The 111,533-nt window shown below is 70.7% G+C and carries 114 protein-coding genes, 2 tRNA genes, 1 other RNA gene and 1 pseudogene (2 of these 118 running past the window's edge); 61 read left to right on the top strand and 57 right to left on the bottom strand.

Annotated elements, in window-relative coordinates:
* Positions 1–236 carry the 3' portion of a mannosyltransferase family protein gene (locus DQ384_RS18250; RefSeq protein WP_245966575.1) on the top strand. 889 nt of this gene lie to the left of the window's left edge, so only the last 236 of its 1,125 coding nucleotides appear in the window; its start codon lies beyond the left edge, outside the window; it ends in the stop codon at positions 234–236.
* A gap of 66 nt (positions 237–302) precedes the next feature.
* Here the strand turns inward: DQ384_RS18250 and DQ384_RS18245 are convergent, their stop codons facing one another.
* Positions 303–1,058 carry a deoxyribonuclease IV gene (locus tag DQ384_RS18245; RefSeq protein WP_114030024.1) on the bottom strand — a complete coding sequence of 252 codons (756 nt, stop codon included), beginning with the start codon at positions 1,056–1,058 and terminating at the stop codon, positions 303–305.
* Between the two features lie 100 nt (positions 1,059–1,158).
* On the opposite strand from DQ384_RS18245, the gene DQ384_RS18240 reads away from it, so the two are divergent.
* Positions 1,159–1,344: a hypothetical protein gene (locus DQ384_RS18240; RefSeq protein WP_114030023.1), complete on the top strand. Its 186-nt coding sequence runs from the start codon at positions 1,159–1,161 to the stop codon at positions 1,342–1,344.
* A 77-nt stretch (positions 1,345–1,421) separates the two neighbouring features.
* Here the strand turns inward: DQ384_RS18240 and DQ384_RS18235 are convergent, their stop codons facing one another.
* Entirely contained in the window at positions 1,422–1,730 is a 309-nt protein-coding gene (locus tag DQ384_RS18235; protein WP_114030088.1) for a hypothetical protein, read from the bottom strand.
* A 230-nt stretch (positions 1,731–1,960) separates the two neighbouring features.
* Between DQ384_RS18235 and rpsF the strand changes: the two genes are divergently transcribed.
* The 7 genes from rpsF to DQ384_RS18200 all read left to right on the top strand — a co-directional run bounded on the left by rpsF (position 1,961) and on the right by DQ384_RS18200 (position 6,576).
* Positions 1,961–2,251, top strand: a complete 291-nt coding sequence (gene rpsF, locus DQ384_RS18230) for a 30S ribosomal protein S6 (RefSeq protein ID WP_114030022.1) — start codon at positions 1,961–1,963, stop codon at positions 2,249–2,251.
* A 98-nt stretch (positions 2,252–2,349) separates the two neighbouring features.
* On the top strand, positions 2,350–2,922 hold the full coding sequence (locus tag DQ384_RS18225) for a single-stranded DNA-binding protein (RefSeq protein ID WP_114030021.1): 573 nt from the start codon (positions 2,350–2,352) through the stop codon (positions 2,920–2,922).
* Between the two features lie 72 nt (positions 2,923–2,994).
* A complete protein-coding gene (gene rpsR, locus DQ384_RS18220; protein WP_061256131.1) occupies positions 2,995–3,231 on the top strand; it encodes a 30S ribosomal protein S18 in 237 nt (78 codons plus the stop codon).
* A 17-nt stretch (positions 3,232–3,248) separates the two neighbouring features.
* Positions 3,249–3,695, top strand: a complete 447-nt coding sequence (gene rplI, locus DQ384_RS18215; protein WP_114030020.1) for a 50S ribosomal protein L9 — start codon at positions 3,249–3,251, stop codon at positions 3,693–3,695.
* A 282-nt stretch (positions 3,696–3,977) separates the two neighbouring features.
* Positions 3,978–4,856 carry an ABC transporter substrate-binding protein gene (locus DQ384_RS18210; protein WP_114030019.1) on the top strand — a complete coding sequence of 293 codons (879 nt, stop codon included), beginning with the start codon at positions 3,978–3,980 and terminating at the stop codon, positions 4,854–4,856.
* Positions 4,853–5,806 carry an amino acid ABC transporter permease gene (locus DQ384_RS18205; protein ID WP_245966574.1) on the top strand — a complete coding sequence of 318 codons (954 nt, stop codon included), beginning with the start codon at positions 4,853–4,855 and terminating at the stop codon, positions 5,804–5,806. The genes DQ384_RS18210 and DQ384_RS18205 overlap by 4 nt, the downstream gene beginning before the upstream one ends.
* The gene (locus DQ384_RS18200) at positions 5,803–6,576 is read left to right on the top strand and encodes an amino acid ABC transporter ATP-binding protein (RefSeq protein ID WP_114030018.1); all 774 of its coding nucleotides are present in this window, start codon (positions 5,803–5,805) and stop codon (positions 6,574–6,576) included. The genes DQ384_RS18205 and DQ384_RS18200 overlap by 4 nt, the downstream gene beginning before the upstream one ends.
* 39 nt (positions 6,577–6,615) lie before the next feature.
* Here the strand turns inward: DQ384_RS18200 and DQ384_RS18195 are convergent, their stop codons facing one another.
* On the bottom strand, positions 6,616–7,926 hold the full coding sequence (locus tag DQ384_RS18195) for an MATE family efflux transporter (RefSeq protein ID WP_114030017.1): 1,311 nt from the start codon (positions 7,924–7,926) through the stop codon (positions 6,616–6,618).
* 314 nt (positions 7,927–8,240) lie between these two features.
* Between DQ384_RS18195 and dnaB the strand changes: the two genes are divergently transcribed.
* Positions 8,241–9,596: a replicative DNA helicase gene (dnaB, locus tag DQ384_RS18190; protein WP_114030016.1), complete on the top strand. Its 1,356-nt coding sequence runs from the start codon at positions 8,241–8,243 to the stop codon at positions 9,594–9,596.
* A 47-nt stretch (positions 9,597–9,643) separates the two neighbouring features.
* On the opposite strand, the gene DQ384_RS18185 is transcribed toward dnaB, so the two are convergent.
* On the bottom strand, positions 9,644–9,889 hold the full coding sequence (locus DQ384_RS18185) for a type B 50S ribosomal protein L31 (RefSeq protein ID WP_114030086.1): 246 nt from the start codon (positions 9,887–9,889) through the stop codon (positions 9,644–9,646).
* 101 nt (positions 9,890–9,990) lie between these two features.
* Positions 9,991–10,623: a TetR/AcrR family transcriptional regulator gene (locus DQ384_RS18180; protein WP_114030015.1), complete on the bottom strand. Its 633-nt coding sequence runs from the start codon at positions 10,621–10,623 to the stop codon at positions 9,991–9,993.
* A 57-nt stretch (positions 10,624–10,680) separates the two neighbouring features.
* Between DQ384_RS18180 and DQ384_RS18175 the strand changes: the two genes are divergently transcribed.
* Together DQ384_RS18175 and soxR are read left to right on the top strand one after the other, a co-directional pair.
* Complete coding sequence (locus DQ384_RS18175) at positions 10,681–11,517, top strand: class I SAM-dependent methyltransferase (protein WP_114030014.1); 837 nt, start codon at positions 10,681–10,683, stop codon at positions 11,515–11,517.
* An 86-nt stretch (positions 11,518–11,603) separates the two neighbouring features.
* Positions 11,604–12,050, top strand: a pseudogene (gene soxR, locus DQ384_RS18170) (redox-sensitive transcriptional activator SoxR); the annotation flags it as partial.
* A gap of 8 nt (positions 12,051–12,058) precedes the next feature.
* Here the strand turns inward: soxR and DQ384_RS18165 are convergent.
* The 4 genes from DQ384_RS18165 to DQ384_RS18150 form a co-directional block, all read right to left on the bottom strand.
* Positions 12,059–12,802, bottom strand: a complete 744-nt coding sequence (locus DQ384_RS18165; protein WP_114030013.1) for a phosphodiesterase — start codon at positions 12,800–12,802, stop codon at positions 12,059–12,061.
* Complete coding sequence (locus DQ384_RS18160; protein ID WP_114030012.1) at positions 12,799–13,647, bottom strand: helix-turn-helix domain-containing protein; 849 nt, start codon at positions 13,645–13,647, stop codon at positions 12,799–12,801. Before DQ384_RS18160 ends, DQ384_RS18165 begins: the two co-directional genes overlap by 4 nt.
* 123 nt (positions 13,648–13,770) lie before the next feature.
* Positions 13,771–14,565 (bottom strand): ABC transporter permease, encoded by a 795-nt coding sequence (locus tag DQ384_RS18155; RefSeq protein WP_114030011.1) that lies wholly within the window; start codon positions 14,563–14,565, stop codon positions 13,771–13,773.
* A gap of 11 nt (positions 14,566–14,576) precedes the next feature.
* Positions 14,577–15,488, bottom strand: a complete 912-nt coding sequence (locus tag DQ384_RS18150; RefSeq protein WP_114030010.1) for an ABC transporter ATP-binding protein — start codon at positions 15,486–15,488, stop codon at positions 14,577–14,579.
* 133 nt (positions 15,489–15,621) lie between these two features.
* Between DQ384_RS18150 and DQ384_RS18145 the strand changes: the two genes are divergently transcribed.
* The 3 genes from DQ384_RS18145 (at position 15,622) to dnaN (ending at position 18,933) form a co-directional block, all read left to right on the top strand.
* Positions 15,622–17,115 carry a sensor histidine kinase gene (locus tag DQ384_RS18145; RefSeq protein WP_114030009.1) on the top strand — a complete coding sequence of 498 codons (1,494 nt, stop codon included), beginning with the start codon at positions 15,622–15,624 and terminating at the stop codon, positions 17,113–17,115.
* A complete protein-coding gene (locus DQ384_RS18140) occupies positions 17,112–17,765 on the top strand; it encodes a LuxR C-terminal-related transcriptional regulator (RefSeq protein ID WP_114030008.1) in 654 nt (217 codons plus the stop codon). Before DQ384_RS18145 ends, DQ384_RS18140 begins: the two co-directional genes overlap by 4 nt.
* 73 nt (positions 17,766–17,838) lie before the next feature.
* On the top strand, positions 17,839–18,933 hold the full coding sequence (gene dnaN / locus DQ384_RS18135) for a DNA polymerase III subunit beta (RefSeq protein ID WP_114030007.1): 1,095 nt from the start codon (positions 17,839–17,841) through the stop codon (positions 18,931–18,933).
* 50 nt (positions 18,934–18,983) lie between these two features.
* Here the strand turns inward: dnaN and DQ384_RS18130 are convergent, their stop codons facing one another.
* From DQ384_RS18130 to upp, 6 genes are all read right to left on the bottom strand, one after another.
* Positions 18,984–19,673, bottom strand: a complete 690-nt coding sequence (locus DQ384_RS18130; RefSeq protein ID WP_114030006.1) for a FadR/GntR family transcriptional regulator — start codon at positions 19,671–19,673, stop codon at positions 18,984–18,986.
* 103 nt (positions 19,674–19,776) lie between these two features.
* A complete protein-coding gene (locus DQ384_RS18125) occupies positions 19,777–21,114 on the bottom strand; it encodes a helix-turn-helix domain-containing protein (RefSeq protein ID WP_114030005.1) in 1,338 nt (445 codons plus the stop codon).
* Positions 21,115–21,246: 132 nt separating this feature from the next.
* Positions 21,247–21,774 (bottom strand): PH domain-containing protein, encoded by a 528-nt coding sequence (locus tag DQ384_RS18120; RefSeq protein ID WP_114030004.1) that lies wholly within the window; start codon positions 21,772–21,774, stop codon positions 21,247–21,249.
* The gene (locus tag DQ384_RS41310) at positions 21,771–21,929 is read right to left on the bottom strand and encodes a hypothetical protein (RefSeq protein ID WP_181871275.1); all 159 of its coding nucleotides are present in this window, start codon (positions 21,927–21,929) and stop codon (positions 21,771–21,773) included. The genes DQ384_RS18120 and DQ384_RS41310 overlap by 4 nt, the downstream gene beginning before the upstream one ends.
* Positions 21,930–22,045: 116 nt before the next feature.
* Positions 22,046–22,264, bottom strand: coding sequence for a three-helix bundle dimerization domain-containing protein (locus tag DQ384_RS18115; protein WP_114030003.1), 219 nt, complete (start codon positions 22,262–22,264; stop codon positions 22,046–22,048).
* A gap of 185 nt (positions 22,265–22,449) precedes the next feature.
* The gene (gene upp / locus DQ384_RS18110) at positions 22,450–23,088 is read right to left on the bottom strand and encodes a uracil phosphoribosyltransferase (RefSeq protein ID WP_114030002.1); all 639 of its coding nucleotides are present in this window, start codon (positions 23,086–23,088) and stop codon (positions 22,450–22,452) included.
* 178 nt (positions 23,089–23,266) lie between these two features.
* Between upp and DQ384_RS18105 the strand changes: the two genes are divergently transcribed.
* The 5 genes from DQ384_RS18105 to DQ384_RS18085 all read left to right on the top strand — a co-directional run bounded on the left by DQ384_RS18105 (position 23,267) and on the right by DQ384_RS18085 (position 27,193).
* Complete coding sequence (locus DQ384_RS18105) at positions 23,267–23,755, top strand: tRNA adenosine deaminase-associated protein (protein ID WP_114030085.1); 489 nt, start codon at positions 23,267–23,269, stop codon at positions 23,753–23,755.
* A gap of 17 nt (positions 23,756–23,772) precedes the next feature.
* A complete protein-coding gene (locus DQ384_RS18100) occupies positions 23,773–24,264 on the top strand; it encodes a tRNA adenosine deaminase-associated protein (RefSeq protein WP_114030001.1) in 492 nt (163 codons plus the stop codon).
* A 222-nt stretch (positions 24,265–24,486) separates the two neighbouring features.
* On the top strand, positions 24,487–24,921 hold the full coding sequence (gene tadA, locus DQ384_RS18095; RefSeq protein WP_114030084.1) for a tRNA adenosine(34) deaminase TadA: 435 nt from the start codon (positions 24,487–24,489) through the stop codon (positions 24,919–24,921).
* 62 nt (positions 24,922–24,983) lie between these two features.
* Positions 24,984–25,073: transfer RNA gene (locus DQ384_RS18090), tRNA-Ser, on the top strand.
* A gap of 140 nt (positions 25,074–25,213) precedes the next feature.
* On the top strand, positions 25,214–27,193 hold the full coding sequence (locus DQ384_RS18085; protein ID WP_114030000.1) for a tyrosine-type recombinase/integrase: 1,980 nt from the start codon (positions 25,214–25,216) through the stop codon (positions 27,191–27,193).
* 557 nt (positions 27,194–27,750) lie between these two features.
* On the opposite strand, the gene DQ384_RS18080 is transcribed toward DQ384_RS18085, so the two are convergent.
* Complete coding sequence (locus DQ384_RS18080; RefSeq protein ID WP_425451463.1) at positions 27,751–28,107, bottom strand: winged helix-turn-helix transcriptional regulator; 357 nt, start codon at positions 28,105–28,107, stop codon at positions 27,751–27,753.
* Between the two features lie 43 nt (positions 28,108–28,150).
* Between DQ384_RS18080 and DQ384_RS18075 the strand changes: the two genes are divergently transcribed.
* The 3 genes from DQ384_RS18075 to DQ384_RS18060 all read left to right on the top strand — a co-directional run bounded on the left by DQ384_RS18075 (position 28,151) and on the right by DQ384_RS18060 (position 30,748).
* On the top strand, positions 28,151–29,038 hold the full coding sequence (locus DQ384_RS18075) for an NAD(P)-dependent oxidoreductase (protein WP_114029999.1): 888 nt from the start codon (positions 28,151–28,153) through the stop codon (positions 29,036–29,038).
* Between the two features lie 93 nt (positions 29,039–29,131).
* Positions 29,132–30,136 (top strand): transcriptional regulator, encoded by a 1,005-nt coding sequence (locus DQ384_RS18070; RefSeq protein ID WP_245966572.1) that lies wholly within the window; start codon positions 29,132–29,134, stop codon positions 30,134–30,136.
* 387 nt (positions 30,137–30,523) lie between these two features.
* Positions 30,524–30,748: a hypothetical protein gene (locus DQ384_RS18060; protein WP_114029996.1), complete on the top strand. Its 225-nt coding sequence runs from the start codon at positions 30,524–30,526 to the stop codon at positions 30,746–30,748.
* Positions 30,749–31,095: 347 nt separating this feature from the next.
* Here the strand turns inward: DQ384_RS18060 and DQ384_RS18055 are convergent, their stop codons facing one another.
* Both DQ384_RS18055 and DQ384_RS18050 read right to left on the bottom strand, forming a co-directional pair.
* Positions 31,096–31,368 carry a hypothetical protein gene (locus DQ384_RS18055; protein WP_114029995.1) on the bottom strand — a complete coding sequence of 91 codons (273 nt, stop codon included), beginning with the start codon at positions 31,366–31,368 and terminating at the stop codon, positions 31,096–31,098.
* Between the two features lie 638 nt (positions 31,369–32,006).
* Positions 32,007–32,528, bottom strand: coding sequence for a GNAT family N-acetyltransferase (locus tag DQ384_RS18050; RefSeq protein ID WP_114029994.1), 522 nt, complete (start codon positions 32,526–32,528; stop codon positions 32,007–32,009).
* A 263-nt stretch (positions 32,529–32,791) separates the two neighbouring features.
* Between DQ384_RS18050 and DQ384_RS18045 the strand changes: the two genes are divergently transcribed.
* The gene (locus DQ384_RS18045) at positions 32,792–33,085 is read left to right on the top strand and encodes a hypothetical protein (protein ID WP_114029993.1); all 294 of its coding nucleotides are present in this window, start codon (positions 32,792–32,794) and stop codon (positions 33,083–33,085) included.
* Between the two features lie 137 nt (positions 33,086–33,222).
* On the opposite strand, the gene DQ384_RS18040 is transcribed toward DQ384_RS18045, so the two are convergent.
* The 3 genes from DQ384_RS18040 to ypfJ form a co-directional block, all read right to left on the bottom strand.
* The gene (locus DQ384_RS18040; RefSeq protein ID WP_114029992.1) at positions 33,223–34,053 is read right to left on the bottom strand and encodes a hypothetical protein; all 831 of its coding nucleotides are present in this window, start codon (positions 34,051–34,053) and stop codon (positions 33,223–33,225) included.
* Positions 34,054–34,167: 114 nt separating this feature from the next.
* Positions 34,168–34,518, bottom strand: a complete 351-nt coding sequence (locus DQ384_RS18035; RefSeq protein ID WP_114029991.1) for a type II toxin-antitoxin system VapB family antitoxin — start codon at positions 34,516–34,518, stop codon at positions 34,168–34,170.
* Positions 34,519–34,587: 69 nt separating this feature from the next.
* Positions 34,588–35,469, bottom strand: a complete 882-nt coding sequence (gene ypfJ, locus DQ384_RS18030; RefSeq protein WP_114029990.1) for a KPN_02809 family neutral zinc metallopeptidase — start codon at positions 35,467–35,469, stop codon at positions 34,588–34,590.
* Between the two features lie 301 nt (positions 35,470–35,770).
* Between ypfJ and DQ384_RS18025 the strand changes: the two genes are divergently transcribed.
* The 4 genes from DQ384_RS18025 (at position 35,771) to DQ384_RS41305 (ending at position 38,705) form a co-directional block, all read left to right on the top strand.
* Positions 35,771–36,148, top strand: a complete 378-nt coding sequence (locus DQ384_RS18025; RefSeq protein WP_147268817.1) for a hypothetical protein — start codon at positions 35,771–35,773, stop codon at positions 36,146–36,148.
* 43 nt (positions 36,149–36,191) lie between these two features.
* Positions 36,192–37,232, top strand: coding sequence for a sigma-70 family RNA polymerase sigma factor (locus tag DQ384_RS18020; RefSeq protein ID WP_181871274.1), 1,041 nt, complete (start codon positions 36,192–36,194; stop codon positions 37,230–37,232).
* A 103-nt stretch (positions 37,233–37,335) separates the two neighbouring features.
* The gene (locus tag DQ384_RS18015) at positions 37,336–37,878 is read left to right on the top strand and encodes a dihydrofolate reductase family protein (RefSeq protein ID WP_114029988.1); all 543 of its coding nucleotides are present in this window, start codon (positions 37,336–37,338) and stop codon (positions 37,876–37,878) included.
* 167 nt (positions 37,879–38,045) lie between these two features.
* On the top strand, positions 38,046–38,705 hold the full coding sequence (locus DQ384_RS41305; protein ID WP_181871273.1) for a hypothetical protein: 660 nt from the start codon (positions 38,046–38,048) through the stop codon (positions 38,703–38,705).
* A gap of 137 nt (positions 38,706–38,842) precedes the next feature.
* On the opposite strand, the gene DQ384_RS18005 is transcribed toward DQ384_RS41305, so the two are convergent.
* Positions 38,843–38,928: transfer RNA gene (locus DQ384_RS18005), tRNA-Ser, on the bottom strand.
* Between the two features lie 229 nt (positions 38,929–39,157).
* Between DQ384_RS18005 and ffs the strand changes: the two genes are divergently transcribed.
* The 7 genes from ffs to DQ384_RS17970 all read left to right on the top strand — a co-directional run bounded on the left by ffs (position 39,158) and on the right by DQ384_RS17970 (position 46,204).
* An RNA gene (ffs, locus tag DQ384_RS18000) (signal recognition particle sRNA small type) lies at positions 39,158–39,253 on the top strand.
* A 102-nt stretch (positions 39,254–39,355) separates the two neighbouring features.
* On the top strand, positions 39,356–41,500 hold the full coding sequence (locus DQ384_RS17995) for a DNA polymerase III subunit gamma and tau (protein WP_114029987.1): 2,145 nt from the start codon (positions 39,356–39,358) through the stop codon (positions 41,498–41,500).
* A 701-nt stretch (positions 41,501–42,201) separates the two neighbouring features.
* Positions 42,202–42,549: a YbaB/EbfC family nucleoid-associated protein gene (locus tag DQ384_RS17990; protein WP_220182992.1), complete on the top strand. Its 348-nt coding sequence runs from the start codon at positions 42,202–42,204 to the stop codon at positions 42,547–42,549.
* Positions 42,550–42,554: 5 nt separating this feature from the next.
* Complete coding sequence (gene recR / locus DQ384_RS17985) at positions 42,555–43,154, top strand: recombination mediator RecR (RefSeq protein ID WP_114029986.1); 600 nt, start codon at positions 42,555–42,557, stop codon at positions 43,152–43,154.
* A complete protein-coding gene (locus tag DQ384_RS17980) occupies positions 43,147–43,677 on the top strand; it encodes a DUF5063 domain-containing protein (protein ID WP_114029985.1) in 531 nt (176 codons plus the stop codon). Before recR ends, DQ384_RS17980 begins: the two co-directional genes overlap by 8 nt.
* A gap of 143 nt (positions 43,678–43,820) precedes the next feature.
* Entirely contained in the window at positions 43,821–45,095 is a 1,275-nt protein-coding gene (locus tag DQ384_RS17975; RefSeq protein WP_114029984.1) for an aspartate kinase, read from the top strand.
* The gene (locus DQ384_RS17970) at positions 45,092–46,204 is read left to right on the top strand and encodes an aspartate-semialdehyde dehydrogenase (protein WP_181871272.1); all 1,113 of its coding nucleotides are present in this window, start codon (positions 45,092–45,094) and stop codon (positions 46,202–46,204) included. The genes DQ384_RS17975 and DQ384_RS17970 overlap by 4 nt, the downstream gene beginning before the upstream one ends.
* A gap of 135 nt (positions 46,205–46,339) precedes the next feature.
* Here DQ384_RS17970 and DQ384_RS17965 read toward each other — a convergent pair whose 3' ends face one another.
* On the bottom strand, positions 46,340–47,275 hold the full coding sequence (locus tag DQ384_RS17965) for a hypothetical protein (protein WP_147268816.1): 936 nt from the start codon (positions 47,273–47,275) through the stop codon (positions 46,340–46,342).
* 214 nt (positions 47,276–47,489) lie between these two features.
* Between DQ384_RS17965 and DQ384_RS17960 the strand changes: the two genes are divergently transcribed.
* The 3 genes from DQ384_RS17960 (at position 47,490) to DQ384_RS17950 (ending at position 49,801) form a co-directional block, all read left to right on the top strand.
* On the top strand, positions 47,490–48,164 hold the full coding sequence (locus DQ384_RS17960) for a TetR/AcrR family transcriptional regulator (RefSeq protein ID WP_114029982.1): 675 nt from the start codon (positions 47,490–47,492) through the stop codon (positions 48,162–48,164).
* 82 nt (positions 48,165–48,246) lie between these two features.
* Positions 48,247–49,206 carry an LLM class F420-dependent oxidoreductase gene (locus DQ384_RS17955; protein ID WP_114029981.1) on the top strand — a complete coding sequence of 320 codons (960 nt, stop codon included), beginning with the start codon at positions 48,247–48,249 and terminating at the stop codon, positions 49,204–49,206.
* A gap of 232 nt (positions 49,207–49,438) precedes the next feature.
* Positions 49,439–49,801, top strand: coding sequence for a YkvA family protein (locus tag DQ384_RS17950; RefSeq protein WP_245966571.1), 363 nt, complete (start codon positions 49,439–49,441; stop codon positions 49,799–49,801).
* A 75-nt stretch (positions 49,802–49,876) separates the two neighbouring features.
* On the opposite strand, the gene DQ384_RS17945 is transcribed toward DQ384_RS17950, so the two are convergent.
* The 3 genes from DQ384_RS17945 to DQ384_RS17935 all read right to left on the bottom strand — a co-directional run bounded on the left by DQ384_RS17945 (position 49,877) and on the right by DQ384_RS17935 (position 52,649).
* Positions 49,877–51,073 (bottom strand): amidohydrolase family protein, encoded by a 1,197-nt coding sequence (locus DQ384_RS17945; RefSeq protein WP_114030079.1) that lies wholly within the window; start codon positions 51,071–51,073, stop codon positions 49,877–49,879.
* A gap of 135 nt (positions 51,074–51,208) precedes the next feature.
* On the bottom strand, positions 51,209–51,787 hold the full coding sequence (locus DQ384_RS17940) for a putative glycolipid-binding domain-containing protein (RefSeq protein WP_114029979.1): 579 nt from the start codon (positions 51,785–51,787) through the stop codon (positions 51,209–51,211).
* 64 nt (positions 51,788–51,851) lie between these two features.
* Complete coding sequence (locus DQ384_RS17935) at positions 51,852–52,649, bottom strand: SURF1 family cytochrome oxidase biogenesis protein (RefSeq protein ID WP_114029978.1); 798 nt, start codon at positions 52,647–52,649, stop codon at positions 51,852–51,854.
* Between the two features lie 304 nt (positions 52,650–52,953).
* Between DQ384_RS17935 and DQ384_RS17930 the strand changes: the two genes are divergently transcribed.
* From DQ384_RS17930 to DQ384_RS17915, 4 genes are all read left to right on the top strand, one after another.
* Positions 52,954–53,601, top strand: a complete 648-nt coding sequence (locus tag DQ384_RS17930) for a VC0807 family protein (RefSeq protein ID WP_114030078.1) — start codon at positions 52,954–52,956, stop codon at positions 53,599–53,601.
* Between the two features lie 248 nt (positions 53,602–53,849).
* Complete coding sequence (locus tag DQ384_RS17925) at positions 53,850–54,440, top strand: TetR/AcrR family transcriptional regulator (RefSeq protein ID WP_114029977.1); 591 nt, start codon at positions 53,850–53,852, stop codon at positions 54,438–54,440.
* A gap of 381 nt (positions 54,441–54,821) precedes the next feature.
* The gene (locus DQ384_RS43955; RefSeq protein WP_114029976.1) at positions 54,822–56,246 is read left to right on the top strand and encodes a cellulase family glycosylhydrolase; all 1,425 of its coding nucleotides are present in this window, start codon (positions 54,822–54,824) and stop codon (positions 56,244–56,246) included.
* Positions 56,247–56,384: 138 nt separating this feature from the next.
* The gene (locus tag DQ384_RS17915) at positions 56,385–56,933 is read left to right on the top strand and encodes a dihydrofolate reductase family protein (RefSeq protein WP_181871271.1); all 549 of its coding nucleotides are present in this window, start codon (positions 56,385–56,387) and stop codon (positions 56,931–56,933) included.
* Between the two features lie 3 nt (positions 56,934–56,936).
* On the opposite strand, the gene DQ384_RS17910 is transcribed toward DQ384_RS17915, so the two are convergent.
* Positions 56,937–57,239 carry a hypothetical protein gene (locus DQ384_RS17910; RefSeq protein WP_114029974.1) on the bottom strand — a complete coding sequence of 101 codons (303 nt, stop codon included), beginning with the start codon at positions 57,237–57,239 and terminating at the stop codon, positions 56,937–56,939.
* Positions 57,240–57,788: 549 nt separating this feature from the next.
* Positions 57,789–60,767 (bottom strand): AfsR/SARP family transcriptional regulator, encoded by a 2,979-nt coding sequence (locus tag DQ384_RS17905; protein ID WP_245966570.1) that lies wholly within the window; start codon positions 60,765–60,767, stop codon positions 57,789–57,791.
* A gap of 541 nt (positions 60,768–61,308) precedes the next feature.
* On the opposite strand from DQ384_RS17905, the gene DQ384_RS17900 reads away from it, so the two are divergent.
* Positions 61,309–61,791 (top strand): hypothetical protein, encoded by a 483-nt coding sequence (locus tag DQ384_RS17900; RefSeq protein ID WP_114029972.1) that lies wholly within the window; start codon positions 61,309–61,311, stop codon positions 61,789–61,791.
* A gap of 122 nt (positions 61,792–61,913) precedes the next feature.
* Here the strand turns inward: DQ384_RS17900 and DQ384_RS17895 are convergent, their stop codons facing one another.
* Positions 61,914–62,558, bottom strand: coding sequence for a GNAT family N-acetyltransferase (locus DQ384_RS17895; RefSeq protein ID WP_114030077.1), 645 nt, complete (start codon positions 62,556–62,558; stop codon positions 61,914–61,916).
* Between the two features lie 163 nt (positions 62,559–62,721).
* Positions 62,722–63,996 (bottom strand): pyridoxal phosphate-dependent aminotransferase, encoded by a 1,275-nt coding sequence (locus DQ384_RS17890; RefSeq protein ID WP_114029971.1) that lies wholly within the window; start codon positions 63,994–63,996, stop codon positions 62,722–62,724.
* A 96-nt stretch (positions 63,997–64,092) separates the two neighbouring features.
* Between DQ384_RS17890 and DQ384_RS17885 the strand changes: the two genes are divergently transcribed.
* Complete coding sequence (locus tag DQ384_RS17885) at positions 64,093–65,037, top strand: LysR family transcriptional regulator (protein WP_114029970.1); 945 nt, start codon at positions 64,093–64,095, stop codon at positions 65,035–65,037.
* Positions 65,038–65,168: 131 nt separating this feature from the next.
* On the opposite strand, the gene DQ384_RS17880 is transcribed toward DQ384_RS17885, so the two are convergent.
* Both DQ384_RS17880 and DQ384_RS17875 read right to left on the bottom strand, forming a co-directional pair.
* A complete protein-coding gene (locus DQ384_RS17880) occupies positions 65,169–65,555 on the bottom strand; it encodes an SCO5389 family protein (protein WP_114029969.1) in 387 nt (128 codons plus the stop codon).
* A 114-nt stretch (positions 65,556–65,669) separates the two neighbouring features.
* A complete protein-coding gene (locus DQ384_RS17875; protein ID WP_114029968.1) occupies positions 65,670–66,635 on the bottom strand; it encodes an ATP-binding protein in 966 nt (321 codons plus the stop codon).
* 604 nt (positions 66,636–67,239) lie between these two features.
* Here DQ384_RS17875 and DQ384_RS17870 point away from each other — a divergent pair.
* The 6 genes from DQ384_RS17870 to DQ384_RS17845 all read left to right on the top strand — a co-directional run bounded on the left by DQ384_RS17870 (position 67,240) and on the right by DQ384_RS17845 (position 75,165).
* Positions 67,240–69,174 carry an amino acid transporter gene (locus DQ384_RS17870; protein ID WP_114029967.1) on the top strand — a complete coding sequence of 645 codons (1,935 nt, stop codon included), beginning with the start codon at positions 67,240–67,242 and terminating at the stop codon, positions 69,172–69,174.
* A gap of 298 nt (positions 69,175–69,472) precedes the next feature.
* Positions 69,473–69,580 (top strand): DUF2637 domain-containing protein, encoded by a 108-nt coding sequence (locus DQ384_RS44180; RefSeq protein ID WP_114030076.1) that lies wholly within the window; start codon positions 69,473–69,475, stop codon positions 69,578–69,580.
* 179 nt (positions 69,581–69,759) lie between these two features.
* The gene (locus DQ384_RS17860) at positions 69,760–70,269 is read left to right on the top strand and encodes a DUF4365 domain-containing protein (protein ID WP_114029966.1); all 510 of its coding nucleotides are present in this window, start codon (positions 69,760–69,762) and stop codon (positions 70,267–70,269) included.
* On the top strand, positions 70,266–71,366 hold the full coding sequence (locus DQ384_RS17855; protein WP_245966569.1) for a hypothetical protein: 1,101 nt from the start codon (positions 70,266–70,268) through the stop codon (positions 71,364–71,366). Before DQ384_RS17860 ends, DQ384_RS17855 begins: the two co-directional genes overlap by 4 nt.
* Before the next feature lie 2 nt (positions 71,367–71,368).
* Positions 71,369–72,010, top strand: a complete 642-nt coding sequence (locus tag DQ384_RS17850) for a hypothetical protein (protein WP_114029965.1) — start codon at positions 71,369–71,371, stop codon at positions 72,008–72,010.
* Positions 72,007–75,165 (top strand): helicase HerA domain-containing protein, encoded by a 3,159-nt coding sequence (locus tag DQ384_RS17845; RefSeq protein WP_114029964.1) that lies wholly within the window; start codon positions 72,007–72,009, stop codon positions 75,163–75,165. Before DQ384_RS17850 ends, DQ384_RS17845 begins: the two co-directional genes overlap by 4 nt.
* Before the next feature lie 295 nt (positions 75,166–75,460).
* On the opposite strand, the gene DQ384_RS43645 is transcribed toward DQ384_RS17845, so the two are convergent.
* The 3 genes from DQ384_RS43645 to DQ384_RS17835 form a co-directional block, all read right to left on the bottom strand.
* Positions 75,461–75,592, bottom strand: coding sequence for a hypothetical protein (locus DQ384_RS43645; RefSeq protein WP_281274076.1), 132 nt, complete (start codon positions 75,590–75,592; stop codon positions 75,461–75,463).
* Between the two features lie 130 nt (positions 75,593–75,722).
* Positions 75,723–76,034, bottom strand: coding sequence for a 4a-hydroxytetrahydrobiopterin dehydratase (locus tag DQ384_RS17840; RefSeq protein WP_114029963.1), 312 nt, complete (start codon positions 76,032–76,034; stop codon positions 75,723–75,725).
* Between the two features lie 3 nt (positions 76,035–76,037).
* Entirely contained in the window at positions 76,038–77,195 is a 1,158-nt protein-coding gene (locus tag DQ384_RS17835) for a helix-turn-helix domain-containing protein (protein ID WP_114029962.1), read from the bottom strand.
* Between the two features lie 192 nt (positions 77,196–77,387).
* On the opposite strand from DQ384_RS17835, the gene DQ384_RS41300 reads away from it, so the two are divergent.
* From DQ384_RS41300 to DQ384_RS17815, 4 genes are read left to right on the top strand one after another with little or no spacing between them, the layout of a single operon-like run.
* Positions 77,388–77,804 carry a hypothetical protein gene (locus DQ384_RS41300; RefSeq protein WP_181871270.1) on the top strand — a complete coding sequence of 139 codons (417 nt, stop codon included), beginning with the start codon at positions 77,388–77,390 and terminating at the stop codon, positions 77,802–77,804.
* Positions 77,801–78,106: a hypothetical protein gene (locus DQ384_RS17825; RefSeq protein WP_114029961.1), complete on the top strand. Its 306-nt coding sequence runs from the start codon at positions 77,801–77,803 to the stop codon at positions 78,104–78,106. The genes DQ384_RS41300 and DQ384_RS17825 overlap by 4 nt, the downstream gene beginning before the upstream one ends.
* On the top strand, positions 78,103–78,504 hold the full coding sequence (locus DQ384_RS17820) for a hypothetical protein (protein WP_114029960.1): 402 nt from the start codon (positions 78,103–78,105) through the stop codon (positions 78,502–78,504). The genes DQ384_RS17825 and DQ384_RS17820 overlap by 4 nt, the downstream gene beginning before the upstream one ends.
* Positions 78,501–78,791, top strand: coding sequence for a hypothetical protein (locus DQ384_RS17815; RefSeq protein ID WP_114029959.1), 291 nt, complete (start codon positions 78,501–78,503; stop codon positions 78,789–78,791). The genes DQ384_RS17820 and DQ384_RS17815 overlap by 4 nt, the downstream gene beginning before the upstream one ends.
* 182 nt (positions 78,792–78,973) lie before the next feature.
* Here the strand turns inward: DQ384_RS17815 and DQ384_RS17810 are convergent, their stop codons facing one another.
* The 14 genes from DQ384_RS17810 to DQ384_RS17740 form a co-directional block, all read right to left on the bottom strand.
* Positions 78,974–79,330 (bottom strand): recombinase family protein, encoded by a 357-nt coding sequence (locus tag DQ384_RS17810; protein WP_484378256.1) that lies wholly within the window; start codon positions 79,328–79,330, stop codon positions 78,974–78,976.
* 297 nt (positions 79,331–79,627) lie between these two features.
* Complete coding sequence (locus DQ384_RS17800; RefSeq protein WP_114029956.1) at positions 79,628–81,124, bottom strand: serine/threonine-protein kinase; 1,497 nt, start codon at positions 81,122–81,124, stop codon at positions 79,628–79,630.
* A 98-nt stretch (positions 81,125–81,222) separates the two neighbouring features.
* Complete coding sequence (locus DQ384_RS17795) at positions 81,223–81,618, bottom strand: RrF2 family transcriptional regulator (RefSeq protein ID WP_114029955.1); 396 nt, start codon at positions 81,616–81,618, stop codon at positions 81,223–81,225.
* Positions 81,618–82,478 carry an ABC transporter permease gene (locus tag DQ384_RS17790; protein ID WP_114029954.1) on the bottom strand — a complete coding sequence of 287 codons (861 nt, stop codon included), beginning with the start codon at positions 82,476–82,478 and terminating at the stop codon, positions 81,618–81,620. Before DQ384_RS17790 ends, DQ384_RS17795 begins: the two co-directional genes overlap by 1 nt.
* 2 nt (positions 82,479–82,480) lie before the next feature.
* The gene (locus DQ384_RS17785) at positions 82,481–83,317 is read right to left on the bottom strand and encodes an ABC transporter ATP-binding protein (protein ID WP_114029953.1); all 837 of its coding nucleotides are present in this window, start codon (positions 83,315–83,317) and stop codon (positions 82,481–82,483) included.
* Between the two features lie 97 nt (positions 83,318–83,414).
* On the bottom strand, positions 83,415–84,491 hold the full coding sequence (locus DQ384_RS17780) for an ABC transporter substrate-binding protein (RefSeq protein ID WP_114029952.1): 1,077 nt from the start codon (positions 84,489–84,491) through the stop codon (positions 83,415–83,417).
* A 276-nt stretch (positions 84,492–84,767) separates the two neighbouring features.
* Positions 84,768–85,943, bottom strand: coding sequence for a cytochrome P450 (locus tag DQ384_RS17775; protein WP_245966568.1), 1,176 nt, complete (start codon positions 85,941–85,943; stop codon positions 84,768–84,770).
* Positions 85,944–86,158: 215 nt separating this feature from the next.
* A complete protein-coding gene (locus DQ384_RS17770; RefSeq protein WP_114029950.1) occupies positions 86,159–87,103 on the bottom strand; it encodes an NAD-dependent epimerase/dehydratase family protein in 945 nt (314 codons plus the stop codon).
* Between the two features lie 127 nt (positions 87,104–87,230).
* Positions 87,231–88,739: a class I adenylate-forming enzyme family protein gene (locus tag DQ384_RS17765; protein ID WP_245966567.1), complete on the bottom strand. Its 1,509-nt coding sequence runs from the start codon at positions 88,737–88,739 to the stop codon at positions 87,231–87,233.
* A complete protein-coding gene (locus DQ384_RS17760; protein ID WP_114029949.1) occupies positions 88,732–89,862 on the bottom strand; it encodes a cytochrome P450 in 1,131 nt (376 codons plus the stop codon). The genes DQ384_RS17765 and DQ384_RS17760 overlap by 8 nt, the downstream gene beginning before the upstream one ends.
* A gap of 23 nt (positions 89,863–89,885) precedes the next feature.
* Complete coding sequence (locus DQ384_RS17755; RefSeq protein WP_245966566.1) at positions 89,886–90,647, bottom strand: glycosyltransferase family 2 protein; 762 nt, start codon at positions 90,645–90,647, stop codon at positions 89,886–89,888.
* Positions 90,647–91,612 (bottom strand): 3-oxoacyl-ACP synthase III family protein, encoded by a 966-nt coding sequence (locus DQ384_RS17750; RefSeq protein ID WP_114029947.1) that lies wholly within the window; start codon positions 91,610–91,612, stop codon positions 90,647–90,649. Before DQ384_RS17750 ends, DQ384_RS17755 begins: the two co-directional genes overlap by 1 nt.
* 156 nt (positions 91,613–91,768) lie before the next feature.
* Positions 91,769–92,605 carry an undecaprenyl-diphosphate phosphatase gene (locus DQ384_RS17745; RefSeq protein WP_245966565.1) on the bottom strand — a complete coding sequence of 279 codons (837 nt, stop codon included), beginning with the start codon at positions 92,603–92,605 and terminating at the stop codon, positions 91,769–91,771.
* 171 nt (positions 92,606–92,776) lie between these two features.
* Positions 92,777–94,012, bottom strand: coding sequence for a helix-turn-helix domain-containing protein (locus DQ384_RS17740; RefSeq protein WP_147268814.1), 1,236 nt, complete (start codon positions 94,010–94,012; stop codon positions 92,777–92,779).
* Between the two features lie 312 nt (positions 94,013–94,324).
* Here DQ384_RS17740 and DQ384_RS17735 point away from each other — a divergent pair, with 312 nt between their 5' ends.
* Positions 94,325–94,555, top strand: a complete 231-nt coding sequence (locus tag DQ384_RS17735; RefSeq protein WP_114029945.1) for a hypothetical protein — start codon at positions 94,325–94,327, stop codon at positions 94,553–94,555.
* A 246-nt stretch (positions 94,556–94,801) separates the two neighbouring features.
* On the opposite strand, the gene gndA is transcribed toward DQ384_RS17735, so the two are convergent.
* From gndA to DQ384_RS17705, 6 genes are all read right to left on the bottom strand, one after another.
* Positions 94,802–96,238, bottom strand: coding sequence for an NADP-dependent phosphogluconate dehydrogenase (gndA, locus tag DQ384_RS17730; protein ID WP_114029944.1), 1,437 nt, complete (start codon positions 96,236–96,238; stop codon positions 94,802–94,804).
* A gap of 246 nt (positions 96,239–96,484) precedes the next feature.
* Positions 96,485–97,153: an HAD family hydrolase gene (locus DQ384_RS17725; RefSeq protein WP_114029943.1), complete on the bottom strand. Its 669-nt coding sequence runs from the start codon at positions 97,151–97,153 to the stop codon at positions 96,485–96,487.
* 146 nt (positions 97,154–97,299) lie between these two features.
* Entirely contained in the window at positions 97,300–98,694 is a 1,395-nt protein-coding gene (locus DQ384_RS17720) for an LCP family protein (protein ID WP_245966563.1), read from the bottom strand.
* A 244-nt stretch (positions 98,695–98,938) separates the two neighbouring features.
* A complete protein-coding gene (locus DQ384_RS17715) occupies positions 98,939–100,219 on the bottom strand; it encodes an acyltransferase family protein (RefSeq protein WP_114029941.1) in 1,281 nt (426 codons plus the stop codon).
* 128 nt (positions 100,220–100,347) lie between these two features.
* Entirely contained in the window at positions 100,348–101,370 is a 1,023-nt protein-coding gene (locus DQ384_RS17710; protein ID WP_114029940.1) for a hemolysin family protein, read from the bottom strand.
* Positions 101,371–101,398: 28 nt separating this feature from the next.
* Positions 101,399–102,727 (bottom strand): hemolysin family protein, encoded by a 1,329-nt coding sequence (locus DQ384_RS17705; RefSeq protein WP_220182991.1) that lies wholly within the window; start codon positions 102,725–102,727, stop codon positions 101,399–101,401.
* 269 nt (positions 102,728–102,996) lie between these two features.
* On the opposite strand from DQ384_RS17705, the gene DQ384_RS17700 reads away from it, so the two are divergent.
* Complete coding sequence (locus DQ384_RS17700) at positions 102,997–105,276, top strand: heavy metal translocating P-type ATPase (protein WP_114029939.1); 2,280 nt, start codon at positions 102,997–102,999, stop codon at positions 105,274–105,276.
* Between the two features lie 31 nt (positions 105,277–105,307).
* Here DQ384_RS17700 and DQ384_RS17695 read toward each other — a convergent pair whose 3' ends face one another.
* A complete protein-coding gene (locus DQ384_RS17695) occupies positions 105,308–105,703 on the bottom strand; it encodes a PPOX class F420-dependent oxidoreductase (RefSeq protein WP_114029938.1) in 396 nt (131 codons plus the stop codon).
* Positions 105,704–106,079: 376 nt separating this feature from the next.
* On the opposite strand from DQ384_RS17695, the gene DQ384_RS17690 reads away from it, so the two are divergent.
* Positions 106,080–106,535: a VOC family protein gene (locus DQ384_RS17690; protein WP_114029937.1), complete on the top strand. Its 456-nt coding sequence runs from the start codon at positions 106,080–106,082 to the stop codon at positions 106,533–106,535.
* A gap of 588 nt (positions 106,536–107,123) precedes the next feature.
* Complete coding sequence (locus DQ384_RS17685; RefSeq protein WP_181871268.1) at positions 107,124–107,900, top strand: RraA family protein; 777 nt, start codon at positions 107,124–107,126, stop codon at positions 107,898–107,900.
* Between the two features lie 100 nt (positions 107,901–108,000).
* Here the strand turns inward: DQ384_RS17685 and DQ384_RS17680 are convergent, their stop codons facing one another.
* Complete coding sequence (locus DQ384_RS17680; protein ID WP_114029935.1) at positions 108,001–108,195, bottom strand: CsbD family protein; 195 nt, start codon at positions 108,193–108,195, stop codon at positions 108,001–108,003.
* Positions 108,196–108,445: 250 nt separating this feature from the next.
* Here DQ384_RS17680 and DQ384_RS17675 point away from each other — a divergent pair, with 250 nt between their 5' ends.
* The 3 genes in view from DQ384_RS17675 to DQ384_RS17665 are tightly spaced (at most 36 nt apart) and all read left to right on the top strand, a layout consistent with a single transcriptional unit that may run on beyond the window.
* Positions 108,446–110,314 (top strand): bifunctional copper resistance protein CopD/cytochrome c oxidase assembly protein, encoded by a 1,869-nt coding sequence (locus tag DQ384_RS17675; RefSeq protein ID WP_114029934.1) that lies wholly within the window; start codon positions 108,446–108,448, stop codon positions 110,312–110,314.
* 36 nt (positions 110,315–110,350) lie between these two features.
* Positions 110,351–111,004 (top strand): DedA family protein, encoded by a 654-nt coding sequence (locus DQ384_RS17670; RefSeq protein ID WP_114029933.1) that lies wholly within the window; start codon positions 110,351–110,353, stop codon positions 111,002–111,004.
* Positions 111,001–111,533: the beginning of an APC family permease gene (locus tag DQ384_RS17665; protein ID WP_114029932.1), read on the top strand. The gene runs 736 nt beyond the window's last position; the window shows 533 of its 1,269 coding nt (coding positions 1–533); the start codon lies at positions 111,001–111,003; its stop codon lies beyond the right edge, outside the window. Before DQ384_RS17670 ends, DQ384_RS17665 begins: the two co-directional genes overlap by 4 nt.

Below are 111,533 nucleotides of genomic sequence, written 5' to 3'. Positions count from 1 at the left end.
TGGTGGCGCGCCGGTGGAGCGAGTTCGTGTACGTCGGGCTCCAGGTCGGCGCGCTGATGTTCTCGGCGTACTACCTGTCGATCCCGCGGGCGGCGCTGCTGTGGTGGCCGTTGTGGGTGATGCTCGGGCGCGCCGGCGTGCGGCGCCGCTCCGTCCTGCTGGTGTACGCCCTGGTGGCCGGGCCGTTGATGGTGCTGAACACCATGACGTTCATCGAAGGAGCCTGGGCGGGCTGAGGCGCCGCGGCGTCTTACCCGCTTTCCCACTTCCGTAATCCAGGGGATTTATCCACAGGCTGTGGATCAAAGGTGTTCGCGCAGGAACGCGATGTCGGCCGTCTGCCCGTCGGCGGGGGTCTCCACGACGATCGGCGCCCCGGCCGCCCGGCACACCGCCAGGATGAGCTGGGGGTCGATCTGGCCCTTGCCGAGGTTGGCGTGCCGGTCCGCGCCGGAGTCGAATGCGTCGCGCGAGTCGTTGCAGTGGACCAGGTCGATGCGTCCCGTGATCGCCTTCACGCGGTCGACCACGTCCACGAGCTCCTCGCCGCCCGCGTGCGCGTGGCAGGTGTCCAGGCAGAAGCCGACGTCGAAGCCGTCCAGCGCCTCCCACAGCCGGGCGATGCGCTCCAGCCGGCGCGCCATCGCGTTGCCGCCGCCCGCGGTGTTCTCGATCAGGACGGGGATCGGCGTCTCCAGCCGCTCGAACACCTTGCGCCAGTTGTCGAAGCCGATCTGGGCGTCGTCGTCCTTGCCCACGTGCCCGCCGTGCACGATCAGGCCCTTGGCGCCGATCGAGGCCGCCGCCTCCAGCTGGCCCGCCAGCAGCTTGCGGCTAGGGATGCGGATGCGGTTGTTCGCCGTGGCGACGTTGATCACGTACGGGGCGTGGACGTAGACGTCGACGTCCGAGGCCTTCAGGGCGTCGGCGGAGGCGGGCAGCTCCGGCCCCTTCCACCCCTGCGGATCACCGAGGAAGAACTGCACGACCTCCGCCTCACGCACCGCGGCGTGGGCCAGTGGGTCGTCCCGGTCGACGTGAGCTCCGATGCGAACCATGGGGACGAGCGTAGTCGTTTCGAGCACTTGACCAGGGGCAGTAGAGGCGCCGAGTTGGTACGCCCGGAAACCCGCGTACCGTGACATATAGGAGAAGACAGTGGCCTACCGTCGCCGCGGGATCAGCCTCTTAGGCCTGATCTACATCCTCATCGGGCTTTACGTGGCCTGGGTCCACCACTACATCACCCCCGACCTCCTCAAAAGGGTCGCCCAGGCCCTGCTCGCGATCTTGCTCTGGTTCCTCATCCTGCTCGGCGTCGACCTCCACATCGGAGGCTTGTGACAGCGGACGCGCGCACCTTCGAACCGGCGTGGGCGTCTCGGGGGCGCCCCGTCGACTCGCCGTCACAACGCGGCGGGTCAGGGAATGAACCCGCCGTGATAGATGCCCAGCGCCGTGCCGACGAACGACGCGACGATGGCGACGATGTTCAGCGAGCGCTCGGCGGTCGTCGCCGAGACGTACTGCGCGTACAAGCCTCCGACGAACCCCAGCACCCCGGCCCACGAGGCGACGACGTGGACGGGGACGAACAGCCCGCTCATGAACGCGATCAGGCCGCAGGACAGCGCGGCCAGCGTCAGGGCATTCTCCAGGGGATGCCTCTTGCCGTCGGTGTTGAGCGTGACGTGGTACCGGCCCGCGGACCGGCCAGGGGGCTGTGACATGGTGTCCACTGCTCCTCCTTTCTTCTCTTCGTGACGTTCCCCTTACGGCGCGCCGACAATCGCTCGGGCACGGTCGGTGACCCTGGTAGACTTCTTGGGCTGCGCTTGCTACGCGTGTCATCACCCGCGTGGCCGCTCCCCCTTCCGAAAGCGGGTGCGAGAGCGTCGGCGTCCTCCTGTCACGGCATGGTGTCGTGACCGCAAGAGTCCAGAGGAGGTTGGAAGTCCACATGCGTCGTTACGAACTGATGGTCATCCTCGACCCGTCCCTCGATGAGCGCACGGTGACTCCGTCGCTCGACCAGTTCCTCACGGTCGTCCGCAACGACGGCGGCACGGTGGAGAAGGTCGACGTGTGGGGCCGCCGCCGGCTGTCCTACGACATCGCCAAGAAGGGTGAGGGCATCTACGCCGTCATCGACCTGACGGCCGAGCCGGCCACGGTCAAGGAGCTGGACCGCCAGCTCAACCTGAACGAAGGCATCCTGCGGACCAAGGTGCTGCGCCCCGACATGCACTGAGCTTCGGGTCATGCCGAAGCCCGGCTTTTTGTCGGGCGGTAGCCGTACTCTGAGGCCCAACAGGCTGCGCAGATTCACGCAGGAAGGCGAGAGCGACCATGGCAGCAGGCGACACCACGATCACCATCGTCGGCAACCTTGTCGACGACCCCGAGCTGCGTTTCACCCCTTCGGGGCAGGCCGTGGCGCGGTTCCGCATCGCGTCCACTCCGCGGTTCATGGACCGTCAGACCAACGAGTGGAAGGACGGCGAGAGCCTCTTCCTGACCTGCAACGTCTGGCGCCAGGCGGCCGAGAACGTCGCCGAGAGCCTCCAGCGCGGCATGCGGGTCATCGTCCAGGGGCGGCTCAAGCAGCGGTCGTACGAGACCAAGGAAGGCGAGAAGCGCACCGTCTACGAGGTCGAGGTCGACGAGGTCGGCCCGTCCCTGCGCAACGCCACGTGCAAGGTCAACAAGACCGCACGGCAGGGCGGCGGCGGTGGGGGCGGCGGCTTCGGCGGCGGTGACGACCCGTGGGCCTCGGCCACTCCGGCGCCGCCCGGTGGCGGCTTCGGCGGTGGTGGCGGCGGCGGCAACTACGGCGGCGGTGGGGGCGGCGGCTACAACCAGGGCGGCTACGGCGGCTCCGGTGGTGGCGGCGGCGACCTCAGCGACGAACCGCCTTTCTGAACACCACGTTTCATCCAGTAACCGATCGACCATTCCCGCATCACGCGGGGCTCTCTTAGGAGGAGCACCACGATGGCGAAGCCGGCACTGCGCAAGCCGAAGAAGAAGGTTTGCCTGTTCTGCCATGACAAGATCTCTTACGTCGACTACAAGGACACGGCGCTGCTGCGGAAGTTCATCTCCGACCGCGGCAAGATCCGTGCCCGCCGGGTGACGGGCAACTGCACCCAGCACCAGCGCGACGTGGCCACCGCGATCAAGAACGCTCGTGAGATGGCCCTGCTGCCGTACACGAGCACCGCGCGCTGACAGGAGGCCTGCGAGATATGAAGCTCATTCTCACGACCGAGGTCTCGGGCCTCGGCGCCCCCGGTGACATCGTCGAGGTCAAGGACGGCTACGGCCGTAACTACCTCATTCCCCGCGGTTTCGCCCTGCGCTGGACGCGCGGCGGCGAGAAGCAGATCGATTCGATCAAGAAGGCGCGCGACGCCCGCGAGATCCGCGACCTCGGCACCGCCAAGGAGGTCGCCGGCCGGCTCGGCGCCCTGCGGGTGAAGCTGAAGACGCGCGCGGGCGAGTCCGGACGCCTGTTCGGCTCGGTGACCACCACCGACATCGCCGACGCGGTGAAGGCCGCCGGTGGTCCGCAGCTCGACCGCCGCCGCATCGAGATCACCAGCCCGATCAAGAGCGTCGGTTCGCACCGCATCTCGGTCCGGCTGCACCCCGAGGTGGCCGCCAACATCGACGTCGAGGTTCTCGGCACCTGAGCGGTGTGATCGTCGATTCACGAGGGCCCTTCCCGATACGGGAGGGGCCCTTCGACGTTTCGGTTGAGCCTCGCCGCGGGCGGGAGGCCGTGGACGGGGGGCGGGCGGGGCGTACGATCGCGGGGGTGCCCGGTTCACGGCGGCCGGTCGCCGGGGAGCCGCAGGGGTGGCTCGCCCTAAAAGCTATGATTTCAGCCCTCATAGATGTGTATGGGCGGAATCCGTGGCAGCCGATATCCTGAGCGACGAATTCCCCTGGTAGAACCCCCTCTGGAGGCTTGAATGCTCCGTCCCTGGATGCCGCCGGCGCTCGGCGCCCTCGCGATGGTGGTGGTGGCGTGCGCTCCGGCCTCCGACACCACCTCCGCCTCCGGCGCCCCCACGACCGCCGCGCCCTCCGCGTCGGCGACCTGCGGGAAGGACCAGCTCAAGCTGCTCAAGCCCGGCACGCTGACCATCGGCACCGACAAGCCGGCCTACGAGCCGTGGTTCAAGGACGACAAGCCGTCCAACGGCGAGGGGTTCGAGGGCGCCGTCGCCGCCGCGGTGGCCGGCAAGCTCGGCTTCGCGCAGAACGAGGTCACCTGGACGGTCGCCCCCTTCAACTCGGCGTTCGCGCCCGGCCAGAAGCAGTTCGACTTCGACATCAACCAGGTGTCGATCACCCCGGCGCGGCAGAAGGCCGTCGACTTCAGCGAGGGGTACTACACGGTCAAGCAGGCGGCGGTCGCGCTCAACGGGTCCAAGTTCGCCTCCGCCGCCTCCCTCGCCGACCTCAAGGACGCCAAGATCGGCGTCCAGGTCGGCACGACGTCCCTCACGGCCGTGAAGAACTCCATCGCGCCGAGCGCCCAGCCGAACGTCTACAACGAGCAGATCGACGCCGTGAACGCCCTGAAGAACAAGCAGGTCGACGTCCTGGTGGTGGACCTGCCGACCGCCTTCTACGTCACCGCCGCCCAGGTGGACGGGTCGAAGATCGTCGGCCAGTTCGGCAGTGCGGACGGCACGGCGGAGCAGTTCGGCCTCGTCTTCCAGAAGGGCAGCCCGCTGGTGAGCTGCGTCAACGCGGCGATCGGCGCGCTGCGGTCCTCCGGCGAGCTGGCGAACATCGAGACCCGGTGGCTCGGCTCCGCGGCCGGTGCGCCGGAACTGAAGTGACGCACCCGTCCGGCGGGGGGACGGCGGACGCGCCCGGCTCCCCGGCGGACGCGTACGGCGCCCTGGCGGACGCGTACGGCGCCCTGGCGGACGCGCCCGGGGACTACTCCGAGGGCGGGTGGGTCAAGAGCGACCGCCAGCGCGAACGCGAGCGCCTGCGCCGCCGCAGGGACCTGCGCTCCAGTTCGGTGGCGACCGTCTCCACGGTCGTGTTCGTCGTCCTGGTCGTCTCGGTGGTCACCGCGTCCCCGGGCTGGCCGAGGGTCAAGGAGACCTTCTTCGACCTCGGCCAGTTCACCGGTGCGTTCCCCGACGTCCTGGCGGGGTTCCTGCTCAACATCAAGATCTTCCTGATCGCCGAGCCGCTGATCCTGGTCGTGGGGCTGCTCGTGGCGCTGGTGCGCACGCTGCACGCGCCGGTGTTCTTCCCCCTGCGCGCCCTCGCCGTCCTCTACACCGACGTCTTCCGCGGCGTGCCGACGATCCTGGTCATCTACCTCGTCGGGTTCGGCCTCCCCGCGCTGGAGATCCAGGGCGTGCCGTCCGACCTCGCCACCCTGGGCGTGATCGCGCTGACGCTGTCGTACGGGGCGTACGTCGCCGAGGTGTTCCGGGCGGGCATCGACTCCGTGCACCCCAGCCAGCGTGCCGCGGCCCGCTCCCTCGGGCTCACGCAGGGCCAGGCGATGCGCTTCGTGGTGCTGCCCCAGGCCGTGCGCCGGGTCGTCCCGCCGCTGCTCAACGACTTCGTCTCCCTGCAGAAGGACACCGCCCTGGTCGCCACGATCGGGCCGCTGGAGGCGCTGCGCCAGGCGCAGATCCACGCGGCCGACACGTTCAACTACACCCCCTACCTGGTGGCGGCGCTGCTGTTCATCGCGCTGACGATCCCGATGGCCCGGTTCACCGACTACCTGGCGGCCAGGTCCCAGAGGCGGCGAGGCGCGTGAGCGGACCGCGGGAGACGGAGGGGCGGGACGTCGTCCTGCGCGTCGAGAACGTCTGGAAGAACTACCACGGGCACCACGTGCTGCGCGGCATCGACCTGTCGGTGGACTCCCACGAGGTGGTCTGCCTGATCGGCGCCTCCGGGTCGGGGAAGTCGACGCTGCTGCGCTGCGTCAACCTCCTGGAGTTCGTGGACGACGGCGTCATCCACCTCGACGGCGAGGAGATCACCGACGTGCGGGCGGACCCGGACGACGTGCGCAAGCGCATCGGCATGGTGTTCCAGTCCTACAACCTCTTCCCGTCCATGACCGTGCTGGGCAACATCACGCTGGCACCGAGGAAGGTGCACGGGGTGGGCAGGGCGCGGGCCGAGGAGGAGGCCCGCGAGCTGCTGGAGCGCTTCGGCCTGGCGGACAAGGCCGGCGCCTACCCCGACCGGCTGTCGGGAGGCCAGCAGCAGCGCGTGGCGATCATCAGGGCCCTGGCCACCCGCCCCCGGCTGCTCCTGCTGGACGAGGTCACCTCGGCGCTGGACCCGGCGCTGGTCGGCGAGGTGCTGGAGATCATCCGCGAGCTCAAGGCGACGGGCATGACGATGGTCCTGGCCACGCACGAGATGGGCCTGGCCCGCGACATCGCCGACAAGGTGTGCTTCCTGGACGGAGGGGTCCTGCTGGAGCAGGGCCCGCCCGAGCAGATCTTCACCGAGCCCCGGCTACCCCGCACCCGCGAGTTCCTCCGGCGAGTCCTGGAGGCCAGACGCGTCTGAGTTGTACCCGCATATGGCCTCGCTCCGCTCGGGGGCGGGTCAGGCGCCGGTGACGAGCCATGCGCGGCCGTACGCGCGCCATCCCAGCGTGGCCAGGCGCGCCGCCATCCACACCCCGAGGGCGAGCCACAGCGCCACCAGCCCGCCGCCCGTGTGGACGACCGCGTACGCGGCGGGCAGGTAGGCGAGCGTGGTCAGCGCGGACGCCCAGGCCAGGAAGCGCCGGTCGCCCGCGCCGATGAGCACCCCGTCCAGGACGAAGACCACGCCCGCGACCGGCTGGAGGATCGCGACGATCCACAGCACCGAGACGAGCTCGGCGCTCACCTCCGGGTCGGCGCCGAACAGGCCGGGCAGGACCGGGCGCAGCAGCACGAGCGCCACCCCCAGCACCACGCTGCAGCCCACGCCCCAGATCACCATCGTCCGGGTCGCCGAACGCGTGAGGTGGACGTTCCCGGCGCCGAGCGTCCGCCCGGTGATGGCCTGACCGGCGATGGCGATCGCGTCGAGGGCGAAGGCCAGCAGGGTCCAGATCTGGGTGGCGATCGCGTGAGCGGCGAGCGGCGCGTCGCCCATGCGCGTGGCGACCGTCGTCGCGACGATCAGCACGACCCGCATGCAGACGGTGCGGATCAGCAGGGCGATCCCGGCCGTGCCCGCGTCGCGGACCCCCGCGAGGTCCGGCCGCACCGGCACGTGGTGCTCGCGGGCGGCCCTGACGACGACGAGCACGTAGACGACCGCCCCGAGGCACTGGGCCAGTACGGTCCCCCAGGCCGACCCCGCGATGCCCCAGTGCAGGACCAGCACGAAGAGGGCGTTGAGCGCGGCGTTCAGCGCGAAGGAGCCGATCGAGACGACCAGCGGGGCCACCGTGTTCTGCAATCCGCGCAGGATTCCCGTCCCCGCCAGGATGACGAGCATGGCGGGCGTGCCCAGCAGGCTGATCCGCAGGTAGGTCACCGCCTGGCCCGCGACGCCAGGGGAGGCGCCGAACAGCTCGACGATCCAGGGGGCGAGCGGCCAGCCCGCGGCGATCAGCGCGACACCGATCGCGGCGGCGAGCCACAGCCCGTCCACGCCCTGCTTGACGGCCCGCGGCAGGTCACCCGCTCCGACCTGCCGGGCCACGGCCGCGGTCGTGCCGTACGCGAGGAACACGCAGACGTTGACCAGGGACGTGAGGGCCGTGCCGGCGATGCCGAGCGCGCCGAGGGCGACCGTGCCGAGGCGTCCGACGATGGCGTAGTCGGCGAGAATGAAGAGAGGCTCGGCCACCAGGGCGCCGAAGGCCGGGACGGCGAGTCGCAGGATCTCTCGGCTGCCGACGCGGGAGGTAAGGGCCACCCGTCTATTTTGCCCCTTACGTCGTTCCGTTCCGCACCGGGTCCCCGCGTGGCCCGCGTGTCACGGCGACTTTCTTTCTTCCACAGCTCGTGGACAGCGTTTTCGCTGCTCAGTAAGGGGTTGTGGAGAAGCCTTCCCGGTTATCCACAGGGTTGTCCCCAGTGTTCCCACATGCCGCGGGCGGAACTGCACACCTTATCCACAGCTCTTCCACATCGTTGTCTACAGGACGCGTTGCCGGTTCGTTCGATACCGGCGAAACTGTCACCCCGGCTACTTCGGGGGTGCCGGGAAGCACGAGGGGAGGGCGCCAGGTGAGCAGTGAGGTGGCACCGGCCTTCGACGCTCCGTTCGAACGCACTCCTCCCAGCAACATCGAGGCCGAGCAGTCGGTGCTGGGCGGCATGCTCCTGTCCAAGGACGCCATCGCCGACGTCGTCGAGATCCTGCGCTCCGACGACTTCTACCGGCCCGCGCACCAGATCATCTACGACGCCGTCCTCGACCTGTACGGGCGCGGCGACCCCGCCGACGCCGTCACCGTCTTCAACGAGCTGTCCCGGCGCGGCGAGATCGCCCGCGTCGGCGGCGGCGCGTACGTCCACACCCTCACCGCCGTCGTCCCCACGGCCGCCAACGCCGGCTACTACGCCAAGATCGTCCGTGAGCAGGCCATCCTCCGGCGGCTCATCGAGGCCGGCACCCGCATCGTCTCCTACGGCTACGGCGGGCAGAACGAAGAGGTCGACGAGCTGGTCGACCGCGCCCAGGCCGAGATCTACGCCGTCACCGAGCGCCGCACCAGCGAGGACTACCGCCCGCTGTCGGAGATCATGCCGGGCGCCCTCGACGAGATCGAGGCCATCGGCAGCCGCAGCGGCCAGATGGTCGGCGTCCCCACCGGCTTCCAGGACCTCGACGCCCTCATGAACGGCCTCCACCCCGGCCAGATGATCGTGGTGGCCGCACGCCCGGCCATCGGGAAAAGCACCCTTGGTCTAGATTTCGCTAGGTCTGCGGCGATTCGGCACCACATGACCACCGTGGTGTTCTCGCTGGAAATGTCGCGTAACGAGATCACCATGCGGTTGTTGTCAGCCGAGGCGCGGGTGGCGTTGCATGCCATGCGGGCGGGGACGATGAACGACGACGACTGGCAGCGGCTGGCGCGCAGGATGAGCGAGGTCGCCGAGGCGCCCTTGTTCATCGACGACTCACCGAACATGTCGATGATGGAGATCCGTGCCAAGTGCCGTCGGCTGAAGCAGCGGCACGACCTGCGGTTCGTCATCGTCGACTACCTGCAGCTCATGAGCTCGCCGAAGAAGACCGAGAGCCGGCAGCAGGAGGTCTCCGAGATCTCGCGTGCGCTCAAGCTGCTCGCCAAGGAGCTGGAGGTGCCGGTGATCGCGATCTCCCAGCTCAACCGCGGTCCGGAACAGCGCACCGACAAGCGCCCACAGGTGTCCGATCTTCGCGAATCGGGCAGCATCGAGCAGGATGCGGACGTCGTGATCCTGCTCCATCGGGAGGACGCCTACGAGCGGGAGTCGCCGCGGGCGGGGGAGGCCGACCTGATCGTGGCCAAGCACCGTAACGGGCCGACCGCCACGGTGACGGTCGCCTTCCAGGGGCACTACAGCCGGTTCGTGGACATGGCCCCGCACTAGCGCTCGCCGGTGGCGCGGGCTGGTACGGGGCCGCGTCGCGGCTTGGGTCAGGCTTTGGCGTAGCGGCGGCGGAAGCGTTCGACGCGGCCGGTCGTGTCGAGGACGCGGCTGCGGCCCGTGTAGAACGGGTGGCTCGCCGACGAGACGTCGACGTCGACCAGGGGGTAGACGTTGCCGTCCTCCCACTCGACGGTCTTGCGGCTCGTCACCGTGGACCGGGTCAGGATCGCGAAGTCCGCGCTCGGGTCGCGGAAGACGACCGGGCGGTACTCGGGGTGGGTCTGCTTCTTCATGGCGATTCCCGTCATTCCGGCCATCGAAGCCCTTGTTGGTTTCGATAACCGCCGCCAATAGCACCGAGCGTCGCCGGTATATTCCCGCGCGTCCGCGCGGGTCAGTCCGCGCAGAGCTGGGCGCGCAGGGTGGCGTACGCCCAGCCCTCCCACCGCTCGGGCGTCCAGCCGCGCCCGCGCACCAGCAGGAGGTACAGCTCGGGGCTGAGCAGGCCGAACAGCAGGTCGGCCGCGTCCTCGGCCGTCACCCCGGGCCGGGCGCCCGGCTTGGCGACCAGCGCCTTGGCGGCGGCGGCGTGGACGGTGAGGCGCGGGTCGACGTCCTGGTCCCAGAGTGTGGTGATCTCGGCGTCGGCCTGGGCGGCGGCGCGCAGCATGTCGATGACCGGCGCGACGCGCTCCAGGATGCGGCAGGTGCCGGCGACGTGCAGGCGCAGGTGGGCGCCGGCGTCCGGGGCGGCGAGCGCGTCCTGGAACCAGGGGCGGTCCATCGTCGCGAGCGGTTCGTGGTCGCCGGCGATCGTGCCGTCGATCAGCTCCTTGAGCAGCGCTCTTTTGTTGCCGAAGGTGAAGTAGATCGTCTGGACGGCGACACCCGCGCGTTCGGCGATCTGCTGGAGCGACGTCGCGCCGTAGCCGCGCTCGACGAACAGCTCGCGAGCGGCGTCCAGCATGCGGCCGCGTGTCTCGTTGGCCTTCAACGTCCGTTTGGCACCGCTCTTGACCTGACTCACGGCTGTAGTCTATCTCTAGATGTCGACTCTAGAGTTTAACTCTAGCGAGGGAGAGGCATGGAAACCATCGCGAACACCCACCACGCCGAGGCGTGGAACGGCTGGGAAGGCGAGCACTGGGCCCGCAATCCGAGCCGCTACAACGGGATCATGTCCGGGTTCGACGACCGGCTGTTCGAGGCCGCCGCCATCGGCGAGCGGGACAGCGTGCTGGACGTCGGCTGCGGGACGGGGTACGCGACCTTGGTGGCAGCCCGCAGGGCCTCGCGCGGGCACGTCGTCGGCGTCGACCTGTCGGCCCCGATGCTGGAACGCGCCCGCGCCGACGCCGCCGGCGAGGGCGTGGGCAACGTGCGGTTCGAGCGGGGCGACGCCCAGGTCCACCCGTTCCCGGACGGCGCGTTCGACGTCGTCATCAGCCGGGGCGGGGTCATGTTCTTCGCCGACCCGGTGGCCGCGTTCGCCAACATCCGCCGGGCCCTGCGGCCGGGCGGGCGCATGGCGTTCCTCGGGCCGCGCGGCGGTGATCCCGACGCTCACTACTCCCGCGCCACGGCGGCGCTGGCCCCGCTGATGCGCGGGCCGTCACCCGCCGCGCGGGGAATGGGCTCGCTGGTCGACCCGGCGCGCATCAGGGAGGTGCTCGACGCGTCCGGCTTCACGGGGGTCGAGATCACCCCCGTCGACGCGTTGATGAACTACGGAAGCGACGCCGCCGACGCGGCCGACTTCATCCTCGGCATGGGGCCGGTGCGGTTCAACCTCCAGGACGCCGGCGAGGACGTCCTCACCCGTACCCGCGCGGGGCTGCGGGCGGGGCTCCTGTCGTACGAGACCGCGGAGGGGGTGATGATCCCGGGCGCCGTCTGGGTGGTGAGCGCCGTTCGCCCCTGAACCGGCGGAAACAGCGGCATGGAGGCGGCACGCTCGAAACCTCAAGTAATCTTGAGGTCAAGTGAGCGGAGCGGAGTGTGCCGGCCATGACCGATTCCCCACCCCGGGGCATGGAGCTCAGCGTGGGCGAGCTCGCCGAGCGCAGCGGTGTGAGCGTGTCGGCGCTGCACTTCTACGAGAAGCAGGGGCTGATCAGCAGCCGCCGTACCACCGGCAACCAGCGGCGGTACCGGCGCGACATGCTGCGCCGCGTGGCGTTGATCCGCATGGCGCAGCGCGTGGGCATCCCCTTGGCGGAGATCGCCGCGATCCTCGCGCTGTTCCCGCCGGACCACATTCCGACCCGCGCCGACTGGCAGCGCATGTCGGAGTGCTGGAGGGAGGAACTGGACGAGCGCATGCGCAGGCTGCGGCAGCTGCGCGACGAGTTCACCGACTGCATCGGCTGCGGCTGCCTGTCGATCGACCGCTGCCCGCTGATCAACCCCAATGACGAGATGGGCAGGCAGGGTCCGGGGCCCCGCAGGCTGCTCAGGGCGGGTCAGGGCACCACGCGCGCGTGCGTCGTCAGCCTGCCGTCGTCGGAGATGACGTGCAGCGCGAACCCCGGCGGCGCGTCGAAGTCGACCGGTGGGATGGCCGGCGACTCCTGCGGCAGCAACGCCTGCGAGACCACTCCGGGCGCGACGTAGACCGGACGCCCGGCGAACATCGTGGCGGTCGCCGTGTGGGCGTGGCCTACCAGAATGCCGACGATCTGGGGGTAGGCCCTGACCACCTCCTCCAGCCGCTCGGGCTCCAGCAGGCCGATCTCGTCGACGTAGGGGATCTGGATCGGCACCGGCTGGTGGTGCATGCCCACCAGCACGGGCCCGGGGGCGGACTCGACGACGCCGGCGAGCCACCGCAGCGTCCCGTCGTCGAGGTGCCCCTCGTTCTTGCCCGGAATGCTGGAGTCGCACAGCGCGATCGTGGCGCCGCCGGCCTCCAGCACCTGGTTGATGGGCTCGGCCCCGCCGTCGGCCTCGCCGAGGAACGCCTTGCGGAACTCGGGGCGGCTGTCGTGGTTGCCGGGGCAGACGATGGAGGGGTAGGGGAAGCGCAGCAGCTCGCGGGCGAGCTCGTACTCTTCCGCGGCGCCGTGGTCGGCGATGTCGCCGGTGACCAGCACGGCGTCGATGGGGCCCGCGAGCCCGGACAGATGGCGGACGACCCGCTCGACCCGCTCGGCGCTCCTGGGCGCGCCGTCGATGTGGACGTCGCTGATGTGGGCGAGGGTGATCATACCTTCGAGGATGCCACAGGGACCTCCTCCCCGTCCCTGTCCTCGTGCCGGGTGGCGGCCATGAGGATTTCGGTGGTGCGGCGGTCGGCGGGGAAGAACGACTCGATGGCGAGCTCGGCCACGGTGATGTCGAGCGGTGTGCCGAACGTGGCGATCGTGCTGAAGAACGCCAGCTCGCCGCCGTCGTGGCGCAGGCGCAGCGGGACGACGATCTCGCCGGGGCCGGGCAGCTCGACCTCCGGCTCCGGCTGGTCGCACGGGTAGGCGCGCACCTCCGCGTAAAGGGCCTCCAGCCCGGGGTCGGCGGTGAGCGCGATCTGACGGCGCAGCCGGCCGAGCAGGTGGCCCCGCCACTCGCCGTGGTTGACGATGTGCGGGGCCAGCCCCCGTGGGTGCAGGCTCGCCCGCACGACGTTGGCGGGCGCGGCCAGCAGCTCCGGGTCGACCAGTGCGGTGAGCAGCCCGAGGCTGGCGTTGCCCTCGACGAGGTTCCAGCGCCCGTCCACGACGACCGCGGGGTAGGGGTCGTGGCCGGTGAGGATCTGCCGGAGTGCCTCGCGCACCGCCGCCATGCGGGGCGCGTCGAGCGTCGTCTCGGAGAAGACCGGGGCGAATCCGGCGGCGAGCAGCAGGCGGTTGCGCTCGCGCAGCGACAGGTCCAGCTCCTCGGACAGGTGCAGGACCATCTCGCGGCTCGGCTTGGACCGCCCGGTCTCCAGGAAGCTGAGGTGCCGGGTCGAGATGTCGGCCTGGATGGCGAGGTCGAGCTGGCTGAGCCTGCGGTGCTCGCGCCACTGGCGCAGGAGCTCGCCTACGGGCCGCTGGGAGAGCGCCGTGGTCGTCATGACGCGAGGCTATGTGGTGACGTGCCCGATGACGATTACGCCGGAGGTAACCGGCGGCGTTCCCCGGACGGCGCGCGTGCGGCTGTCTCACGGCGGCTCATGTTCCCACCCGGACGATCGAGGTCACTCCCAGCGGAACGTGCGCGCGGCGAGCAGCGTCGCGGCCACGGCCCAGGCGGCGAGGACGGCGAGGTGGAGCGTTTCGGGCGTCGTCCCGGCCCAGGCGTCGCGCAGGGCCTGGCCGAAGGCGCCGGTGGGCGTGAAGTCGCCGATCTCGCGCAGGATCTCGGGCATGAGCTCGCGCGGCACCCACATGCCCGCCAGGAACATGAGCGGGAACATCACGACCGACCCGAGGCCCCCGGCGACGCGGCTGTTCGGGACGACGGCCGCCAGGCACAGGCCGAGCGCGAACAGCCCGCACACCCCGAGCACGAACGCGAGCGCGAACACCGGGAGCTGCGTGGGCATGCGCGTGCCGAAGACCAGGCTGCCGCACATGATCATCAGGAGCGCGGCGACGACCGTCGTGACCAGGTTGATCACGAGCTGGGTCAGCAGCAGCGCCCCGGGCGAGACGGGAGTGACGGACATCCTGCGCAGGACACCGCGTTCCCGGTACACGGCCAGCACCGAAGGGATGATCGAGAAGGCGGAGACCATGATGGACAGCACGATCATCATCACGGGGAGCTGGGTGTCCACGACCCGTTCCCCGCCGAGGTTCGGGTCCGGGTCGCGGAAGCCGGGGATGGCGCTGCCGAGGATCAGCAGCAGCCCGAGCGGAAGCAGCAGCGTGAAGAACGCCGTCAGCGGTTCCCGCAGGTAGAGCCTGGTCTCGGTACGCAGGAGCGTCCGCAGGGCCGCGCGGCCGGCCAGCGTGTCGTGGGAGGGCCTCGTCAGCGTGTTGGGCGACATGTCAGGATCTCCTAGGCTTCGTCGGTGGCCGCGTGGCCGGTGATGGCGAGGAAGGCGTCGTCGAGCGTGGCCCGTTCCACACGCAGCCCCATGGGGACGATCCGATGGGCGGAGAGCGCGGCGGTGAGCGCGAGCAGCACGTCATCGCCCCCGGTCACCGTCACCTCGTCGCCGTCCCGGACGACCCGCGCGATCTCGGGGGCCGACCGCAGCACCCCCTCGGACCCGGGCGGGCAGCGGAAGGTGACACGCAGCATGCCGTCCACCGCGCCGATCAGGCCCGCGGGCGTGTCCACCGCGGCGACGCGGCCCCGGTGGATCACCGCGATCCGGTCGCAGAGCCGCTCGGCCTCCTCCATGAAGTGCGTGACCAGCACGATCGTGACGCCCCGTGCCCTGACCGCCTCGATGAGCTCCCAGGTCTCGCGGCGCGCGTGCGGGTCGAGGCCGGTGGTCAGCTCGTCCAGGATCGCCACGCGCGGGTCGCCGACCAGCGCCAGCGCGATCGACAGGCGCTGCCGCTGGCCACCGGACAGCTTCGCGAACGCCGTGTCCCGTTTGGGCCCGAGGCCGACCTCCTCCAGCAGGCCCTCCCAGGGCGCCGGCCGGTCGTAGAACGAGGCGTACAGCCGCAGCGCCTCCCGCACCCGCAACTTGTCGGGCAGCGAGCAGTCCTGGAGCTGGACGCCGACCCGCCGCCGCAGCTCGGCGCGGTCGCGGCGGGGGTCGAGACCGGTGACGCCGATGGTCCCGCCGTCCGCCGCGCGCAGGCCCGAGAGGCATTCGACCGTCGTCGTCTTCCCCGCGCCGTTGCGGCCGACGACGCCGAAGATCTCTCCCTCCTCGACGGCGAACGACACGTCGTCCACCGCCACCTGAGATCCGTACATCTTGCGCAGGTTGGTGACCTCGATGATTGCCATGCCATCGAAGCTAGGAATCGCGCGGCCCGCCCGGAATGCGGTTACGGCCCGAGCGGGGGTGTACCCAGGTACACCCCATCCGGGCATTCACCGCCACTACGAACCAAGCCCCTGGTGACGCAGACTGGTGCGCATGATTGTGAGGACGCTGACCGGCTTCGCCCGAGGGCTCGCGCTGTTGGCGCTGGCCGCCACGCAGGTGGTGATCCTCGGCCTGGCCCTTGTGGCGTTCACGCTGACCTTCGGCCTCGGCCTGGTCTTCCTGTTCCCGTGGAGCGTGCGGATGGTCCGCGGGCGCACCCGCCAGGCGCGCCGGATCGCGGGGTCGTGGGCCGGTGTGAAGATCGACGCGCCGTACCGTCCCACGCCGCCGCCGCCCGTGCCGCAGCGCGACGGGTGGTACCGCGAGGGCCGGCAGCTCTACCGCACCTCCCTGATCCCCAACTTCAACCGGACCTTCGACTGGATGAGCAAGGACCCGGCGACCTGGCGCGACTACGCCTGGCTGATCGCCGAGCCGGTGGTGGGGGGCCTCATCGCCGCGTCCCCCCTGCTCATGGTGGGGTACGGCGTGCTGCTCGCCGCTGTCGGGCGGCCGGTGGAGGTGCTGGCCGGGCTGGTCCTCGTGGCAGGCGGCGTGCTGATCGCCCCCCACGTGCCGCGCGTGCACGGCCTGTGGACGAAGGTGTTGCTCGCCCCCACACAGCGGGCCCGGCTACTGAACGAGGTGCGCCACCTCACCCAGGCGCGCACCGAGGCCGTCGACACGCAGGCCGCCGAGCTGCGGCGCATCGAGCGCGACCTCCACGACGGCGCGCAGGCCCGTCTGGTCGCGATCGGCATGACCCTCGGGGCCGCCGAGGAGCTGGTGGACTCCGACCCGCGGGCGGCGAAGGCGCTGATCGCCAAGGTGCGCGAGGCGTCGGCCGCCTCGCTGGTGGAACTGCGGCAGCTCGTCCGCGGCATCCACCCGCCGGTCCTGGCCGAGCGCGGGCTCGGGGACGCCGTGCGGGCCCTCGCCCTGGACAGCCCGCTGGAGGTCACGGTGAGCGTCGACCTGCCGGCGCGCGCCGAGGCGCCGGTCGAGTCGGCCGCGTACTTCGTGATCAGCGAGCTGCTCACCAACGCAGGCCGGCACGCGGGCGCCCGCTCGGTCGCGGTGGACATCAGCCACCGGGGAGCCGCGCTGCGCCTGACCGTCACCGACGACGGCCATGGCGGCGCCGACCCGTCCAAGGGCAGCGGTCTCCAGGGCATCGAGCGCCGGCTGGCCGCCTTCGACGGCGTGCTCGCGGTGAACAGCCCGGTGGGAGGGCCGACCACGGCCGTCGTGGAGATACCGCGCGCGTACCCGGGCATCGGGGGCGGCATCATCCCGCGGTGGAAGGTGCGGTTGATGACGGTCTGCTGGGGGCTGTTCTGGCTGCCGCTGTTCCCCCAGGGCCTCGTCACGCTGGTGATGAAGATCTTCGGCGCCGATGAGCGGAGCTGGTTCCTGGCGCTCTACCTGCCCGAGGTCCTCCAGCTCCCGGTCATCTTCGCCATGATCGCCCTCGGCGGCGGTATGGTCGCCTACGGGACGCGCATGGCCCGGCAGCTCAAGGCAGCCGATGGGGCCTGCGCATGAGAGTCGTCCTCGCCGAAGACCTGTACCTGCTGCGCGACGGCCTGGTGCGCCTGCTCGAAGCGCACGGGTTCGAGATCGTCGCGGCGGTCGAGTCCGGGCCCGAGCTGCTCAGGGCGCTGCTGGACGAGCGTCCCGAGGTCGCGGTCGTGGACGTACGGCTGCCGCCGACCTTCACCGACGAGGGGCTGCAGGCGGCGCTCGCCGCCCGGCGGTCGATTCCCGGGCTCCCGGTGCTCGTCCTGTCCCAGCACGTGGAACAGTTGTACGCGCGCGAACTGCTCGCCGACGGCACCGGCGGCGTGGGCTACCTGCTGAAGGACCGCGTCTTCAACGCCGGCCAGTTCGTGGACGCCGTGCGCCGGGTCGCGGGCGGGGGCACCGCGATGGACCCCGACATGATCGCCCGGCTGCTCGCCAGCAACGCCAGGAACGAGCCGCTCGGACGGCTGACCCCGCGCGAGCGCGAGGTGCTCGAACTCATGGCCGAGGGACGCTCCAACGCCGCCATCGCCCAGCGCCTGTACCTGAGCGAGAGCGCCGTGGCCAAGCACACCGCGAGCATCTTCGCCAAGCTCGACCTCGCGCCGTCCGACGACGACAACCGCAGGGTGCTGGCCGTCCTCGCCTACCTCAACGGCACCCGCGGCTGAGTCGCCCGCCGTCAAATGTCCCACCCAGGCGCTACCGTTTGAGGGACGGACGTTTCGAAGGGGGTGGATCAGGGTGAAGTTCCAGGTGGGCCGCGATGTCCTGGCCGACGCGGTGGCATGGATCGCCCGCACGCTGCCGGCGCGCCCCGCGGTGCCCGTGCTGTCCGGCATCCTGCTCGACGCGCGGGACGACGGCCTCATGCTCTCGGTGTTCGACTACGACGTCTCGGCGCGTGCCTCGATCGACGCCGACGTCGCGGAGCCCGGCAAGGTGCTGATCCCCGGGCGGCTGCTCGCCGAGATCACCAAGAGCCTGCCCGCCGAGCCGGTGCAGATCGTCACGTCGGGTTCCGAGGCCGTGCTGACCTGTGGCGGCGCCGAGTTCGGCCTGCTCACCATGCCCGTCGAGGACTTTCCGACGCTTCCCCCGATGCCCGAGAAGGCGGGCGCGGTCGGCGGCGGCGTCCTGGCGTCCGCGATCGGCCAGGTGGTCGTCGCGGCCAGCCGTGACGACACGCTGCCCATGCTCACCGGCATCCGCGTCGACATCGACGGCCTGGAGGTCTCCCTGGCCTCCACCGACCGCTACCGCATCGCCGCGCGCGACTTCCTGTGGAATCCGCAGAGCCCCGGCCGGCGCGCGGGCGTCATGATCCCCGCCAAGGTGATGACCGAGGTGGGCCGGTCCCTGCGCGCGGGCGAGGTGTCCATCGGTCTCGGGGACGGCATCGCCGGCTTCGAGTGCGCCGGGCGCATCACCACGGTCCGCCTGCTGGACGACCAGTTCATCGACTACCAGTCGCGCCTCACCGACGAGTGGTCGATCAGGGCGAGCGTCGCGGTGGCGCCGTTCGTCGAGGCCATCAAGCGCGTGGCGCTGGTCGCCGAGCGGGGCAGCGCGATCCGCCTGTCGTTCAGCCAGGGGCAGGTGCTGGTGCAGGCGGGCGGCGGCGACATCGGCCGGGGGGCCGAGGCGGTGGCGGCCGAGCTGGAAGGCGACGACATCCAGATCGCCTTCCAGCCGCACTTCCTGCTCGACGGCCTCGCGGGCGTCGAGACCGAGAACGTCCGGCTCAACCTCGCGTCCCCGACGCGGCCGGTGCTGATCACCGACGACGGGGACGACCCGGCGTTCCGCTATCTCGTGATGTCCCTGCGGCTGACCTGACGCCCGGCCCCGGGAGGGCGGCCGCGGAGGGCGCAGGCCCAGCGGCTCGGTCAGTCCAGCAGTTCGGCCGGGTCGCTGAGCGCGATCGCGATGTGCTCCATGCAGGCGTGGCCGGCGCGCTCGGCGGCGGCCGCGTCGCCCGCGGCGATGGCCCGGGCGATGGCGTCGTGGGGGATGTGCCCGTTCTCCAGCGGCGCGCCCGCCGCCGCGATGCTCGCCCGCAGCGCCGCCGAGAAGTCCTTGTACAGATCGATCAGCACGCGGTTGTGCGTGGCCTCGACCACCGCGATGTGGAAGGCCAGGTCGGCCTCCACGAAGGCGTCGACCTCGGCCTCGGCCCACGCCTGCTCACGGCGCAGCAGCGCCGCCTCGATCAACTCGATGTCGCCCTTGGTGCGCCGGACGGCGGCGAGCTTGGCGGCCTCGACCTCCAGCGCCCGCCGCACCTCCAGAATCTCAAGGTGCTCGGCCGCGCGCAGCCGCCGCGCCATGGCTCCGGAGAGCTCGCTGGTCGCGCGGACGTACGTGCCATCGCCCTGCCGGCACTCGAGCAGGCCCGCGTGCGTGAGGGCCCGCACGGCCTCACGCACGGTGTTACGGCCTACGCCGAGTTGCTCCGCCAGCACGGTCTCCGTCGGGATCTTGGCGTGCAGGTGCCAGGAACCCGAGGTGATCTGGTCTTTCAGCTGCTCGATCACCTGGTCGACGAGCGAAGCCCGCTGCGCCGTACGCAGACTCACAGTCAGCCTCCTCCGGGAAACCAATCATCCTACGAGTCAATGATTGGTTGAACTTAACTATTCCGGAGTCTACCCGCCAAATCCTGAGACCGGGCGGGGAGGCCTATCGTGCGAACACCGTGGACGTCACGGCCCCGGCGACGGTCGACATCACACCGACCGATTCCAGTGCCTTGCGATACGCGGTCGTCTGCTGCTGCCGGTTACCGGCTCTTCCCCAAAGGTCCCCCAGCTCACGCCACACCGCGGCGACCTCCCGGCCGTGCGCCTGGCCCACCCCCGGCGCCTGGTCCAGGAGCGCGCCCGCGCGTTCCAGGCTGGCTTCGGCCCCCCCTTCGGACCGTGCCAAAGCGACATCGGCCAGTACCAGATGCACCAGGGCGGCGACGGTCCCCGGCTCGTCCGACAGCAGGCCGAGGGCCTGCTTGGCGAGGAGCTCCGCGCTGCCGGTGTTGCCGGACCTGAGCCGCACGCGAGCCAGGACGGTCAGGCTGCGCGCGTGCTCCGCCGACTCGGCGGGCAGGACGGAGAAGACCTCAGTGGCACGCGAGACCAGCTCGTCCACGTGGTCGGAGTCGCCGACGGTCTTGGCGGCGGAGATCTCGGCCCAGCGCATGGCGATCCTCGCCGCCTGGAGCGCGACCCGCGCCGGCCGCCCGGCGGAGAGAGCGTCGTCGGCGAAGTGCACCGCGAGCGCGGAGTCCTCGCCCTCGGCCGCCGAGACGCTCGCCTGCCACAGCGAGAGGATCTCCGTAGTGCGGTCGTCGGGCACGGGCACGCCTGTGGAGGCGAGCACCTGCTCGACGTACGGAAGGCCGATCTCGGCTTCGGCCAGCGCCGCCGCGAGCTCGACCGCCACCTCGCCGTGGAAGAGTGACAATTCCATCACCTGGGCCAGTGCCTCGGCGCCGAGGTCGCGTGCCCGCATGAGGTCGCCCGCCCTCTGGTAGCACCGGCACAGCGCCACCGTGAGCGGGACGTCGGCCAGGCGCTCGGGGTGTGCGGCGGCCTCACGGCGCAGGCGCTCGTACGCCTCCACCGCGCGACCGATCTTGCCCTGCGCCTCCAGGGCCCGCGCCCGTCCGAGCCGGGCGTGTGCGGCGAGGAGCGCGTTGTCCTCACCCGCGGCCTTGACGATGTCGCCGAAGCGATCGGCGGCGAGGGCCGCGTCACCGTGGTAGAGCTCCAGCTCGGCGTGGCGAAGGCCGAGCTCGGTGTCGATGCGCTGACGCGGCTCGATGCCGTGCAGCAGAAACTCGGTCGTGCAGCCTAGGCGTTCCGCGAGCAGGCGGGCCACCACGGGCGTAGGCGTGCGCTTGCCGGACTCGATGAGAGAGACATAACTGTCGGATAGGTCGGGTCCGGCCAGCTGAGCCTGAGACATTCGCCTGCTCAGGCGCAGTCCGCGGACGCGATCACCGATGGTTCCCTGACTCGGCATGTGATCTCTTAGGGCGGGGATATGGTCAATGGTTCCGCCATGATGGCACGAAGGAGCCGAATCGGGTATACCCACGTCAAGAATCCCGAGGGTGAAGTTGTCTCACGCCTCGGGATTCAGGACGAAAGCGGACTAATCATCGTCGTCAGAGCCGGGAAACAGCATCTGACAGACCTCCAGGTACAAGGTCTCCGGATACGGAATGAAGGGGACCGTCGACAGGGCCTGATCTTGGCCGGCCGACTCCAGGACGAACTCGCCGTAGCCGAGCATGCGGCCCAGCAGTGAGCGCTGGAAGCTCATGTCCGTGACCTTGCCGAGGGGCATCATGTCCACTCGACGGGTTATCAGACCTCTTGTCAATAGCATGCGTTTCGAGGTCACCACGAAGTAGTCGACCGACCACTCCGCCACTTTCCACACGAAGCGGATCAGTAAGAGGAGCCAGGCCCACCAGACGATGACCAACGCCTGTGAGCCCTGGTTCTCTCCGAGCCACTTGCTCAGCAGTCCTGCCAGGACCAGGCCGCCGAAGACCTCGGCGACCGGCCGCAACAGCACGGCCGGGTGGCGCCGCACCATGATGACTTGGTGTTCCTGGGGGAGAAGGTAACGGTTGACCGACGACGGAGCAGAGTCCCCGTGGGTCACCAGCCTCATGTCAGCTTCGTGAAGAATAGCGCCAGCGAATCCGCTGCATTCACCACAGTGTTCATTGCTCCCTGGACCGCGCTGGCCGCGTCAGCCGGTCTGGTGAACAGGTAGAAAGCCACAAACGCGATGGCTGCGTACGTTAGAACCTTCTTGACCTGCACTGCCGCCTCCGTTTAACCACTCACCCACTGCACCCACCGTATACATTACCCAGCGGACGGGCCGGGTAAAGCGCATCCTGACCCCACAGTCTTCAGGGGTCTGGATGTGACCTGCGTCACTCCTGCTCGGCGGCGACCACGGCGAGCACCTGGAGGTGCTTGCGTGCGATTCGCTCCACCAAGCCCGGGTACGCGTAACCAGTGACTTCCATCGCGCCGTGGTGAGCCGCCTCGATGCAGCGGGCCACCGTCGCGGCGGGATGCACCCCGGCGAACTCGACCTTGAGCACGGTCTCGACCTGTGTGTAGGCGTCAATCTCGGGCCGCTGGTCCATAGCTCTCCCAGGTGCGCGTCCACGGCAGGAGATGCCGGGAACACAATGACATCGTCATCACTGTGTGTACCCACTGAAACACAGTATGTAACGAGACGTGTGTCAAGCAGAGGAAGACGAAGGAAAAGGAATCGGACGACTCCGATGACCCAAGGGCGCCTAGGGCCTCGAAAGCCCCAAGAGACCTAGACGACCCCGTACAGACGGTCGCCGGCGTCCCCCAGCCCGGGAACGATGTAGCCGTGCTCGTTCAGCCGCTCGTCCAGAGCGGCCGTCACCACGCGCACCGGGTTGCCGTAGTCGGCGAAGAGGCTCTCGACGTACGCCAGGCCCTCGGGCGCGGCGAGCAGGCAGATGGCCGTCACGTCGTCCGCTCCCCGGTCGAACAGCAGCTGGATCGCCGCGGCGAGGGTGCCGCCGGTCGCCAGCATGGGGTCGAGTACGAAGCACTGGCGGCCGGAAAGGTCCTCCGGCAAGCGCGTCGCGTACGTCTGCGCCTTGAGCGTGCCCTCGTCCCGGATCATGCCGATGAAGCCGACCTCGGCCGTCGGCAGCAGACGGGTCATCCCGTCGAGCATGCCGAGCCCCGCTCGCAGGATCGGCACCACCAGCGGCGCCGGGCGCGTCAGCCGCACGCCCTGGGCCGGGCCGACCGGGGTGGTGACCGTCGCGTCGGTGACCCGCACGTCCCGCGTCGCCTCGTAGGCCAGCAGGGTGACGAGTTCGTCCGCGAGACGACGGAACGTCGGGGAGTCCGTGCGCTCGTCGCGAAGCGTGGTCAGCTTGTGGGCGACGAGCGGGTGGTCGACGACGAGGGTCTTCATGGGTGCCAACGGTATCTCGTGGGGCCCGGTGAACGGTACGAGCGGGTCGGTACCGGCCATCGCACCCGAAGCAGGCCGTGGCCCCCCGTTTTTGATCACAATTTGCCCGACGGCCGTACGGGGGCCCAGGGATTCTGCGAGCATGGCCAACCGTAAGAACCGCGTCGGTGGGGTGAAGATGACAGACGTAGATGCTCTTGACTTCGCCATCGTGGTCTACCGCGAGGACGACCGCTGGGAAGCCGAGATGCTGCCCGTGGGCCTCACGGCCGACCTGCACGGTCTCATCCACGCGCTGCGCCAGCAGCCGAGCATGGGCGCCACGATTGGCCTCGTCGCCGTTGGGGATGACTTCTTCGTGGCATTACGGGTGTTCGGTGAGCGCGTCGACGTCTTCCTGTCCGACATCACGGCGGCATGGGACTGGCCCCTCGCCCAGCAGGTCCTCGAGTTCCTCGACGTCCCGGTGCCCGAGGAGGAGGATCTGGACATGGTCCTTCCCGCGGGAGATCTGTCGATCTTCGCCGATCTCGGGCTCGACGAGATGGAGCTCGGCGCTCTCTCCGGAGACCTCGAACTGCTGCCTGACGAGGTGCTTTCCAGCATCGCCGCGCGGCTCGGGTTCTCCCAGCCGTTTGAACGTGCCGTCGACTCAGCCATTGGCTGACCTCGGGAGCCGCGAACATGCCCTCGAGACCATCCCGCAGCTCACTGTTCGCCGCGGCCTTCGTCCGCCTGCCCGACGGGTGGAGCGGCTCCGAGGTCGATCTCGAGAGCGTCGAGATCGCCGACGACCTGGGTGACGCCGTCCAGGAGGCCCTGGGGCTGAGCGGCGACGAACTCGCCCTCCTCTGCGTCGAGGTGGAGGACGAGTGGTTCGCCCTCGTCCGCTACGAGGACGAGGCCGAGCCCCGCGCGTTCCTCTCCGACGCCCACGCCGCCGCGGGCGACCCCCTCGGGGAGCTCTTCAACGAGCTGGCCGGGGTGGTGGTGCCCGACAAGGACGCCGACGTCGGCGTCCGCCCGGCAGGGGACTTCGAACTGCTCCGCGACCTCGGGGTCAGCGCCGAGGAGCTGCTGGAGCTCAGCATGGAGGAAGGCGTGCTGCCCGCCGACACCCTGTCGGTGATCGCCGAGAAGCTCTCCTTCGCCGACGAGTTCGACCGCCTCCGCTAGCCCGGCGTCTCGTCACAACCGCCGGATCCCCTCCTTTCGCTCGCTCCGGCGCTTCACACGGCGCCAGGGGTCGGCGGGGGAGGCACGGCGAATCCGGGCCGCCGCCATACGGCGGGGCGCCCGGCGTACCTCCGTGGGCAGCCAACTGGTGCGGCGTTTCGACGCGGGGCGTGGTGGCGGCGGAGAATCACTTCTGTGAGCGTGCCATCCTTCGAGAAGCCCATGCGGCTCGCGCTGGCCGAGGCCGTCGAGGCGGGGCGGCGGGGCGAGGTGCCCGTCGGGGCCGTCGTCCTCGGGTCCGGGGGCGAGGTGCTGGCCGCCGCCGGCAACGACCGCGAGGCCGGCGCGGATCCCACGGCACACGCCGAGATCCTCGCGCTGCGCGCGGCGGCCCGGGCGCGCGGCGAGTGGCGCCTGTCCGGCTGCACTCTGGTCGTCACCCTGGAGCCGTGCACGATGTGCGCCGGGGCCGCGGTGCTCGCCCGGGTGGACCGCGTCGTCTACGGCGCCGTGGACGAGAAGGCGGGCGCGGCCGGTTCTCTCTGGGACGTCGTCCGCGACCGCCGGCTGAACCACCGCCCGGAGGTGATGCTCGGCGTGCTCGCCGACGAGTGCGCGTCCGTCCTCACGGACTTCTTCGCCGGCCGCCGTCGCTGAACACCCCTGGCCCCTGGCCACCGACGCGCGAGCAGTGTCCCGGATCCGGTAAGCTGCTCGGCGGTGGAGTCGCCTAGTGGCCGAGGGCGCACGCCTCGAAAGCGTGTGATGGGGCAACCCATCCGTGGGTTCAAATCCCACCTCCACCGCCACTAAATAGGGCCTCTGAGCTGCTAGAACTTGCTCGGAGGCCTTTCGTGTTCAAGATCATGACAGCACATTTACAGACATGATCTTTAACGCGGGTCCCTGTGGCGGTGGTGCCTACCCCTGATCAAAAGGGGTGCCAGACATGGCAGCATGGATCCGAAAGAGGATCAGTAACCGCACCGGCCGTACCACCTTCCGCGTCTGCTGGCGCGAGGGCGGAACACGCGACGGGCGCGAAGACGGCGAGACCTGCGACAGCGTCACCGTCGCCAGGAAGTTCAAGGCCAAGGTCGAGGCCGCGGGAGACCGGCGCCCCGAGGGCTACCCCCCGGGCTGCCGCGGGCTGATGCTCCAACCGGCCGAACCCGTCGAGCCGGCCGACACCGCGGCGGCGGTCACCCTGACCGCCGTCGTCTACGCCTACCTCGCCTGGCTCAGCAAGACCGGCAAGGCCAATTCCCGTCAGGTCGCCGGGTACCGGCGCCTGTACGACGCCCACGTCCGCGGCGCGATCGTCACCCTGGAGGACAAGACCCGCCTGGGCCCCCTCGGCGGGCTGTCCGTCACCGAGGTCGTCACCGAGGTCATCCAGGCGTGGGTGTTCTGGATGAGCGGGCGCACCTACCTGCGCAAGGGCGAGCGGATCCCCTACTCGCCCAAGACGATCTCCAACGTCCACGGCGGCGTCATCTCGCCCGCGCGGTCGTGGGCGGCCCGCCAGAAGACCATCCCGATCGAGGTCAACCCCTGCGTCGGGGTGATCCTGCCCGAGCGGCCGGGGCGGACGGTGACCCTGGAGCAGGTGCCCACAGGCCTGGAGATCGCCGACTGGATCGCCATCGCCTACCAGGTGTCCCAGCTCGCCGGCGACATCGTCACCCTGGCGATGGGCACCGGGCTGCGCTGGGGCGAGATGATCGCGCTGCGGCCGGTCGACATCGACCTGAGGCGCAAGCTGCTCACCGTCGCCCAGGTCGTCAAGGAAGACGAGCACCGGCGCAACTACCTCGCGCCGTACGCCAAGAGCGACGCCGGGCTGCGCACGATCCGGATCCCCGACAGCGTCGTGCTGATGCTCAAGCGCCGGATGAAGGACGCGCCGGCCAAGGGCCTGATCTTCACCGGCGCCCGCGGCGGGATCCTGAACTCCTCCGGCTGGCACCAGACCCACTGGTCCAAGGTCGTGGAGAAGGCACGCGAACGCCAGATCGAGACGGCCGCGACCCCGCACAAGTTCCGCCACGCGCACGCGCTGAGCCTCCTGGCGGAGAACGTCTCGCTGGACACCGTGTCCAAGCGGCTCGGCCACGAGTCGATCGTGATCACCGCCGACGTGTACGGCCACCTGTCGCCCGAGGCCGACCGCCAGGCCGCCGACGTCATCGACACCGTGATGGCCGCCCCCCGCGACCCTGACCCGGCGCCCGCGACCCCGGCCCTCGGGCTGGCCGTGCCCGCGGACGTCCTGGCGCTGGCCGAGGTCTACAGCAGGCTGTCGCCCGAGGCCGCCCGGCACGCGGCCGAGGTCATCGGCGCCCTGATGGCCACAGGCCCGGAGATCGTGCAGCGTCCATGGCTCGGCCGCGGCGAGCAGGACGGGGTCGGTGATGTCGGGGTGGGCCAGCGGCCGGGTGAGGTCGGTGAACAGTTCCTCGGCCCGCCGGTAGGACAGGCGGGCCCGCCCGGTGACGGGGTCGAGGTCTGCGGCGGCCAGGGCGACGCGGGCTTTGCGTTCGGTGAGGAACACCGGCCCCTTCTTGCGCCCGTTCAGCAGCTTGGGCAACAGGCGGGCTGTGCCGGTCTGCCAGACGATGACATCCACCGCCGAGCCCTTGCGGGTGACCTTGGCGCGCCGGTTCTTCAGATCCAGGTCCTGGGACGTCCAGGGCGAGGACTTCGCTGGAGCGGGCGGCGGATTCGTACAGCATCCGCCACAGTGTCTTCTCCCGGATCGGCACCTCCATGTCGAACAGCGCCTCGATCTCGGAGATCGACATTGCCCGGGTCCGGTCGGGGGCGCGGCCGCGTCGCCGGAGCAGGCGGGTCGGGTCGGCCGACAGCCATCCGGCCTGGTCCTGCCAGAAGGCGACCGCCGAGCGGAGCGCGTCCAGGTGCCGGTTGAACGTCGCGGCCGCCCTGTCGTTCCACTGATCGCCGAACCAGGTGGTGAGGCGGTCGACGTTGGCCTCGCGGTCGAACTCGGCGACGGCGAACGGCGACGGCTTGCCGGTCGCGGGGTCGGCGGGTGCGAATTCGGCGGCCAGGGCCCGGAGGGTGGAGCGGTAGGCGCGGCGCGTCTGGTGCTGTTCGGGACCGGCGAGGGTGGCGAGGTAGGCGGCGACCGCGGCGAGCAAGGTGGGTGATCCGCTGCGGTCGAGGCGAGCCAGTTCGCCCATGATCCGCCCCCTCAGTTCTATCGCAGATAAGCAGTGCGAACCGACCCCGGATCGGGGTGGTGTTTCGCCTGCTCGCGTTGGCCGATATCGCAGATAATTAATTATTACACGCGATAAATCGAACCACGACCGGGTGACCTTCTCTTCTCCGGTACTCCGCGCTACCTGCGGTAGCCACTTTTTTGTGGGTACTTGTCGGCGGGCCGGGAGCGGCCTGAAGCTTGGTCGTGGGCGGTTGCGGAGGGCCGTCAGATCCAGATGAGACGGGGAGGTTCGCGGTGTATCAGGAGACCGATTGGGCCTCGGCCAGCGTCTCCAGACGGCGGTGGCCCCAGTCGGAAAGAGGCGCCAGCGCTTCTGAGAGTTCGTGGCCGAACGCGGTCAGGGAGTACACGGTCTTCAGTGGCCGAACATCGTGCACCTCCCGGTGGACCAGTCCGTCGACCTCCATCTCCCGGAGCGTCTGAGTCAGCACCTTCTCGGTGAGGCCCGGCAGTCGCCGACGCAGCTCGCCGGGGCGGCGCGGACCGGATTCCAGGAGCCAGAGCAAAATTGTCTTCCATTTGCCGTCGATCACGGCGATCGCGGCGGTCACTCCGCAGACATTCGGGTCCTGGGCACGGCTGCGCGTCATCTTCATCCCATTCATCACCGTTTGCTATTTCTTATTGAGGAGTTGAGGCATGACCTCGCACACCGAACAGTCTGCCGTCACCGTGCTCGGCCTGGGGCCGATGGGCCGGGCCCTGACCGGCGCCTTCCTGGATGCTGGCATGCGGACCACGGTCTGGAACCGGACGCCGGGCAAGGATCGTGAGTTGGTCGAGCGGGGCGCGGTCGGTGCCCGATCGCCCGAAGCGGCGGTCGCCGCAAGCAGGTTGACTGTGGTCTGCGTGGTGAACTACGACGCGGTGGACGCCATTGTCCGGCGCGGTGCGGTCACCGACGCGCTCAAGGGGCGCACGGTCGTGAATTTGACCGCCGACACCCCCGACCGGGCCCGGGACACCGAGGCCTGGGCGGCCGAGCAAGGCATCGGGTACCTGGACGGTGCGATCATGACGCCGACCACGACCATCGGAACACCGGCCGCGGTGTTCCTCCACAGCGGCCCCGAAGAGCTTTACCGCCAGCACCGGCTGGCGCTGGACGCGCTGGGTGGCACCCACACCCACCTCGGTGAGGAAATCGGGCGGGCGGCCGCTTACGACATCGCCTTGCTCGACATCTTCTGGACCGCGATGGCGGGCTATGCGCACGCACTGGCCGTGGCGAGGGCTGAGGGGGTCAGCGCGCGGGAGCTGGCACCGTTCGCCAAGGGCATCGGCGCGATTCTCCCACCGATCTTCGAGCAGTCCGCGGAGGAAGTGGACAGCGGCAGCTTCTCCGGCGAGGGCAACCCGATCACCTCGGCGGTATCGTCCATGGCCCACATAGTCCACACCTCCGAGGCCCATGGCATCGATGCGGGCGTGATGCGTGCGGCCGAAGGCCTGGCGCGCCGCGCCATCGGACGGGGTCACGGCACAGACGGGTTCCTCCGGATCACCGAGATCCTGAACCCTCGGTGAGGAGGTCTTCCTGCAGCTCAGAAGGATCACAGAAAGATCGAACGCGGCGCACGGGGCGTTGGGGAGAACGTCCTTGAAGCCATAGCCGGAGCCTTGCGGATCGACCCCTCGGTACTCCTGGAAGACCGCGAGCGGGCGCGATCTCAGCTCCAGCAGGCCATCCCCGCCCTCTCGGCCGCTATCGCCACCTACGACATCCCCGACGACGGTCCCGTCCGTCCCATGCAGGAACTTCGTGCCATGGTCGACGATGCTGTCGGCTGGCGCCTTGCGGCCCAATACGTGCAGATCATTCGTCATCTGCCAGACCTGCTCGCCGAGCTGTTCCGGGCCTTCCATTCCGCTCCGCCCGGAAACCGACAGGAGATGGCCCGACTTGTTGTCTCGGCCTGCCGATCGGCCGACGCCGTCGCGTACAAGATCGGTTCCTATGACCTCTCAGCACGCCTGGTGGACCTCATCCGCTGGGCCGCACCCCACGCTCAAGACGAGGTCCTGGACGCGACCGTCGCCTACGTCCGAACGGAGACCTTCTTCGCCGCCCAGGCCCATGCCGCCGGCCTACGCGCCCTTGAACGAGCCATCGATGTCGCACCCCGAACTGACCAGGTGGAGGCGTTGGCAAGCCGCGGCGCACTCCACATGCGGGCTGCCGTCATCGCAGGTCGGGCGTTGAACGCGACCGCCTCAGAAACGCACCTCGCCGAAGCCCGAAGGCTAGGCGATCAGATCCTCGAAGGCGTATACGACGGCACAGCGTTCGGACCTTCGTCGGTACGAATCCACGAGGTCTCCGTCGCCGTCAGCCTCGGCAGCGACCACGTGACCCGAGCACTGGACGTCGCTCGCAAATGGGCACCGCCGCACGATCTCCCTGCCGAGCGCCGTTCCGGGTTCTACATCGAACTCGGGCGCGCCCAACTGTGGGCTGGCCTTCCCGATGACGCCTTCGAATCCCTCAAGGTCGCCCGAAAGATTGCCCCTCAGCACACACGCGATCATCGGTGGGTTCGGGAAGACGCAGCTACGCTGCGCAGGCTGAAGCGAGCCGATGCCGAGTCCTTGACCAACTTCGCGGAATGGTGCAACGCAACCTGATGCGGTAACCCAGCTAACCCACGTTGGGTCACTTGTTCTGCGGGCGGTGACACACCATCTGACTGTCCAAGAGGCACAAGCAGATGGGAAAGGCATGGCAGGGGTAACGCCGCCGTCGGCGCCGATACCGGCAGGAGATCATCTCAGCATCGCCCGCCTGCACGGCCTGGCCTGCCTCCGCTGCGGTGCTGTCACGCAGCGCCTGCACTCCGCTGGTCATGTGCAAGTGCACGGCCGACTGTGGCCGGTGTTCTCCTGCACCGGATGCCGACGCTTCGGCGATGAGGGCTGAACTCCCCACCTTGAGCCAACCACCTGCGGCGTTTCGCCGAGCTACGGGACGCGGTGACCCGTGCGTCGTGCCCGGCACGGCCGCCGGTCGACGTCATGGCCGAGCTCGAACGCGAGCACCCCGACCTGCCGTCGCTGACCTGGTACCTGGAAGGTCCAGGGGTACGCGCGGTGCCGGTCCCGCAGGACCTCGCCCGGCAGGTCCAGATCATCGAGCAGTGGGCCGACACCCTGAGCATCCCGGTCGAGCTGTGCAACGGTCGCGCGTGGTTCGCCCTCACCCGGGACGGCGTGCTGGTGCGCATCTCGACCTCGGTGTAGGGCGGCCTACCTCGGGTGGCTGAGCGCCGGGCGGCCGGGCCGGGATCGATTTCGGATGGTCGTGACGCCGGACGGGCGGCGCGTCGAGCTCGACCGGGAGAGGGGCTCCCGGTAGCCTCCCGCCCCGTCGCCCTCCGGGTAGCGGGGCGTCGCCATTTCTGGCCCGCTCGGCTCCTTGATGCTCCGCCGAGGTCGCGCGGTACGGGCCGATCCTACGAAGCGCCCCCGGCACGACGACGGCGCCCCGCCCTCCCAGGAGGGGATGCGGGGCGCCGTTTGCGATCTACAGCCCTACTCCACGTCCATCTCGGCGAGCCCCTCAGACAGGCCCGGCAGGTGGATCGTGGTCACCAGTTGCAGTAGCCGTCCGCCACCAGCGATACGTACCGGCTGTCGGCGGTCACCCAGCCCGCGGCCGCGATCGGGTTGACGATCTGGGCGCTGTACCGGCCGTTGGCCACGCCGAAGCTCTTGAACACCGAGCCGTTGGACAGGCTGTACGGAGGGCTGGTCGCGGTCCCGGTGGAGGAGGCGAACCATCGCACGTCCTGCGCCGTGACGACCCTGCAGTTCCAGTTGGCGGCACTGGCCGGCGGGGCGGTGGCTAACAGCCCGCCCACCAGCGTTGTTCCCAGGAGTAACAGCCCGGCCTTCCGGCGTGTGGATGCGGTCCGCATGGCGACCCTCTCTTCTTGTTCTTTCTGTCCCGGACTTCACCGCCATCCGACCGGGGTGTGCGCCCCGCCGACGGCGTAGACGCCCTTTCCCCGATCAAGGCCGGATATCACGGACGTGTCCAGATATGGACAGCCCTGCGCCTGCGGGGCGGAGCGGGGTCCCTCCGTAGTGCCGCCAGGCGTTTGGCCGTCCGTTGACCTGGGGTTTCCTACCCTCTCGCCCGTGGGAACGCGTTGGGTCGGTACGGGCGGCATCGAGGTGGAGCACATCGTGCTGCCCGTGCGTCGCCTCTCTCAAGATCATCGGTGCTGCAAATTGGCAGCACATTTCGTCTACCCTCGTGCTGTCCTGTCTCCCTACGTCTACCCTCGTTCGCCCCTGAGCTGCTACGGTGCGAATCACAGCAGCTTGCAGCGGTAGGGATGGCGGGTTCAAATCCCACCTCCACCGCCAGGCCGTCCAGGCAGCACACAGAAGCCCGTTCCATCGCGGAACGGGCTTTCCTGTTGCCGGGCCTCGTGCCGGACATCTCCGGTACGGGGGGCACCTGCCTCGCACCCGCCCTAATGTCCGCTAGTGGCTATATGTCATAGAAAGGCTGGGCGTACTCGAATTTGCCCCGTATTTCCGGTGTGTACGTGGTCAGCGTGCGCGTCTGGAAGTGGGAGGCCCATTCCGGGACCGGTGGGGTGATCCCGTACTCCGCGGCCGGGCGGAAGCCGAACCGCGGGTAGTAGTCCGTGTGGCCCAGCAGGACGACGAGCGGCTCTCCGAGGGCGTCCGCGGCGCCGAGCACGGCGTGCATGAGGGCGTGGCCGACGCCCTGGCGCTGGAACGCGGGCACCACCCCGAGCGGGCCCAGACCCAGCGCGGGGATGGCGCCCACGGCCGCGCGGGTGCACACCACGTGGCCGGCGATCGTGCCGTCGGGGGCCGTGGCCACCAGCGACAGCTCCGGTATCCAGGCGTCGCACGCCCGCAGCGCGTCTACCAGGCCCGCCTCCACGGCGACCTGGCCGGACGTGGCCCCGGAGGCGAACGCGGCGGCGTGCACCTCTCGGATGCGGGGGATGTCGGCGGGGAGCTCGCGGCGTATCAGCATCCGCTCAGGCTTTCCGGACCGGCGGCACCCGTCAACCGATTAACGCCTCCCCGGCGGCACGTCCGGTACGGCCCAGAACCGCTCGGAACGCTCGAACCAAGGCTTTGCCTCTTATGGGCAGGTCGCAGAATTTCGCCCAGTTAGCGTGAGGTTCGTAGTTTTCGGGGCGTTTTGGGCTATCCCAAGTAAGCCAATTCGACGCTCCGTCCGCCCGGCGATCGCTCGGGTTCTTCAGACCGTCTCGACAACGGAGTGATCTTCTTATGCTCAGACAAGCACTTGCCGCCGGTTTCCTGGTGGCCTCCGCGCTCGTCGTCCCGAGCGCGCTCGCGGTGCACTCCGCCGCCGCGGCCACCGCTCCCACGTCCGTGGTCGCGGCTCCGAGCGCGGACCCGCTGACGACCTGCAAGGGCAAGCGTTGCTCTTCCAAGCGCGGCCATCACAAGAAGAAGCGTGCCTCCGGGCACCACACGAAGAAGCACGCCAAGCACAAGAAGCACGCCATGAGCCACCACAAGAAGAAGCACCACGCCAAGCGCCAGACCAGGCGGCACTAGCCGTCGGCGCGCCGGCCCGTCCGCGAGAGGTGAGCCGTCTCGTGGCCGCCTCTCCGTCGCCCCGGGAGGGACCTTCCTCGCGGGGCGACCTTTGTGGCTCCGGGCCCCGGCGGCGGCGCGTCCCGGCGGCGGCGCGGCTAACGGCCTGGGGCGCCTCCGCCGTCCTCCGCGCGGCCGCACAGGGACCGCTCGTTGATCATCAGGTCGTTGACCAGGCACAGCGCCGCGGCCAGGGCACCGCCCACCAGCCCGCCCGCCACCTCGCCGTACTCGACCCGGAACGGCCCGCCGTCGCCCGGGACGTGGCCCGCCCCGGGCACCCCCACGAGGGCGGCCATGGCGTGCGCCTTGGCGCGAGGCACCGCCAGCGTGATCGACCCGCGGTCCACAGGGTCGAGCCGTACGCCCTCACCGCCGAAGAGCAGCCCGTGCAGCACGTCCCCGGCCTCCCGCAGGAGCGCTTCGGCCTTCGGGGAGCGGTGGGCGGGCGAGATCAGCGCTCCGCCCCTCGGCGGAGCATCGAGAAGGTAGCCCTCCGCCTCCAGCACCTCGCGGCGCAGCGCCCGGTACCGCGCGGTGTAGCCGGGCAGGGACGCCGGGTCGAGGCCGAGGCGCCGGATCCGCGCCGCGCGCCCGCCTTCGTCGCCCACACCGGCCACCCAGTCGTCGCACGTCCGCGCGTCCGCGCGGCCCGCCTCCGCGTGCGGATCGTCCTGTACCCGGACGGGCCCCGGGACGTCCTCACCGATGGGGACACGCGGCGCGTACGCGCCCTCGCCCGCCTCGGGGCCCCGCGGCACCTGCCGGGGGATCGCGTAGGACACCTCGCCGGATGGCAGGACCAGCGCCATCAACTGGTCGACCAGCCACTCGGTGGACTGCTCCCCCAGGCGGCGCCGCACCCGTTCGCGCAGCTCGGCGGCGAGCTCCTCCCGGAGCTGCGCCACGATCTGTGTGACATCTCGCATTCGATAACCGCCCGACGCGTGCGTTCCCGCGGCCTGTAGCCGTGTCGCCCCTGCGACGGTCCGCAGCTTAGGAACACCGCGGGCGGCGGGCGGCGCGTACGGGAAGTGTTTTACCTAAGACCTCGGCGGCTCGGCCTCCTGGACGGCCTCGGGGCCGCCCGGGGTCTCGGAGGCGTCGACGTCGAGCACGCGGGCGTGCAGGACCGACCGCTGGTGGAGCGCCGCCCGCAACGCCCGGTGCAGGCCGTCTTCGAGGTAGTACTCGCCCTGCCACTGCACGACGTGGGGAAAAAGGTCGCCGTAGAACGTGGAGTCCTTGGCGAGCAGGGAGTGCAGGTCCAGCACCGCCTTGGTGGTGATCAAGGAATCGAGCCTGACCTGCCGGGGCGGGATGCGCGCCCACTCGCGATGGGAAAGGCCGTGCTCGGGGTACGGACGTCTGTCACCGACTGACTTGAAGATCACCCTATTGAGTTTAAGAGAGTTTTCATGCGCCGCCTGCTTCAGTGTCCTGGTGCTGATGTGCGGAAGCGCTTAGATGCCGCCGGAGAAGGTGTCGCACCGACCCGGTTCACCGGACTTGTAGCCGGTGCTGAACCACTTGGTGCGCTGGGCCGCCGTCCCGTGGGTGAAGGCTTCGGGATCCACCCGGCCCTGGGCCTTCTCCTGGATCCTGTCGTCCCCGACGGCCGCCGCGGCGTCGAGCGCCTCCTTGATGTCGGTGTCGGTGAAGGGCTTCTCGTAGAAGCCGGTGTCCACGGCGTTCTTCGCCCAGACGCCCGCGTAGCAGTCCGCCTGGAGCTCCAGCCGCACGGACGCGCTCTCGGGGCCCTGGCTGTCGCCGCGGACCTGTTCCATGGTGCCCAGCAGGTCCTGCACGTGGTGGCCGTACTCGTGGGCGATCACGTACGCCTGCGCGAACGGGCCGCCGCTGGCGCCGAACTTGCTCTGCAGCTCGTCGAAGAACGTCAGGTCCAGGTAGACGTGCTTGTCGCTCGGGCAGTAGAACGGCCCGACCTGCGAGGTCGCCTGCCCGCAGCCCGTGTCCACGGCCTGGGAGAACAGCACGGTGCGGGCCCCGGTGTAGGCGCCCTTGCCCGACTGGTCGAAGGCGCCCTTCCAGTACGCCTGGATGCTGTTGACCACGCCGACGACTCGGCAGTCCTCCGACTGGTCGGCGTCCGAGCCCTTCTTGCACTGGCCGGAGAGATCGGAGGACGGCTGTGCGGCCGTGTCCCCGCCGCCGCCCCCTCCGGTGACGTCACCCGGATTGATCCCGAATATGAGTGCGACGATCAGGGCGATGACGCCCGCCGCGCCCCCGCCGATGGCGAGCCCGCCACCGCGGAATCCACCGCCGCCTCCACGGTTCTCGACCTGGGAGGCATCTAGGTCGACATCGTCCCGGAAGTCCATCGGCTGCTTCTCTTTTCTTCTGTTTTCAGGGGTCTTATCCGACCCTGCTAGTTCCCCTGAGTAAAACGATCATGCATGACGGGGGTGAATGGCCAGATGGAGCCACCTCTCCGTTGAATGCGCACGGCCAGAAACGTCCCCACGGAGGCCTATTCACGGGGGCGTTCGTTCAAGGCCGGCACCGCCGCGTGCCAACGCTCGGCCGGGATCGGCCCAACCGGGGCGCGGTATCCGAGAGCGCCGCTGAAGTGCTGATTACTGTGGCGCACAGCCTGATCACCGGTGGTGGACGGAGGTGACCGTGAGCACGCCCAGCGACGTGCCACCGCCCGCGTACTTCTACCGGAGCGTGCCGGTCATGCCGACGGGCGCGTGGCTGCGCGCCAAGCTCGTCACCCAGGGCCCGTACGCGGCCGGCCTCGTCGTCGCCCTCGCCGCCGGCTTCGGGCTGGCCCTAGGCCTCGGCTCCTCGTGCCCGCCGGCCGCGCCGCCTCACCCGCACTCGGCCAGGGACGGCGGCCCGTCACCGCCCTCGTTGCTGCGCCGCCACTCCATTCCGGTGTTCCTCCAGGCGCCCGCCCACCTGACGCCGTCCGAACCGGAACCCCGGCACGCCCGCAAGGCCCACTCCGCGAAGCACCGAAAAGCTCACAAGCGCACAAACCACTCGCACTCCTGACGTCGTACCGTGGAAGGGCCGGTCGGGAACGGAAGGCGGGGAGTTGTCGGGCGCGGAGGATCACGAGGCGGTCGTGCGCGCGGCGCGGGCGGGGGACGAACAGGCCTTCGCGGCGCTCGTCGAGCGTCATCGCGGCGAGCTGCTGGTCCACTGCTACCGGATGCTCGGCTCCCTGGAGGAGTCCGAGGATCTGGTCCAGGAGACGTTCCTGCGCGCCTGGAAGAACCTCGGCGCGTTCGAGGGACGATCGACCGTCCGGGCCTGGCTGTACCGTATCGCGACCAACGCCTGCCTCGACGCCCTCGACGGCCGGGCACGGCGCGTGCTGCCGCACCACGTCACGGCGCCCTCGGACCTCAGCGCCGGTCGGCCGCCCCGTACCGACATCGCCTGGCTGCAACCGTTCCCGGACCTCCGGGAGCCCGCCGCGCCCAGCGAGGCGCGGCCCGACATGGCGGTGGTCGCCCGCGAGACGATCGAGCTGGCGTTCCTGGCCGCGATCCAGCATCTGCCGCCCCGCCAGCGCGCCGTGCTGATCATGCGCGACGTGCTCGGCTGGCCCGCCCGGCAGACCGCGGACCTGCTGGAGGGCAGCCTGGCCTCGGTCAACAGCGCGCTCCAGCGGGCCCGCGCCACGCTCAGGGAGCACCTGCCCGCGCGCCGGGACGACTGGGCGCCGTCCACGCGGCCCACCGAGCAGGAGCGGGCGGTGCTGCGGCGCTACATGGACGCGGTCGAGCGCGCCGACCTCGCCGCGATGGCCGGCCTGCTGGCCGAGGACGCCCGCGCGACGATGCCGCCGTACCCGATGTGGTTCCAGGGGCGCGAGGCCGTCATCGCCTCCCTGGCGGCGAGCTGGGACCCCGGCGCGCCGGGGTACGTGGGCCGGTTCCGCATGCTGCCCACCTCGGCGAACCGGCAGCCGGCGGCGGGGGCCTACGTGCGCGGTCCCGGCGAGGACGAGTACCGGGCGTTCGCCATCGGAGTGCTGCGCGTCGAGGGCGGTCGCGTCGCGGAGATCACGGCCTTCCACGACCCCGCCCTGTTCGCCGCCTTCGACCTGCCCGCCGCGCTCGCCCCCTGACCGGCCCGCGCCGGACCCGGCGCCAGGCCGCCGCTTACTTTTCGCGCGGCCCGCCGTCTCAACTGGGGTCAACCGAATACCGACCCTCGACGGAGGTTGGATCATGGCCAAGATGCTGTACTCGGCCACAATGTCCCTGGACGGCTTCATCGCCGGAGCCGGCGGCGACATGTCCTGGCTCACCGAACACCTCGGGCCCAACCCGCTGGTGGACGAGCTCATCGGCGACATCGGCGCCCTGCTCGTCGGCAACCGCACCTTCCGCGGCGACGACCCGCACAAGGGGAGGCCCGGAGAGGGCAAGCCGTTCGGCGGGGGATGGGACGGGCCGCAGTTCGTCCTCACCCACCACGCGCCGGACACGCCGATCCCGGGCGTCACGTTCGTCGGCGACGTCCATACCGCCGTCAAGGCGGCCAAGGACGCCGCGGGCGACAAGTACGTCAACGTCCTCGGCGCCGAAACCGCCCGCCAGTGCCTGGAGGCCGGCCTGCTCGACGAGATCCTCGTGCTGATCGCGCCCGTGCTGCTCGGCGACGGCGTCCGCCTCTTCGACCACCCGGGGGGCACGAAGGTCAAACTCGAACGCCTCAGCCTCAGCGGCGTCCCGACGGCGACGAACCTCTGGTTCCGCGTCGTCGGCTGAGCCCGCCGCGCGCACCCCACGGCCGGAGAGCAGGCCGGCGACATTGCCGCGATCCTGCGCTGAGCCATGCCTTTTCGTGACGGCCGCCAACATTCGCGCCGTCCGGGTGGTCGAAGAGGGATGAGTACGGCGGCGAGAGGAGCCGCCGACGACCACAGGGGGCGCGGATGACGAAGAGCCGGATCATGATCAGTGCGGGGGCCGCCATGGCGGTCGCGGTGTACGGGCTCGGCGCCGGCACCGCGAACGCCGCGGCGGGCATCCCCAAGGGGTTCCTGATCTACGAGCGCGGTGACCGCCCCGAGCCGGTGGTCGCCCCGGACGGCCCGCCGAGGTGGCACGTCACGAACCAGGCCCGCGGCATCCTCTGGGTGAACCCGTGCCAGGACGCCCGGCTGGGGACGAAGGACCGGGTCTCGGTACGGCGAACCTGGCTGGAGGCGCCGGCCGCGGCCCAGATCGAGGAGGTCACCCGCTACCGGACCGTCAGGGCGGCCAAGAAGGCGATGAAGGACCTGCGGTCCGCGCTGCGGCGTTGCGCCCGCCTGGCCGACAGCGCCGGGGACGGCCGTGACGCGGTGTGGACGGGCACTCCTGCTCGGATCGGGGCCGAGGCGCTGCACGTGGCCATGCAGTACTACCAGGGGACGAAGCCGACGATCCACGGGCAGCGCGCCGTGGTCGCCCGCAAGGGCGGCGTCGTCTTTCTCTACGCCCACACCGACGAGGCGTCCGGCGCGCCCCGCCCTGCCGACTTCCGCCGGCACGCGGCCGACGCGGCGCGGATGGCCCGGCTCGTCTGCACCCTCGACGACGTCTGCCCCTGACCCCGCCGCCCGCCGGTCACGAACTCGGCCCCTCCCGGTCCGAACCCACGGGCTGGACTGAGACCGAGTGCGAACGCACGAAGGGCCCCGGCTGGATCGGTCCGGGGCCCTTCGTGTTCTTGCTGCTCAACCAAGCGCGGAGGATAGGAGATTCGAACTCCTGAGGGGTTGCCCCCAACACGCTTTCCAAGCGTGCGCCCTAGGCCAACTAGGCGAATCCTCCGCCGAGAAGCTTACCGGACTTCGCGGGGCGCGCGGACCACGGTGGGAGCCACGAATCGGTCTCGGTATGCCGGGCGCGGGACGTCTCGCGGGCCGGGCGGGGGAGTCTTGGCGGGCTGAGGGGGAGTCTCGGTGGGTTGAGCGGGGTCACTCGACGGCAGGGCGGGGGAATCGGTCTCCGTGATCTCGTCTTGGGGCCACGAGCACTGCCGGGCACGGTTAGACTGTGACAGGACCCCTCGCGCGGCGTCATCCTGTGAACCTCCCCAGGGCCGGAAGGCAGCAAGGATAAGCGGGCTCTGGCGGGTGTGCGAGGGGTCTCTTCGCTGGGGACCGGGGTGATGTCGTCACGTGAGCGAGCCGATGGCCCGCGTGAGGCGTCCCGGGGTCTCCACTTCGCACTCCGACCCCCTAGGCGAGGAGACGGCATGAGTCTCGCCCTCTACCGCAAATACCGGCCTGGGACGTTCGCCGAGGTCAAGGGTCAGGAACACGTCACTGAGCCGCTGAGGCAGGCGCTGCGCACGGGGCGCATCAACCATGCCTACCTGTTCAGTGGGCCACGGGGGTGCGGCAAGACCTCCAGCGCGCGCATCCTCGCCCGCTCGCTGAACTGCGAGAAGGGGCCGACGCCCGACCCGTGCGGCGTCTGTGAGTCCTGCGTGGCGCTCGGGCCCGCCGGGCCTGGCCACCTCGACGTCATCGAGATCGACGCCGCGTCCCACGGTGGCGTGGACGACGCCCGTGACCTGCGCGAGCGGGCGTTCTTCGCGCCGGTGTCCGCGCGGTTCAAGATCTACATCATCGACGAGGCGCACATGGTGACCCGCGAGGGTTTCAACGCGCTGCTCAAGCTCGTCGAGGAGCCTCCGCCGCACCTGAAGTTCGTCTTCGCGACCACCGAGCCCGAAAAGGTCATCGGCACCATCAAGTCGCGAACCCACCACTACCCGTTCCGGCTCATGCCGCCGGCGACGCTGCGGCAGCTCATGGAGGAGATCCTCGAGTCGGAGTCGGTGCCGTACGAGCCCGCCGCGCTGCCGCTGGTGGTGCGCGCCGGCGCCGGCTCGGCCCGTGACTCGCTGTCGATCCTCGACCAGCTGCTGGCGGGCGCCGACGACGCCGGCATCACCTATGCCCGCGCCGTCTCGCTCCTCGGGTACACCGACTCCGATCTTCTGGACGAGATCGTCGCGGCCTTCGCCCGGCGTGACGGCGCCGCGGTGTTCTCGGCGGTCAACCGCGTGATCGAGGGGGGCCACGATCCTCGCCGGTTCGCGACGGACCTGCTCGAACGGTTCCGTGACCTGGTCGTGCTCGCCAACGTTCCCGAGGCGGGGGCCAGCGGCCTGCTCGACCGCCCGGCCGACGAGCTGGAGCGGCTGGCCGGGCAGGCGGCCTCGATGGGCCCGGCCGAGCTGACCCGCGCCGCCGAGGTGTTCAACGCCGGGCTGACCGAGATGCGCGGCGCGACGTCTCCCCGGCTCCTGCTCGAGCTCATGTGCGCCCGCGTGCTGCTGCCCGCCGCCGAGCAGGGCGAGGCCGCGATGCTGGCCCGCCTGGAGCGCCTGGAGCGCGGCGGGGTGGTGGCCGCCGTGCCTTCGTCCGCTCCCGGCCTCGTACCTTCGGGGCCGCGCCTCGTGCCCACCGCGGAGCCCTCGCAGCCACCGAGGGCCGAGGCCGCGGCGCAGGCGCCCGCCTCGCGGCCCGAGTCCGTCCAGCAGCCCGCGCAGGCCGAGAGCCGACCGGCCGCCGCCCGTCCCGCCGACGACTGGCCCGCCCCGTCCAGGCCGGGCGCGCCGCAGCGCGGGCCCGAGCCCGCCTCTCCCCCGCCGGCGCAGGTCGCTGCTCCGGGAGGCGCCTTCCAGCAGGCCTGGCCGCAGGTCCTGGACGTGCTCAAGCGGCGCTCGCTCGCCGTCTGGGCGAACGTCAGCACGAACTCGCAGCTCGTCGGGGTCGAGGGCAACATCGTCACGCTCGGCTTCCACCAGGTCGGCGCGATGCGCAACTTCGTCGGCGGCACCAAGGACACCGTGGTGGCGGCGGCCATCGCCGAGGTCCTGGGCGGCACCTGGAAGGTCGAGGCCGTCGTCGGCAACTCCCCCCCGGCCGCGGCGCCGCCCGCGCGCCAGGCTCCGGCCGCGCGTCCCTCGCCGTCCCGTCCGGAGAACAACGCGCCGCCGTCCCCGCCGCAGGCTCCCCGCGCGCAGGTCCAGAGCGCGCCCGCGCGGCGGCAGCCGAGTGGTCCACAGGCGCCGTCGTCCCACTCGGACGACCCCTGGCCGGACGCGCCGCCTCCGGACGACGACGGGCCGCCACCCGGCCGCGGACCGGCGCCGGTCAGCACGGGGCTGGCCGCGGCGCGTTCGGCGGCGCACGCGGCGGCCCAGGCGGGTCCCCGGCAGTCCGGCTGGCCGGAGACGGTGCCCGGCCGTTCGAGTCCGTCGCCCTCGGAGGCCGACGAGGTCGATCCGGACAACGACGCCGACGCCGACGCGGGCTCGCTGTCGGGCATGGCGCTGGTCCAGCGTGAGCTCGGCGGCCAGATCATCGGCGAGATCGACCACGCCTAGTCACCGTCCACGCGCGTTCATCGGTGACCCGCCGTACGGCGGCGCCGGATTCGCCGTACCACTTCCCGCCCCGGCGCCGGATGAGAAGGACCGCGGTGAGCGGGCGATCACGAGTGGACACCGCACCTGGTCGTGACGGGGGCTGCCGCGCGCGTCGGGTGACGGTGTTGCCCGGGTTTTTGCCGGTGTAGGGGTCGTGGTGGGCGGGAGGGGGCCGGGTGATCTTGGGTGGGCATCGCACCTGGTCGTGGCGGGCGCTGCCGCGGGCGTCGGGCGATGGTGTTGCCCGGTTCTTTGCCGGTGTTGGGAGTTTCCTGACCGAATCAGGGATGACCTGGGTAGCGGTCAGGGCGGAACGCGCGCTCCGGACATGGCGGCGGGGGTCGGGCGTTTACCTCGCGCGGACTCTGCCGTTAACCATCGGGGTTCGAGGGCGGCGACCCTCCGCGGAGGAGGGAACGGCGGCGCGCGGGGTCGTCCAGCCGGGCCGGATCGCCCTGCGCGCGCGGGGATCCACGCGCCCACAGGCGACGCGGGCGCGTGGTCGTCGTTCCGCGAGCGGCGTCTCACCTGCGGCGGGTGGTGACCACAGGACCCGTCCGGGCGGCGTGGCCACGTGAACACCGCCGTGCGCCAGTGCAACATGCGTGGCAAACACCGTAGGCTCGTGCCACACGCGAAGCCATGAGGAGCGCACGATCGTGAATCCAGGGGATGTCAATCTGCAGCAGTTGCTGGAGCAGGCGCAGCTCATGCAGCAGCAGCTCGCGACGGCCCAGCAGGAGCTCAGCGACGCGCAGATCGAGGGGTCCGCAGGTGGCGGCCTCGTCGTCGCGACCGTCAACGGCAGTGGGGAGCTGCTGGAGCTCAAGATCAGTCCCAAGGCCGTCGACCCCGGCGACCCGCAGGACACGGCGGACACGATCGCCGATCTGGTGATCGCCGCGGTTCGTGACGCCGTCCGCGCGGCCGCCGAGTTGCAGCAGGAGAAGCTCGGCCCGCTGGCGCAAGGTCTTGGCGGAGGCGGATTCCAGCTTCCGGGGTTCTGACCGCCATGTACGAGGGGGTCGTCCAGAATCTGATCGACGAGCTCGGCCTGTTGCCCGGCGTCGGTCCGAAGAGCGCGCAGCGGATCGCCTTCCACTTACTTTCCGCGGATCCTGTGGACGTCAAACGTCTGGCGCACGTGCTGCTGGAGGTCAAGGAGAAGGTCCGCTTCTGTCGCGTCTGCGGGAACGTCGCGGCCGAAGAGGAATGCCGGATCTGCCGGGACGTCCGGCGCGACCCGCACGTCATCTGCGTGGTGGAAGAGTCGAAGGACGTCGTCGCCATCGAGAAGACTCGCGAGTTCCGCGGGCGCTACCACGTGCTCGGCGGGGCGATCAGCCCGATCGAGGGCGTCGGCCCCGACGATCTGCGCATCCGCGAGCTGATGACGCGGCTGGCGGACGGGCAGGTCACCGAGCTCATCCTCGCGACCGACCCGAACCTCGAAGGTGAGGCCACGGCGACCTATCTCGCCCGTCTGGTCAAACCGATGGGTTTGAAAGTCACAAGATTGGCCAGCGGTCTGCCAGTGGGCGGAGACCTCGAATACGCCGACGAGGTCACTTTGGGCCGCGCTTTCGAAGGACGGAGGCTGCTGGATGTTTGACGAGTGGAATGCTCTTGCCGACAGTGTCGCAGCGCATACGCAGAACTATCTCGACGGGCTGACGAGGCTGGCGAGCGGCGAGGGCGGTGACGCCATGCTCGCCATGCTGCTGGTCGAGGTCTCCCAGGTCAGCCTGGCCGGAGCCCAGCTGGGGGCCGTCCAGGACGTGATCCTGCAGGGCAATTTCGAGCCCGCGACGGGTCCCGACCCTGACCTGGACGGGGTGCGCACGGCTCTGGCCACGCGCCTGGGCCCTGTGGACGACTACGCGGAGGTGTTCGACCCGTACAAGGACACCGGCGTGACGCCCTACCGGCTGTCGGACGACCTCACGGCCGTCGCCGCCGACCTCGTCCACGGCCTCGGGCACTACCGCGCGGGGCGCCCCCTGGAGGCGCTGTGGTGGTGGCAGTACTCCTACTTCAACACCTGGGGCAACCACGCCGGCGCGGCGATGCGGGCCCTTCAGGCGCTCGTCGCCCACACCAGGCTCGACGTCGTGGAGGAGTCGACGATCGCCTGATTCCAGGGGCGGAGTTATCCACAGGAAGGCCGTTTCGGCGGCGTGTCGCGCCCGGTTGTCCACATGCTGGCCAATTCAGTTGGGCCTTCAGGACGCGCAAGTAGACTGTGAGCTCCGCAGACCGAACCTTTGGGAGACATCCCGTGGCGCTCGTTGTCCAAAAATACGGTGGTTCCTCCGTCGCCGACGCCGCGCGTATCAAGCGCGTGGCTCAGCGGATCGTCGCGACGAAAAAAGCCGGCAACGACGTCGTGGTCATCGTCTCGGCGATGGGTGACACGACCGACGAGTTGCTCGACCTGGCCCAGCAGGTGTCGCCGCTGCCCCCCGGCCGCGAGCTGGACATGCTGCTGACCGCCGGCGAGCGCATCTCGATGGCTTTACTGGCGATGGCGATCGCCAACCTCGGCCACGAGGCCCGCTCGTTCACCGGCTCGCAGGCCGGCGTGATCACCGACTCGACGCACGGCAAGGCGCGCATCATCGACGTGACGCCCGGCCGCATCCGGGAGGCGGTGAACGTCGGCCAGATCGCGATCGTGGCCGGCTTCCAGGGCGTCTCCCAGGACACCAAGGACATCACCACGCTCGGCCGCGGGGGCTCCGACACCACGGCGGTCGCGCTCGCGGCGGCGCTCGAGGCCGACGTGTGCGAGATCTACACCGACGTCGACGGCATCTTCACGGCCGACCCGCGCATCGTCTCCGCCGCCCGCCAGATTCCTCGCATCTCGTACGAGGAGGCCATGGAGATGGCCGCGTGCGGCGCCAAGATCCTCCACCTGCGCTGCGTGGAGTACGCCCGGCGGTTCACCCTGCCGATCCACGTCCGAAGCTCGTTCAGCAGCAGGGAAGGCACCTGGGTCGTCTCCGACCCCAACTTCGAAGGAAACGTGATGGAGCAGCCGATCATCTCCGGCGTGGCGCATGACCGGAGCGAGGCAAAGATCACCGTCGTCGGCGTGCCCGACAAGGTCGGAGAGGCCGCGGCCATCTTCCGCACGCTCGCCGACGCCGAGATCAACATCGACATGATCGTGCAGAACATCTCGGCCGCCGCCACCGGGCGCACGGACATCTCCTTCACGCTGCCCTCCGCCGACGGCACGGTCGGCGTCACGGCGCTCAAGCGCATCCAGGGCCAGATCGGCTTCGAGAAGATCCTCTTCGACGACCAGATCGGCAAGGTCTCGCTGATCGGCGCCGGTATGCGCTCCCACCCCGGCGTCACCGCGAAGTTCTTCGGCGCGCTGGCCGACGCCGGCGTCAACATCGAGATGATCTCGACCTCCGAGATCCGCATCTCGGTCATCGTCGGGCAGGAGGACGTCGACGCCGCCGTCACCGCCGCCCACCGCGCGTTCGACCTCGACGCCGACCAGGTCGAGGCCGTGGTGTACGGAGGTACCGGACGATGAGCATTCCGTCAGAGCACGCCGGCGCGGAAGGCGACCTCGCAGTGAACGCCGCCAAGCCCACCCTCGCCGTCGTCGGCGCCACCGGCGCCGTCGGCACGGTCATGCTGGAGATCCTCTCCGGCCGTCCCGACGTGTGGGGCGAGATCCGCCTGATCGCCTCGCCGCGCTCGGCGGGCAAGAAGCTGCTGGTCCGCGGCCGGGAGGTCGAGGTCGTCGCACTGTCGCCCGAGGCGTTCGACGGGGTCGACGTCGCCATGTTCGACGTGCCCGACGAGGTGTCGGCCGAGTGGGCGCCGATCGCGGCGTCCCGCGGCGCGGTCGCGGTGGACAATTCCGGCGCCTTCCGCATGGACCCGCAGGTGCCGCTCGTGGTGCCCGAGTGCAACCCGGAGCAGGTCCGCGAGCGCCCCAAGGGCATCATCTCCAACCCCAACTGCACGACGCTGTCGATGATGGCCGCCCTCGGCGCGCTGCACCGCGCGTACGGCCTGCGGGAGCTCGTCGTGGCGTCCTACCAGGCCGTGTCCGGCATGGGCGTCTCGGGGCCCGAGCGGCTGTACGACGAGATCGAGGCGGTGGCGGGCAACCGCACGCTCGGCACGGTGGCCGGCGACGTCCGCAAGGCCGTCCCCGACCTGGTCGACTCGCCGTTCCCGGCGCCGCTGGCCTTCAACGTCGTCCCGGCGGCGGGGTCGCTGAAGGAGGACGGCTGGTTCTCCGAGGAGCTCAAGGTCCGCAACGAGTCCCGCAAGATCCTCGGCATCCCCGACCTTAAGGTCTCCGCGACCTGTGTGCGGGTTCCGGTGGTCACCACCCACTCGCTCGCGGTGCACGCGACGTTCGACCGCCCGGTGACCGTCGAGGACGCGCGGGCCGTGCTGGAGGCCGCTCCCACGGTGGTGGTCCTGGACGACCCGGCCAACGGCGTGTTCCCGACTCCCGCCGACGTCGTCGGCACCGATCCGACCTATGTCGGCCGCATCCGCCAGGCCCTCGACTTCCCGAACACGCTCGACATGTTCGTGTGCGGCGACAACCTCCGCAAGGGCGCCGCCCTGAACACCGCCGAGATCGCCGAGCTGGTGGCCGCGGAGTTCCGGTCCCGCTGAGCGGGCCGCCCAGGGCGGACCCGCGGCCGCGCCGGCTCCGGGCCGGATTCCGGTACCGCCGACTTCGCATGGGACAGGGGGAGCTCCCGCTTCGGCACTCCCCCTGTCCCGCGCGTGCCGGGAGCGCTTGGTGGCTCAGAGGAACATGATGTCCCAGTGGCTGGGCTCGTTGGCGTAGATGGTGTAGCCCTGGGGGCGGCGCTCGTAGAAGATGTCGGCGCCGTCGCCGCGCACCTGGCCCCGGTGCATTTTCCGGATGAACCGGTTGATGCACTTGTTGTGCTCGATGTCGAGCTTGTAGCCCGCGCCGTGGCTGTGCGCGCCGTTCGCGTGGCCGACCTCGGTGCCGCCGGTCACCACGACCGGGCAGCCGCTTCGGCGCTTCAGGTTGACCACGCCCCACAGCGTCCCTAGGCGTACGGCGTCCAGCGAGGTGCACGAGCGCCGGTGGCGGTTCGCGCAGTGGCCCGACGACCGCCAGCCCAGCCCCGCGTGGCGCAGGCGGCGCGCGGCCTGCGGGTGCTGGAGCCGCACGGCCCCGTACACGCGGTGCTGCCGCCACAGCACGGGGCTGACCACCCGGGCCGCCCGCGCCTGCGCCGCGGCGGCCGCACGGCTGAGCCTGGTCGCGCTCGTCGAGTAACGCGTGGCGGGCAGCGCGTTGTGCAGCGCGCGAAGGCGCGGCGTGTTCGTGCCCGCGGCGGATCGCGCGGGCGTGGTCCGCGCCGGTGCGGCCGTACGGCCCCGCTTCAGCGCTCTTCCGCCGGCCGCGGCGAGGGCTTTCGTCCCGGCACGCGCGGGTGACCCGGTCGCGGCTCGCGTGCGGGAGCCGGTCGCCGCACGGGCGGCCGTGGCGCGGGTGAGGGCGCCGGTCCGGGCGCGGGGCGGCGAACCGGTCGCGGCCCAGGTGAGCGCGCCGGCGGTGCCGGGCTCGGACCGCGATGGCGAGCCGGTCTCGGGGCGGTGACGCGCGCCGTGGGTGGGGCCGTTCGCGCCGGTGGCGGACTGCAGGCGCGGCGTCGCCGCCGAGGCGGGCCGCGCGGAGGCCAGCCCCGTCACTGTGATCTGCACGGCGAGCAACGCGCAGGCACCAAGCCACGCGGGCCCGCGTCCGCAGGGATGCAAACCCATATTCGTCCTCTGTCGCAGGGCGCCCCTCCGCCACGAGGGATCTATCCCATCCACAGAAAGTGCTGACTCCACTACTCTGCGTGTTTTTGCGGGAAAATGGCGGACAAGCTGTTCGTCTGTGACCTTGAAGGGCTCCGGGCCGTACAGTGGCCCCGTGGTCGAATCGACGCCGAGGGCGCGTGGAGGAGAGAAGACCCGGGAAGTCATCGTCGAGACGGCCCTCCGCCTCTTCAGGGAGCGTGGGTACGAGGCGACGACCATGCGGGCCATCGCGGCCGAGGCGGGGGTCTCCGTAGGAAACGCTTACTACTACTTTTCATCGAAAGAGCAGCTCGTCCAGGCGTACTACGATCGCGCGCAGTGCGAGCACGAGGCCGCCTGCCGTGATCTTCTCGCGGCCGAGCGGAAGTTCGCGGCGCGGCTGAGCGGCGTGCTGCGCGCCTGGGTCAGGGTGTCCGATCCGTACCACGACTTCGCCGTCAAGTTCTTCAAGCACGCCTCGGAGCCGAGCAACCCGCTGAGCCCGTTCAGCGGCGAGTCGACGCCGGCCCGCGAGGCGGCGATCGCCCTCTACCGCCAGGTCGTCGAGGGGTCGGACGCGCGCATCGACGCCGAACTGCGCGAGGAACTGCCCGAGCTGTTGTGGCTGGCGTCGATGGGGATGATCCTCTACTGGGTGCACGACACCTCGCCCGGCTGCCAGCGGACGTACCGGCTGATCGAGGTGATGGTCCCGCTGATCGACCGGCTGGTGGGCCTGTCGCACCTGCCCGGTCTGCGCGGGGTGACGAAGGACTTCCTGACCGCCATGCGGGAGCTGAGAGCCTGACCTCGCCCGGCGGACGTGGGGTACGCGCGCCGCTTCTCGGCATACCGTCCGGTTGGTATGGTCGGTTCCCAGGAGGTGGACGGTGGACCGCTGGGGCATCACGATCCCGTTCGTCGGGGCCACCATGGCCGAGTCCAAGGCCCTGGTGACCGAACTGCCGGATCTCGGCTACACCGACGCCTGGAGCGCCGAGGTCAACGGCGCGGACGGCTTCGTCCCGCTCGCCCTGGCCGCCGACTGGGCCCCCGCGCTCCGGGTCGGCAGCGCCATCGTGCCGGTCTCGACGCGCGGCCCCGGGCTGCTGGCGATGTCGGCTGCGACGCTCGCCGACCTCGCGCCCGGGCGGTTCGTGCTCGGCATCGGCGCGTCCTCCCCGGTGATCGTCGAGGACTGGAACGCGGGCCGGTACGCCGCGCCCTACGCCCGCACCCGCGACACCCTGCGCTTCCTGCGCAGGGCCCTGGCGGGCGAGAAGGTCACCGAGAAGTACGAGACGTTCGAGATCAACGGGTTCCGCCTGGAACGCGCGCCCGCCATCCCTCCGAAGATCGTGCTGGCCGCGCTGCGCCCCCGCATGCTGGCGCTCGCGGCGGGCGAGGCCGACGGCGCGATCACCAACTGGGTCTCCCCGGAGGACGTGCGGAAGGTGCGGGCCGAGATCGGGCCCGACGTCGAGCTCATCGCCCGCCTGTTCGTCTGCGTGAGCGAGGACGCCGCCGCGGTCCGCGAGCGGGCCAGGCGCATGCTGACGGCGTACCTCACCGTCCCCGCGTACGCGGCGTTCCACGAGTGGCTGGGCCGCGGCGAGACGCTGCGCCCGATGCGGGAGGCCTGGGCGGCGGGCGACCGCCGGGCGGCGCTCGCGGCCGTCCCCGACGCGCTGGTGGACGAGCTGGTCGTGCACGGGGACGCGGCCACGTGCCGGGCGCGCGTCCGCGAGTACGTCCGGAGCGGCCTCACCACGCCCGTGCTGGCGCCGATCCCGGGCGGCGGGACGCCGATCCCGCGGGCCGTCCGCGACCTCGCCCCGGCGGCGTCCTGAACGGCTGACGCCGAACGCCGCGCCTGAATCCGTGCCTCGATCCGCGCCTGAATCCGTGCCCGCGGACGGGGACCGGCGGTGGTGAAGGGTTCCCTTCCGGGACGGTGACAGTCCTGTGCCGGGACGGGAGCAGGAACCGCCGGCGCGGGCCGAGCGTTATCCGAGTGCGCGTGGGGGTAGTCGCGCGGTCGACGTATCCGCGGGAACGCGGGCACAGACGGAGGGGACCATCATGATCAAGGGTCGCGGGTCTTCCGTGGGCCGGGCCGGTCGCGCGGCGGCCGCGTACCGGGTCTACCAGGAGGTCAACCGGCCGGGCTCGCCCGGTCTCATGGCCCGGGTCAGGGCCCTGCCGAGGATGATCTCCGGCGCGGTGCGCGGCGACTACCGTGATCTGGGCAGGAACAAGCTCCTGCTGATGGCGCTCGCGATCGGCTACATCGTCTCGCCGGTGGACGTGATCCCCGACTTTCTGCCCATCATCGGCGTGACCGACGACTTCGGCGTGTTCCTGTGGCTGATGTCGTCCCTGCTCGGCGAGAGCGGCCGTTACCTCGACTGGGAGCGCAAGAGGGTCACCGGCGAGACCCTGTAGCCGCTCCTGAGCCGCTCGCGGGCCCGCTCGATGGTCACGGCGTGGGGCGGGCCCGGGCGAGCGGTGAGCGGGCGTCTAGAGCTCTTCCCTGAGGAGCCAGGCGCGGGACGGCAGTGGGTGACCGAAGAGGCGTGCGGCATTGCCGTAGGCCACCCGGGCGATGTCGGCGGGCGGCAGGCTGCCGAGGTTGCGCGCGAGGGCCTTCTGGACGTCCGGCCAGGTCGACTCCGAGCGGGGGTAGCCGCTTTCGAGCAGCACGTGCTCCAGGCCGACGGCCAGCCGCACGCCGGACAGGGCGTAGTCGTCCAGCGTGCCGAAGTAGAAGTTGCGGCGCAGGACCTCGCTGGGCTTCAGGCCGCCCTCCCACGTGGCCTCGCCCGCCACGGGGTGGTCGAGCGCGTAGTCGGCGCGGGCGGACAGCATGGGAAGCCAGCCGACGCCGCCCTCGACGATGAGGATGCGCAGCTTGGGGAACCGCAGCGGGACGCCCGACCAGAGCCAGTCGGCGCAGGCGAACATCGCGCTCGCCGGGATCATCGTCGTGATGGCCTCGATCGGGGTGTCCGGCGAGGGCACGGGCGACCACGACGAGGCGCCGGTGTGCAGGCACAGCACCGTTCCCGTCTCCTCGCACGCGGCGAAGAAGGGGTCCCAATGGCCGGTGTGGATGGACGGCAGGCGCAGCCGCGTCGGGAACTCGGGGAAGACGACGGCCTTGAACCCGCGCGCGGCGTTCGCCCGGATCTCCTTGGCGGCGACCTCCGGATCGGGGAGCCAGGGCAGTTGGAGGGCGATGATGCGCTCGGGGTAGGTGCCGGCCCAGACGTCGCAGTGCCAGTCGTTGTACGCCCGCGTGAGGGCGAGCCCGAGGTCCTGGTCGCGGGTCTTGGCGAACGCCATGCCGGACTGCACCGCGAGCATGCCGGGGAAGCTGATGGCCGCCCAGATGCCCGCGATGTCCATGTCGCCGACGCGGGCCTCGATGTCGTAGCAGCCGGGCCGCATGTTCTCGAACCGGACCGGGTCGAGGGTCCACTGCTCACGCGGGAGACCGGCGCCGACGTCCATGCCCGCACAGGCGTAGGTGCCGCCGCCGTACCGCCAGACCTGGTGGCCGGCCTCGGTCTCGACCACCTTGGGCGCGACGTCGACGTACTTCTGCGGGAGCCGCTCTTCGAACACGTCCGGCGGCTCGATCAGGTGATCGTCGACGCTGATGATCACATAATCGCGCCGCCTTGGCTCGGGGTCAGGGGGCAGCGATGTGTTCACGAGGAAAACCGTATGCCGCAGGAATAACACCAGACAAGCTGGGAGGTCTCCGGTTGGTATCCGTTAGCACGCGGACGGCCGCCCAGCGTGGTCAAGCTTCTTACCAAATAACGTGACGAGAGCGGATAAAACCGGTCAGGGAGCCGTGACCTGCTGCGCGAGGCCGGGGTACCGCGAGATCAGCCCGTCGGCCCCGAACGTCAGGTCCGCCTGGAATCCCTCGCTGGTGAAACGCACCACGCCGCCGCCCAGAGGCGTGTACCGCTGCGGCTCCCGGCTCACCGCCAGGTGCGGCACGCTCACCCACGCCATCACGAAGTCGACCGGTTCGCCGCCCGCCAGCATGCCGTGCCGCAGCACCGGCATGGTGTTGGTGAGAGGCGACAGCCCGAGGTCGCAGTCGAGGGCGCCCGCGAGCACGGCCGGGTCGGCGCCAGGGGCGGGGCCCTCCAGGGCCCCGATGGACTCCACCGTGCACGTCCACGTCCCCCCGGCGTTGCGCTTGAGGTCGATCGCCCGCGACCACTCGGCCCCCTGCGCGCGCACGCTCAGCGCCTCGGTCACGTACTGCCGGCCGGTCACCAGCTCGTATTCGAGCCGGTAGGGCACGGGGACCGCGCCGACGGCGGTCCCCGTCGCGGTGAGGCGCCCGTCGGAGATGTCCACATGCGCGTATTCGGCGCCTTCGTCCTTCACCCACACGATCGATGGCATCCGCGCCTCCACGCGTCGAAAGCGGCGTTCGCGGTGAAGAACGGCTGCCCGGTGATCGTGGTTCCTACCGTCCGGCGCTGGGGACGACGCCGGAGTCCCTGGCGGGCTCGCGCTCGGCCTTCAGGTCGCGCGCCTCGCGCCGGATCAGCGCGATCCAGCCGCCGATGGCGATCGCGATGAACAGCCACCACTGCACGCCGTAGGCGAGGTTGAGACCGCCGCCACCGCCCACGTCCGGGTCGGGGACGGGCTCGGGCGCGGTCGCCGAGCTGGGGTTTTGCGCCGTCAGCTCGACGAACCCGCCGTAGAGCCTGTACGGCAGCCGCTTGGCGAGGGACGGGGTGTCGATCAGCAGAACCTGGCGGGGTGGAAGTCCGCTGCGTTCGGTGATGCCGGTGTTGTCCTCCGTCTCCGCCGGGCGTAGCCGGCCGGTGATACTTACCTCACCGGCCGGGGGCGGAGGGACCTCCGGAGGCGCGTCCGCGGTCGGCCCGGCCTTCACCCAGCCCCTGTTGACGATGACGGCCGTGCCGTCGGCGGTCACCAGGGGAGTGAGCACGTAGAAGCCCGGCCGGCTGTTCTGCGTGCGACGCCTGACCAGCAGTTCTCCGGCGGGGTCGTAGCGGCCGGCGGCCGTGACGGGGCGGAAGCGCAGCGCGTCGGGGACAGAAGCTCCGGGTTTGTCCAGGTCGGCGAGGGGGACCGCGGCCGCCGCGAGATTGCGGGTGGCGACGTCGCTCGCCGCGGACCTCTCCTCCCACCGCCCGAACTGCCATCTGCCCAGAAAGACGAACGCGGGGATGAGCACCAGGACCAGCACGTGAAGCGCCAGCCAGCGGGGCGTGAGGAGGAACCGGTACACGCATTCAGCGTAGGCAGGGCGGGAGGTGGTCCGTCACCCGGCCATGCCCGGGGCCGCCCGCCCGGCCTCGCGGCAGGTCGGGCGCGTTCCCCCAGGTCGCGGCACGGCGGAGCCGGACGGACGCGGCCGCGCGGAGGCTCGGGGAGGCGTCGTGCCATGGGCGTCCTTGGGCGCGGTGAAGGCGTCGCCACCCTCCGATCATGATCTCGTGGAACCGCTCGCGGATGGCCAGGGCATGCCGTACGGTCGTCTGGATCGCCCGCCGATGGCCGTCGTCGCTCTGTCCTCAGGAGCCCTCTCGAACATGACCGCGTCCAGTCTCGCCCTGCCGCCCGCCGCGCCGCAGCCGGTGTTGCCGAGGCTCTCCGTCCTGGTCCGGCACGCGGCGCCCCGCGTGCTGGAGGGCATGATCCTCCCGGTCGCCGTCTTCTACGCGGGGCTGCTGGTCGCGGGCATGAACGGCGGTCTGGTCATGGCGGTGGCCTGGGTGTACGGAGGGGTGGCGCTGCGGCTGGTCCGGCGCCAGACCGTGCCGGGAACGGTCCTGCTGGCGATGCTGGCGATCACGGTGCGGGCGGCGCTCGCGCTCGTCACCGGCGACGTCGTGATCTACTTCCTCCAGCCGACGCTCGGGGTCTTCTGCGCGAGCCTGGCCTTCCTCGGCACGGCGGCCGCGCCGCGCCCGCTGATCCAGCGGGTGACCACCGACCTCGTCCCGATTCCCGAGTATCTGATGCACCACCCCCGGATGCGCCGGTTCTTCGTACACCTGTCGCTGCTCTGGGGGTTGGTCCAGTTCGCCAACGGGTCGTTGAGCCTGTGGCTGCTGTTCAGCGAGTCGATCGAGACCTATCTGATCGTCCGGACGGCGGCGGTGGCCGTGCTGATGGTGCTCGCGGCGGGCGCGTCGCTGCTGGCCTTCCGGCGCGTGCTGCGCACCCTCTGCGCGTAGGCGGCGCAGGGCGTGTAGGACGGGCGGGTCGCGGTAGGGCCGGACGTGATGGGCGAGAACCGCAAGGTGCTCGCGATCGTCAGGCGGTGGTGGCCGGATGCCGAGGTGCGTGTCGGGTGCGGTACCGTCGAGATCATCGCGCGCATCGGCGATCTGAACCCCCGGCCGAACAGGCCGTCGTCCAGGCGTCACGGCCTGGCATGGTACAGGTTTGCAGAACAAGGTTCTGTTGGGTCACCATTGACGGTGTGAAGAGCGCGAAGAACGGACGTGACGGCCGCACCCGCATCATCGAGGGGGCCCTGCGCCGCTTCAGCCAGGACGGGGTCTCCTCCACCACGCTGGCCAGCCTCCGCGAGGAGAGCGGCGTCAGCGTCGGGAGCTTCTACCACCACTTCGCCAGCAAGGAACACGTCTTCGGGGTGCTGTACTCCGAGATCCAGACCATGTACCAGCAGGCGTTCCTGGACGAGCTCTTCCGGCACGACACCGCGCGCGGCGGCATCGAGGCGATCGTCGCGATGCACATGGCCTGGTGCGGCAGCCACCCCGAGCGGGCCCGCATCCTGATCAGCGAGCGTCCGCCCCGGCGCGAGGAGCCGGGCGGCCCCGAGATCGCCGAGTCGCGCCGCGCGTTCTTCCGCCAGGTCGCCGACTGGTGGCGCCCCCACATGAAGGACGGCGTGCTGCGGCCCGTTCACCCGACGATGTGCTACGTCCTGTGGCTGGGGCCCGCGACCGAGATGTGCCGCCTGTGGTTCACCGGGGCGCACCAGCCCACCGAGGAGGAGGTCAAGGCCCTCTGCGAGGCCGCCTGGCTCAGCCTCCGGGTGGCGTGACGCACGGAGCGGGCTCGGCGACATAAGAGCGGAGCGGGCTCGGCGACCTGAAGCGCGGAGCGGGCCGGGCGACCGGAAGGGCGGAGTGGGCCGGGCGGCGTGAGGCCTGGACCGAGGGGGGCACGACGCCCGGCCGTTCTGACTGTCCAGTCAATAATTGGGTCTTGCCCTCCTTTCGCCGTGACCATATCCTCCGGATCACTTGTTAGTTAACTTTCCTAACGAAGGGAAAGCGTGACGAACTCGACGATCCGGGGGCCTCCCGATGCCCGAAATATGGGGGGATATGCGGATGAACACCAGCGCGCACCGGCCTCATGGCGGCCGGACCTGAGGCGTCCCGCGGGGCGCCGATCACTTGTCCTCCACCAGGGAGCGATCATGCGACATCTCGTGCGCACTCTTGTCCTGACCGCGATCTTCACAATGCTTGTCGGTCCCCTCGCGCCGGTCGGCGCGGGAGCGGCGGCGACCCGGTACGAAGCGGAGAACGCCACCATCTCCCAGGGACTCGTGGAATCCAACCATGCCGGATACAGCGGAACCGGCTTCGTCAACTACGACAACCTCACCGGCGGCTACGTGCAGTTCACGGTGAACGCGGCGTCGGCCGGCACGGCCGCGATCACGCTGCGGTACGCCAACGGCACCACGGTCAACCGTCCCATGACCATCGCCGTCAACGGCACGGCCGTCTCCGCGAACCTCGCCTTCAACGGAACGGGCGCGTGGACCACCTGGGCCTCCACCACGGTCAGCGCGCCGGTGAACGCCGGGTCCAACACGATCCGCGCGACCGCGACCACCGCGAACGGCGGCCCGAACCTGGACTACGTGGACGTCGAGGTGACCACCGGCGGCGGAGGCGGCACCCCCGCCTCGATCAACGGGCAGCTCCGCGTGTGCGGCACCAAGCTGTGCAACCAGTACGGCAAGCCCATCCAGCTCCGCGGCATGAGCAGCCACGGCCTCCAGTGGTACTACCAGTGCCTGAACACGGCCTCGCTGGACGCGCTCGCCCGCGACTGGAACGCGGACGTCCTGCGCATCTCCATGTACATCCAGGAGGACGGCTACGAGACGAACCCGCGCCTGTTCACCGACCGCGTGCACACCCTCATCGATATGGCGACCGCCCGGGGGATGTACGCGATCGTCGACTGGCACATGCTCACCCCGGGCGACCCGAACTACAACCTGAGCAGGGCGAAGACGTTCTTCACCGAGATCGCCCAGCGTCACAACGCCAAGACCAACCTGCTCTACGAGATCGCCAACGAGCCGAACGGCGTCGCCTGGTCGCGCGTCAAGAGCTACGCCGAGGAGCTGATCCCGGTGATCCGCGCCCAGGACCCCGACACGCCGATCCTCGTCGGCACGCGGGCGTGGTCCTCGCTCGGCGTCTCCGACGGCGCGACCGAGACCGAAGTGATCAACAATCCGGTCAACGCCACCAACATCATGTACACCTTCCACTTCTACGCGGCCTCGCACGGCACCGAGTACTTGAACGCCCTCTCGCGCGCCGCCGACCGCATCCCCATGTTCGTCACCGAGTTCGGCACCCAGACGGCGAGCGGCGACGGGAGCAACGACTTCACCCGGGCGCAGCAGTACATCGACCTGATGGCGCAGAAGAAGATCAGCTGGACGAACTGGAACTACTCCGACGACTCGCGGTCCGGCGCGGTGTTCACGGGAGGGACCTGCCCGGGCGGTTCCTTCAGTGGCACCTCGCGCCTGAAGCCGGCCGGTGTCTGGGTCCGTGACCGGATCCGGACGCCTGACGACTTCCCGACGGGCTGACCGGCCCGGGTCCCGCACGGGCGGCGCGGCACGCCGTCCGTGCGGGACCCACCCCTGATGACCCCAGGCTCGGGTTGCCCCGGATTCGCGCCCGCGCGTATGTTCGACGGGCGCCGGGGATCATCGGAAGAGGCTGCCATGGGTACGGTCGTGCTGGACATCACGATGTCGCTGGACGGTTTCGTCGCGACCCCGGACCACGACACCGAGCGGCTGCACGCCTGGGTGTTCGCCGACGCCGGGCAGACCGTCTTCGGGCCCGAGGTGCGCGAGCTGATGCGGACGTCGTGGACGGGCGCGGTGGTGGCGGGCAGGCGGACGTACGACGTGTCGGGCGGCTGGGGCGGCGAGCCTCCGGTGCCCGTCCCCTACTTCGTGGTGTCCCACGACGTGCCGGACGACGCCGGGCCGCGGTTCACCTTCGTCGCCGACGTGCGCGGCGCGGTGGAGAAGGCCCGAGCCGCGGCGGGCGACGGGGGCGTCTACGTGATGGGCGGGCCGGACATCGCGCGGCAGTGCCTCGACGACGGCCTGCTCGACGAGATCCGCATCCACCTCGTGCCCGTGCTGCTCGGCGACGGCGTCCGCCTCTTCGGCGCGCTCAGGGCGGGCCCGGTCGAGCTGGGGACGCCGCGCGTGCGCGAGTTCCCCTTGAGGACGGAGCTGACCTTCCCCGTCCTCAAGTGACGTCTAGGCCCACTGGCGCAGCGTGGTCGGGACGCGCCAGACCTCCTTGTCCAGGGTGATGTCCAGGCGCAGGTCCTGCCGGCGGCGTCGCAGGCCGGGCACCCGGAAGCGGTCCTGAACGGAGAAGCGGCCGTGGCGCGGGTAGCCGAAGCCGATGGCGTCGGGCAGAACCCGCAGGTCGTCGCGGTTGCCGCAGCTCGGGCACGTCCACGCGACGAGGTCCATGCCGCGGTCGTAGTCGTGGCAGGCGAGAAAATACTCGTCCGGCCGGAACCGGGACTCACATGCGTAGCACGGAATCAACATCGGGATCCGCTCCTTGCAACTCCTGGCGCGGTTATCGCGTCCCCCTGTGATACCTGTACCCCCTTGACCGCCGCTTGCGAGGAGCTTGCCCGCCCGGTGCCCCAGGTGATTCGGCCGATGTCCCACATGTCCCATCAGGCGGCTTTCGTGGTGTTGATCCGGTGTTGATCGGACATTGAGCCCCGGGGGCGAGCCTTGCGGTGTCGGCACGGAACTTGGGGGGTTCGAGGTCCGTGTCACGTCCGGCCGGTCGTCGATGCGAGGCGGCCGGTCGCCGCGAGGCGCGACCGGTGACCACCGGGCCCCCAGCGTCACGCGGTGGCAGACGGCCGGCCGGGCACCTCACCACCAGATCAAGGCACTTCAGCTCCAAGCACTTAACGGCGGATGTGAGCCTTCCATATATCCGTCACCGTTGAGTGTGGATCCGGATACTTTCCGCTGAGCCGTGCGGGCAAGTGCGGCACTCGATCAGGACACGGTAGGTCAAAGGTGATCAATCACGTGCGGATGACGAGGCTCGACGACGACCCCTTCAGCGTCCGCGACCTAATCGCTGATCTGATCGAGCTTCAGCAGGGCTCTGAGGTCGTCGGCCTCGGGGGATCCCAGCCGGGTGAAGATGTCCAGGGCCCGCTTGAGGCAGTCACCGCTGCGCCGGACGCTGCCGAGCCCGGCGAGCGCCCGTCCTAGGACGGTCAGCGACAGCGCCTCGCCGTACGGATGGCCGATCTCCCTGCTCAGCGTGAGCGCCTGCTCGGCGTGCCGGGCCGCGTCCTTGTACCGCTCGGCGGTGATGAAGGTCTCGGCCAGCCGGCAGCAGACCCGCTGCTCCCACACCTTCTGCCCGCCCGCGCGGAAGAAGTCCAGGCACTCCGCGTGGTGGACGACGGCCTCGGTCAGCCGCCCCACGCGGGACAGCACGACGCCGAGCTGGTAGCGCGCCCGGGCCATCCCGGCGCCGCTGCCGAGCTCGGAGAACAGCGACAGCCCGCGCTCGGCCGCGGCGATGGCCTCGTCGACGCTGCCGAGGGCGAGGTGGTCGCGGGCCGAGTAGCTGGCCACGAGCGCCTCCCCGCCCACCGCGCCGCTCTCCTTGAACGCCTTGAGCGCCGAGTCGAACCAGGCCAGCGCCTCCTCGTGCCGGCGCCTGCGCCCGGCGACGACGGCGAGCGCGTTGAGGATCTCCCCGTTGACGATGGCGTCGCCGGTGACCTCCGCCAGCTCCAGCGCGGTGCGGAACTCGGTGTCGGCGTCGCGCAGCCGGTTCGCCACGAACAGCACCCGCCCGAGGACGTACCGGCAGCGCAGCTCGCTCACCTTGTCGCCGATGGCCTGCGCCGCGGCGAGCATCCCGCTCGCGCGCCCGGCGAACTCACGGGCGAACGCGCCCGACTCCAGCAGCGGCTCCATGGCGAGCAGCAGGTCGGCGGCGGGCAGCAGGCTCTCGGGGGTACGCGCGGACTCGGCGGCCTGGCCGATGGCGGCGAACAGCGTCTCCGCCTCGATCGTCAGCCAGGTGACGGCCTCGTCGGCGCTGGCGAAGGTCCGGCCCGGGACCCCCAGCGACACCAGGTGCGCGCAGATGACGCTGCCCTCGTACGCGAGCCGGTGCGCGGCCTGGGCGGAGGCGAGGTAGAACCCGAGCAGCCGCCGCAGGGCCTGCGCGACGGCGTCCGCGCTCTCGCTGAGCTCGACCTGCTTGCGCGCGAACAGCCGCAGCAGGTCGTGGTAGCGGTAACGACCCGGCGCGGGGGCTTCGAGCAGGCTCACGTCGACCAGGGACTCCAGCATGTCCTCGGTCTCCGTCATGCTCAGCCCCAGCAGCGAGGCCGCCGCCTGGACCGACACGTCGGGGCCGTTCGGCAGCGAGAGCAGGCGGAACGCGCGGGCCTGCGCCGCGTCCAGGTGCCCGTAGCCGAGGGAGAAGGTGGCGTGGACGCCCAGGTGACCGATGCGCATCTCGTCGAGGCGGCGCCGCTCGTCGGCGAGCCGGGGAACGAGCGAGGCGACCGTCCAGGCGGGCCTGGCCGCGAGCCGCGCGGCGACGATGCGGACGGCGAGCGGCAGGAAGCCGCAGATGGCCACCACGTCCATGGCGGCGGCGTGCTCGACGGCCACGCGCTCGGGCCCGGCGACGGCCGCGAACAGCCCCAGCGCCTCCTCGGGCTCCATGACCTCCAGGTCGACCAGCCGGGCCGACGGCAGGTCCGCCAGCTTGCCCCGGCTCGTGACGATCGCCGCGCAGCCCGCGGTGCCCGGCAGCAGGTGCTCGACCTGCTCGGCGTCGCGCGCGTTGTCCAGCAGCACGATCATGCGGCGGTCGGCGAGCAGCGAGCGGAACAGGGCGCCGCGCTCGGCCAGGCCGTCGGGGATGATGTCGACCGGGATGCGGAGCGCGCGCAGGAACGCCGCGAGCACCGACTCGGGGGCGGTCGGCTCCTCGCCGTATCCGCGCAGGTCCGCGTACAGCTGCCCGTCCGGGAACACCTCGTGCAGCGAGTGGGCCACGTGCACCGCGAGGGTCGTCTTGCCGACCCCGCCGATGCCCGACACGGCGGCGACCGGCACGCCCTCGCCGCCGCTGACGCTGGTCAGCAGCGTGCGCAGCCGGTTCACGACCTCCCTGCGGCCGGTGAAGTCGTTCACGGCGGCGGGGAGCTGCGCCGGGCGCGGCATCTCCTGGACGGTTTCGTGCTCGCCGTCCCCGGCGTCCGCGCCGGCGGCGGGGGTCTCGGCCCTGCCGTCCCCGTCGGACGCGGGCTTCTGGCGGACCGGCCGCGCCTTGGCCCAGGCCAGGTGCGGGTCGGCGGCGAGGATCCTCTGGTGCAGGGACGCCAGCTCGTGGCCCGGATCGATGCCGAGCTCCTCGACCAGCGCGCGGCGGATGTCGCCGAAGACGGCGAGCGCGTCGGCCTGCCGGCCGCACCGGTAGTAGGCGAGCATGAGCTGGCCGCGCAGGCGTTCCCTGAGCGGGTGCTCGGAGGTCAGCGCGATGAGCTCGTGGACCACGTCGGCGTGCCGGCCGAGCTCCAGGTCCAGCTCCATGAGGGTTTCGACGACGCCGACGCGGCGCTCGACGAGACGGCCGCGCTGGCTCTCGATGTACGGCCCGACGGCTCCGGCCAGCGGCTCGCCGGACCACAGGCCGAGGGCGCGGCGCAGGGTGCCGGCGGCTCCGGGCAGGTCGCCCGCGCGGCGCTCGGTCTCGGCCTCGGTGACGAGCCGCTCGAACTCGGCCAGGTCGAAGGCGCCCGGCGGCAGGCGCAGCGCGTAGCCGCGTCCGACCGAGGTCAGCAGCTCGGGGCGCATGCGCGGCGAGCGGTCGGGTTCGAGCACGGCGCGCAGCCGGGAGACGTACGTGCGCAGCGCGCCGAGCGCCCGGGGCGGCGCCTCGTCCCCCCAGATGGCGTCGATCATCTCGGTGGGGGACACCGCCCTGCCCTCGCGGAGCAGCAGCATGGCGAGGATGGAACGTTGCAGTGGCGTGCCCAGTTCCAGCTCCCGGCCGTCCTGCCAGGCCAGCACCGGCCCGAGTACCGCGAAGCGAAGGCCAGCCTCATCGCCATGACCAGCCATTGTCCTGAGTTCCCCACCCTTTTGCCGTTTGTAACCAAAGCATAGATCCCCCGTGCTTCAAGTCCCTATGCGATGGCGGTTACGTTAATCCAGGCGTTGATTGCCCGTTGATTTCGCGTTGACCCCGCACGTCCATGCTGAGGGCAGTCGAGCGTGGCCCCGGTGCGGGGGCGGCCACACGCGACGCGGGCCTTCACCGCCGGATCCGGCCCTGACACGGATCCGGCAGGGCCGCACATATTCGGTACGCGATCCGGCCCGGCGGGGGCCGTCCCGGATCGAACGCGCTCATCGCGAATTCTCCGCACACGTCCGGCTCCGGCGGGAGCCTCGTCGCGGTCACCGGAAAAACGACGTGACCGCCCCTTCAAGCGCTCTGCATGCGACGTAAGGCCGTTGTAAGTGACTTGCAGGCGCTCGGTTCTATTACTTGGACGTACGCCCCGGGCAGCAGGAAAACCGGGGAACCCCTCAGATCAGGAGAACCAAGATGCGCCGCTCGATCCGTACCATGCTGGGACTCGCCGCCGCCACCACCGTCCTCGCGGTGGGCGTGCCGGCCCTCGCCACCTCGGCGAACGCCGCGACGACCACGAAGGCCGCCGCCACCTTCGACTTCGACGACCAGTGGGGCTACGAGTACTCGAAGTACTTCCACGGCTCCCGCGCCAAGGCCCGCGGCGACGTGTGGGAGGACGACGACTCCCGCATCCACGTCAGCGGCAAGCTCTACGACAAGAACTCCCCGAACTACCTGTGCGGCTACGTCCAGGTGAAGTTCGAGAACTCCGACGGTGACGAGTCCACCTACTGGGCCAAGAAGTGCGGCTCCAGCGGTTACCGCTCGTTCCACTTCTTCGAGGACGACGTCGACACCGCGCAGGTCCGCGTCTGCTACTTCGACAACTACCAGAACAAGAAGGTCTACTGCGGCCGCTGGGACTACGTCTACGAGAGCGACGACCAGGAGTAATCCTCCCGGGGGGACACGGGGGCAGCGGGGAAACGGTGGGGAGAACAGCACGGCCCGCCCGGAAGCGGCGAAGCTTCCGGGCGGGCCGTGTGTTCCATGAGTTCATCGCAGGGACGGGGACGTCACGCCGCTTCCAGGAGGCCCAGCCTCCCGAGCATCCGTTCTCGGACGCCCGGCCATTCGGAACTCAGGATGGAGTAGTACGCCGTATCTCGGACCGTGTCGTCGGCGCCTCGGCTCTCCGCCCGCCGCACCCCGTCGAGGTGTGCGCCGAGGGCTTCGATGGCGGCCCGGGAGCGTTGGTTGCGTACGTCTGCCTTCAGGGTGATGCGGTGGACCTGCCAGGTCTCGAAGGCGTGCGAGAGCATGAGGAACTTGCTCTCCCGGTTCACGCTGGTGCCCTGGGCCGATGCGGCCAGCCAGGTGTAACCGATGTCCGCCACGGACGGGACCTCGCCCACCACGCCCCGCGTTCCCGGAGGCCACGGCAGGGGACCCTGCCAGTACTCCAGGTGCATCAGACGGGTGGCACCGACGATTCTGTCGGTGTGGAGCCACCGGATGGCGAACGGCAACGTGCGGCCGTCCGCCTGCTCAGCCAGAGCCGCCTCGACGTACGAGGTCATCTCTTCCCGGCCTGCGGGAACCCGAGTGAAGGCGTAGGTGGAGCGGTCTTCACTCGCCGCGGCGACCAGGTCGTCGACCACCGCGAGGCTGAGTGGTTCCAGGCGCACGGAGCGCCCGGACAGGGTGACAAAAGCGGGCATGAGCACATGATGAGGGCTCCCCTGCATACGCTGGGCCAAATCATGTGGAACAACTTGGTGCGTGTCCGGGAAAGCGGTGATGCGAAGCATGAAACCGCAGGTCAGCGCACTGTTGTCCATGATCGCCAGGGCTCTCGCGAAGGTAAAGGTTCGGCAATAAAGGCTACGGGGTGGCCGGAACCAGCGTCGGCGGGATCCACGCGGCGTAGCGACGTCGATCGGTGAGCGCGTCGAGCGCCTCGCCGAGGTGCGCGAGCGACTCGGCGACCCAGGGAAGCTCCAGCGGTCGGTCGGCGCTCAGCGCGGCCAGCCGCTGCTCCTCCGCCTCGCCGTACAGCAGGCTCGTGGCCACCCGCACGCGCAGCGCGCCGGGCGCGTCGCCGAAGGCCGTGCCGGGCAGCACGCCCACGCCGTGCCCGTCGAGCAGGGACGCGGCCAGCTCACCCGAGGTCGCGAACCGCCCGAGCGGCGCCAGGTCCGGGTAGAGGTAGAAGCCGCCCTGCGGGGTGTGGACGCGGGCGCCCGCCCGGGCGAAACGCTCGGCCACCGCGCGTGCCACGATGCCGTGCAGCCTCCTGCTCGCCGCGACGCGCTCGACCAGCTCCGGCGGTTCGGTGTACGCGTACGCGGCCGCGTGCTGCACCGGTGCGGCGGGGCTGGACCAGATCTCCGAGGCGATGGCGAGCAGCCGGTCGCGCAGCGGGGCGGAGGTGAGCCGCGCGACGCCGATGCGCCAGCCGCCGAGGGCGTGGCTCTTGCTGAGCCCGCTCGTGACGACGGTCCGCTCGGGGGCGACGTCGGCGGGGCTGAGGAACGCGGCCCGCTCGTCGTGGACGAGGTCGCGGTAGATCTCGTCGGAGATGATCATCAGGTCCAGGTCGCGGGCGAGCTGCGCCAGGCGCCGCACGGTGCGGGGGCTCGCCAGCCTGCCGGTGGGGTTGTCCGGCAGCGTGACCAGCATCGACCCGACCGTACGCCCCGACGCGCGGGCCCGCCGTACGGCCTCGGCCACCCGCTCCGGGTCGGGTGCCCCTCCCTCGCCGGGGGGCACCGGGACCATGATCGGGCGGACGCCGGCCAGGTCGGCCTGGGCCGCGTAGCTGACCCAGCTCGGCGCGGGCAACACGATGTCGCCGCCGATCGCCGGCAGCAGCGCGTACAGCAGGGGCTTGCTGCCGGGGCCGCACACGACCAGGCCGGGGTCGGTGGGCAGGCCCCTGCGGGTCCAGTACCCGGCCGCGGCCTCACGCAGGGAGGCGGCGCCGGCCACGGGACCGTAGCCGTTGTCCGGCGAGGCCGCGGCGAGACGCTCGCGCAGCGCCGGGTGGACGGGGAGGCCGGCCTCTCCGAAGGCCAGGTTCAGGACCCGTTGCCCGGCGCGGCGTCTTCGGGTGATTTCCTCGTTAGCCGCCAATGTGGCCGAAAGCGTGATGTTCACGGCGATAACCTCCTCGCACTCGGGACGTGCCCAGCATGCGCGGGTACACCCATCAGAACAAGCGAGGCTTTTCGTGGGTGACCATAAGGAGAACCGATGCTCGACCTGCGGCGCCTGACCTTGCTGTGCGAGTTCGCCCGCAGAGGCAGCATCGCCGCCACCGCGGCCGCACTCGGCTACAGCGCCTCGGCGGTGTCGCAGCAGCTCGCGGCCCTGGAACGCGAGACCGGCACCGCCTTGATCGACCGCACCTCGCGCAGCGCCGAGCTCACCGACGCCGGCCACCGCCTGGTCGAGCACGGCGAGCGCATCCTCGCCATGGTCGAGACCGCCGAGTCCGACCTGTCCGCGCACGCGGCCACCCCGTCCGGGCGCGTGGTGATCACCGCCTTCCCGACCGCCGCGATCGCGTTCGCCCCCGTGCTGGCCAGGTCGCTGCGCCGCCACACCGCGCTGACGCTGCGCCTGCGGCAGAGCAGGTCCGGGCGGGGCATGCGCGAGGTGCGGTCCGGCGAGGTCGACATCGCGCTCGTGGACGACTGGTACGGGCACACCGCCCGGGTGTCCGACACGCTGCGCGTCTATCCGCTGCTGCGCGATCCGCTCGTGCTGGTCGTCCCCCGGCGCCATCCCATGGCCGACCCCTCCAACCCGGTGGACATGCGGCGCCTGCGCGAGGAGCCGTGGATGGCCACCCCGGACGGCGAGCCGTCCCGCCTGGCCGTGGACCGCCTGCTCGCGGAGGTCGGCGGCGCGCAGCCGGTGACGTGGGAGTTCGAGGGGCTCGGGACGATCCTCGGCCTGGTCGCCAAGGGCATCGGGATCGCGGCCGTGCCCGCGCTGGCGCTGGCGGCGGGCGTGCGCGGCATCGCCGTGCGGGAACTGCCCGGCGAGCCGATCACCCGCGAGGTCAAGGCGGTGGTGCGCGGGTCGAGCGTGAACCGTCCGTCGATCGCGGCCACCCTGCGCGCCGTGCACGTGGCGGCGCGCTACCTGGCCGCCGACCTCGCGCCGGTCCGCTTCTCGGCCACGGACGGCTGACGCCGCCACACGCGTGCCGGACGCCGTGACGCCGCGCCCGGCTCGGACGCCGCGGCGCGTGCGGCCCGGACGCGCGACGGGGCCGCACGGCCGTTAAGCCGTACGACCCCGCCTCGCGAGCCTGGCGCGGGTCAGCAGTCGACCAGGTCGGGGCTCTGGTTGAGGATCTGCGACCGCGCCGTGATGAACTCGGCGTGCGCCTTCTCGGCCGTCGGGTCGAACACGGCGACGCGGTGGCAGTTCTGGAAGGCGAGCCGGACGCCGAAGTGGCGCTCCAGCGCCCCGCGCATCGCGTCGCTGGCGAGGCAGCGCAGGAGCTGGCCGCGGGCGGCCTCGTCCGGGGGCGGGGTGTGGTTGTCGGCGAACTCCGCGCCGCTCTCCCGGCGTTGCCGGACCAGACCGGTGATCAGCGCCCAGGCGTACGGCAGCGAGTCGCGGACGCAGGCCACGAAGGCCTCGTCGTCGACCTCGCCGGCGCGGGCCTGGTCGAGCAGCTCGTTGGGAACGGTCAGCGACATGCGTGGTTCTCCTTCTGCGGAGGGGACGGATTCGACGTTAAGCGGGCGAGTTGTCCGGCTGAAGGTGGCGGGACGGCGACAGTCACGTAGGACGGCGGCCCGCCGCGCCGCGTGTCACCGCGTGGTGAGGGTGGGACGGCGGCCGTACACGAAGTCGGGGTCGATCTGCTGGAGCAGGTCCTGGCCGGTGGCGCGGTTGGCCCACGCGTGGGCGTTGCGCGTGTGGAACTCGACGGTCTGGCGGCCGAACTTGTCCCAGTCCTTGGTCTGGGCGTCAAGGTGGTCGCGCAGCACGCCGAGGGCGCGGTGGCCCTCCGGCTCCAGGTCGTCCAGCGTGAAGGGACGGCCCTGCTCCATGGCCCGGATCGCCGGGGAGTGGGGCAGGGTGACCAGCAGGTGGTCGCCGACGTGCTCGCGCAGGAACGCGACGTCGCCCTCGGAATGGATCTTGTTGCCGACGACGGCGAGGGGCACGTCGAAGTCGCGTGCGTGCTCGCGGTACTGGTTGTAGACGCCGATGCCCTGGCGGGTGGGCTCGGCGACCAGGTACGTCATGTCGAAGCGGGTGAACATGCCCGAGGCGAAGCTGTCGCCGCCCGCGGTCATGTCGACGATGACGTGCTCGCCGGGGCCGTCGACCAGGTGGTTGAGGAAGAGCTCGACGGCGCCGACCTTGGAGTGGTAGCAGGCCACGCCCAGGTCGTCCTCGCTGAAGGGGCCCGTGACCATGAGCCGCAGGCCGGGGACGGCGGGGACCGTCGTGGCGTGCTCGCGGGCGAAGTACGGGTCGTCCAGGGTGATCAGCCGGGATCCGGAGCCCGGCGGGGTCGTCTTCACCATGGCGGCGGCCGAGGGGATGCGCGGGTTGTCGCCGCGCAGGTAGTCCTTGATCTGGGTGATGGCGAGGCCCATGGGCGGGGGAAGCTGGTCGGAGCCGAGTCCCAGGGCCAGGCCCAGGTGCTGGTTGATGTCGGCGTCGATGGCCACCACCGGGCCGCCCTGGCGGGCCAGGTGCCGGGCGAAGAGCGACGACAGGGTGGTCTTCCCGCTTCCACCCTTACCCACGAACGCAACTCTCATGACTCGGATCCAATCTGATTATGAAAACCATTGCAAGTACCGCGGTCACTATCCTGCCATGCGCGCTGATCCCTTCGGGCCGCCTTACGAGGTCATGGCCCTGAAGTGAGCGAGGTGGCCTGCCGCTGCGTCTCCGTGGAGTGGCGGAAATGTAGTGGGTGGAGAGGAGGTGCCCTCGCGGCCGGAATGGGACTGTCTTGCCTCGTCTGTCCCTTTATCGCACACGCCGGGCGAGTCGAGGATGGGTGTAGGCGTGCGGATTTTCGGGGAGGAGTGCGGAAATCCGACAACCCCGGTTGCGGTGGCTGGTTACGGACGGCCTGACGCGCCGACGTCCGGTTCCCGGGCCGGGACGCAGAGGGCTCCTGGGTCGGCGCGGATATTCGGGGACCATGGTGCCTATCGGCGGATTAACCGGAATAGTCGGAATCGCGGGGGTTGGGCCGGCCATCCGTCGGGGACCGTGATCGGAGGTCCCGCCCGGCCGAGCCGAGGCCGTCCCGACGGCGGTCGCGCGGCGCGATCTCGGAGGGTCGCCCGCGGCGGCCGGTGCCCGTTGAGTAGGGTTCCTGACATCCTGCGGTACTCGGACAAGGGGTGACAGGTGGCGGCCACATCCTCTCCGCCGTCGAGCGGAGAACGCGCCGACGACAAACTGCGTGCCTGGCTGCTGCACGGCCTGCTCCAGTCCGATCGCCGGTCCGTCGGGCACCACGCCGACCCGGCGCCGCACGAGCAGCACCGCTGGTGGCAGGTCATGTGCCTCACCGGCGTCGACTACTTCTCGACGCTCGGCTACCAGCCGGGCATCGCCGCGCTCGCCGCCGGGGCGCTGTCTCCCGTGGCGACGCTGCTGCTGGTCGCGCTGACGCTGTTCGGTGCCCTGCCGACCTACCGCGCGGTCGCGGCCGAGAGCCCCAACGGCCTCGGCTCGCTGTCGATGCTCGAAGGGCTGCTGCCCGGGTGGCGCGGCAAGCTGCTGGTGCTGTTCCTGCTGGGCTTCGTCGCCACCGCGTTCGTCGTCACGATCACGCTGTCGGCCGCCGACGCCACGGCGCACATCCTGCAGAACCCGTTCGTCCCCGACTTCTTCGACGGGTGGAAGGTCCCGATCACGCTCGTGCTGGTCGCCCTGCTCGGCCTGGTGTTCCTCGGCGGGTTCAGCGAGGCGATCGGCCTGGCCGTCGTGCTCGTGGCCGTCTACCTGCTGCTGAACGTGGTGGTCGTGGCGACCTCGGTCGTGCAGGCCATCGCGCGTCCGCAGTTGGTGGGCGACTGGCAGAACGCCCTGACGACCGAGCATTCGGGGCCGCTCGCAATGATCGCGGTGTCGCTGTACGTGATGCCCAAGCTCGCGCTCGGCATGTCCGGGTTCGAGACCGGCGTCGCGGTCATGCCGCTGATCAAGGGCGAGCTGCGGGAGCGCGTGAAGGGCGCGCGGCTGCTGCTCACCACCGCCGCGCTGGTCATGAGCGTGTTCCTGATCGCCAGCAGCTTCGCGACCAGCGTGCTCATCCCGTCCGAGGAGTTCAAGGAGGGCGGCAAGGCCAGCGGGCGCGCCCTCGCGTACCTCGCGCACGAGTACCTCGGTGACCTGTTCGGCACCTTGTACGACCTCAGCACGATCGCCATCCTGTGGTTCGCCGGGGCCTCGGCCATGGCCGGGCTGCTCAACATCGTCCCCCGCTACCTGCCGCGCTACGGCATGGCCCCCGACTGGACGCGCGCCGTCCGTCCCCTGGTGCTCGTGTTCACGGGCATCGCCTTCGCCATCACGATCTACTTCAACGCGGGCGTGGAGGAGCAGGGCGGCGCGTACGCGACGGGCGTGCTGGCGCTGATCCTGTCGGCGGCGGTCGCGGTGACGCTGTCCGCCTGGCAGAAGCGCAGGAAGGGCAGGGCGGCGGGCTTCGGCGTGGTGTCGCTGATCCTCGCGTACACGGCCGTCGCCAACGTCATCGAGCGGCCCGACGGCCTGAAGATCGCGTTCTTCTTCGTGGTCGCCATCGTGGTCACCTCCCTCATCTCCCGCGCCACACGCTCCACCGAGCTGCGGGTGAGCGCGATCGAGCTGGACGAGACGGCCAAGGGGCTCATCGAGGTGCCCGGCAAGATCCGGATCATCGCCAACGAGCCCGACGCGCGGGACGCGAAGGAGTACGCGGACAAGGACTACGAGACCCGGCGCAACCACCACCTTCCCGAGGACGAGCCCCTGCTGTTCCTGGAGGTGACGGTGGAGGACGCCTCGGAGTTCCACTCCGAGCTGTGCGTCCGGGGCGAGCAGCGGCACGGGTACAAGATCCTGCGGGTGCAGGGGGCGACCATCCCGAACGCCATCGCCGCCGTCCTGCTGCACATCCGGGACGAGACGGGCAAGCTGCCGCACGTCTACTTCCACTGGTCGGAGGGCAACCCGATCGCGGCGCTGCTGCGCTACCTGGTCTTCGGCGGGGGCGACGTCGCGCCGCTCACCCGCGAGGTGCTGCGCCAGGCCGAGCCTGACGACACCCGCCGCCCGCCGGTGCACGTCGGCTGACGACGCGGTTCACCGGAGGGGGAGCTGTCGCACATTCCGTGGTTGGGTCGGTTGAGCAAGTCACGGTTCGGACGTCCTGACAGTAGCTGTCTCGTGGTGAGGCTCGACTCGCCCTGTCCGTCCTGCAACGGTGAGTACCGAAAGAGAAGAAGGCAGGGCAGATCGTGATCTGTCCCATTTTCTACCTGAAATTAGGACGTGTCCGAAGGGAGCCGCACCAATTGCACGTGCCTTCACCTTCACCACGCAGTTCCCCGCGGGCAGGGATGAGCAATGATGTCGGTGTGCCGATTGCTGAATCCGGCACGCCACCACGGCAAGTGTCGTCTTGCTGGCCGCCATCGCGGCGGTCGTCTCCTACAAGCACATGCATCAGCTGGCGATCCATCACGGCGTAAGCGCTTGAATGGGCCATCTATCCCTCCGCCGGTCAACGGCATGATCGTAACATCAGTTCATAAACCGTCATCACGGCGGAGAAGTAGTGATCATCATCATCAATGGCGAAAACCCTGCCCGTTCCCGATCGTTTGGAAGATAGTCTCTAGCGTGCAGAACTGAGCGGTCGGCGGTGAGGGAGACTGCGTGCTGGACCAGCGGAACCATCAAGGCAAGTTCGCCGAAGACTACGTCCGGGCGCTTGCCTCCGCCGCAGGGCTTCTCGTCTACAAGGACGACGTTGACCATGACGGTATCGACCTCGGATTCCGTTATCCCGGGAGAACCGGCCACATCGCTTCGCCCGCGATCGAGGTACAGGTCAAGTCATGGTCGACGCCCGCATGCAAGGGACCGGACCTGTACTTTCGCGGGTTGAACGAGGTTCAGTACAACAAGCTCGTCGCCGGCCCTTTTCTTGTTCCGCGTTACCTGTTCGTTGTCGTGGTTCCAGCCGAAAGTGATCGTTACGCACGGGTGGAGACCGAAGGGCTGATGCTCAGCCGGCTCTGCTACTACCGGGGATTCGAGGGTGAGTCACCCATCACCTCCCCGAGCACGAAGCGACACCCTTCTGTCCGGGTGCCGCTGGGCAACGTCCTCACGGTTCGCGCCCTGCGCGAGCTCGTCGGAGCGCCCACAGGTACGCTCGCGTGATCACAAACCTGTCCGTCGCCGACATCAACGGCTATCTCGCCGCGACCGGCTGGGTACGTCAGCCCGAAGACTGGCGAGGCGCGGCCGTCTGGGTACATGAAGACGATCACGAGATCCTGGTGCCGGGGACCGACGAACTCAGTGACGGGGCCCGCCGCATCAGAGAGATCCTCGCACTGCTGGCGAGGCTGGAAGGCCGCTCCCGCGAGGAGATCGCCTCTGACATCGGCGCTCCCATGGCTGACGTCCAGTGGTACCGCGCCCCGATCGTCCCGCTGGAGGGACACTTCGGGCTCGTGGATGCGGTCACTGCACTCACCAGTGCCGAAGCCGCCCTGAGCGCGGCGGCCCGTGCCGTTGTGACGGGCCCTCGGCCGGCATTCGACGGTGGGACGCCCAAGGCAGTACGCGACCTGCTGGCCCGCGCGTGGATCGGACCGATCGTACCGTCTCAGAACATTCTCGCGATACGCGTCCCCTTGGATCATGACCACTCCGGTGACCAGCCACTGGCACGCCGGAGCCTGGTCCTTCTCCAGCGCGCGACCGTGCTGTTGCACGAAGCCAGCGCCGAGGCGCACAGAACCGGAGATATCAGCGTCTTCGACGGCATCGTACGCGATGGTGTGTCAGCCGATCTCTGCGTCGCCCTTGCGCGGTTCGCCGGCCCCGATCCCGGGACCCGTTTCGAGGTCGGCTTCCGCTGGGCGCGGGCGATGCCTTCGGAGTTGCCGGCGAGCAAGGTGGTCTTCGAGGCCGAGACGGGAATACTGCTCCGCCGTGTCGCACACCGGCTTCGGCGTCTTCCCCGGCAGAACGCCTCGGTCACGGGTCTCATCGGCACGCTCTTCGACAACGGCGGCGAGGACCGCTTCCGCGTTCACGTCCGTGGCGAGGTGTTCGTCGGAGATGGTGAACCCCGTAAGGCGATATGGGTGCGGCTGCCCGGCGAAACGGCGTACGACCTGGCCGTGGAGGCGCACCGGAACAGGACACCCGTGCGCGCTCACGGCACGCTCATGGAAGTCCACCGCCGACTTGAACTGATGGCGACGAGCTTCGACAGGGTGCCTGTCGATCGGACTGAGGAGAGCTGACCATGGCGGAAACGGCAAGTGGAACTCGAGAACGGGCACTGCTTCTTGGTCTGATGACGCTCGGTGGCTCGGCGTCCAACCCCCAACTCAAGGAACGTTTCGGGGATGCGCTCGACGGCGAGGCACGACGCCGTGTGAACAAACGCGGTCTTGTCGAAAGCAGCAAGATCGACAGAGCCTTTCATCACACCCTGACCGACGAGGGCTGGGCCTGGTGCGTGGCACAGCTCGAGGACACCGCCCCGGCAAGGGCGGGATCGTTTGCCCGCACCCTCTACAGTGTCCTCGGCCTGATCAAGGGCTACCTTGACGCGGCGGACATGAGCCTGGCCGATTTCGTCGTCACGGCGCGGACGAGCCATGCGGAGAGCGCCGCGCTCGACGATCTGACTGAGACGATCCGAAACGCCTACTGGCAACTGGCACGCCAACCGCAGGACTGGGTGCTCCTGACAAAGTTACGCCCGCTCCTGGGAGACTCTCCGCGGGACGAGGTCGATAAGGCGCTGCAGATGATGGAACGGCTTCCGGACGTCCATCTGGTACCTGAGGCGGACCAGAAGATGCTGACCGACGGAGACAGGAAAGCGGCCGTGCTCGTGAGTGGAGTGAGCAAGCACCTGCTGGCGATCGAGGTGCGATGAACGAGATCGAGGAACGGGCACTGCGGGCCATCACCAGGGTCCTCGACTGGGCGCCGACGGCCGAACATGCCTGGAACGCACCCCCGTTCCATGTCGAGGGCATGCACCCCAGAGCGGAGCGGCTCATCCTGGACGGCATCGAGGAGGCATCCCACGCCTCCCGGACCAGCCCGCTCGGGGTGGTGATCCAGGGAGAGGGGGGTGTCGGCAAGACCCACCTCCTCGGCTGGGTCAGGGGCCAGATAGCACAGGCGGGTGGCTACTTCTTCCTGGTGGACTTCAGCGCGGGAGAAGACTTCTGGCGCCAGACCACGGCGGCGATGGTGGAAGATCTCGGCCGCTCCATAGGGAGCTCGGACGATCCGATCCAGGCGATGGTGGCGCTGCGTGCGCTGGCTGACCTCGCGGGAACCGGTCATCGGATCGGCGCGGCGATCGAACGTGGGTCGAGCATCACCCGTGAAGACCTCGACGCTCTGGTGAACGGCCTGCTGGCCAGAGACCGGGGGCTCGTGCGGTGTCGGGACACCATCCGGGCGTTGGCGCTGTACGCCGCCGCCTCCGGCCCGGGTCTCGAAGTGGCCCATGATCACTTGATGTCGACCGAAGAGGCCGAGGAAGGCGCTCGTCAAGCCTGGGGAATGGGCAAAGCGGTGAAGAGCCCTCACGACATCGCAATCGACCTCTCAATGATCCTCGCGCTGACGGGTCCCAGCGTCATCGCAGTGGACCAGGTCGACGCGACCCTCGAACACTCCCGATCGCTCACGCGGACACAAGCCGTCACCGTAGCGCCCGGCACGGATCAGCAGTCGAATCTGATCGACGAGATCGCGCGCGGCCTCATGGCCCTGCGGCACGTCACCCAACGAACACTCTGTCTGGTGGCCTGCCTTCCCTCGTCGTGGAAACTGATCACGGACCGAGGCATCGGGACGGCGCAGGATAGGTTCCGGCCGTCGCTGATCCTCGACACGATCGCGAACGCGGAGATCGCTCGGACCATGATCGAGCGGCGCTTGGCCGTGGCCTTCTCCACTGCGGGCTTCACCCCGCCCGGTCCGGTCTGGCCGATCGCTCCCCCGGCGTTCGAAACAGCGGCAGGTCTCACTCCGAGAAGAGTGCTTCGGCGCATCCACGCACACGTCGAGGCGTGCCGAGCAGAAGACACGGTTCGCCTTTTGGAACGTTTCGATCAAGGCGGCGCGGACTACCAACGTCAGATTCCCGCTGAAATCATCCCCGCCGTACGTGAAACGGACCTGGCACGGCTGGATGGCCGCTTCGCCGAATTGCTTACACAGGCCGATACAGATAACGCGTTCGACCCTGACCATGAGGATGAACTCGCTCCTCCGCTGCTCGCCGCAGGTCTTAACGCCTGGATCATGGAGCAGGGCGAGGCTGGGGGCACCTTCTCAGTCGATCCGCCACCGGGTCGCAGGCCGACCCTCCACGCAAGACTTCGCCAGGCGCTCAACCCGGATTCGGAGGAACAACGCCATTGGACGTTCCGCATGATCGGGGCACCGCATCATAACGCAGCGCTGAAACGGCTGACAGACGGTATGGACGCGTCAGGTCTCGGCCCTGAGACACCCGAGCGGTGTTTCATCGTCCTGCGCAACCACGCATGGTCGGACGGACGGGCAACCCAGGCCCTCGTGGCGCGGCTCAAGGAGTATGGCGGGCAGTCGGTGACGATACGCGGTGACGACCTGCGCGTGTTCGACGCCCTGCGCCGGATGGCGGACGATAAGGACCAGGAGTTCGAAGCCTGGCTGAGGGTCCGCCGTCCGGCGAGCGGCACCGAACTACTCAGCAACCTGCTCGGCGCGCTCACGCCGCCCGATTCCGCCCCGCCCCTTCAGCCACCCGCCCAGCAGCGTGATTTGCGGGCGGAGACGTCACCCGGTTCCTCGGATGCCCGTGTTCCGGTCATCCCGGTCGGCCGAAGGTTGGACACCGGTACGGACCTCGATCTGAAGGTGAGCATGCTGGCTCGGCACACGGCCGTCTTCGCCGGATCTGGATCCGGCAAGACCGTGTTCCTGCGACGCCTCGTGGAGGAATGCGCGCTTAACGGGGTGTCCTCCATCGTTCTCGACTCGAACAACGACCTCGCTCGGCTGGGCGATCCCTGGCCCACTCCGCCTTCCGGGTGGGGAGCCGACGACCCGGCCAAGGCGGCCCGATACTTCGACGAAGTCGACGTCGTGGTGTGGACGCCGGGCCGCTCCCGTGGACGCCCGCTCAGCTTCCATCCGCTTCCGGACTTCACAGCCGTCCTGGATGACGGTGACGAACTGGAATCCGCGCTGAGTATCGCAGTGGAGGCGCTCGCCCCTCGGGCCAAAGTCGAGGGAGCGAGCGCCAAGGCTCGCAAGGGCAAGGCTGTGCTCCGCCAGGCGCTGCAGCATTTCGCGCGCTCGGGTGCCGGCGACTTTACGGCCTTCCTCGGCATGCTCTCCGCTCTGCCCCTCGAGGTGAGCCAGATCGACCGAGCGGACCAGATCGCCGCCGAGCTGGGGCAACTTCTGACCGCCGCCACGATCACCGACCCGCTCTTCGCGGGTGCCAGCGAGTCGGCGGATCCCGTTCGACTGCTTACTCCGTCGGCAGGCAAACGAGCACGCATCTCGGTCATCAGCTTCATCGGTCTCAGTGAGGATGCGCGGCCGGGATTCGTTAGCCAACTGCAAATGGCCCTGTTCTCATGGATCAAGCGGAACCCGGCGCGAGGCCGCCCTCTGAGCGGCCTCTACGTGGTGGACGAGGCGCAGGCCCTTGTGCCGGCGACATCCAAGACCGAGGCACTGGCCAGCACCCTGACCCTGGCGTCGCAGGCACGCAAGTACGGCCTCGGCTTGGTCTTCGCCACCCAAACACCGCGCGGCCTGCACAACCAGATCGCGGGGAACGCCACAACGCAATTCATCGGCAGAATCAACAGCCCAACACAGATCGACGTAGTCAAGGGGTTGGCGCAATCCCGCGGTGGTCGAGCCGACCGGGTGGGACGACTGGAAACCGGACAGTTCTACACCTCGACCGAGGGCATTCCCGAGGTGCTGATCCGCACGCCGCTGTGTCTCAGCCATCACCCCGCCGACCCGCTCACGGAACAGGAGATCATGCAGCGCGCAGCCCCATGAAAGCGCATCGTCCATCCAGCTTGTGCTGTTCCGTGGAGTCGCGTTGGTCGGCGTCAAAGCCATCTGGGTGTTCGTTCATAAACGTCTCGTATCGGATGGGGGTGTGCATCCCCAGAGCGCTGTGGCGTCCTTGCCGGTTTGGAAGATCTCCAGGCGCTCGAAGGTAACGTTCGCCAGTTCGATGCGGGTTCTGTCATCGGCCAAGTGCGTGCGGTTCTTCCATGAAATTCTGATGCGATGCGAGGGGTGAGCGGCCAGCCGTGAGGAGGTTCGTCGACGAGCGCGCCGAGCGTGATCACTCGTCGAGGCCGACGACATTCCCGAACTCCAGCGCCTGGCGGCAGGCATCCGCCGCGACCAGGACCGACACACCTTTATAACGGATCCACGGACCATCTAGGCGGCCCATGATCGTGCCGTAGGGCACACTCCTGAGAGCGCTGCGCGAGCTCGCCAGGGCTTACGAGGGCGCCGGGTCGACGCAGTGCGGGACTGAGGAACGCCCCCGACGGTCATGTGACCGGCGGGGCGTGGCTGCGGACGATGCGGCATGGGGCTCAGGACACGGCCTGAGCCCCATGCCGACGAGCTATCTCGTTGATCCGCTCGGCCAACGCGAAGTCGAGTTCGGTCACCACATCGCCGGCGGTGTGCGTAGTCATGGCGAACCGCAACCGATCCCATCGGATGTCGATGTCCGGCCGGTGCTCCAGCTCGATTGCTGCCACGCCGACCTCGGCGACGATGCGGATTGCCGTGTCGTACTCGACGGCGTAGGTCCGGCTGATCTCGGCAGTGTCGCCGGACCATCCGGTGTCGCCGAGTCGCTCCGTGACGCTTTCGGACGTTAGGGGCGTCCGTAAACTCACGTGCTACCTCCTTAGGCTGCCCAGGGCTGCCCTGAGCTGTCGGCCGGGTCGCTCCTTAGCCCACGGTTTCATGCGCGTCTCAAGCGTCTGTAGCTCCCTTCGCATTCGCGCCGAGCCTGTTTCTTCGACCAGGGTGACGACTTGCCCAGCGATCTCTACTGCCTGTTCCGGCTCACTGCGAGCCGCGAGCGCCTGTGCCTGACGTGCAAGGAACACGCCCGCGTCTCTCCGGGCTCCGGCGGACATGGCAGGAAGTGTCTGGTCCCACAGCGCCAACGCCTCATCGAGCACATCGAGCCGGACATAGCAGGTAGCCCGCTGGACGTCGAGATAGTGGGGCGTCAGGCATGCACTGCCCCACGGATACGCGTCGTCCATCTGCTCGACCAGGGCGGCGGCTCTGTCCAGCAAACGGTCACACTCGTCTCGGGCGTCGGCACCACCCATGAGCGATCGGCCGTGGGCTGCCTGCTGTAGGGCGAGCACTCGCACCTTTGCGCAGAGCTTCGATTCATGCACCAACGCCGCCTCAGCCAGGTCGACGACGCTCGCGCCGTCGCCCATGTCCGCGTATAGCATCGCCTTGTTGTGCAGGGCAAAGCCGACGAGTTGCGGGTCAAGCGAGCGATGTGCGCGCTCCAGCGTCACGTCATGCCAGTACACCGACCGATTGAGGTCCCCGCCGTCCTGGTAGAGCCAGCCGATGAAGGCCGCGTACCCGGTCGCCAACGCCCACATTGCCGGGCGCAGTGCGCCGCGGGCTTCGTCGGCGAGCTCGCACAGCAGTTGATACTGCGCACTCACGATGGGGGTGAGGCGTAGCGCTCCGAGGTGGCGATCGGCGACGTAGTGGCCTGCGAGTTGCTCACGGAAGTAGTCGACGAGTTCGGGCGCGACGCGATTGGTCGGCCGGTGGGCTATCGAGGGCCCCGCGGGACTAGTCAGGGCTCTGGCGTCCGGACGCACGAGCGCCACGAGGGCGCCGCCGGCCTTCAAGGTCGAATCGAGTAACTCGGCCAGCGGGAGCGATGGAACCTTGTGGTCGTTGGCGACCTTGGACAAGTACCCGACGTCGTAGTGGATGGTCTTGGCGAGCCCGCGCAATGACACCCCGCGCTCAGCCAAGAGCGCCCGCATCTGCTCGCCGAAGGTCGTCGTCATGGCCGTCCCGAGTGTTGACCGCGTGTTGACCATGTTGACCCGGGCGCACAGAGCAACAGGCCAACACTCCCAACCGTAACCGCCCCGCTGCTTGCATGGCAGCCACGCCACGCAAAGCGCTTGGCGGCCCCGGCCCGGTGCGGGAACACCGGGGGCTCCGGGGCCTTGATCAGGAATCGAGGTCCTGACCCGATGCCCAAGATTAGAGGCATTCGTGCTGTCCGCGTCCGCTGGAGTGCCGACGCTCCGCCGTTACCGCTCGGCTGCCGGTGGTGCGGCCACGCCCCCTACGCGCACGACTCGGCGAGCCTGCCGCATCGGCGTCATCACGAGTGGGAGCAGCCCACGGCCGCCCAGATGCGCGCCCGGCTGTCCGCGCGGCGCCGTCTGGGGTTGTGCGCCACCCCGTACGCCGCGGCGCCCTCGCGGCCGCTGGAGGTTCACCCGCCCGCGGCCGCGCCGCGCCCGGGCAGGCTCCACGAGCGGCCCGTCACGGCGCCCCACGGGCGACCCGTCGCGAGCCCCCTGCCCGCCGGGCGTGGCCGCGCCCCGGATACCGCGCCCTCGGGCAACCGGCGTACGCCGTACTGGCAGGGAGCGGCCGCGTGAGCCGGGCCCTCGGACGGCACCGAGACGGCACGGTGCCCAACGCCATGCTCGACAGCGAGCTGGCCACGCCGCGCCGGTGGGACCCTGAGCAGACGGCCGCGGCCGTCCAGCTCGACCGCGCCGAGTCCGGTTGGCACGTGATGTACGGCTCGTGGAGTCGCCGGTTCTTTGCCATCGCGCTGTGGTCGGACGAGCCGGTCATGGTGTACGCGCACACCGCCGGCGAACTGCGCGAGGTGATGCGCGACGTCGAGGCCGAAGCGATGGAGCGCCGGTTTCGGCCGTCGGTGAGGGTGGCATGAGCGGCCCGCGCAAGCACCGCGGCCCGGCCGAGCCGCCCGAGGCCGAGCCCACCGACCCCTACGGCTTCGGGCCCGGCGCGCGGATCTCGGTGGGCGGGTACTTCCCGCGGCTGTCCCTGGTCGATGGCCTCTGGTCGGAGGGACCTCGGGGCCCTATCACGCCGCTTGCGCGTGGCCCGATCTACGCGGTGGCGTTCGTCGGGGCATCCGGGATCCAGCACGCCGTGCCCTGGAAGACGGCCATCCCGTTCGTTGCGGCCGCTGCGGCGTGCGCCGCTCAGGCCACGGTCACGGCGATCAGCGGGGTGCCCGTCATGTGGACGCCGACCGACCACCTGGCCTGTGAGGACTGCGCCGTCGCCATCGCTGAGCAGGCGAGCCAGGAGGAACAGCCGTGACGCTCACCGCGACCCAAGGCAACGCAGATCACGGCTACCACGTCCCCACGTCGAAGCGCGACGCCGAGGTCATCGACTGGCAGCCCGCGACCCAGGCCGAGGACCGGCGGCGGGTGCTGCGCTGGACCTGCCGGTGCCGGAACGAGGTGTACTACCTGGTGTCGGCTGGCGGCCGCGGCTACATCGAACGCACCCGCGACGGCGAGGCGACCGTGCAGACCGCGCGGATGCGGCACGCGCAGATCGCCGAGCTGTGGGAGCGCATCCTGCTCGGGCAGGCCCGGTGATGGCGCCCTACCCCGACACCTCATGGCACGCGAGGTTCCTGGAGTTCGTCGCGCAGGGGATGAACTGGCCCTGCTCGTGACAGATCGGGGGCAGGGCCACCATCCAGCACGCCGCGGGGCCCTGATCGGGCCCCGTTTTTCTGCGCGGGGAGAGAGGCGCGGGAGAGGTTGGATGGGGTCGCTCACCCCCCTACCAAAATCGCTGGCACGTCTCGCAAGATCCTGCCTCTCGTCTTGGCCCTCTCGTATTCGGTGTCCACGGCATCTTCGAGCAGCGTCCGCTGGTCGCGAGCGTTGGATGGGTCGTGGGTCCGGCCGTGCGTGGTCACATGCACAAGGATTCCGCCATCTTCGAGCAGATCGAGCATGGTCACCCACTCACCGACGCCAGGCGAGCCACGCGAGGACTCCCACAGAAGGAGAACGTCAGCGCCGAACCGGCCGGTCCCCAGATCGCTCATGAGGCTGTGGAACTCGTCCCGTTCCTTGCGGGCGTAGCGCGATGCGGACGCGGCCACCTGTTCGGCGTACGGGTCCAGGAGCGTGATCCCGTGCCGGTCGGCGCGACCGCCTGTTGTCGCCGTGCTGCTGCGTCACGGATTGAGCCGTTCGGACCGATCCTTGGACACCCGGAGGTACTCACGGCCGGTGAGAAGGATCCTCTCGGTGAGGGAGCGGGGCAGCGTCGTCGTCATGGTTCCCATGGTGCCCCTAAGAAGGTTTCTCGACGTCGTCACGCCGGACCCACACAGCTCCGGAACCGTTGAAGGCAACGTCAACCGGATCAAGATGCTGAAACGGCAGGTTTACGGCCGAGCAGGGAGGAACCGGCCGGGTCAGCCGTTCGTGCCCGGAGGCCGGTAGTACTTGAACACCGACTCCATGGTCGGCCTGAGCCGTTCCCACTGGGAGGCCGTGACCGACCAGTCGATGACGCTGATCCGGTCGCCGGTGACGATCATGCGCTGTAGCTCGCGGTAGGCCACCCCGCGCACCGCCCACGAGTGGTACCCGGGCCCGGTCCAGGTGCTCTCCCACTCCGCGACGACGGCGCCCCGCCTGGACGGGACCTTCCCGAGCCGGACGCGGTGGTACTTCCGCACCGACCGGGACAGCGAGGCCTCGACCTCCGCGAGCAGGTCGGCCGGTTTCCTCCCGAGGGTGGGGATCACCTCCAGCCCGAGGTGGGCGATGCCCTCCGGCTCGGACCAGGTGTAGTAGTCCTCCTGGATGGACAGCCGCCAGCCTCTCGGCACCCCGGCCTTCCATCCCCGGCCGTTGTCGTACCACTTCAGCTTGAGCCGGACGGGCGCCGCCGCCGGGGTGAGGGAGGGGGACGGCGCGGCGGCGGTCGTGGGCGCGGCCGGGGTGGGCGCGCCGACGGGACCGGCGTTCGCGGGGTCGGCCGGGCGCAGGACCGCCCACCCGCCGATCGCCACCGCGGCGGCCGTGGCCGCGGCGACGACGGCCAGCACCCGCCCGCGGCGCCCGGCGCGACGTACGGGGGCCGCGCCTGCGGCCGGCGAGACGAGCGCGTCGAGCAGGCGCTTGGCCTCGGTGGGGCCCATGCGCCTGGCGGGGTCGGTGGCGAGCAGCCCGGCCAGGACGGCACGCAGTTCCTCGGGGGCCTTGGCCAGCTCGGCGTCCTGGGTGAGCAGCGTGGACAGCGCTCCCCGGGTGCCCTCGAAGGGCGGCTTGCCGACGACGGTGGCGAACAGCGTCGCGCCGAGGGACCACAGGTCGGAGGCCGGCCCTGCGGGGGTGCCGCCCGCGCGTTCGGGGGCGAGGAAGCCCGGGGAGCCGGTCGCGCCGCCGCGCGGGGCGCGCGGGTCGCCGGGCGAGGTGGAGGTGGCGATGCCGAAGTCGCTGAGGACGACGCGCCCGTCGTAGCCGATGAGGATGTTCGCCGGTTTGACGTCGCGGTGCACGATGCCCGCGGCGTGCGCGACGGACAGGGCGGTGAGCACTTCGGTGGCGATCGTGGCCGCGCGGGTCACCGACAGGGTGCCCTCGCCGGCGATCACCCGGTCGAGCGAGCGGGACGGGACGAGCTCCATGATTATCCACGGACGGCCGTCCTCGTCGGCCACGTCGAAGACGCTCACGATGTTGCGGTGGTTGAGCCGCGCCGCCATGCGGGCCTCGCGCGCCGTGCTCTGGATCATGCTGAGCCGCTGGCGCGAGGTCAGCGTGTCCGGGATCAGGACTTCCTTGATCGCGACCGGACGGTCCAGGAGCGTGTCGTGTCCCTCCCAGACCATGCCCATGCCGCCCTGGCCCAGGGCGCGCATCAGCCGGTACCGCTTGACCACTAGCTGCCCTGGAGTTCCCATCGGCGATGCCCCCTCGCGGGCGATGAAGCGATAATTCAGCAAATGCGCAGTCTTCCATATGCGCCGTGCTCACCGGGCTCCAAAAGGCCGCGACGGCATCACGAAAGGGGCGGCAGCGAACCGCTGGCGATGTGCGCCAGAGTGATCTCCGTCAGCGTCGTGTTCTCGTACGCGCGCAGCGCCGTCCACACATCGGCCAGTGGCCCGGCGACCCCGGGGAACCTCTCGCTGTGCGAGGGGACGCCCTCGACCACGACGATGATGTCGGCCAGCGTGATCTCGGTGGCCGGCCGGGCGAGCCAGTAGCCGCCCTCGGGACCCCGCTGGCTCTCGATGAGCCCCGCGCGCCGCAACTGGAGCAGGATGTTGTCCAGGAACCGGCGAGGGATGTCCTGGGAGCTGGCGATCCGCTCCGCCGGAACGGGGCCCGGAGGAGCGGCGGCCAGCTCCGCCGCGGCGCGCAGGGCGTACTGCGTCCTGGCTGAGATCCGCATCAGCCCACAGGTTGGTCGAGCCCCCAGCGGCGCCGCAGGGCGTTGTCCGCCGCGCCGAAACACATGTCGACCACGATGCCGATGACCAGGATCACGATCATCGTCGCGAGCAGCCCGGGCGCGTCCGACAGTTCGCGGGCGTTGTCGAGCTGCTCGCCGATCGAGGTCTGGTGGGCGATGATCACGAGAAGCTCGCCCGCCATGAGGGAGCGCCACGCGAACGCCCACCCCTGCTTGAGCCCGGACAGGAACGACGGCAGCGACGCGGGGAGGATCACGTGCCGGTACAGGGCCAGCCGCCGCAGGCCGAGGATGTGCCCGGCGCGCAGCAGGATCGGCGGGGTGTAGTCCACGCCCGCGATCAGCCCGTTGGCGATGGACGGCGCCGCGCCGAGGACCACCACGAACAGGATCGCGCTCTCGCTCAGCTTGAACAGCAGGATCGCCAGGGGGAACCACGCGATCGACGGCATCGTCTGCAGTCCGGTGATCAGCGACCCGAACGCCGCGCGCAGGGGCCGTACCCGCGACACCGCCGCGCCGACGACCAGCCCGACCAGCACGGCCAGCGCGAACCCGACGATCGCGCGCCGCATGGTCGTGAAGACGGCGTTGTAGAACTCGCCGTCGCCCAGGCGGTCGCCCAGCTCGCCGAGGACCGTGATGGGGCCGGGGAGCACGTACTCGGGGCGCCAGCCGCTGAGCACGACGACCTCCCACACCGCGAGGACCAGCACGATGGCGGAGATCATCGGCCACGCCCGTGACCAGATCCTGGACGCCAGGCCGCGCCGCTCGCGGGTGGACAGCTCCAGGGCGTCCAGGCCGGCGATGCTCTGGGAGATCTCGGTGGTCGTCATGGTCAGCCGTCCCCCCTCGCCCCGGTCGCGACGGGCCGCCGCGCCGGCTTGGCGTGGCGCAGCACCTCCTGGCGCAGCCGGTCGGTGATCGTCGCGGCCAGCCCGGCGACCTCGCCGGAGTCCGTGCGCCGCGGGCGGTCCAGGGTGATGGGGAACTCCTGGATCACCGTGCCGGGACGGCTGCTCAGCAGGACCACCCGGTCGCCGAGGCGCACGGCCTCGCGCACGTTGTGCGTGACGAACAGGACGGTGAGCTCCCGCTCGCGCCAGATGCGTTCCAGCTCGTCGTGGAGCAGGTCGCGGGTCATCGCGTCCAGGGCGCCGAACGGCTCGTCCATCAGCAGGACGTCCGCCTCCTGGGCGAGCGCGCGGGCGAGGGCCACGCGCTGGCGCATGCCGCCGGAGAGCTCGTGGGGGCGCTTGGCGCCGAAGCCGCCCAGGTGGACGATCTCCAGCAGCTCGGCCGCCCGCGCGCGGCGCTCCTTCTTCGTCGTGCTCTTCCCCTTGCCCGTGACCCGGAGCGCCAGCTCGATGTTGGCGGAGACCGTGAGCCAGGGGAACAACGCGGGCTCCTGGAACATCATCGCGATGCGCCCGCCCTTGGTGTCGATCTCGCCCGCCGTGGCGTGGTCGAGGCCGGCCACGAGGTTGAGCAGCGTGCTCTTGCCGCAGCCCGAGGCCCCGAGCAGGCACACGAACTCGCCGCGGCCCGCCGTCAGGGTGACCCGGTCCAGGGCCAGGAGATCTCTGCCGTACACCTTGGAAACCGCGTCCAGCCGGACCGCGGGCTCGTGCCCGTCGGTCCGGCTGGAGCGCAGCTCCTTAGTAGGAGCTGTCACTTCGACTCCTCACCCGGCGCCTGCCCCGTGAGGGATCGGGGGCGCCGCTTCGGCTGTTGTGGTACGCGAGGGCCGCGGGTGCCCGGGGCGTGCCGGGTCACTTGTCGCTCACCGCCTGCTGGCCCTTGGCGGACAGGACCTCGTTGAGGATCTTGAGGTCGTAGATGCCGTTCAGGTCAACCGGGTCGAGCAGGCCGACCTTCTGGGCGTGGTCGGCGCTGGTGATCAGCGTGGACGCGAGCGGGTCGTTGGTGAAGGTGATGTTCTTGAAGGCGCTGTCCAGGACCTCGGGCTTGAGCGGCTTGCCGGACAGGTCCTGCAGCTCGGCGTTGATCGCTTCCTTGGCCCCGGCGGGGTCGGAGCTGATGTAGGCGTTCGCCTCGACGTGCCCCTCGATCAGCTTCTTGACGATGTCGGGGTGCTCCTTGAGGAACTGCTGCCGCACGATCAGGTGGGTGATCACGAACTGCTTGTTCGGCCAGAGCTCGGACTCGTCGACGAGGATCTTGCCCTTGCTCTCCTGGATCAGGCGGCTGGCGAAGGGCTCGGGCACCCACGCGCCGTCGATGTCGCCGGTGGCGAAGGTCTGGAGGGTCTGGGCGTTCTCCTGCGGGAGGATCGAGACGTCGCCGCCGCCCTTGGTGTCGGTCTTCAGGCCCTGCTGCTGGAGCCAGAAGCGCAGCGCGACGTCCTGGGTGTTGCCGAGCTGCGGCGTCGCGATCTTCTTGCCCTTGAGGTCGGCGGCGCTGTTGATCTCGGGCTTGACGATGAGGTAGACGCCGCCGGACGCCGAGCCCGCGACGATCTTGATGGCCTGACCCTTGGACTTCGACCAGGCGTTGATGGCCGGGTTGGGGCCGATGTACGTGGCGTCGATGGCGTCGGAGAAGATCGCCTCGGTGGCGGCCGGGCCGGCGTTGAAGGTGGCGGTCTTCAGCGTCACGTTGGCGCCGAGGGCCTTCTCGAAGAAGCCCTTCTTGACGCCGACGAGCGCCGTGGAGTGGGTGATGTTGGGGAAGAAGCCGAGCCGGAGCTCGGTCTTGGCCGTGTCACCCCCGCCCGCGCCCGACGCGGTCGTCGTCGCGTCGCCGCCCCCGCCGCAGGCCGCCGCGAGGGCGGTCACAGCGACCGCGGCCAGTGCCGCCGCCATCCCCCGGAGCCCGCGTACCTTCATGTACCTCTCCTTTAATTCCTACTTAATAAGTCGGGTAGGTGTATAAGACGACATGTGGGGCTTGGTGTCAAGCGGGGGTGACCGCATGCGCACGCGTCGTTACCGCATCGTGTCCGCCGTGCCGTCGGCCGGTAAGGGGCCGGGCATGCCGCGTTCACCTCGTTCACGCAGCTCACGGTGCCTCGCGTGCGTCAAGGGCGGCTGGAAGGGCCCGGAAAGGACGGATCGACGCGCCGCGCGGGCGCGTCGATCCGGATCAGAGGGTGCGGGCGCGGGTCACCAGACGACGGGCATCGCCTCGAAGCCGCCGGTCGCCCGGTCGACCCGGATCGGGACCTCGGCGAAGGGCACCGCGAGGGCCAGGCTGGGGAAGCGCGTGAACAGCGTGCCGAAGACGCTGCGCAGCTCCACCCGCGCGAGGCTGGCCCCGATGCAGTAGTGCATGCCGTGGGCGAACGCCAGGTGCGGCTCCTCGCCCTGCCGGTGGATGTCGAACGTGTCGGGGTCCTCGAAGACCCGGTCGTCGCGGTTGGCGGCCATGGTCGAGATGATCACGGCGTCGCCCTTGCGGATCGTCACGTCCCCCACCTGGACGTCCGTCCGCGCCCACCGGGTCACGCCGAGGTCGGACGGCGCCGTCATGCGCAGGATCTCCTCCACCGCGCCCGGCACGAGCGAGGGGTCGGCCACCAGCGCGTCCCGCTGGGCGGGGTCGGTCAGCAGGTACGCGACGCCGTGGTCGATGCGGTTCACCGTGGTCTCGTGGCCCGCGAAGAGCAGCATCGCGCCCAGCTCGGCGATCTCGTCGTCCGCCGCGTCCATCGTGGCCATGTCCGAGAACACGTCCTCGGCCGGGTCGCGGCGCTTCTCGACCATGAGCTCGTGGATGTACCCGCTGAGCTCGGCGAGCGCGGACTGCGCCCTGCCGGGGTTGGCCATGTCGGTCATCGTGTCGGCCAGCGCCCGGAACCGCTCGCGGTCCTCACGCGGGACGCCCAGCAGCTCGGAGATCACCAGGGCGGGCAGCGGCACGGACAGGTGCGCGTGCAGGTCCGCCGGCGGCCGCTTGGCGGCCATCTCGTCCAGCAGCTCGTCCACGAGCTCCTGGACGTGGCCCGCCAGCACCCGCATGCGCCGCGCGGAGAAGGCGGGCGCGAGCATCTTGCGCATCCGCTCGTGGTCGGCCTTCTCCTTGTCGAAGTCGCCCCTCGGCCCGCCCGCGATGATCGCGTGGGACACGCGCGGGGCGTTCTCCGGATCCGGATGGGTGCGTCCGAGCCGCTCGTCGCCGATGAGGGACCGTACCTCCTCGTAGGAGGTGACCAGCCATGCCTCATCGCCCGTGCCCGTCCGTACCCGGGTGATCGGCGAGCTCGCGCGCAGTTCCCGGAACATCGGCGAGATGGCCAGGCGGTCGCGGCGCGGGAACGGCAACTGGGGGAGATCGGACACGATGGGTGCCCCCTCTCGTGGATACGCGTCTCCGTCGCGTCCTCGCGAACGGCTTACTTTCGACCGTCGCATTTGGAAGCCGTCCCCGCAATGCCAATTGTCAGGACTTGTAAGGATTGATGATGACTGGCGGCGTGCTTTTCGTGGCGCTTGGGTGGCTTTCACGGACTACATCCGGATTCACCTGCTGACCGAGGGGCCGGTGAGCACGACGGTCACCAGGCCGCGGCGCCCCGGAACGAGGTCGGGGCGGGGCGGTAGCCGAGACGTTCCCGCGCCGCCGAGATGTCGAGCGTCCGCTCCACGGCCAGGTGTCCCACGGCGTACCGGGTGAGGCGCGGGGGCCTCGGACTGCGCAGGGCGTGGAAGACCGCCTCCGTCACCGCCGCCACCGGCATCACCAGCGCCCGTGGCAGGTAGCACGGCTCGGCGTCGATGCCCCGCTCGCGCAGGATCCAGCGCAGCGCGTCGTCCAGGACGACCGGCGCGGCGTCCGTGACGTTGAAGACGCCCCTGTCGACCGGCCCCGACGCGGCGAGCAGGCACGCCTGAGCCAGGTTGTCCACCGAGGTCAGGCTGACCCGCTGACGTCCGTCGCCCACCGCCCACAGGCGGCGGCCCCGCACCGACGCCAGTACCCGGGGGAGCAGCGTCGGATCGCCCGGCCCGTACACCGCGTGCGGACGCAGGACGATCGCCGCGTCGCCGGCCGCGCGCTCGGCGAGCGCCTTGGAGACCCCGTAGGCGTTGACGTATCGCCGCGCCCGGCACTCGTGCTCGCGCGCCATCACGGTCGGGCGGAACGGGTCGTACACGCTCGCGGTGCTGAGGTGGACGAAGCGGGCGCCCGGGAACGCGGTACGCACCCGGGCGGTGCCGATGACGTTGACCTGGATGAACTCCCGCCGCGGCCCCCAGTCGCCCACGGTGCCCGCGCAGTGGACCACCGCGTCCACCTCGGGCAGGTCGCCGGGCGCGGGTCCGGTGACGTCCCACGCGCGGTACGGCACGACGCCCGCGCGCACGAGCTCGCCGAGGCCGCCGCCGACGCGGCTCGCCGGCCGGCGTCCGAACGCGTGCACCCGCCACCCCCGCGCCACCGCCGCCCGCGCCACGACCCCGCCCGCGAACCCCGACGCCCCCGTCACCGCGACCCTCATGGCAAGCCCCGTCCGCCCGCGCACTTCGACGGTCCGTTCGCCGCCGCCCGCATGGGACGCCCCACCCGCTCGCGAACCTCGACGGCCGTCATCCTCCCGGGCACGGCGCGAGCGGTTCGGGCCGGTGTCATGGGCGGGCCTCGGCGACGGCGTCGCGGAGACGGGCGCGGTCGAGTTTGCCGTTGCGGCCGCCGCGCGGGAACGCCTCCACCACCGTGATCCTGTCGGGCAGCGCTCCGGCGTCCAAGAGGTCCGGCAGCGCCCGGCGCACCGCCGCCGGGTCGAAGCCCTCGTCGGCGACCAGGGCGAGCACGACCTCCTCGTCGCCGGTCCCCGGATCCGGCACGCCGACGATCGCCGCCTCGGCCACCCCCGGCAGCGCCGCCACCGCCGGTTCGTACAGGCCCGGGTAGATGTTGAAGCCGTCCCTGAGGATCATGTCCTTCCTGCGGCCGAGCAGGACGAGCCGCCCATGCTCGTCGAGGCGGGCCAGGTCGCCCGTCGCGACCTCCCGCAGCGGGGGCTCGCCGAGATAGCCCCGGGCGAGCTGCGGCCCGGAGACGAACAGCTCGCCGTCCTCGGCGATCCGGACGGCCACCCCGGGCAGCGGCGGCCCCAGCAGGTCGCCGTCCCGGCAGGCGAGCTTCTGCTCGGCGGAGGCGACGGCGATCGGCAGCGCCTCCGTCATCGCGTACACCGAGAGGATCTCGGCGTGCGGCGCGGCGGACCGGGCGCGCCGCAGGACGGCCGGCGGGCTCGGGGCCGTGCCGAGCAGCAGGCAGCGGAGCGTCGCGGGCAGCGCCGGCCTCTCGCGCAGGGCGCGGTCCAGGCGTACGGGGACGCAGAACGCGTGCGTGGCGCGGCGGGCCGCCAGCTCGTCCGCGAGCGGGCGGGAGCCGGGCAGCGACCAGGTGGCGCCCGCCATCAGCGCGGGCAGTCCGAGCATGAGCTGGTCGGTGTGGACGACGTCGCCCTCGCCCAGCGGGACGGCCGCGCGGAACAACGCCGACCCCTCGGCCAGCGAACCACGCGTGTGGACGACCCCGCGCGGGCTCCCGGTGGTCCCCGAAGTGAACGCGACGACGGCGGGCTGCGCGAACCCGGCGTCCGCCGGATGGCCGTGCGGGGTCGCGCGTTCGACGGCGCGCAGGCTCAGGGCTCCGCGGGGGACGCCGGGGAGCCGGCGGCCCGCGTACAGGTGGTTCACCGGATGGCCGGGGAGTGGGTCGCGCAGGTGGGGCAGGTGCAGGCCACGGCGGCGGGCGAGGCGGCGCAGCGGGCCGCTCAGCGTGTAGACCAGTGAGTCGGCGACGACCCAGCGCGGCCGGGTGAGCGCCAGCCGGGCGGCGGCGACGCCGGGCGCGAGGCCCGGGTCGGCCAGGACGAGCATCCCGCCCGCGGCGACGGCCCCGAGCGCCGAGGTGACGGCGTCCGGCCCTGGCCGCACCGCGAACAGCACGCCGTCCCCCGCGCGCAGGCCCGTCATGGCGCCCGCGACGGCCAGGACGCGGCGGCGCAACTCGCCGTACGTCAGCGTCCGTCCCCGCCCGTCGATCATCGCGACCGCGCCCGCCCGTCCAGGTCCGCCGAGAATGCCGGTGATGAGGTCCGTCCCGGTTGTCCCCAAGTCATCCACAAGTTATCCACAGGTGTCGATAGGTGGGGATAAGTACGCCCCGCGCCGCCTTCCGCCCGGCGACGCGCGGCCGGTGCGCCAGCACGGCGCCCGCCACGGCCCGGATCTCGGCCATGGCCAGCGGGTATCCGACGCAGAAGTGCGGCCCGGCCCCGAACCACAGCCGCCGCAGCTCGGGCGGATGCTTCGCGGCCGGGTCGAACGGGCCGTGGGCGCGGGCGCAGTTGTGGGTGACGATCAGCACGCGGTCCCCCGGCCGCACCCGGACCCGGCCCACCCGCGCGGGCGCCGCCACCGACCGCAGCATCACCGGCGTGGGGGTCGTGATCCGCAGAGCCTCGTCGATCGCCCGGTCCAGCTCCTGCGGCCCCTCGACCCGGACGCCCGCGTCGTCCAGCAGCGCGACCAGCCTCGGGACGAACGTCGCCACCGTCTCGGTGCCGGTCAGGAAGAACGCGGCCGCCGCCCCGCGCGCCTCCGCGGCGGACAGTCCGAGCGCGCGCATGCGTCCCATGACCGTCGACTCGTCGCCCTCGTCGTAGGCGGCGGCCGCGACGGCGCCGACGCGGTCCAGCACCCGGCGGGCGACCGCGACCTGCCGGTCCGACAGGCGGCGCGAGCGCAGCGAGACCATCGACACGACCCGCTCGCCATCGGCGAACAGCGCTCGGGCGTCGCGCGCCGAGACCTCCCGCATGCCGACCAACCGGCAGATCACCGCGCCCGCCATCAGCCGCATCTCGTCCACCAGGTCGACCGTCTCGCCGCGCGAGAGCCGCGCGGACAGGTCGCCCAGAGGGCCCTCCAGCACCTCCGCCACCAGGGCCTCGACCTGCGCGGGCGCGAAGAGGGGCGCCAGCCTGCGCCGCAGCGCGGTGTGCCCCTCGCCCTCCATGTTGAGCAGGACCGACGGCCCGAGCACGGGCGTCCACAGGTCCCCGGGAGAGCCGGGGCCGTCCTTGCGGAACCGCTCGTCCGTCAGGACCTCCCGCGCGGTGGCGGCGTCGTTGACCACGACCCCGAGGCCGGGCACCCGCACCACCGGCCCGAACCGGGCGAGCAGCCGCATCAGGGGATAGGCCACCGGGTGGGCGGCCAGGTACAGCCGGTTCTCGGCGGCCATCGCCCGCCCCGCGCCCCGCGGCCTCACCGGACGTCGACCACTTCGGGACGATAGTGGTGGTCGGCGTACCAGGCCAGCGTCCCGGCCAGCCCGTACGCGCGCAGCCGCCGCACCGAGCCGTAGACGACGACGTCACGGCGCGTGCCGTACGCGCGGGTGAGCGCCCGCACGCGGTTGACCAGCGCGCGGTCCTCGTGCGTCTCCTCGATCGCCGTGCGAGGGAACCCGCCCGCCCGCTCGTACAGCTCCGCGGTGATGCCCACGGTCGCGCCCGGCATCATGACGTACGGCCCGAGGTAGGCCGGGTCGCGGTTGCTCGGGCGGACGCGCCCGAACGCCGCCGCCACCTCCACCACGAACGGCAGCAGGCGGCGTTCCCAGAACTTCAGCGGGAACTCGTCGGTGCGGGGGCGCAACAGCCCGCCGACCATCTCAAGGCCGTCGGCGAAGCCGCGCCTCATGGCCCGCACCCAGTCGCGGCGCGGCACGCAGTCGGCGTCCGTGCGCAGCAGGTGGGTGGCGCCGCGCGCGATGGCGTGCCGCATCCCGGTGTCGGAGGCCGCGCCCGTGCCCTTGCGCGGCTCCCGGACCAGCTCGATCGTCATCGACGACCCGGCGGCGTACGTCGCGACGACCTCGGCGGTCGCGTCGGTGCTCATGTTGTCGACCACGACCAGCGTGAACGCGCGGTCGTCCTGGGCTTCCAGCGCACGCAGGGTCGCCTCGATGCCCTTGGCCTCGTTGTACGCGGGGACGACCACCCACAGGTCCATTGCGCCGTCCATCACAGGTCCGCGAACAGGACGCCGAGGCTGATGCCGCCGCCGAGGCCGAGTAACGCGACCCGGTCGCCCGGCCCGGCGCCCGCCGACGCGAGCTGGAGCGGCAGCGTGGCCGAGGCGCAGTTGCCGTGCTCGGGCAGCGTCACGACGAGCCGGTCGCCGGGGATGCCGAGGGCGCGGGCCAGCACGTCCAGGTAGGGCATCGCCACCTGGTGCACGGCCACGACCGAGAAGTCCTCCCAGGTCAGGCCGGTGTGCTTGAGCGCGTCGAGGAAGAGGTCGGGGCCGATCAGCTCGAACGCCTCCTTCAGGCGCCGCCCGTCGCCGTGGAAGTAGGAGTACTCGGGATCGCGCGGGTGGGCCGAGCCGCCGCCGGGCAGCGTGCCGACGGCCCACGCGGTGGAGTCGGCCGAGAAGGCGCGGTAGAAGATGCCCCGGCCGTGGTCGGCGGCGAGCAGCACCGCGGCGCCCGCGTCCGACAGCGTGTACCCGGCGAAGGCGTCCGCGAACTGCGCCCGGCTCGCGACCCGCCACCGTACGGCGCGGGACGGCATCTCGCCGGAGCAGACCACCACCCTGCGGTGGGCGCCGGAGCGGATGAGCGCCTCGGCCACCTGGATGCCGTTCAGCAGGCTGTTGCAGGCGTTCTTGACGTCGAAGACCGGGCAGGTCAGGCCCAGCTTGGCCGCGACGATGTGCGCCGTGGCGGGCTCCACCATGTCCTGCGACGCCGACGCGAAGATCAGCAGGTCGGCGTCCCCGCCTCGCCCGGGGAGCCGGCGGACCGCGGCCACCGCGAGGTCCGATGCCTGCTCGTCGTCCGCCGCGACGTGGCGGCGCCGGATCCCCGTCATGCGCTCGATGACGCCGCGGTACGGGACGTATCCCTCGATCCGCGACTCGACCTCGCCGCTGGTCATGGAGCGTTCCGGCAGATACGCCGCGACGCCCGTGATACGGGCCTTCATCGCGCCCCCTGTGTTCGTTTGTGCGAAGCTTCCCCCTTTCGGCAATCTACCTGCTCTTTACCTGCGCTCACATGAGCTGTTCGGCTGAGGTGTACTACTCACCCTGGACGAATCCGCCCGTCCGCGGCGAGCCGCCCGGGCGGTGGGAGGGGCGGGCTACTTCGCGGGGATGAGGTCGAAGCTCACCGCGCCGATGACCACCAGGCCGAGGAGCACGCGGTAGACGATGAACGGCGTGAAGCGGTGGGTGCTGATGTACCGCAGGAACCACGCGATCGCCGCGTACCCGACCGCGAACGACACCACCGTGGCCAGGATCGTCGGCCCCCAGTTCGGGGTGGCGCCGTCGCCGATCTTGAACAGCTCCAGCACCCCCGACATCAGCACGGCCGGGATCGCCAGCAGGAACGAGTACTCGGCCGCCTCCTCGCGCCGGTAGCCAAGCAGCAGGCCCGCGCCGGTCGTCCCGCCCGAGCGCGAGACGCCCGGGATCAGCGCCAGCGCCTGGGCCAGGCCGTACGTCAGCGCGTGCGGCAGGTTGAGGTTCTTGTCCAGCGTGAGCTCGTTGCGGGCCAGGCGGTCGGCGACGGCGAGCAGCAGGCCGAAGACGATCAGGCACGCGCCCACCAGGCGCAGGTCGCGCACCGTCGTCTCGATCTGGTCCTTGAAGGCCAGGCCCAGCACGCCGATCGGGACGCTGCCCGCGATGACGTACCAGCCCATGCGGGCCGCCGGCTCCTCCCGCAGGTCGCGGTTCACCAGCGAGCGGGACCAGGTGTGCACGATGTCCCAGATGCGGCGGCGGAAGTAGATCAGCACGGCGGCCTCGGTGCCGAGCTGGATGACCGCAGTGAACGCGGCGCCCGGGTCGTTCCATCCGAAGAACGCCGACACCACCCGGATGTGCGCGCTCGACGAGATGGGCAGGAACTCCGTCAGCCCCTGCACCAGACCCAGCACCAGCGCCTCGAACCAGCCGATCAACGGACACACCTTTCCGGGGAGGCCGGTGTGCGTCGGGGCGACGCCGCGCGGCCACGCGTGCGGGGACCAGGCGAGGCTAGCCGAAGTCCGGACCGGTGCGCGTCGGACTTACGACCGATGCGCCGTATGCCGGGAGCCGTGCGGGGGGCTCACGCGGCGTCGGCGAGCCGCACGCGGGGCTCAGACGGCGGCCGGCGACCCGGACAGCTCGCGGGCCAGCTCGGGCATGCCGCACTGGCGCACGCCGTCGATCATCATGCGCAGGTCCTTGGCGACCCGCGCCGACTGGACGTCCGAGGCCAGCACGACCGCCCGGCGCGCCTGCTCGGCGCCCCCCTCGCGGTCTCCCTCGCGGATGCGCAGCACGGCCAGCCGCGTCAGGCACCGCAGGCCCGTGCGCGTGCGGTTCTCGCCGAGCCGCTCCAGCGCGGCCCCGAGGCGGACGCGCGCCCGCGCGTCCTCGCCGAGCTGGAACAACGCCAGCCCGAGCGCGCTGTCGTGGTGGCCGGGGGAGACGGTGATGTGGCGCGCCCAGCCGGGGGCCACCGCGGGCTCGGACCGGGCGAGGGCTTCCTCCGCCAGGCCGATGTGGCGCAGCCCGGCCGGGCGGTCGCCGGCGGAGGCGCAGTGGCGGGCGGCCACTGCGTGGACGTTGGCCCGCTCGGCGCTGGAGATGCGCTCGTCGCCGAGGGCCATGCGCAGGATCTCGACGCCGTCGTTGGGACGTCCCATGTCGGCGAAGGCGACCGACAGGTCGAGCATGGTGTGCGCGCGAAGGTCGCGGTCGGCGCCGCGCGCCGCCGAGTCGAGGGCGAAGGTGAGCAGCCTGGTCGCGGGTTCCAGGCGGCCCTGGTCGTAGGTGGCCCAGCCGACGCGGTCGGCCAGCAGCCCGATGGCCGAGTTGAGCCGGTCGCGGACGGGCTCGGCCATGGGACGGTCGCGTAGCTTCACGGCCCATTCCAGGGAGCCGCGTGCCATGGCGGTGGCGGCGTTGCCTCCCCGGGCGAGGTCCATGCGCATGTAAAGATCGGCGGCGGCCTCGACCGCGCGCACCTCCGGTAAGCCGACGAGACTTGGCGGCTCGGTCGACAATCCGTCAAGCAGCCGGGTCAGGGGCTCGCCCGTGGCGACCCCCACCGAAGCCGCCGCGATGACCGAGAGTAGGCCTCTGCGCTTCATGTCATCGACGGTACCCGGTTCGGGGTCCCGGGAATGGGGGGTTTCCGTTGCCCGTAACGGAACCGGCGAGGCGGCGAGGGCGACCTCGTAGTGGCGGACCACCGCCGGGGTCGCCTCCCGTTCCCCCCGCTCGATCCGGCTTAGGTGACCTGCGGAAACGCCCGTCATCGCGGCAAGCTGCCCGAGACTGACCCCCGCGCGCCTGCGGGCCGCGCGCAGATCTTCGCCGATCGTCATGGTCACTCCACGTGTTGCGGCAACAACGGTGCGGCATCATGGCAATGGTGACACCGTGTTATCGAACCCTCACACTGACCGTAGCGCGGAAGTCACTCGCGCAGACCGATGACGTGATAAATGGCAGACCCATAAGGGCGATTCGCGGTGCTTAGGGGTCTTCTGATGCGAACCGAGGTCGGGCCACGTGCGACAGATCAGAGCTTTCCCCGTCATCCATCGGCACGCCGGACGGCCGTCCGCCGGGGGCGCGGCGCCGTCCATGGGCGGCGCGCCTCCCCCGCGGCCACGAGTACGTCCAGGGAAGGCGTCGTGAACCCCGCGCCGCTCGCCCCTGCCGGGTGGGTCGTCTTCCGCTCCGACACGGGCCGCTTCTGGGCCACCCGCCTGCGGTTCGACGACGCCACCGAGGCGGCGGGCGTGTGGCGCACGGTCGACGCCGACGACGCCACCAGCCTCACCGAGCTCATCGCCGAGCAGGAGCAACGCGCCCGCTCTGGACTTGTTGCCGAGCCTCCGGCTCGGCGGTTCGGGGCGCCTTAGAGTCGGCGCCCCGAACAGTGCCTATTGCCGAGCCTTCGGCTCGGCGGTTCGGGGCGCCTTAGAGTCGGCGTTCTTCCGCCGTCAAACGCAAGGGATCGTCCCTCACTCTTGCGTTTGACGACTCCAGAACACCGCCGCGCCCCGAACAGTGCCTATTGCCGAACCTTCGGCACGGCGGTTCGGGGCGCCTTGGAGTCGCTCCGAACTGTGCCTTTGGCATCGCTCCGCTCGGCGGTTCGGGGGGTGTCAGACGTCGACTCGGACCTCTGGGTGGCCGAGGCGCTCCCACTGGGTGTGGTAGACGCCGTCACGGTCCACCCGGCGGTAGGTGTGCGCGCCGAAATAGTCGCGCAATCCCTGCAGCAGCGCGGCGGGAAGCCGTTCGGCGCGCAGGCCGTCGTAGTACGCCAGCGCGCTGGAGAAGCCCGGCGCGGGAATGCCCCGCCGGGTGGCCGCGACGGTCACGTCCCGCCACGCGCGCTGGGCGGTGGACAGCTCGGCGGCGAAGAACACGTCGGACAGCAGCGTCGGCGCGTTCGGGTCGGCCTCGTACGCGGCGCGGATGCGGTCGAGGAAACGCGCCCTGATGATGCACCCGCCCCGCCAGATGGTCGCCATGGCCCCGAGGTCGATGTCCCAGCCGTACTCGGCGCTGCCCGCCTGGATCTCGTTGAAGCCCTGGGCGTAGGCGACGACCTTCGAGGCGTACAGCGCCTCCTCGACGTCGTCGGCGAAGGAGGACGGCAGGCCGCCGCCGGTGGGGCCGGGGAGGATGCGGGCCGCCTGGCGCATCTCGGCGTGGCCGGACAGCGAACGGGCGAAGACCGCCTCGGCGATGCCGCTGACGGGGACGCCGAGGTCGAGGGCGACCTGGACGGTCCACCGGCCCGTGCCCTTCTGCTCGGCCTGGTCGAGCACCACGTCGACGAAGGGCTTGCCGGTGGAGGGGTCCATGTGGGAGAGCACGATGGTGGTGATCTCGATGAGGTAGGACTCCAGCCGGCCGGTGTTCCAGGTGCGGAACACCTCGGCGATCTCCGCGGGGGACATCCGCACGCCCTTGCGGAGCAGGTCGTAGGACTCCGCGATGAGCTGCATGTCGGCGTACTCGATGCCGTTGTGCACCATTTTGACGAAGTGCCCGGCGCCGTCGGGGCCGACGTACGCGCAGCACGGCACCCCGTCCACCTTGGCCGCGATGTCCTCCAGGATCGGCCCGAGGTACTTGTACGCCTCCTTCGGGCCGCCCGGCATGATGCTCGGCCCCTCCAGCGCACCTTGCTCACCGCCGGAGATGCCGCACCCGACGAAGTGGATGCCGCGTTCCCTCAGAGCCTTCTCGCGGCGCCGGGTGTCCAGGAAGTGGGCGTTCCCGCCGTCGACCAGGATGTCACCGGGTTCCAGCAGAGGGGCGAACTCCTCGATCACCGCGTCCGTCGAGGCGCCCGCCTTCACCATGATCACAATTTTGCGCGGCCGGGACAACGAGGCGACGAACGCCTCGGGCGTCTCGGCGGGGATGAAGACCCCCTCGTTGCCGAACTCCTCGATCAACGCCTTCGTCTTCGCCTCCGTGCGGTTGTGCACCGCGACGGTGTAGCCATGCCTGGCGAAGTTGCGCGCGAGGTTTCGGCCCATGACCCCGAGTCCGGTGACACCGATGACCGCGTGCTCTGTCGTCATGCGGATCACTCTCCTTCTGGTCTAGCAATACGCCGTGGAGAGCCACCCGGTTCGACGGACGCCGGGACGTCCACTGCCGGCGGCCTCCGCGCACGCGGCGCGGGGCCACCGGCCGTACACCGCACTCGACGGTCCACGGCGCTTCCGGGGGGCACGTCCAATTGTGAAGGAACCGCCGGAACGACCCGTCACCGAGGTGCCCCGTGAGCCGGTCCGGATGATCGAAGTCACGGGCCCCGGTCCGGTTCAGCCGTCCAGGAGCCGGGCGAGCGGGCTCTCCTCCAGGTGGTACAGAAGGTCGCGGCAGTCCTTGTACACGGCCTCGGCCCCCGCGTCCTGCAACGACTCGCTGTCGATGCCCCCGGACCTGACGCCCACGCACCCCGTCTTCGCCGCGCGCGCCGCCAGCGCGTCCCAGACGCTGTCCCCTACCATGATCGCCTGGTCGGCCGGGATCCCCGACTTGTCGAGCGCCTGCCGCACCGGCTCGGGGTGGGGCTTGGACCTCTCGACGTCCCCGGCGTGCACGAGCACCTCGACCGCGTCCTCGGCCCCGGTGATCGCGATGAGCCGCTCGGCCTCGTCCTTCGGCGCGCTCGTGGCCACCACCACGGTCAGACCGCGGTCGGCGAGCGCCTTGAGCAGTTCGCCCGCCGCCGGCACCGGGCGCACCTGGTCGAGGCGCGGCTTGTACGCCTCCGCGTGCGCGTCGGAGATCTCCTGCGCCTCCTCCTCGCCGACATCGGGCAGCAGGTAGTCGATCAACGCGCGGTCCGCTCGTCCGATGGCCCCGTGGATGTCGACCATGAGCACATCCCGCCGCCGTCTCCTGAACGCCTCCCACCAGGCGACGACATGCAGATAGCTGGTGTCGACCAGGGTTCCGTCAAGATCGAATATCACTCCACGCCGCATGGTTCACCACCCCAGAACTCCGGCCGGACCCCCTGCCCGGCCGCATGAGCGCACACGCACACCTCAGAAGAACAGGCGCCTTGTTGTCCGGTTCCGTACCCCGGAGAACCGGCCTCCAACAGGAAACCCGTGGACGGCGGCCCGGATCAGGGGGCGGAGCAGGAGTCCTGGGTGGCGTCGATGCCCTTGATGTCGGTCTCGGACACCTGCATGGGCTTCAGGCCCTTCCAGTCGGCGCCGATCACGAGGACGAGCCGCGTCGTGGCGGTGTCGGTGACCAGGGCGTTGCGGGAGGTGAGGAGGTCGCCGGCCAGCGTGGGAACGCGGGACTGGCCGTTGGCCGAGTACCTGATCGTCGTCTTGGGGTACGGCTTCACCTTGGCGTCGCCGACCTTGACGACGCTGTAGCCGCGCTCTTCGAGGGCGGCGGCGACCTGGGAGCCGAGCCCGGCGCGGGTGGTGCCGTTCTGCACCGAGATCTCGATCTTCGACTTGGGCACCTTGGCCTCGCGCCCGGTGGTGGCCTTGAGGTTCGAGCTGTTGAGCTTGGTGTCGGTGGCGACGAGGTTGAACAGCTGCTTGGCCTGCGGCTGCACCCATTCGACGCGGCCGGGCTGGGTCAGCGAGTAGCGCCACGGCGTCGTGACGAAGCGGATGTTCCCGGCGGCCAGGCCCTGGGCACTGGTGGCGAGGTCCTTCATGACGCCGAGCGTCAGCTGCGGGTCGGTGGTGACGGACTTGGTGGCCGCGTCGAGGAAGTCGAACAGCTTGGCCGGGTCGCTCAGCGTGGCTCCGCTCATCGCCTTCTTGATCATGGAGGCGAGGAACATCTGCTGGCGCTGGATGCGGCCGATGTCGGAGCCGTCCCCGAGGGCGTAGCGGACGCGGACGTAGCCGAGGGCCTGCTCGCCCTTGAGCGTCTGGCGCCCGGCGGGCAGGCGCAGCAGGGCCTTGGTGTCGTTGATCGGCTTGGGGATGCAGACCTCGACGCCGCCGAGCGCGTTCACCATGCTCTTGAACCCGGTGAAGTCGACCTTGACGAAGTGGTCGATGCGGATGCCCGTGAGCGTCTCGATCGTCTTGTACGTGCAGGTGATGCCGCCGAAGTTGAACGACTCGTTGATCATCCCGACGTGGGCGCGCTGCCCGGGGAGGCCGTTCTTGGCCCGGCAGGCGGGGAGCTGGACGAGCGAGTCACGCGGGAAGCTGATGAGCAGCGCGTTGCCCCGGTTCGGCGAGATGTGCGCGAGGATGATCGTGTCGGTGCGCTCGCCGTACTCCCGGTGGCCGTACTTGATGTTCGCGCCGGCGCGCGTGTCCGACCCCACGATCAGGATGTTCAGCGCCTTGCTCACCTTGGCCGGGCGCGCGCCGAGATCACCGGCGTCGACCGTCACGTGCTTGATGTTGCCGCTCAGCTTGGTGTAGGCGCCGACCAGGGTGGCGCTCGCCGCGACGGCGATGCCGGCCACGGCCGCCACGAGGCACCACAGCCACGCGGCCCACCACCGCTTCTTCCGGCCGGTCGCCGGTTCGTCCACGGGCTGGACAGGGCGCGTATCGACAAGCCCGCCGTTCATTGTCCCCACGGAATGGCCAGGGCTGGTGGCCCCCAGGCCACACGCCGACTACAAGGCGCCGGATCCAGCTGCCCGGCGAGCCGCGAGTCAGTCTAGCGACGGGAGGGATGTTTGGGGTCCCCTGTCGCGGTATTCGCATCAAATACTCATTTTTCCAGGTGAAACAGGCGCCTCAGCGGTCACCGGAGGGACCCGGGACAGGTCCTCACAGGCCCTCGCGGGCGGCCGAGTTCGCCAGGCGGCGACCCGTCCGCTGGGCGGGTTTCTCGACGAAGCGATGGCCCAGCGCGGCGCAGACGATCACCGCCGCGAACAGGGCCGCCTCCCATGCCAGGCGGCCCGGCAGCGTGATCTGCGACGGGTCCATGGTGAGCCTGCGGACGACCTGCAGGATCAGCGGGTGCAGCAGGTAGACGGAGTAGCTCACCAGGCCGAGCCAGACGAGCACCGGCGAGACCACGCGGTGGCGCAGCGCCAGGCCGGCGACGAAGGTGAGCCAGGCCCCGACGACGGCGGTGGACCAGCTCCACTTGAACGCCTGCTCCGCGGCCTCCGTCATGCCCCAGCCCGGGCCGAGCAGCACCGCCGCGGCGACGGAGACGACGGGCACGAGGGCGATCATCCAGCGGGTCCGCGCGGGGGCGGAGCAGTGCTGGAGGCGGTAGATCGCGGTGCCGCCGAACATCGTGGCCAGGATGACCAGACTCTGCCAGGCGCCGACCCTGCTGTTGAAGGTGAGGAGCACCAGGGCGAGGACGGCGATGACGGCGGCGCCCCGCGCGCGCGCCTCCCGGTCGGCGCTGACGACCGCGGCGATCCCGCCGAGCACGGCGACCGTCACGACGCCCACCAGGACGGTTCCTCCCATGTACCGGGACAGCAGGCCGGCGGGGACGAGCGCCCCGGCGACGAGCCCGCACGCCGCGAACGACAGCGACGTCCCCGCGCCCGCCCGGCGCCCGCCGAAGACGAACAGCGCGGTGACGAGCAGGTAGAACGCCATCTCGTAGGAGAGGGTCCAGAAGACGTTCACCACGCTGGGCACCTGGAGCAGGTCCTGGAGCATGGTGAGGTGAGCCAGCAGGGACGTCCATGGTCGGTCGGCGGTCTGCCCGGGCAGGACGGAGTACACCCCGGCGACCGCGAACGCGGTGCCGATGACCGCCGCCACCGCCCACAGGGGGTAGATGCGGAAGAAGCGGGTGATCCAGAAGCCGCGCACGCTGCCGCGCCGTTCGAGCGAGACGGGCACGACGTAGCCGCTGATCAGGAAGAACAGGAGCACGCCGTACTGCCCGAAGTCGAACCAGGGGCTGACCGTCCCGCGGATCTCCGGTAGCAGGGCGTCCAGCGAGTGCTCGAAGACGACGACGAGCGCGGCCAGCCCGCGCAGGGCGTCCAGCCAGGACTGCCGGGGCGCGCGGGGCGATTCGGAGCGGGCGGGGCCGGGGGGTGCGGGGGTCTGCGTGCGTGGGGCGACGGGCATTTCGACCGCGCTACCCCTGATCTCGGCCTTCCTAACCACCGGGTCACCCTACTGGGTCAAAATCAGTGGAAGCTGACAGTCAGCTCGAAAGACCGTAAACCATGACTTAAGCCGCCTTGCCTGCCTCCCTAGCCGGAAGTCTCCTGCTGGGCGTGGTGCAGGAGCCCGGTGAGCACGTCCTCCAGCGTCACGACGCCCACCAGAGCCCCGCCGTCGTCGCTGATCCCGGCGAGTTGCGCCCGCCGCTTGCGCATCGTGGCCAGCACGTCGGCCAGCGAGGCGCCGCGGTGGACGATCGGCAGCGGGCGGGCCGGCAGGGGCTCGTCCGGCGCGTGCCCGTTCAGCGCGTCCAGCACGTGCAGGTAGCCCGCCATCCCGCCGGGGCCGTCGCCGCGCACCGGGAACCGGGAGTGGCCGTGCCGCCCGGCGTACTCCTGCAGGTCGGCCGCGGTGGTCGTCGTGGGCAGGGTGACGACCTCCGCGACGGGCACCATGACGGACGCGACCGCCCGCCCGCGCAGCGCGAGCGCGGCGATCATGCGGTCGTACTCGTCCTGGTCGAGCAGCAGATGCCGGCGCGACTCCTGGATGACGGCCGGCATCTCGTCGGAGGTGAACACCGACCGGATCTCGTCGGTCGGCGGGATCCTCAGCACCCGCAGCACGCCCGCCGAGATCGCGTTGATCGCGACGAGCAGCGGCCGGGTGACGCGGGCGACGGCCCGCAGGGACGGCACGAGCCAGAGGGCCGCCTGGTCGGGACCGGCCAGGGACAGGTTCTTCGGCACCATCTCGCCGATGATCACGTGCAGGGAGACGATCACCAGCAGGGCCAGGGCGAAGGCGATCGGGTGCACGAACGCCTCCGGCACGCCCAGCGTGGCGAACAGCGGCTCCAGCGCGTGCGCCAGGACCGGCTCGCCCACGGCGCCGAGCGCGAGCGAGGCGAGGGTCACGCCGAGCTGCGCGGCGGCGAGCATGAGCGGGACGTCGTCCATGGCGCCCAGCACGGCCCGGGCCCGCCGCGAGCCCTCCTTGGCCAGCGGCTCGATCTGCGTGCGCCGCGCGGAGATCAGCGCGAACTCGGCGCCGACGAAGAAGCCGTTCACGCCGAGCAGTACCACGATGGCGAGGGCGTCCAGGAGGGTCATCGGACGCCCCCGGGTCTATGGCTGGAGGTCACGAGGTCTCCTCGGACGGGGCGGTGAGGGTGATGCGCTCGATCCTGCGGCGGCGCACGACGTCGGCCCGCAGCTCCCAGCCGTCCACGGCCACGTTGTCGCCCGCGTCGGGGAGCCGGCCGAGCCTGCTGATCAGCAGCCCGGCGAGCGTCTCGTAGGGGCCCTCGGGCATCTGGAAGCCCGTGCGCTCCTCGACCTCGTGGGCGCGCAGCCCGGCGGGCACGGCGACCGACGTCCCGGCGGCCAGCATCGCGGACGCGGGCTCGGACGAGCCCTCCTCGGGCAGGTCGTACTCGTCGGCGATGTCGCCGATCAGTTCCTCGGCCAGGTCCTCGACCGTGACGATCCCGGCGAACCCGCCGTACTCGTCGACGACGACGGCCATCTCCTCCCGTGCCTCGAACAGGCGCTCCTGGAGGGTCGCGAGGTCCAGGGACTCGGGCACGAGGACGGGCGGGCGCCGGATCGCGGAGACCGGAGTGGTCGCGCGCTCGCCCTCGGGCACGGCGAAGGCGCCGGTCACGTGCGCCACGCCGACGATGTCGTCCAGGTCGCCGCCGGTGACGGGCAGCCGCAGGTGCCGCGCGTGCCGGGCGAGGGTGAGGAACTCGGCGACGCTGGCGACGTCGGCGACGGTCGCGCAGTCGGTGCGGGGGGTCATCGCCTCGTCCGCCGTCCGGTCGCCGAACCGCAGCGCGCGCAGCAGCATGGCGGCGGTGCCGCCGGGCAGGGCGCCCGCCTGGGCCGACGCGCTCATCAGCAGGCCGAGCTCGTCGGGGGAGCGCGCGGAGGCCAGCTCGTCCTGGGGCTCGGCGCCGAGCCCCCGCACGATGGCGTTGGCGACGGCGTTGCAGGCCTTGATCAGCGGGGCGAAGACGGCCGAGAACGCCCGCTGCGGCGGGGTGGACATGCGGGCCACCATCATCGGCCTCGACAGGGCGGCGTTCTTGGGAACCAGCTCGCCGAGCACCATCTGGCTCACCGTGGCGATCAGCAGCCCGAGGAGCGCGGCCACGCTGTCGGCCGCGCGGTCGGGCAGGGCGGGAACGGCCTCGACGGCGGGGCGCAGCAGCCCGGCGATCGCGGGCTCGGCCGTGACGCCGAGCAGCAGCGAGGTGATCGTGATGCCGAGCTGTGCCCCGGAGAGCTGGAACGACAGCCGCCGGATCGCCGCCAGGATGCCCTGGGCGCCCCGGTCGCCCGCGGCGGCCAGGCGCTGGACCTCGCCGCGCTCGACGGTGACCAGCGAGAACTCGGCCGCGACGAAGACGCCGTTCGCGATGACGAGTGCCAGCGCGCCCAGCAGAAAGAGCAGTTCGACGATCACGGTGCCGCCTCCCGCGAAGCCCGCTACATCAGTAGATCAGACCGTGCGACATGTTCAATTGTTCGCCGAAACCGTATCGGACCGGCTTCCGGCGTCGGACGTCCGCTCCGGATACCCCGGGAGCGGCCTTCGAACCCGGCGTTCACCTGCTCCGGAGCCCTGCCGAATAAAACGGTAGGGGGGTACCGTTCTACGACATAAAGGCTGGCCGCGATTGGCGTACGCGGGAGACCTCGCGCACCATGGACCAAGAACGGGAGGAGACGCACATGGCATCGGCCACCACCAGGCATCCCGCCGGAGGCGAGATCGAGCTCGCCATCGGCGGGATGACGTGCGCCTCCTGTGCCTCCCGCGTCGAGCGCAAGCTGAACAGGCTCGACGGCGTGCGCGCCACGGTCAACTTCGCCACCGAGAAGGCGAAGGTCGTGTACGACGGCGGCGTCACCCCCGGCGAGCTCGTGGCCGCGGTCGAGAACGCCGGCTACACCGCCGAGCTGCCGAGCGCGGCCCCCGAGGCCGATGATCTCGCGCCGCCGCGCCGGCGGCTCCTGCTGTCGATCGTCCTGAGCGTCCCCGTGGTCGCCATGGCGATGATCCCCGCGCTCCAGTTCCCCGGCTGGCAGTGGCTGTCGCTCGCCCTGGCCGTCCCCGTCGTCCTCTACGGCGGGTGGCCCTTCCACCGCGCGACGCTGGCCAACCTGCGGCACGCCGCGGCCACCATGGACACGCTGGTCTCGATCGGCACGCTCGCGGCGCTGGGCTGGTCGGTGTGGGCGCTGCTGTTCGGCACGGCGGGCACGCCCGGCATGCGCCACGGCTTCGCGCTGACGGCGGGCCAGGGCGGCACGTCCACCATCTACTTCGAGGCCGCCGCCGGCGTCGTCACCTTCATCCTCGCCGGCCGCTATCTGGAGGCGAAGGCCAAGAGGCGGGCGGGCGGCGCGCTGCGGGCGCTGCTGGAGATGGGCGCCAAGGACGTGGCGGTCCTGCGGGACGGCCGCGAGGTGCGCGTCCCGGTCGAGCGCCTGGCCCGGGGCGACGTGTTCGTCGTCCGGCCGGGCGAGAAGATCGCCACCGACGGCGTGGTCGAGGACGGCGCTTCAGCGGTCGACGCCTCCATGCTCACGGGAGAGTCCGTCCCGGTCGAGGTGCGTCCCGGCGACACCGTCACCGGCGCCACGGTCAACGCCGGCGGGCGCCTCGTCGTGCGGGCGACCCGCGTCGGCGCCGGGACCAGGCTCGCCCAGATGGCCCGGCTGGTCGAGGACGCCCAGAACGGCAAGGCCGAGGTGCAGCGCCTGGCGGACCGCGTCTCGGAGTTCTTCGTGCCGATCGTGATCCTGCTGTCGCTCGGCACCCTGGTGGTCCGGCTGTACGCGGACGCCGGCGCGACGTCGGCGTTCACGGCGGCCGTGGCCGTGCTGATCATCGCCTGCCCCTGCGCGCTCGGCCTCGCCACGCCCACCGCCTTGATGGTGGGCACCGGGCGGGGCGCGCAGCTCGGCATCCTGATCAAGGGGCCCGAGGTGCTGGAGTCGACCCGGCGCGTGGACACCGTCGTCCTGGACAAGACGGGCACCGTCACCGCCGGGCAGATGACGCTGGTCGACGTCGTGCCCGCCCCCGGGGAGGACCGCGACGAGGTGCTGCGGCTCGCCGGGGCGCTGGAGGCCGCCTCCGAGCATCCGATCGCCAGGGCGGTGGCGGACGCGGCGGGCGAGGGGCTGCCGGGCGTGACCGGCTTCGCCGCCCTGGAAGGGCTCGGCGTGCGCGGCGCCGTCGAGGGACGTCACCTGCTGGCCGGACGTCCCGAGTTGCTCGCCGAGCACGGCCAGTCCCTGCCGGCCGAGCTGGAGCGGGCGGTCGCCGGGGCGCGGGCGCGGGGCGAGACGGCCGTGGCGGTCGGCTGGGACGGCCGGGCGCGCGCGGTGCTGACCGTCGCCGACGTCGTCAAGCCCACCTCGGCCGAGGCCGTCTCCCGGCTGAAGGAGCTCGGGCTGCGCCCGGTGCTGCTCACCGGCGACCACCGGGCGGTGGCCGAGACGGTGGCCGCGTCGGTGGGGGTGCCGCCCGAGGACGTGATCGCGGAGGTCCTGCCCTCGGGGAAGGTGGACGTGGTCAAGCGCCTCCAGGCCGAGGGCAGGGTGGTCGCCATGGTCGGGGACGGCGTCAACGACGCCGCCGCGCTCGCCCAGGCCGATCTGGGCATGGCGATGGGCACGGGGTCCGACGTCGCGATCGAGGCGTCGGACCTGACGCTGGTGCGCGGCGACCTGCGCGTGGCGGCGGACGCGATCCGGCTCTCGCGGCGGACGCTCCGCACGATCAAGGGCAATCTGTTCTGGGCGTTCGCCTACAACGTGGCGGCGATCCCGCTGGCGGCCACGGGCCTGCTCTCGCCGATGGTCGCCGGGGCGGCGATGGCGTTCTCGTCGGTGTTCGTCGTCACCAACAGCCTGCGCCTGCGCCGCTTCGCCCCGCTCGCGACCGGCCGGGACCGGCGTCCGCGACACCGGCCACGCGCGGGGGGAGGCGGAGACGCGTGATCCGCGCGGACGCGGATCACGCGGCGGGTCGTCAGGGGGCCATGTGGATCACGCGCTCGGGGGTGACGCGCACGTTGACGCGCTGCTCGCCCGGCTGCCGGAAGGGGTAGCTGTCGGCGCCGAGGTACTTCTTGGCGAGGCGGTCGATCGTCTCGTCGGCGCCTTCCAGCTCGAACTTCGCGGTGCCCGAGACGCTGACCAGGTGGTGGGAGTGGTCGGGGTCGAGCACGCTGACGGAGACGCGGGGGTCCTGGCGCAGGAAGCGCTCCTTGGCGCGGCCCACGGCCGTGTTGAACACGACGTCGTCGCCGTCGAGCTCCACCCACACCACGGTGCTGTGGAGGGATCCGTCGGGCCGCAGGGCGGTCACCCACGCGTGCACGGGCCTGTCGAGCAGGGCCTTGGCGTCGTCGTTCAGCTTGCTCATCGGTGTCTCCTGAAGATCTGATACGGAGGGTCCGACACTCCCGAACGCGACGGGCCGTCCGGTCATTCCTTGGGCGGGCGGCCTTATTTGGAACACGGTGTCCACTTTTCGGCTCCTACGGTGCGTCGGCGCGGAGACCCGGCCCCCGGGGGGTACAAAACGGCTGGACACGATGAGTTCGGAAACCGTGCGCGCACGGGCGCGCCGCGTCCGCGCTTGATGACTGAATGGCCGGTCAACGAATCAACGAAACACTGATCGCTTAGCACGATGAACGACTTGGCGAATAAAAGACCGTCGGATCGGTTCGCGAATCGGGGACGGAAAGGTCGAGGGCCGTACGCCCGCGGGGCGGCCGGTCCGGAGGGAGGCTCCCATGCCCGGCGCCAGGCTCACCGAGGCGCGGTGGACGCACATCGCGCTGCCCAGTTCCGATCTCGACGCGGCCGTCGAGTTCTACACGGCCATGACGCCGCTCGTGCTGGTCTCGACCCACGAGGACGAGCACGGCCGCAATGCCTGGCTCTCCAACCCCGGGCAGGTGGAGACGCCGTTCGTCCTCGTCCTCGTGGAGTTCGCCAAGGACAAGGGCAGGCCATGCCCGCAGCTCACGCCGTTCGCCCACCTCGGCATGGAGGTGCCGCGCCGCGAGGACGTCGACGAGGCGGCCCGGCTGGCCCGTGAGCGCGGGTGCCTTCACTGGGAGCCGATGCCGCTGCCGCCCCCGGTGGGCTACGTCTGCGCGCTGAAGGACCCCGACGGGAACGTCGTCGAGATCTCCCACGACCAGAAGGTCTACGAGGAGGTCCGGTCTCTTTGGGGAGGGGGCTGACGCCCCGCGAGCGCCCGTATCGGCTCGTGCGCGTGCTGTGAACCGCTTCACCTCCACCGGGTCCGACCAGCGCCTTCGTCCCGGCGCCGCGTGCGCTTGCCCCGCGGCAGGGCGGGCGAAACCGCCTTCCGGCCTCTCCGTAATGAAACCGCCCCCCTTTCCGACACATCGGCACTACCGTCGACTTCCGCCGATGCGGGACTCTTGGCGTTGAGAAAAGCCGGTTATTGTGAATGAACCGGCGTTGGCGTTCGCCGGATCATTCGAGCGGCACAGGGCATCGAAAAGAGCGTCAGGTCCTTCGTACGGCACCGGAACCGCCGTTCCGGTGGCCGAGGAGAGGAAGCACCGTGCATCACACCTTCGCCGTGGGGGCAGGCGATCCAGATGCGCCGGGCCGGGCCGTTCCACCGCGGCCGGCCCGCCACGGACCCGTCGCGAACCGGGGGCGGCCCGCTCGGGCCGTGAACGGGGGGCGACCCGCTCCAGGCCGGGGTCACTGAGATCGACGACGCGTTGTCCGGGCATCCCATCGCCGACTCCAGACGGCGAGATCTTGAAATCTCTTCACAAGAGGTGATCGATACCGTGGTTCCGCCTACCACCGCGATCGCGGACGTACTTCAGCTGCGAGGGCTCACCGGGTGGCTCAGCCCGCCGCTGCGTCCCATACACCGATCGCTCGGCCTGCTGGGCAGGGCCCGCACCGTACGACTCGCGCCGGGGCCGGGAGACGAGGGCCTGGACCCCCTGCACCGCATGATGGACGAGGACCTCCAGGACAGGGTGATCGTGGTCGCGGGCGCGGAGGCGGCGGCAGGGGCGGTGTGGGGCGAGATCCTCACCCGCGCCGCGCTCGCCCGGGGCGCGACGGGCCTGCTGGTCGAGGGCGGCGTCCGGGACGTGAACGCCTTTCGCGACCTCGGCCTGCCGGTGTGGGCGCTGTACGAGGCCACGGCGGGGCCGGGGCCCGACGTGCACGTGGCGTCCGTCGGCGGCCCGGTGGAGATCGCCGGGGTGGTGGTCGACGAGGACACGTGCGTCGTCATGGACGGCGCCGGTGTGGTGGCGCTGCCCTCGACGGACGTGTTCCCGGACTCCTACATGTACGCCGACGCCGAGGAGGACGTGGTCAGGGCGCTGCGCGACGGCGCCACGCTGGCCGAGGCGAACCGGTACAAGGAGGACGTGGTCCGCACCCTGACGGGCGGACACCCGCTGGACGGGCCTTCCCTGGAGCCTTCGCTGGACCCGGCCGAGGTCCGTGCCCGGGACCACGGCGGCTACGGCGCGTACGGAGGCCACCGGGTGTACCGGGGCTACGGGGACTACGAGGGCATCGCCGGCGAGCTGCGCCGCCTGTAGCGGCCCCCAGGGGCGACGTCCCCTGCCGCCGTGCCGGTCGGGCTCCGGCACGGCGGCGGCGGAGGCTCTTAGGTGAGGCCCCCGCCGTTGATGGTCGGCGTCAGCGCTTGAACGCGTCCTTGACGTTCTTGGCCGCGTCCTTCACGCGCTCGCCGGCCTGCTTGGCCTTGCCCTTGGCCTCGTCGGCCTCGCCCTGCGCGCGCATCTCGTCGTCGCCGGTGAGGTCGCCGGCCGCCTTCTTGGCCTTGCCCTTCATCTGCTCGGCCTTGTTGGCCATCTTGTCGTCGGTGCCCATGAACTGCCCCCTTGGTTGTGTGGGACCATCCCGTACTTGCCCTGTCCGGTGAGCGAGCAGGTAAACGCCGGAGGGGGCTCCGCGCTCCCCCAAGTCATGACATGGGCGAATAAAACCCCTGTGTGCACGGGAGTCCCATCGAAGCTCTCGCCGTCACGGCCGAATCCGGCGATACTTGATCACAAGCGAACAAGATAATCAGGATGACCATGACACCGCGCTTCTCCCCCGAAACGAGGAAGTCAGGAGTATGAGCACTCTCCGGCGGCGCCCGGCCGTGTACGCGCTCATCGTCGCCGGCGCGTTCGCCGTGCTCCTGGCGGCCATGTGGTTCGGAGGCGGCTGGCCGCAGCCCGACATCCCCGGCCTGCCGTCCCCGGGGCTCCTCACCTCCCTCGGCCTCCCGCTCGTCCGGGTCGTCCACGACGCCTGCGCCGTGGTGACGGTCGGAATGCTGCTCGCCGCCGTGGCCCTCGCCCCCGACGACGACGCACGGCGGGCGATCACCCGCACCGCCGGCCAGTGGGCCCTCGCCTGGGCCGCCACGGCGGTGATGACGCAGATCCTGACGTTGTCCGACCTGCTCGGGCTGCCGGTCGGCGAGGCGCTGCAGTCCGGCTTCCTGCTGACCTTCAGCACCGAGGTGCCGCAGGGCGAGGCGTTCCTGCTGGTCACGCTGATCACCCTGCTGATCGCCGCCGCCACCACCCTCTCGCTCGGCCCCGCGGGACGGGCCGTGCTGCTCGCGCTCGCGGTCTTCGCCGTCCTGCCCCCCGCCTACGTCGGCCACTCGGCCTCGGCCGCCGACCACAACCTCGCCGTCTCCAGCCTGATGCTGCACATCGGCGCGGTCACGCTGTGGGTGGGCGGCCTGTTCGGGCTGGTGACGGCCCTGCGCCGGTCCAAGGACCTGCTCCCGGCCGTGCGGCGGTTCAGCGCGCTCGCGCTTTGCTGCTACGTCGCGGTCGGCTTCTCGGGCGTGGTGAACGGCTGGATCCGCATCGGCGACCTCGCCGAGCTCTGGCAGTCCCGCTATGGCCTGCTGCTCCTCGGCAAGGCGGCCGCGCTGGTCGCGCTCGGCTGGTTCGGCCTGCGCCACCGCCGCCGCACGATCGCGGCCCTGGAGACGGGCGCGGTCTCCCGGCCGTTCCTGCGCCTGGCCACCGCCGAGGTCGGCGTCATGGCGCTGACGATCGGGCTCGCCGTCGCCCTGTCGCGCACGCCGCCCCCGCGCGCGGGCAGCGTGCACTCCTCCCACGAGCTGCTCGGCTACACGCTCCAGCCGTTCACGGCCGGGCGCCTGGTCACCGAAACCCGGCCCGACCCGATCGTGATCCTCGCCGTCCTCGGCCTGGCCGCGGCCTACCTCCTCGGCGTGCGGCGCTGGGCCGCCGCCGGAGGGTCCTGGCCGGTCGGACGCACGGTCGCCGCGCTCGCGGGCCTGGCCGTCCTGCTGTACGCCACCGCGGGCGGCGTGGCCGCGTACGGTCCGGCGGTCTTCTCGCTGCACGCCCTGCAGTACGCCCTGGTCGGCACGCTGGTCCCCGCGCTGATCGCCCTGTCGGCGCCGCTGGTGCCGCTGCGCGAGGTGTGGACACCGCTGCGGCGGGCGTCCGAGAGCGGCATGGCCCAGCGGCTCAGCCACCCGTGGGCCGCACTCGGCCTGTACGCCGCGCCCTACCTGATCTTCTACGCGCTGGGCCTGTTCGAGCCGGCCCAGTCGAGCCTCGCCGTGCGCCTGGCCGTCTGGACCGTGCTCCTGCTGACCGGCACGTGGTTCCTCTGCGTCGCGCTCGGCCTGGACCCGCTGCCGCGGGCGATCGGCGCGGGCACGCGCATGATGATGCTCGCGGTCGCGCTGGTCGTGCAGGTGTGGATGGCGGCGGTCTTCCTCGCCGGCCCGATCCAGGGCCAGGACTGGTACGACAGGCTCGCGCTGGCGTGGGCGCCCGACCGGGCCTCCGACCAGGCCCTCGGCACCCTGCTCGGCCCGGGCCTCGCCGCCGCGACGATCCTGCTCCTGCTGGCCGTGATGGCGGTCCGGCGGCGCGGCGCCCTCCGCCGGATGTCGCAGGACGCCCCGCCGCCTCCGCCGTCGGCCGCACCCGCGCGGCAGTGACGGCGGGTCACACGCGCGAGCACGTACAGTGACGCTATGGCGCCGCCACCGTTGCCGGGCCCGCTGGCCGATCTCGCTCCGCTCCTCGACCGCTACGGCTACCTCGCCGTGGGCGCGCTCGTCTTCCTGGAGGATTTCGGCGTCCCCGTGCCGGGAGAGACCGTGCTGATCGCCGCCTCGGTCTACGCGGGGGCCGGGCGGCTCGACATCGTGGCGGTCGCCGCGGTCGCTTTCCTCGCCGCCGTCCTCGGGGACAACCTGGGCTACCTGATCGGCCGCACCGGCGGGCGGGCGCTGGTGACCCGCTACGGCCGGTACGTCTTCCTCACCCCGGAGCGGTTCCGGGCCGCCGAGGGGTTCTTCGAGCGCCGCGGCGCCCCGATCATCGTCGTCGCGCGGTTCATCGACGGGCTGCGCCAGGTGAACGGCCTGGTCGCGGGCACCACGGGCATGCCGTGGCACCGGTTCCTGCTCTTCAACGTCATCGGGGCGCTGCTGTGGGCCGGGACGTGGGCGGGCCTCGGGTACGCGGCCGGGTTCCACATCACGGCGATCTACCGGGAGTTCTCCAAGTACCAGACGTACGTCCTGACCGCGGCGGGGGTCGTCGTCGTGGCCCTCGTCGCCCGCCACCTGATCCGCCGCCGCGCCCGGCGACGGGCGACCCCACCCCCGGATGAGCGCCGATGAACGAATCCAGGACGAACGACCCGGCGTCCCCGGCGAGGCTCGCGCGGAGGCTCGGCGTCGGCGACGCCGTGGTGATCGGCCTCGGGTCCATGATCGGCGCCGGCGTCTTCGCCGCGTTCGCCCCCGCGGCCTCGGCCGCCGGAGCGGGGCTGTTACCCGCCCTCGGCCTCGCCGCCCTGGTGGCGTACTGCAACGCGACGTCCTCGGCCCGGCTCGCGGCGCGGTACCCGGCCTCGGGCGGCACGTACGTGTACGGCCGCGAGCGGCTGGGCGAGGTGTGGGGCTACCTCGCCGGGTGGGGGTTCGTGGCGGGCAAGAGCGCGAGCTGCGCCGCCATGGCGCTGACCGTCGGCGCGTACGCCTGGCCCGGACACGAGAACCTCGTCGCGGTGGCCGCCGTGGTGGCGCTCACCGCCCTGAACTACGCGGGCGTGCGCAAGGCCGCCTGGGCGACCCGCGTGATCGTCGCCGTCGTCCTCGCCGTGCTGGCCGTCGTGGTCGTGGCCTGCCTCACCAGTGGACGCGCGGA

The sequence above is a fragment of the Sphaerisporangium album genome, from assembly GCF_003323745.1.
Lineage (GTDB): Bacteria > Actinomycetota > Actinomycetes > Streptosporangiales > Streptosporangiaceae > Sphaerisporangium > Sphaerisporangium album.
Note: the sequence above shows the minus strand (reverse complement) of the source record. Positions and strands in the feature narration are given on the sequence as shown.

Excerpts from the sequence above, each read along its gene's own strand:
- recR (WP_114029986.1), top strand. The coding sequence starts at position 42,555 with ATGTACGAGGGGGTCGTCCAGAATCTGATCGACGAGCTCGGCCTGTTG.
- DQ384_RS17970 (WP_181871272.1), top strand. The coding sequence starts at position 45,092 with ATGAGCATTCCGTCAGAGCACGCCGGCGCGGAAGGCGACCTCGCAGTG.
- ypfJ (WP_114029990.1), bottom strand. The coding sequence starts at position 35,469 with ATGGACTTCCGGGACGATGTCGACCTAGATGCCTCCCAGGTCGAGAAC.
- DQ384_RS41305 (WP_181871273.1), top strand. The coding sequence starts at position 38,046 with ATGACGAAGAGCCGGATCATGATCAGTGCGGGGGCCGCCATGGCGGTC.
- rpsF (WP_114030022.1), top strand. The coding sequence starts at position 1,961 with ATGCGTCGTTACGAACTGATGGTCATCCTCGACCCGTCCCTCGATGAG.
- DQ384_RS17950 (WP_245966571.1), top strand. The coding sequence starts at position 49,439 with ATGATCAAGGGTCGCGGGTCTTCCGTGGGCCGGGCCGGTCGCGCGGCG.
- DQ384_RS17835 (WP_114029962.1), bottom strand. The coding sequence starts at position 77,195 with ATGACGACGACCTTCGGCGAGCAGATGCGGGCGCTCTTGGCTGAGCGC.
- DQ384_RS17930 (WP_114030078.1), top strand. The coding sequence starts at position 52,954 with ATGACCGCGTCCAGTCTCGCCCTGCCGCCCGCCGCGCCGCAGCCGGTG.
- DQ384_RS17895 (WP_114030077.1), bottom strand. The coding sequence starts at position 62,558 with ATGCCCGCTTTTGTCACCCTGTCCGGGCGCTCCGTGCGCCTGGAACCA.
- DQ384_RS18060 (WP_114029996.1), top strand. The coding sequence starts at position 30,524 with ATGGCCGAGCTCGAACGCGAGCACCCCGACCTGCCGTCGCTGACCTGG.
- DQ384_RS17690 (WP_114029937.1), top strand. The coding sequence starts at position 106,080 with ATGCCCGGCGCCAGGCTCACCGAGGCGCGGTGGACGCACATCGCGCTG.
- DQ384_RS18075 (WP_114029999.1), top strand. The coding sequence starts at position 28,151 with ATGACCTCGCACACCGAACAGTCTGCCGTCACCGTGCTCGGCCTGGGG.
- DQ384_RS17910 (WP_114029974.1), bottom strand. The coding sequence starts at position 57,239 with ATGTTGATTCCGTGCTACGCATGTGAGTCCCGGTTCCGGCCGGACGAG.
- DQ384_RS17760 (WP_114029949.1), bottom strand. The coding sequence starts at position 89,862 with ATGGCCGCCGAGAACCGGCTGTACCTGGCCGCCCACCCGGTGGCCTAT.
- DQ384_RS18245 (WP_114030024.1), bottom strand. The coding sequence starts at position 1,058 with ATGGTTCGCATCGGAGCTCACGTCGACCGGGACGACCCACTGGCCCAC.
- DQ384_RS18140 (WP_114030008.1), top strand. The coding sequence starts at position 17,112 with ATGAGAGTCGTCCTCGCCGAAGACCTGTACCTGCTGCGCGACGGCCTG.
- DQ384_RS18015 (WP_114029988.1), top strand. The coding sequence starts at position 37,336 with ATGGCCAAGATGCTGTACTCGGCCACAATGTCCCTGGACGGCTTCATC.
- DQ384_RS17995 (WP_114029987.1), top strand. The coding sequence starts at position 39,356 with ATGAGTCTCGCCCTCTACCGCAAATACCGGCCTGGGACGTTCGCCGAG.
- DQ384_RS17875 (WP_114029968.1), bottom strand. The coding sequence starts at position 66,635 with ATGAGAGTTGCGTTCGTGGGTAAGGGTGGAAGCGGGAAGACCACCCTG.
- DQ384_RS17770 (WP_114029950.1), bottom strand. The coding sequence starts at position 87,103 with ATGAGGGTCGCGGTGACGGGGGCGTCGGGGTTCGCGGGCGGGGTCGTG.
- DQ384_RS18085 (WP_114030000.1), top strand. The coding sequence starts at position 25,214 with ATGGCAGCATGGATCCGAAAGAGGATCAGTAACCGCACCGGCCGTACC.
- rplI (WP_114030020.1), top strand. The coding sequence starts at position 3,249 with ATGAAGCTCATTCTCACGACCGAGGTCTCGGGCCTCGGCGCCCCCGGT.
- DQ384_RS17850 (WP_114029965.1), top strand. The coding sequence starts at position 71,369 with ATGGCGGAAACGGCAAGTGGAACTCGAGAACGGGCACTGCTTCTTGGT.
- tadA (WP_114030084.1), top strand. The coding sequence starts at position 24,487 with ATGCGGCTCGCGCTGGCCGAGGCCGTCGAGGCGGGGCGGCGGGGCGAG.
- DQ384_RS17675 (WP_114029934.1), top strand. The coding sequence starts at position 108,446 with ATGAGCACTCTCCGGCGGCGCCCGGCCGTGTACGCGCTCATCGTCGCC.
- DQ384_RS18045 (WP_114029993.1), top strand. The coding sequence starts at position 32,792 with ATGCTCAGACAAGCACTTGCCGCCGGTTTCCTGGTGGCCTCCGCGCTC.
- DQ384_RS18150 (WP_114030010.1), bottom strand. The coding sequence starts at position 15,488 with ATGGCAATCATCGAGGTCACCAACCTGCGCAAGATGTACGGATCTCAG.
- upp (WP_114030002.1), bottom strand. The coding sequence starts at position 23,088 with ATGAAGACCCTCGTCGTCGACCACCCGCTCGTCGCCCACAAGCTGACC.
- DQ384_RS17680 (WP_114029935.1), bottom strand. The coding sequence starts at position 108,195 with ATGGGCACCGACGACAAGATGGCCAACAAGGCCGAGCAGATGAAGGGC.
- DQ384_RS17845 (WP_114029964.1), top strand. The coding sequence starts at position 72,007 with ATGAACGAGATCGAGGAACGGGCACTGCGGGCCATCACCAGGGTCCTC.
- DQ384_RS17900 (WP_114029972.1), top strand. The coding sequence starts at position 61,309 with ATGCGCCGCTCGATCCGTACCATGCTGGGACTCGCCGCCGCCACCACC.
- DQ384_RS17880 (WP_114029969.1), bottom strand. The coding sequence starts at position 65,555 with ATGTCGCTGACCGTTCCCAACGAGCTGCTCGACCAGGCCCGCGCCGGC.
- DQ384_RS18185 (WP_114030086.1), bottom strand. The coding sequence starts at position 9,889 with ATGAAGAAGCAGACCCACCCCGAGTACCGCCCGGTCGTCTTCCGCGAC.
- DQ384_RS17725 (WP_114029943.1), bottom strand. The coding sequence starts at position 97,153 with ATGCGGCGTGGAGTGATATTCGATCTTGACGGAACCCTGGTCGACACC.
- DQ384_RS17780 (WP_114029952.1), bottom strand. The coding sequence starts at position 84,491 with ATGAAGGTACGCGGGCTCCGGGGGATGGCGGCGGCACTGGCCGCGGTC.
- DQ384_RS17715 (WP_114029941.1), bottom strand. The coding sequence starts at position 100,219 with ATGCCCGTCGCCCCACGCACGCAGACCCCCGCACCCCCCGGCCCCGCC.
- DQ384_RS17820 (WP_114029960.1), top strand. The coding sequence starts at position 78,103 with ATGAGCGGCCCGCGCAAGCACCGCGGCCCGGCCGAGCCGCCCGAGGCC.
- DQ384_RS18160 (WP_114030012.1), bottom strand. The coding sequence starts at position 13,647 with ATGACGACCACGGCGCTCTCCCAGCGGCCCGTAGGCGAGCTCCTGCGC.
- rpsR (WP_061256131.1), top strand. The coding sequence starts at position 2,995 with ATGGCGAAGCCGGCACTGCGCAAGCCGAAGAAGAAGGTTTGCCTGTTC.
- gndA (WP_114029944.1), bottom strand. The coding sequence starts at position 96,238 with ATGACGACAGAGCACGCGGTCATCGGTGTCACCGGACTCGGGGTCATG.
- DQ384_RS17750 (WP_114029947.1), bottom strand. The coding sequence starts at position 91,612 with ATGAAGGCCCGTATCACGGGCGTCGCGGCGTATCTGCCGGAACGCTCC.
- DQ384_RS43955 (WP_114029976.1), top strand. The coding sequence starts at position 54,822 with ATGCGACATCTCGTGCGCACTCTTGTCCTGACCGCGATCTTCACAATG.
- DQ384_RS17710 (WP_114029940.1), bottom strand. The coding sequence starts at position 101,370 with ATGACCCTCCTGGACGCCCTCGCCATCGTGGTACTGCTCGGCGTGAAC.
- DQ384_RS18125 (WP_114030005.1), bottom strand. The coding sequence starts at position 21,114 with ATGCCGAGTCAGGGAACCATCGGTGATCGCGTCCGCGGACTGCGCCTG.
- DQ384_RS41300 (WP_181871270.1), top strand. The coding sequence starts at position 77,388 with ATGCCCAAGATTAGAGGCATTCGTGCTGTCCGCGTCCGCTGGAGTGCC.
- DQ384_RS17885 (WP_114029970.1), top strand. The coding sequence starts at position 64,093 with ATGCTCGACCTGCGGCGCCTGACCTTGCTGTGCGAGTTCGCCCGCAGA.
- DQ384_RS17795 (WP_114029955.1), bottom strand. The coding sequence starts at position 81,618 with ATGCGGATCTCAGCCAGGACGCAGTACGCCCTGCGCGCCGCGGCGGAG.
- DQ384_RS17755 (WP_245966566.1), bottom strand. The coding sequence starts at position 90,647 with ATGGACGGCGCAATGGACCTGTGGGTGGTCGTCCCCGCGTACAACGAG.
- DQ384_RS18145 (WP_114030009.1), top strand. The coding sequence starts at position 15,622 with ATGATTGTGAGGACGCTGACCGGCTTCGCCCGAGGGCTCGCGCTGTTG.
- DQ384_RS17695 (WP_114029938.1), bottom strand. The coding sequence starts at position 105,703 with ATGAGCAAGCTGAACGACGACGCCAAGGCCCTGCTCGACAGGCCCGTG.
- DQ384_RS17980 (WP_114029985.1), top strand. The coding sequence starts at position 43,147 with ATGTTTGACGAGTGGAATGCTCTTGCCGACAGTGTCGCAGCGCATACG.
- DQ384_RS18210 (WP_114030019.1), top strand. The coding sequence starts at position 3,978 with ATGCTCCGTCCCTGGATGCCGCCGGCGCTCGGCGCCCTCGCGATGGTG.
- DQ384_RS18225 (WP_114030021.1), top strand. The coding sequence starts at position 2,350 with ATGGCAGCAGGCGACACCACGATCACCATCGTCGGCAACCTTGTCGAC.
- DQ384_RS18175 (WP_114030014.1), top strand. The coding sequence starts at position 10,681 with ATGGAAACCATCGCGAACACCCACCACGCCGAGGCGTGGAACGGCTGG.
- DQ384_RS17670 (WP_114029933.1), top strand. The coding sequence starts at position 110,351 with ATGGCGCCGCCACCGTTGCCGGGCCCGCTGGCCGATCTCGCTCCGCTC.
- DQ384_RS18235 (WP_114030088.1), bottom strand. The coding sequence starts at position 1,730 with ATGTCACAGCCCCCTGGCCGGTCCGCGGGCCGGTACCACGTCACGCTC.
- DQ384_RS18050 (WP_114029994.1), bottom strand. The coding sequence starts at position 32,528 with ATGCTGATACGCCGCGAGCTCCCCGCCGACATCCCCCGCATCCGAGAG.
- DQ384_RS18105 (WP_114030085.1), top strand. The coding sequence starts at position 23,267 with ATGACAGACGTAGATGCTCTTGACTTCGCCATCGTGGTCTACCGCGAG.
- DQ384_RS18115 (WP_114030003.1), bottom strand. The coding sequence starts at position 22,264 with ATGGACCAGCGGCCCGAGATTGACGCCTACACACAGGTCGAGACCGTG.
- DQ384_RS17700 (WP_114029939.1), top strand. The coding sequence starts at position 102,997 with ATGGCATCGGCCACCACCAGGCATCCCGCCGGAGGCGAGATCGAGCTC.
- DQ384_RS18155 (WP_114030011.1), bottom strand. The coding sequence starts at position 14,565 with ATGTCGCCCAACACGCTGACGAGGCCCTCCCACGACACGCTGGCCGGC.
- DQ384_RS17740 (WP_147268814.1), bottom strand. The coding sequence starts at position 94,012 with ATGACGATCGGCGAAGATCTGCGCGCGGCCCGCAGGCGCGCGGGGGTC.
- DQ384_RS18165 (WP_114030013.1), bottom strand. The coding sequence starts at position 12,802 with ATGATCACCCTCGCCCACATCAGCGACGTCCACATCGACGGCGCGCCC.
- DQ384_RS18080 (WP_425451463.1), bottom strand. The coding sequence starts at position 28,107 with ATGAAGATGACGCGCAGCCGTGCCCAGGACCCGAATGTCTGCGGAGTG.
- DQ384_RS17915 (WP_181871271.1), top strand. The coding sequence starts at position 56,385 with ATGGGTACGGTCGTGCTGGACATCACGATGTCGCTGGACGGTTTCGTC.
- DQ384_RS18100 (WP_114030001.1), top strand. The coding sequence starts at position 23,773 with ATGCCCTCGAGACCATCCCGCAGCTCACTGTTCGCCGCGGCCTTCGTC.
- DQ384_RS18040 (WP_114029992.1), bottom strand. The coding sequence starts at position 34,053 with ATGCGAGATGTCACACAGATCGTGGCGCAGCTCCGGGAGGAGCTCGCC.
- DQ384_RS17800 (WP_114029956.1), bottom strand. The coding sequence starts at position 81,124 with ATGGGAACTCCAGGGCAGCTAGTGGTCAAGCGGTACCGGCTGATGCGC.
- DQ384_RS17790 (WP_114029954.1), bottom strand. The coding sequence starts at position 82,478 with ATGACGACCACCGAGATCTCCCAGAGCATCGCCGGCCTGGACGCCCTG.
- DQ384_RS18120 (WP_114030004.1), bottom strand. The coding sequence starts at position 21,774 with ATGAGGCTGGTGACCCACGGGGACTCTGCTCCGTCGTCGGTCAACCGT.
- DQ384_RS17940 (WP_114029979.1), bottom strand. The coding sequence starts at position 51,787 with ATGCCATCGATCGTGTGGGTGAAGGACGAAGGCGCCGAATACGCGCAT.